This is a genomic window from Tenacibaculum sp. 190524A05c (assembly GCF_964036595.1).
Classification (GTDB): domain Bacteria; phylum Bacteroidota; class Bacteroidia; order Flavobacteriales; family Flavobacteriaceae; genus Polaribacter; species Polaribacter platacis.
Window position 1 is genome coordinate 2261544 of sequence record NZ_OZ038523.1, and the last position, 115343, is coordinate 2376886.

Annotated in this window: 80 protein-coding genes and 1 tRNA gene (2 of these 81 cut by a window edge); 46 read left to right on the top strand and 35 right to left on the bottom strand. The window is 32.7% G+C overall.

Features of this window, described 5'->3' with window-relative positions:
• Both ABNT61_RS09870 and ABNT61_RS09875 read right to left on the bottom strand, forming a co-directional pair.
• A protein-coding gene (locus tag ABNT61_RS09870) for a M48 family metallopeptidase (protein WP_348743079.1) crosses the window boundary here: on the bottom strand, positions 1–1213 show its 5' end (the start). It extends 2630 nt beyond the left edge of the window; the window shows 1213 of its 3843 coding nt (coding positions 1–1213); its start codon is at positions 1211–1213; its stop codon lies beyond the left edge, outside the window.
• 110 nt (positions 1214–1323) lie between these two features.
• Positions 1324–1914, bottom strand: coding sequence for a riboflavin synthase (locus tag ABNT61_RS09875; RefSeq protein WP_348743080.1), 591 nt, complete (start codon positions 1912–1914; stop codon positions 1324–1326).
• Between the two features lie 56 nt (positions 1915–1970).
• On the opposite strand from ABNT61_RS09875, the gene pdxA reads away from it, so the two are divergent.
• The 9 genes from pdxA to ABNT61_RS09920 all read left to right on the top strand — a co-directional run bounded on the left by pdxA (position 1971) and on the right by ABNT61_RS09920 (position 9120).
• A complete protein-coding gene (pdxA, locus tag ABNT61_RS09880) occupies positions 1971–3005 on the top strand; it encodes a 4-hydroxythreonine-4-phosphate dehydrogenase PdxA (RefSeq protein WP_348742202.1) in 1035 nt (344 codons plus the stop codon).
• Positions 3006–3068: 63 nt separating this feature from the next.
• Entirely contained in the window at positions 3069–3611 is a 543-nt protein-coding gene (locus tag ABNT61_RS09885) for a DUF177 domain-containing protein (protein ID WP_348712903.1), read from the top strand.
• A 1-nt stretch (position 3612) separates the two neighbouring features.
• Entirely contained in the window at positions 3613–3807 is a 195-nt protein-coding gene (gene rpmF, locus ABNT61_RS09890; RefSeq protein WP_132794379.1) for a 50S ribosomal protein L32, read from the top strand.
• Positions 3808–3937: 130 nt separating this feature from the next.
• Positions 3938–4933 carry a beta-ketoacyl-ACP synthase III gene (locus tag ABNT61_RS09895; protein ID WP_348712904.1) on the top strand — a complete coding sequence of 332 codons (996 nt, stop codon included), beginning with the start codon at positions 3938–3940 and terminating at the stop codon, positions 4931–4933.
• Between the two features lie 23 nt (positions 4934–4956).
• A complete protein-coding gene (gene accB / locus ABNT61_RS09900) occupies positions 4957–5448 on the top strand; it encodes an acetyl-CoA carboxylase biotin carboxyl carrier protein (RefSeq protein ID WP_348712905.1) in 492 nt (163 codons plus the stop codon).
• 47 nt (positions 5449–5495) lie between these two features.
• Positions 5496–6833 carry an acetyl-CoA carboxylase biotin carboxylase subunit gene (gene accC, locus ABNT61_RS09905; RefSeq protein ID WP_100923361.1) on the top strand — a complete coding sequence of 446 codons (1338 nt, stop codon included), beginning with the start codon at positions 5496–5498 and terminating at the stop codon, positions 6831–6833.
• Positions 6834–6903: 70 nt separating this feature from the next.
• Positions 6904–8145, top strand: a complete 1242-nt coding sequence (locus ABNT61_RS09910; RefSeq protein ID WP_348743081.1) for a 3-deoxy-D-manno-octulosonic acid transferase — start codon at positions 6904–6906, stop codon at positions 8143–8145.
• Positions 8145–8705 carry a YeeE/YedE family protein gene (locus ABNT61_RS09915; RefSeq protein WP_348745677.1) on the top strand — a complete coding sequence of 187 codons (561 nt, stop codon included), beginning with the start codon at positions 8145–8147 and terminating at the stop codon, positions 8703–8705. The genes ABNT61_RS09910 and ABNT61_RS09915 overlap by 1 nt, the downstream gene beginning before the upstream one ends.
• A 1-nt stretch (position 8706) precedes the next feature.
• Positions 8707–9120, top strand: a complete 414-nt coding sequence (locus ABNT61_RS09920; protein ID WP_348743082.1) for a DUF6691 family protein — start codon at positions 8707–8709, stop codon at positions 9118–9120.
• Between the two features lie 46 nt (positions 9121–9166).
• Here ABNT61_RS09920 and ABNT61_RS09925 read toward each other — a convergent pair whose 3' ends face one another.
• From ABNT61_RS09925 to ABNT61_RS09940, 4 genes are all read right to left on the bottom strand, one after another.
• On the bottom strand, positions 9167–10468 hold the full coding sequence (locus ABNT61_RS09925) for a hypothetical protein (RefSeq protein WP_348743083.1): 1302 nt from the start codon (positions 10466–10468) through the stop codon (positions 9167–9169).
• A 68-nt stretch (positions 10469–10536) separates the two neighbouring features.
• Positions 10537–11358 carry a helix-turn-helix domain-containing protein gene (locus tag ABNT61_RS09930; RefSeq protein WP_348743084.1) on the bottom strand — a complete coding sequence of 274 codons (822 nt, stop codon included), beginning with the start codon at positions 11356–11358 and terminating at the stop codon, positions 10537–10539.
• A gap of 14 nt (positions 11359–11372) precedes the next feature.
• Positions 11373–11978 carry a DUF4230 domain-containing protein gene (locus ABNT61_RS09935; RefSeq protein ID WP_348743085.1) on the bottom strand — a complete coding sequence of 202 codons (606 nt, stop codon included), beginning with the start codon at positions 11976–11978 and terminating at the stop codon, positions 11373–11375.
• Positions 11979–12024: 46 nt separating this feature from the next.
• The gene (locus ABNT61_RS09940) at positions 12025–12609 is read right to left on the bottom strand and encodes a lipoprotein signal peptidase (RefSeq protein WP_348712912.1); all 585 of its coding nucleotides are present in this window, start codon (positions 12607–12609) and stop codon (positions 12025–12027) included.
• 173 nt (positions 12610–12782) lie between these two features.
• Here ABNT61_RS09940 and ABNT61_RS09945 point away from each other — a divergent pair, with 173 nt between their 5' ends.
• Complete coding sequence (locus tag ABNT61_RS09945; RefSeq protein ID WP_348742194.1) at positions 12783–13004, top strand: hypothetical protein; 222 nt, start codon at positions 12783–12785, stop codon at positions 13002–13004.
• Positions 13005–13027: 23 nt separating this feature from the next.
• On the opposite strand, the gene ABNT61_RS09950 is transcribed toward ABNT61_RS09945, so the two are convergent.
• Positions 13028–13744 carry a LytTR family DNA-binding domain-containing protein gene (locus ABNT61_RS09950; protein ID WP_348712914.1) on the bottom strand — a complete coding sequence of 239 codons (717 nt, stop codon included), beginning with the start codon at positions 13742–13744 and terminating at the stop codon, positions 13028–13030.
• 1 nt (position 13745) lies between these two features.
• On the bottom strand, positions 13746–14723 hold the full coding sequence (locus tag ABNT61_RS09955; RefSeq protein WP_348743086.1) for a sensor histidine kinase: 978 nt from the start codon (positions 14721–14723) through the stop codon (positions 13746–13748).
• Between the two features lie 220 nt (positions 14724–14943).
• On the opposite strand from ABNT61_RS09955, the gene ABNT61_RS09960 reads away from it, so the two are divergent.
• Genes ABNT61_RS09960 through ABNT61_RS09975 form a run of 4 tightly spaced genes read left to right on the top strand, consistent with a single transcriptional unit; the run spans position 14944 to position 17701 of the window.
• Complete coding sequence (locus ABNT61_RS09960; RefSeq protein ID WP_348712916.1) at positions 14944–15147, top strand: hypothetical protein; 204 nt, start codon at positions 14944–14946, stop codon at positions 15145–15147.
• A 6-nt stretch (positions 15148–15153) separates the two neighbouring features.
• Complete coding sequence (locus ABNT61_RS09965; RefSeq protein ID WP_348724041.1) at positions 15154–16017, top strand: ABC transporter ATP-binding protein; 864 nt, start codon at positions 15154–15156, stop codon at positions 16015–16017.
• A 2-nt stretch (positions 16018–16019) separates the two neighbouring features.
• A complete protein-coding gene (locus tag ABNT61_RS09970) occupies positions 16020–16142 on the top strand; it encodes a hypothetical protein (protein ID WP_348712918.1) in 123 nt (40 codons plus the stop codon).
• 11 nt (positions 16143–16153) lie between these two features.
• Positions 16154–17701: an ABC transporter permease gene (locus ABNT61_RS09975; RefSeq protein WP_348743087.1), complete on the top strand. Its 1548-nt coding sequence runs from the start codon at positions 16154–16156 to the stop codon at positions 17699–17701.
• 89 nt (positions 17702–17790) lie between these two features.
• On the opposite strand, the gene ABNT61_RS09980 is transcribed toward ABNT61_RS09975, so the two are convergent.
• From ABNT61_RS09980 to ABNT61_RS10015, 8 genes are all read right to left on the bottom strand, one after another.
• Positions 17791–19680 carry a peptidase M61 gene (locus ABNT61_RS09980; RefSeq protein ID WP_348743088.1) on the bottom strand — a complete coding sequence of 630 codons (1890 nt, stop codon included), beginning with the start codon at positions 19678–19680 and terminating at the stop codon, positions 17791–17793.
• A gap of 178 nt (positions 19681–19858) precedes the next feature.
• Positions 19859–20239 (bottom strand): TraR/DksA family transcriptional regulator, encoded by a 381-nt coding sequence (locus ABNT61_RS09985; RefSeq protein WP_348712921.1) that lies wholly within the window; start codon positions 20237–20239, stop codon positions 19859–19861.
• A gap of 4 nt (positions 20240–20243) precedes the next feature.
• Complete coding sequence (ileS, locus tag ABNT61_RS09990) at positions 20244–23651, bottom strand: isoleucine--tRNA ligase (protein WP_348743089.1); 3408 nt, start codon at positions 23649–23651, stop codon at positions 20244–20246.
• Between the two features lie 117 nt (positions 23652–23768).
• A complete protein-coding gene (locus ABNT61_RS09995) occupies positions 23769–25733 on the bottom strand; it encodes an OmpA family protein (RefSeq protein ID WP_348743090.1) in 1965 nt (654 codons plus the stop codon).
• 9 nt (positions 25734–25742) lie between these two features.
• The gene (locus ABNT61_RS10000; RefSeq protein ID WP_348709475.1) at positions 25743–26681 is read right to left on the bottom strand and encodes a type IX secretion system membrane protein PorP/SprF; all 939 of its coding nucleotides are present in this window, start codon (positions 26679–26681) and stop codon (positions 25743–25745) included.
• Positions 26682–26713: 32 nt separating this feature from the next.
• The gene (locus tag ABNT61_RS10005; protein ID WP_348743091.1) at positions 26714–36133 is read right to left on the bottom strand and encodes an Ig-like domain-containing protein; all 9420 of its coding nucleotides are present in this window, start codon (positions 36131–36133) and stop codon (positions 26714–26716) included.
• 113 nt (positions 36134–36246) lie between these two features.
• Entirely contained in the window at positions 36247–42963 is a 6717-nt protein-coding gene (locus tag ABNT61_RS10010) for an Ig-like domain-containing protein (RefSeq protein ID WP_348743092.1), read from the bottom strand.
• 469 nt (positions 42964–43432) lie between these two features.
• Complete coding sequence (locus ABNT61_RS10015) at positions 43433–44194, bottom strand: TerB family tellurite resistance protein (protein WP_348721802.1); 762 nt, start codon at positions 44192–44194, stop codon at positions 43433–43435.
• Between the two features lie 72 nt (positions 44195–44266).
• On the opposite strand from ABNT61_RS10015, the gene ABNT61_RS10020 reads away from it, so the two are divergent.
• Together ABNT61_RS10020 and ABNT61_RS10025 are read left to right on the top strand one after the other, a co-directional pair.
• Entirely contained in the window at positions 44267–44677 is a 411-nt protein-coding gene (locus tag ABNT61_RS10020) for a BrxA/BrxB family bacilliredoxin (RefSeq protein WP_348711315.1), read from the top strand.
• 82 nt (positions 44678–44759) lie between these two features.
• The gene (locus tag ABNT61_RS10025; RefSeq protein ID WP_348743093.1) at positions 44760–45794 is read left to right on the top strand and encodes a glycosyltransferase family 9 protein; all 1035 of its coding nucleotides are present in this window, start codon (positions 44760–44762) and stop codon (positions 45792–45794) included.
• A gap of 65 nt (positions 45795–45859) precedes the next feature.
• Here ABNT61_RS10025 and lysM read toward each other — a convergent pair whose 3' ends face one another.
• Together lysM and thiL are read right to left on the bottom strand one after the other, a co-directional pair.
• Positions 45860–46330: a peptidoglycan-binding protein LysM gene (lysM, locus tag ABNT61_RS10030; RefSeq protein WP_348743094.1), complete on the bottom strand. Its 471-nt coding sequence runs from the start codon at positions 46328–46330 to the stop codon at positions 45860–45862.
• A gap of 67 nt (positions 46331–46397) precedes the next feature.
• The gene (gene thiL, locus ABNT61_RS10035; RefSeq protein WP_348711311.1) at positions 46398–47453 is read right to left on the bottom strand and encodes a thiamine-phosphate kinase; all 1056 of its coding nucleotides are present in this window, start codon (positions 47451–47453) and stop codon (positions 46398–46400) included.
• Positions 47454–47612: 159 nt separating this feature from the next.
• Between thiL and ABNT61_RS10040 the strand changes: the two genes are divergently transcribed.
• From ABNT61_RS10040 to sufD, 8 genes are all read left to right on the top strand, one after another.
• Positions 47613–49073, top strand: coding sequence for a choice-of-anchor B family protein (locus ABNT61_RS10040; protein ID WP_348743095.1), 1461 nt, complete (start codon positions 47613–47615; stop codon positions 49071–49073).
• Between the two features lie 15 nt (positions 49074–49088).
• Entirely contained in the window at positions 49089–50420 is a 1332-nt protein-coding gene (locus tag ABNT61_RS10045) for a hypothetical protein (protein WP_348743096.1), read from the top strand.
• Positions 50420–51181: an MbnP family protein gene (locus ABNT61_RS10050; protein ID WP_348743097.1), complete on the top strand. Its 762-nt coding sequence runs from the start codon at positions 50420–50422 to the stop codon at positions 51179–51181. The genes ABNT61_RS10045 and ABNT61_RS10050 overlap by 1 nt, the downstream gene beginning before the upstream one ends.
• Positions 51182–52261, top strand: a complete 1080-nt coding sequence (locus tag ABNT61_RS10055) for a cytochrome-c peroxidase (RefSeq protein WP_348743098.1) — start codon at positions 51182–51184, stop codon at positions 52259–52261.
• A gap of 100 nt (positions 52262–52361) precedes the next feature.
• Positions 52362–52691 carry an iron-sulfur cluster assembly accessory protein gene (locus ABNT61_RS10060; RefSeq protein ID WP_348711304.1) on the top strand — a complete coding sequence of 110 codons (330 nt, stop codon included), beginning with the start codon at positions 52362–52364 and terminating at the stop codon, positions 52689–52691.
• Positions 52692–52719: 28 nt separating this feature from the next.
• On the top strand, positions 52720–54168 hold the full coding sequence (sufB, locus tag ABNT61_RS10065) for a Fe-S cluster assembly protein SufB (RefSeq protein WP_348743099.1): 1449 nt from the start codon (positions 52720–52722) through the stop codon (positions 54166–54168).
• Between the two features lie 49 nt (positions 54169–54217).
• Positions 54218–54970 carry a Fe-S cluster assembly ATPase SufC gene (gene sufC, locus ABNT61_RS10070; RefSeq protein WP_348711301.1) on the top strand — a complete coding sequence of 251 codons (753 nt, stop codon included), beginning with the start codon at positions 54218–54220 and terminating at the stop codon, positions 54968–54970.
• A gap of 29 nt (positions 54971–54999) precedes the next feature.
• Positions 55000–56313 (top strand): Fe-S cluster assembly protein SufD, encoded by a 1314-nt coding sequence (sufD, locus tag ABNT61_RS10075; protein WP_348721812.1) that lies wholly within the window; start codon positions 55000–55002, stop codon positions 56311–56313.
• A gap of 63 nt (positions 56314–56376) precedes the next feature.
• Here sufD and ABNT61_RS10080 read toward each other — a convergent pair whose 3' ends face one another.
• The 3 genes from ABNT61_RS10080 to ABNT61_RS10090 all read right to left on the bottom strand — a co-directional run bounded on the left by ABNT61_RS10080 (position 56377) and on the right by ABNT61_RS10090 (position 60632).
• Positions 56377–56769 carry a hypothetical protein gene (locus ABNT61_RS10080; protein WP_348743100.1) on the bottom strand — a complete coding sequence of 131 codons (393 nt, stop codon included), beginning with the start codon at positions 56767–56769 and terminating at the stop codon, positions 56377–56379.
• Positions 56770–56887: 118 nt separating this feature from the next.
• Entirely contained in the window at positions 56888–58006 is a 1119-nt protein-coding gene (locus tag ABNT61_RS10085; RefSeq protein ID WP_348743101.1) for a helix-turn-helix transcriptional regulator, read from the bottom strand.
• A gap of 100 nt (positions 58007–58106) precedes the next feature.
• A complete protein-coding gene (locus ABNT61_RS10090) occupies positions 58107–60632 on the bottom strand; it encodes a trypsin-like peptidase domain-containing protein (protein WP_348743102.1) in 2526 nt (841 codons plus the stop codon).
• Positions 60633–60916: 284 nt separating this feature from the next.
• Here ABNT61_RS10090 and ABNT61_RS10095 point away from each other — a divergent pair, with 284 nt between their 5' ends.
• The 4 genes from ABNT61_RS10095 to ABNT61_RS10110 all read left to right on the top strand — a co-directional run bounded on the left by ABNT61_RS10095 (position 60917) and on the right by ABNT61_RS10110 (position 69615).
• A complete protein-coding gene (locus ABNT61_RS10095) occupies positions 60917–61861 on the top strand; it encodes an NPP1 family protein (RefSeq protein ID WP_348743103.1) in 945 nt (314 codons plus the stop codon).
• A 142-nt stretch (positions 61862–62003) separates the two neighbouring features.
• A complete protein-coding gene (locus ABNT61_RS10100; protein ID WP_348743104.1) occupies positions 62004–62717 on the top strand; it encodes a DUF547 domain-containing protein in 714 nt (237 codons plus the stop codon).
• 251 nt (positions 62718–62968) lie between these two features.
• On the top strand, positions 62969–66184 hold the full coding sequence (locus ABNT61_RS10105) for a starch-binding protein (protein WP_348743105.1): 3216 nt from the start codon (positions 62969–62971) through the stop codon (positions 66182–66184).
• A 71-nt stretch (positions 66185–66255) separates the two neighbouring features.
• The gene (locus tag ABNT61_RS10110; protein ID WP_348743106.1) at positions 66256–69615 is read left to right on the top strand and encodes a starch-binding protein; all 3360 of its coding nucleotides are present in this window, start codon (positions 66256–66258) and stop codon (positions 69613–69615) included.
• Between the two features lie 37 nt (positions 69616–69652).
• On the opposite strand, the gene ABNT61_RS10115 is transcribed toward ABNT61_RS10110, so the two are convergent.
• From ABNT61_RS10115 to ABNT61_RS10125, 3 genes are all read right to left on the bottom strand, one after another.
• The gene (locus ABNT61_RS10115; protein ID WP_348743107.1) at positions 69653–70024 is read right to left on the bottom strand and encodes a VOC family protein; all 372 of its coding nucleotides are present in this window, start codon (positions 70022–70024) and stop codon (positions 69653–69655) included.
• A 60-nt stretch (positions 70025–70084) separates the two neighbouring features.
• A complete protein-coding gene (locus tag ABNT61_RS10120; RefSeq protein WP_348743108.1) occupies positions 70085–70747 on the bottom strand; it encodes a hypothetical protein in 663 nt (220 codons plus the stop codon).
• 83 nt (positions 70748–70830) lie between these two features.
• Complete coding sequence (locus ABNT61_RS10125) at positions 70831–71688, bottom strand: DUF4349 domain-containing protein (protein ID WP_348743109.1); 858 nt, start codon at positions 71686–71688, stop codon at positions 70831–70833.
• Positions 71689–71803: 115 nt separating this feature from the next.
• On the opposite strand from ABNT61_RS10125, the gene ABNT61_RS10130 reads away from it, so the two are divergent.
• Both ABNT61_RS10130 and ABNT61_RS10135 read left to right on the top strand, forming a co-directional pair.
• Positions 71804–72688, top strand: coding sequence for a hypothetical protein (locus tag ABNT61_RS10130; RefSeq protein ID WP_348743110.1), 885 nt, complete (start codon positions 71804–71806; stop codon positions 72686–72688).
• Positions 72685–73152, top strand: a complete 468-nt coding sequence (locus ABNT61_RS10135) for a hypothetical protein (RefSeq protein WP_348743111.1) — start codon at positions 72685–72687, stop codon at positions 73150–73152. Before ABNT61_RS10130 ends, ABNT61_RS10135 begins: the two co-directional genes overlap by 4 nt.
• A gap of 6 nt (positions 73153–73158) precedes the next feature.
• Here ABNT61_RS10135 and ABNT61_RS10140 read toward each other — a convergent pair whose 3' ends face one another.
• The 3 genes from ABNT61_RS10140 to ABNT61_RS10150 all read right to left on the bottom strand — a co-directional run bounded on the left by ABNT61_RS10140 (position 73159) and on the right by ABNT61_RS10150 (position 78427).
• The gene (locus ABNT61_RS10140) at positions 73159–74370 is read right to left on the bottom strand and encodes a DUF418 domain-containing protein (protein ID WP_348743112.1); all 1212 of its coding nucleotides are present in this window, start codon (positions 74368–74370) and stop codon (positions 73159–73161) included.
• An 86-nt stretch (positions 74371–74456) separates the two neighbouring features.
• Entirely contained in the window at positions 74457–75665 is a 1209-nt protein-coding gene (odhB, locus tag ABNT61_RS10145; protein ID WP_348741507.1) for a 2-oxoglutarate dehydrogenase complex dihydrolipoyllysine-residue succinyltransferase, read from the bottom strand.
• A gap of 32 nt (positions 75666–75697) precedes the next feature.
• A complete protein-coding gene (locus tag ABNT61_RS10150; RefSeq protein WP_348743113.1) occupies positions 75698–78427 on the bottom strand; it encodes a 2-oxoglutarate dehydrogenase E1 component in 2730 nt (909 codons plus the stop codon).
• A 193-nt stretch (positions 78428–78620) separates the two neighbouring features.
• Here ABNT61_RS10150 and ABNT61_RS10155 point away from each other — a divergent pair.
• The 3 genes from ABNT61_RS10155 (at position 78621) to ABNT61_RS10165 (ending at position 82568) form a co-directional block, all read left to right on the top strand.
• Positions 78621–78694: transfer RNA gene (locus ABNT61_RS10155), tRNA-Asn, on the top strand.
• Positions 78695–78781: 87 nt separating this feature from the next.
• A complete protein-coding gene (locus tag ABNT61_RS10160; protein ID WP_348743114.1) occupies positions 78782–80530 on the top strand; it encodes a tetratricopeptide repeat protein in 1749 nt (582 codons plus the stop codon).
• Positions 80531–80684: 154 nt separating this feature from the next.
• A complete protein-coding gene (locus tag ABNT61_RS10165) occupies positions 80685–82568 on the top strand; it encodes a hypothetical protein (protein ID WP_348743115.1) in 1884 nt (627 codons plus the stop codon).
• On the opposite strand, the gene ABNT61_RS10170 is transcribed toward ABNT61_RS10165, so the two are convergent.
• The 8 genes from ABNT61_RS10170 to ABNT61_RS10205 form a co-directional block, all read right to left on the bottom strand.
• Positions 82565–83110 carry an AAA family ATPase gene (locus ABNT61_RS10170; RefSeq protein WP_348743116.1) on the bottom strand — a complete coding sequence of 182 codons (546 nt, stop codon included), beginning with the start codon at positions 83108–83110 and terminating at the stop codon, positions 82565–82567. The two genes, ABNT61_RS10165 and ABNT61_RS10170, sit on opposite strands and share 4 nt — an antisense overlap.
• Positions 83111–83115: 5 nt before the next feature.
• Positions 83116–83751: a hypothetical protein gene (locus tag ABNT61_RS10175; RefSeq protein ID WP_348743117.1), complete on the bottom strand. Its 636-nt coding sequence runs from the start codon at positions 83749–83751 to the stop codon at positions 83116–83118.
• 74 nt (positions 83752–83825) lie between these two features.
• Positions 83826–84386 (bottom strand): Crp/Fnr family transcriptional regulator, encoded by a 561-nt coding sequence (locus ABNT61_RS10180; RefSeq protein WP_348743118.1) that lies wholly within the window; start codon positions 84384–84386, stop codon positions 83826–83828.
• A 103-nt stretch (positions 84387–84489) separates the two neighbouring features.
• Positions 84490–85137, bottom strand: a complete 648-nt coding sequence (locus ABNT61_RS10185) for a DUF4386 domain-containing protein (RefSeq protein ID WP_348743119.1) — start codon at positions 85135–85137, stop codon at positions 84490–84492.
• Between the two features lie 121 nt (positions 85138–85258).
• On the bottom strand, positions 85259–86143 hold the full coding sequence (locus ABNT61_RS10190; RefSeq protein WP_348743120.1) for an alpha/beta hydrolase: 885 nt from the start codon (positions 86141–86143) through the stop codon (positions 85259–85261).
• A gap of 25 nt (positions 86144–86168) precedes the next feature.
• Positions 86169–86801: a hypothetical protein gene (locus tag ABNT61_RS10195; RefSeq protein WP_348743121.1), complete on the bottom strand. Its 633-nt coding sequence runs from the start codon at positions 86799–86801 to the stop codon at positions 86169–86171.
• Between the two features lie 64 nt (positions 86802–86865).
• Entirely contained in the window at positions 86866–87330 is a 465-nt protein-coding gene (locus ABNT61_RS10200) for an SRPBCC domain-containing protein (protein WP_348743122.1), read from the bottom strand.
• Positions 87331–87359: 29 nt separating this feature from the next.
• A complete protein-coding gene (locus ABNT61_RS10205; RefSeq protein WP_348743123.1) occupies positions 87360–88094 on the bottom strand; it encodes a hypothetical protein in 735 nt (244 codons plus the stop codon).
• A 191-nt stretch (positions 88095–88285) separates the two neighbouring features.
• On the opposite strand from ABNT61_RS10205, the gene ABNT61_RS10210 reads away from it, so the two are divergent.
• The 13 genes from ABNT61_RS10210 to ABNT61_RS10270 form a co-directional block, all read left to right on the top strand.
• The gene (locus ABNT61_RS10210) at positions 88286–88849 is read left to right on the top strand and encodes a Crp/Fnr family transcriptional regulator (RefSeq protein WP_348743124.1); all 564 of its coding nucleotides are present in this window, start codon (positions 88286–88288) and stop codon (positions 88847–88849) included.
• 93 nt (positions 88850–88942) lie between these two features.
• Complete coding sequence (locus tag ABNT61_RS10215) at positions 88943–89431, top strand: Crp/Fnr family transcriptional regulator (RefSeq protein ID WP_348743125.1); 489 nt, start codon at positions 88943–88945, stop codon at positions 89429–89431.
• 66 nt (positions 89432–89497) lie between these two features.
• Positions 89498–90361: an alpha/beta hydrolase family protein gene (locus ABNT61_RS10220; protein ID WP_348743126.1), complete on the top strand. Its 864-nt coding sequence runs from the start codon at positions 89498–89500 to the stop codon at positions 90359–90361.
• Between the two features lie 495 nt (positions 90362–90856).
• The gene (locus tag ABNT61_RS10225; protein ID WP_348743127.1) at positions 90857–102046 is read left to right on the top strand and encodes a hypothetical protein; all 11190 of its coding nucleotides are present in this window, start codon (positions 90857–90859) and stop codon (positions 102044–102046) included.
• 112 nt (positions 102047–102158) lie between these two features.
• Positions 102159–104579 (top strand): carboxypeptidase-like regulatory domain-containing protein, encoded by a 2421-nt coding sequence (locus tag ABNT61_RS10230; protein ID WP_348743128.1) that lies wholly within the window; start codon positions 102159–102161, stop codon positions 104577–104579.
• Between the two features lie 136 nt (positions 104580–104715).
• Entirely contained in the window at positions 104716–106377 is a 1662-nt protein-coding gene (locus tag ABNT61_RS10235; RefSeq protein ID WP_348743129.1) for a DUF262 domain-containing protein, read from the top strand.
• Between the two features lie 595 nt (positions 106378–106972).
• Positions 106973–108739 carry a hypothetical protein gene (locus tag ABNT61_RS10240; RefSeq protein ID WP_348743130.1) on the top strand — a complete coding sequence of 589 codons (1767 nt, stop codon included), beginning with the start codon at positions 106973–106975 and terminating at the stop codon, positions 108737–108739.
• Positions 108740–108746: 7 nt separating this feature from the next.
• The gene (locus tag ABNT61_RS10245) at positions 108747–109613 is read left to right on the top strand and encodes a hemagglutinin protein (RefSeq protein ID WP_348743131.1); all 867 of its coding nucleotides are present in this window, start codon (positions 108747–108749) and stop codon (positions 109611–109613) included.
• A gap of 19 nt (positions 109614–109632) precedes the next feature.
• Entirely contained in the window at positions 109633–112101 is a 2469-nt protein-coding gene (locus tag ABNT61_RS10250; protein ID WP_348743132.1) for a hypothetical protein, read from the top strand.
• Between the two features lie 12 nt (positions 112102–112113).
• Complete coding sequence (locus ABNT61_RS10255; RefSeq protein ID WP_348711257.1) at positions 112114–112278, top strand: hypothetical protein; 165 nt, start codon at positions 112114–112116, stop codon at positions 112276–112278.
• Positions 112279–112386: 108 nt separating this feature from the next.
• The gene (locus tag ABNT61_RS10260; RefSeq protein WP_348743133.1) at positions 112387–114612 is read left to right on the top strand and encodes a T9SS type A sorting domain-containing protein; all 2226 of its coding nucleotides are present in this window, start codon (positions 112387–112389) and stop codon (positions 114610–114612) included.
• Between the two features lie 23 nt (positions 114613–114635).
• The gene (locus tag ABNT61_RS10265; RefSeq protein ID WP_348711254.1) at positions 114636–114800 is read left to right on the top strand and encodes a hypothetical protein; all 165 of its coding nucleotides are present in this window, start codon (positions 114636–114638) and stop codon (positions 114798–114800) included.
• A gap of 89 nt (positions 114801–114889) precedes the next feature.
• On the top strand, positions 114890–115343 hold the beginning of the coding sequence (locus ABNT61_RS10270; protein ID WP_348743134.1) for a hypothetical protein. It continues 1151 nt past the right edge of the window; only the first 454 of its 1605 coding nucleotides appear in the window; the start codon lies at positions 114890–114892; its stop codon lies beyond the right edge, outside the window.

A 115343-nucleotide genomic window follows, 5' to 3' on the forward strand; every position in this document is an offset into this window, starting at 1 on the left:
TGATAACTCTTTTCGTTAATTCTTCTCTAAATCCTTTAGGATCTGAAAATAGTTCCCAAGACGATCTGTTATCAATTTCTTCTAAGATATAGTTCTTCTTCGCATTATTCTCTCGATCAATATCTGCTGGGTGCGTTGCCCACATTTTTGGTGGGTTATACTTTTTATTAGCAAAAATTCTATTAGTTTCTGGAGATTCTGACGGAATTACAGGTGACTTCCCATAGTTCTCATCATTTAAAATAACAGCCATTTTTTCAATATAGTTACTTTGTAAGGTATACATATCTTTTACAGCTTTTTTCTCACCTAGTAATGCATTCACACAATCTAATGCATTATCATGAGCTTCGTCTGCAACTTGTAATTTATATAATGCATGAATTAATGCATCACTTCCTGTTAAAGACACTGCAACTAAATCTGCTTGAAATTCCATTTCACGAGACAATGCTCTTTCCGCAGCAACAACAACAGTAAAACAGATTTCTATAAAAGATCTTACTGACCAAACTAAAATTGAAAGAATCCATCCGATCCAAGCAATACGAATATCAAATCCAGATAATCCAGCTAAAAACGAATCGAATGCATCTCGTTTACCCACAATTCTTGCCGCTATTTGCTGTACAACATAAACATATCTTCCTAAAAGCATAGATCGTTGGGCAAAATGACCAAACTCATGTGCTAAAACTGCTTTTAATTCTCCAAGGCTTAAAACGTTTACAACTCCCAACCCTATTTCCAGGTTTTTCTTCGACGGAAAAATTAAATTAATTAATGAAATGTCATAAGAAACACTAGCATTTACTCTGTCGGTTAGGAAAACTTTATTTGGTCTAGGTGCTCCAGCTTCATCTGCTAATTGATGTAAATAATCAAATAATACCGGTTCCTCTTTTTCTGTAAGATATTTATGAATTGGGTTTTCTTGTTTCTTTGTTAAGAAAAATAGAGACTTTGCCATAAATAAGGATAAGAATCCAAATCCAAAGGCAAGTAGATAATTAAAAAAATGACCATCAAAATTATAAGCATCAAGAGCTAAATCGTAAGCTAATCTTCCAAACCAAAATGTTAATAGAAGATATAAACCAATAAAGGAAAGCAAACCAAAGATTGAAAGCCAAACATGTTTTTTGAAAGATTGTGTAGGTTTTGTGTAGTCAGTCGGAACCTCAGCCGAGATTCTTTTATATAAGCTTTTCATAGTTAATTATTTAGTTAGCGTAAATATAAAATAATTATCTATTCCTGCTTATTCAATTTACTATCAAAAAAAAGAGCCTCAAAAAATGAGGCTCTTTTTTTTATTATTATTTATTTGTGTAATCCTTGTAAACGTGCAACATACTTTCCAATGACGTCAAATTCAAGATTCACTTTTGTTCCAACTTCAAAATTCTTGAAAACTGTATGCTCTAATGTATAAGGAATAATTGCAACACTAAACTCGCTCTCTTTTGAATTTACAACGGTTAAACTAACACCATTTACAGTAATAGAACCTTTTTCAATGGTAACATTATTATTCTTAGAATTATATTCAAAAGTAAAAACGGTACTTCCTTCTTCATCCTTGATTCCTTTACAAACTCCTGTCTCATCAACATGCCCCTGTACAATATGTCCGTCTAAACGATCTCCAAGCTTCATTGCTCTTTCTATATTCACTTGAGTACCTACAGAAAGATCTCCGATATTTGTTTTATCAATGGTTTCTTTGATAGCTGTAACTACATATTCATCTCCATTAATTTCAATTACAGTTAAACATACACCATTATGAGCAACACTCTGATCTATTTTTAACTCATTTGTAATATTACTTTTTATCGTAAAATGGATGTTTTCTAAATCTTTTTCTATGTTAGAAACTACTCCAAGAGTTTCAATAATACCTGTAAACATTAATATAAATTTAGTTACTTTTGTTTGCATCAAAAATACGACATCAAAAGTCTAATATGGAAAAATCAGATAAAATTATTGTTGGAATTTCATTAGGTGATGCTAATGGAATAGGTATAGAAATTATTTTAAAAACATTTCAAGATAAAAGAATGTTTGATTTTTGTACGCCTGTTTTATTTGGTTCCAATAAAGTAGTTTCATTCCACAAAAAAGCATTAAACCTAAACAATAGTGTTCATGGTATTCAATCTTTAGATAAAGTTGTACACGGAAAGCTAAATCTTATAAGTATTGGTAAAGATGAATTTAAAATTGATTTAGGTAAAGCAACAGCTGAAGGTGGAAAGTTCGCTTTAAAATCTTTATCATCTGCTTTAGAAGCGCTAAAGAAGAATGAAATTGATGTTTTACTTACTGCTCCTATCAACAAAGACAATATTCAATCAAAAGAATTTCATTTTCCTGGACATACAGAATATCTTGAAGAAAACCTTGATGGAAAGAGCTTAATGATTTTAATGACTGATGAGTTAAGAATAGGTTTAATCACAGGACACATTCCTGTTGCTAATATTTCTGCAAGTATTACTCCAGAGTTAATTACTGAAAAAGTGAATATTATGGAGCAATCTTTAAAACAAGACTTTAATATTAGTAAACCTAAAATCGCAGTTCTAGGATTAAATCCACATTGTGGTGATAAAGGGGTTATAGGTAAAGAAGATGATGAAATTATAAGACCAACTGTTCAAAAAATAAAAGAAACTGGGAAGTTAGTTTTTGGTCCATATGCAGCTGATGGATTCTTTGGTTCAAAAACCTATAAGCAGTTTGATGGTGTTTTAGCAATGTATCACGATCAAGGATTGGCACCTTTTAAAGCATTGTCTTTTGGAAATGGTGTAAATTTCACTGCTGGATTAAATAAAATTAGAACCTCTCCTGATCATGGAACTGGTTTTGATATTGCAGGAAAAAACAAGGCAAATACGACATCTTTTGAAGAAGCATTGTTCTCTTCTTTAAAGATTTTTAGAAATAGAAAAGAATACATTGAGTTAGAGTCGAATAGATTACAATCAAAATAGTATTTATTTATTCCGTATTACAAAACATTTTATTATATTTGCGCGCTCAATTTGATATTGTAAATGAAAGGATTAAAAGAATATAACATTTCTTTTGTAGGTTTAAAAGAAGGAAGCCATGAATTTCAGTATGAGATTGACAACAGGTTCTTTGAAGAATTTCAGTATACCGAATTTAATGAAGTTAACATTAGTGCGAAGATTGATTTCATTAAAAAAAGTACACTTTTAGAGTTATTTTTCACCATTAATGGTACGATTAACGTTCCTTGTGATATGACAAGTGAATTATTTGATCAAGAAATTTCAGGTGATTTTTCTCTAGTAGTAAAATTTGGTCCAGAATTCAACGATGATAATGACGAGATATTAATTCTTCCTCATGAGGAATATCAAATTAATGTTGCTCAATACATTTATGAATTAGTAGTTCTTTCTGCTCCGTCCAAAAGAACACATCCGGATGTACTTAACGGCACAATGAAATCTGAAGCTTTAGAGAAACTAAAAGAATTAGAAATAAATAAAGAAAAAACAGTTGAAGAAGAATCAACTGACCCTAGATGGGATAAATTAAAAGATTTACTAACAGGAAAAAACGAGTAAAATGGCACATCCTAAGAGAAAAATATCAAAAACTAGAAGAGATAAAAGAAGAACTCACTATAAAGCTACTATGCCTCAGATAGCTGTTGATCCTACTACTGGTGAAGCTCATTTATACCATAGAGCACACTGGCACGAAGGTAAATTATATTACCGTGGTCAAGTAGTTATTGATACTACTGAAGCAGAAGCTTAAGATATTAACCCTTTTTATACTGGGTATGAATAATTTAACGTCAAAAACGAATGTTTTTGGCGTTTTTTTAGTTACAAAGTGAAAAAAAAATCACTACTTTTGGAAACTGAATTTACTATCCGTAATAGATATGAATAAAACAACTGCAGCAATTACAGCAGTAGGAAAGTACGTCCCTGATTATGTTCTAACGAATAAAGAGTTAGAAACAATGGTAGATACCAATGATGAATGGATCACCACTCGAACTGGTATTAAAGAAAGAAGAATTTTAAAAGAAGAAGGGAAGGGTACTTCGTTCTTAGCCATTAAGGCTGCTGAAGATCTTATTGAAAGAAACAATATTGATCCTAAGGAAATTGACTTGGTTATTGTTGCTACTGCAACACCAGATATGTTAGTTGCTTCTACCGCAGTTTACACTGCTACAAAAATTGGAGCTGTGAATGCATTCGCATTTGATTTACAAGCAGCTTGTTCAAGTTTTTTATATGGTATGTCTGTAGCCTCTAGCTATATTGAATCTGGAAGATATAAGAAAGTACTATTAATTGGTGCAGATAAAATGTCATCAATTATAGATTACACCGATAGAGCTACTTGTATAATTTTTGGAGATGGAGCTGGTGCTACATTATTTGAGCCTAACACTGATGGTTATGGATTCCAAGATGAATACTTACGTAGTGATGGTGTTGGTAGAGATTTCTTAAAAATCGAAGCGGGAGGATCTATTTTACCTCCATCTGCTGATACAATCAAAAGCAGACAGCATTTTGTGCATCAAGAAGGAAGAACAGTATTTAAGTTTGCTGTTTCTAACATGGCAGATGTGTCTGAAAAAATCTTAGAAAGAAATAATCTAACCAAAGAAACTGTAAATTGGTTAGTTCCACATCAAGCAAATAAAAGAATTATTGAAGCTACAGCTAATCGTATTGGTTTAGATGATAGTAAGGTGATGATGAATATCAGTAAATATGGTAATACAACATCAGCAACTTTACCTCTTTTATTAGCAGACTATGAAAAAGAACTGAAAAAAGGAGATAATTTAATTTTTGCGGCCTTTGGAGGTGGATTCACTTGGGGATCTATCTACTTAAAATGGGCATATAATAAATAGACAATCAACTAAAATTATAAACAATGGACATTAAAGAAATCCAAAATCTTATTAAGTTCGTAGCTAAGTCTGGTGCCAGTGAGGTGAAGTTAGAGATGGATGATGTAAAGATTACGATTAAAACTGGATCTGACGCTCCAGAAACAAAAATCATTCAAGCTGCAATGCCAGCTGCTCCACAAATGATGGCTGCTCCAGTTGCTGCTGCTCCACAACCAGTTGCAAGTGAACCTGCAGCTCCTGCGGCTCCAAAAGCTACTGAAGACGAATCAAAATATTTAACTATCAAGTCTCCAATTATCGGAACATTATACCGTAAACCTTCTCCAGACAAACCTGTATTTGTAGAAGTTGGTTCTGAAATTAAAGCAGGAGATACAGTTTGTATTATTGAAGCAATGAAACTATTTAACGAAATTGAATCTGAGGTTTCTGGAAAGATCGTTAAAGTTTTAGTAGATGATTCATCACCTGTTGAATTTGATCAACCTTTATTCTTAGTTGATCCATCTTAATTTAAGTCTTATAACTCAATCGATTGAGTTTAAAAAACTTATCAATTATGTTTAAAAAGATATTAATTGCCAATAGAGGTGAGATTGCACTACGTGTAATTCGTACCTGTAAAGAAATGGGCATCAAAACCGTAGCGGTATACTCTAAAGCAGATGCTGAGAGTTTACACGTAAGGTTTGCTGATGAAGCTGTATGTATTGGTCCTGCTCCAAGTAATGAGTCTTACTTAAAAATGGACAGAATTATTGCTGCTGCTGAAATCACAAATGCTGATGCTATTCACCCTGGATATGGTTTCCTTTCTGAAAATGCAAAATTTTCTAAATTATGTGAGGAGCACGATATTAAATTTATCGGGGCGAGTGAAGAAATGATCTCTAAAATGGGAGATAAAGCAACTGCAAAAGCAACAATGATTGCTGCAGGTGTACCATGTATTCCTGGATCTGAAGGGATTTTAGACTCTTACGAAGAAGCTGAAAAAATCGCTGTAGATATGGGATTCCCTGTAATGCTTAAAGCAACTGCCGGTGGTGGTGGTAAAGGGATGCGTGCCGTTTGGAATAAAGAAGATTTAAAGCCAGCTTGGGATTCTGCTCGTATGGAAGCAAAAGCTTCTTTTGGAAACGACGGAATGTACATGGAAAAATTAATTGAAGAGCCAAGACACATTGAAATTCAAATTGTTGGTGATTCATTTGGTAAGGCGTGTCACTTATCTGAAAGAGATTGTTCTGTTCAGCGTCGTCACCAAAAATTAACAGAAGAAACTCCTTCTCCATTCATGACTGATGAATTAAGACATGCAATGGGAGAAGCTGCAGTAAAAGCTGCGGAATATATTAAGTACGAAGGTGCTGGAACGGTAGAATTTTTAGTTGATAAACACCGTAACTTCTACTTCATGGAAATGAACACTCGTATCCAGGTAGAGCACCCAATTACTGAAGAAGTAGTTGACTATGACTTAATCCGTGAGCAAATATTAGTAGCTGCTGGAGTGCCAATTTCTGGTAAAAACTATACTCCTCAATTACACTCAATTGAATGTAGAATTAACGCGGAAGATCCACATAAGAACTTTAGACCTTCTCCAGGTAAGATTACTTCTTACCATGAGCCAGGTGGTCATGGAGTTCGTATTGATACGCATTCTTATGCTGGATATACAATTCCACCAAACTATGATTCAATGATCGCTAAATTAATTGTTACTGCACAAACACGTGAAGAAGCAATTAATAAAATGAAGCGTGCTTTAGATGAGTATATCATTGAAGGAATTAAAACAACAATTCCTTTCCATAGACAATTAATGGATCATCCTGATTATGTAGCTGGTAATTACACTACAAAATTTATGGAAGACTTCGAGATAAAATAAATTCTTAGTACATATAGTTAAAAATCAGTGACCACGTGGTCACTGATTTTTTATTTGGTAATTTCGTCACATGCTTTTTATTTATAATTTAATAATTCATATCGTTTATTTTTTCATCAAAATAATAGCCCTATTTAACGCTAAGCTCAAATTATTTGTAGATGGTAGAAAAGAAACGTTTCGTGCCTTAGAAAGCATTAAAACAAATGATAAAGTATTTTGGATTCATGCTGCCTCTTTAGGCGAATTTGAACAAGCACGACCAATTATTGAACAACTAAAAAGTCTCTATTCCGACTATAAAATTGTAGTTACCTTCTTCTCTCCTTCTGGATATGAAATTCGTAAAAACTATGATTTAGCTGATGTTGTGTGTTATCTACCTTTTGATACATCAAAAAATGTAAAACGTTTTATTAAGCAAGTACATCCTGATTTAGCAATTATAGTCAAGTATGAGTTTTGGCCGAATCTATTAAATGAACTTCGTAAAACTAAGACTAAAACCATTTTAGTTTCTGGAATATTTAGAAAAGATCAATTGTTTTTTAAATCTTACGGAAAGTGGATGCGCAATTTCTTGTCTGCCTTCAATCACTTCTTTGTTCAGAATAAGAGCTCAAAAGAATTACTTCATCAAGTTAACTTCAACAACGTTACTGTTTCTGGTGATACACGTTTTGATAGAGTTCATAAAATTTTAAATCAAGATAACACCATAGATTTCATTGAAGACTTTAAAAGCAATACTTATACGGTTATTGCAGGAAGTACATGGAAAGAAGATGAAGATTTGCTAGTAAATTATATCAATGAAGTTGCCACAGATGAAGAAAAGTTTATCATTGCTCCTCATAAAATAAACTCAGAAAGTATTGAATCTCTTAGGAAATCAATACTCAAAAAAACAATATTATATTCTGAACGAAATAACGTTGATCTAAAAGATTATCAAGTCTTTATTGTTGATACCATCGGTTTATTGACTAAAATTTACGCTTATGCCAACGCCGCATATGTTGGAGGTGGTTTGGCAACGGGTTTACATAATATTTTGGAACCTGCTACTTTTGGTGTTCCTGTAATTTTCGGAGGGAACAAGTATCAAAAATTTAATGAGGCTATCGAACTTCTAGAATTAGGAGGAAGTAAAACTATTATCAATCAAAAAGATTTAAACAGTATTTTAGTCAGCCTGAAAAAAGACATAACATTAAGAATAGCTATGGGAGAAAACTGCAAAAAATATATTAGTAATAATATTGGCGCAACTCCTACTATTCTGGAATACATAAAACAACAACTACAATGATGGACATACTTTTTCAACCTTGGCCTTGGTTTGTATCCGGTCCTTTAATATCATTAGTACTCTTTCTGTTTTTTTATTTTGGAAAAAACTTCGGTGTTTCTAGTAATTTGGAAACTATATGCACTATAGCTGGTGTGAATAAAATCTCTGATTATTTTAAAACTGACTGGAAATCTCGTGATTGGTCTCTAGTATTTTTACTAGGCTTAGTTATTGGTGGAGCAATTAGTCAATTATTTTTGACTCCACATGGTTTGGATACAATTAATCCAGAAACTATTGACGATTTACAACAATTAGGTTTTTCAGTTCAAGCGAATTCATACGTTCCAAAAGAGCTTTTTAGTTCAGATGCTATTCTGAGTATAAAAGGATTTGCTATCTTATTAATCGCAGGTATTTTAATTGGTTTTGGAACTCGTTATGCTGGAGGTTGTACATCAGGACATGCTATTACAGGTTTGAGTAGCTTACAACTGCCTTCTTTAATTGCTGTAATTGGTTTTTTTATAGGTGGTTTAACAATGGTTTGGTTCATATTCCCTTTAATTTTTGGCTAAGATGAAATATTTGAGATTTTTACTTATTGGAATTTTATTTGGAATTATATTATCTAAATCAGAAGCAATCTCTTGGTATAGAATATATGAAATGTTCAAGTTTCAATCTTTCCATATGTACGGAATCATTGGTACTGCAGTTTTCAGTTCGATGCTACTGATGTTTCTGTTTAAACGTAAATACATTAAAGATTATCTTGGAAATGAGATCATCCCAAAGAAAAAAAGAAAAGGTTTCATAAGAACATTATTAGGAGGAACAATTTTTGGTTTAGGCTGGGCTTTAGCAGGATGTTGTCCCGCTCCAATCTTTGTTTTAATAGGTAATGGTGTTTTCTCTATTTTGATTGTTCTTTTGGGAGCTTTATTAGGAGCTCTAATCTATGGTGTATTAAGTACTAAATTGCCCAATTAAAAAAAGCCAGACAAAACTGGCTTAATTTATTAAAATCTGGTTGGACTTATTTAGTTGTAATATCTATTAAAAAAGGTAAAAATTCCCCTCCTCTTTTACTTCTAAATCTCTTCACCTCCATTTGATATCTCTTATTGGGCTTTAAATCTACTTCAAATGAAACAGATTTACTATCTTCAGAAAACCCAATAAATTTGGTAATATACAATACATGATTTTCACCTAATGGGCCATAATCAAATCCTCTAAACCTTGTATCCATTTCTTCCGAAAACTCAAGCTTTACTAAATGTTTTCCGGGTTTAACAGAAGTACTTAAATTTTCAAATGAGGATATATTAATAATTCTTGGTCTATTTTCCTCGTATGCCTTTTGTAATTCTTTCATTGGTTTATCAAAGAATTTTACCCTATCTACGAATTTTATTATTTCATTATCGTTTGAATATTGTAACTCTATCAATTCCTTAATAGCATCTTTCTTACCTCCTTCATAGTTCTCATAAAACTTTTTAGCTATGGCATATCCAACAAAGTATCCTAAATCTCTTTGGTTATCGAACATATTCTCCATACTATTCCATAACCAAAATGAATATTCTTTGCCAAACATTTCGTTTTGAAATCTATCTTTTATAATTTCCTCATTATTCATTCCATAGCTGATACATGCATTTGGGCTTTCAATTCCCGTGCTAACCTTTGCTGTAAATTCAGCCACTCCTTCGTATACACAAGCCGATAATAAGTTTGAACCTATAAATGATTCTTGCTGAGTATGAACAAATTCATGAACTGCAGTAAATTCAATATCATCTATTGGATTTGTACTTGCATAATTTTTAACGTGGTTTGTTTTAAACTCTGAAGTATTAATATTTTCATCTAAAAACAACATTTCCGAACCATATAAAACTAAACTATCAATAACAGTTCCGTTGGTTCTAAATCCTCCCATCGTATAGTACACTTTGGCTGGTTTTGGAGTATGATAAATACTCTTTAATTTACGTAAAGCATCACTAATTTTACCTTTATAGGATTTACATTTTATTGTATTTTCTCTAACTGATTTCCAAAACTTAGGATATGTATTAATATTATGGATATACTCTTCAGGTGAATAGTTTCTAACTTGAAACATCGTTTGTTGACCAATTGAAGCTTTATCTATAAATTCTTCTTTCAAATATTTTAGTTGAAGTACAGAGTCTTTAGTTGTAATTATCTTATCAAATGCATTCCAATAATTCTCAACATCTTCTGTAAAAATAATTTGCTCTTTTTTTTCTCCTTTGCACCCCAAGAAAACCAAGCTAATTAATGTAATTAAAATTCTATTTTTCATTGTTTTTTTCATTTAGTTTTCACAAAACTATTCCGAATTGTATTTTAGAAATTGTAAAAAAATTACCCTTATAAATACACCCAATTAATTCCCTTATTATCAAGGCTTAATTTTTTAAAAAAATCTTTTGGAGTATAGCCTGTGAGTGATTTGAAATCTTTAATCATATGTGCCTGATCAAAAAAACTATTAGAATAACAAAGGTCTGTTAAGGAATATAACCCTTTTTGATTCGATCCAAATTCATCCAAAGTTCTTTTAAATCTCGCTACTTTTTTAAACTCATTTGGAGTTCTTTTTAAATACTGTTTACAGTGTTTGATAAAAGTTTTAGAGCTTATTCCAAACATATCTGTATAGTGACTATTTGAATATTCAACTCCATTGAGAACGTCGCTAGCAAATTGATGCAAAAATGGATGCTTAAAATCTTTGTTTATAGACAACAAATAAGACTCTAATCGACTCGTAATACTTTCGTAATTTTCCTCTTTAAGAATAGAAGACATAAGATTTTTGTCAAAGTCTATCAACTTATAAGAAACTCCATTCTTATCAATCGTAGAGAAATTGTCGAAAAAGGAATAAACACCTAATGGTTTAAAAGCGATAGTGATTTCTTTACAAATTCCATCATAATTAATTAGAATAGGATTTTTATATCTGAAAATAACATCACCTATAATTTCTTGACTTTTCGAAGGAGTAACACTTATTTTAGCTTGTTGATAGTCGATTTCTACTCCAGAACTAAAAGAAACCATATTATACTGGTTTGGAAACGTAAGATAAGACGTTACCTTGTCTTTTTGGGTTTCTTCTAAAATATAATAGAAATAAATATGCTTTTGAAGTAGCTTACTGCTTGGAGTAATTACCTTGATATTCACTTTATCTTTCTCTTTTAATCTTTAATCAGCATTATTTTATCCAGATCGATTGAATTGGTATTATCAACTACTTTCCATTGATAGATTTTAGACAATTGATAAATCTTAGACAATTCTTCAAATAAGCGGATTTTAGCTTCTTTTTTCTGATTCGTCAACTCAATGGTTTCTTTTATTCTATCAATAGCTTTAGTGTTAACCGTATTGAGTTCTTGCTTTGAAAATGTATTGAATTGACTTTGTTTTAAATCAAAATACTTTACATCCGGCGAAATTATGACTTCTTCTTTCGGAATTTTATTGATTACAATTTCTCGATTTAAACTATCAATTTGAATATCTAATTGAGATAAATCATAACCCACTTCTACTTTCGCATTTACTGATACGATTGCCTTTTTCTGAAACTGTAAATAATCAAAAAAGTACTTTTTTGTATCTGAAAAACTATACATTTCTGAATAATTCCCTTGAGACACAACAAGTTTACTTAAATTTTTAATTTCATTTACCATTACCTTCACTTCTTCAGTTTGGTACACTGGCTTTTGCCTATCATACCAGAATTTGGCAATTAAAAACCCTAACAAAAAAACAGCAAGATATTTTAAAAAGCGCATGATCTTTTTGTCTGAAAGGTACTAAAAAAAGAAATTGAAAAAAGTATTAGGCTTCTTCTTTCTTTGGAAATGCCTGTTTATGGAAAATAAACAATAGTACTACTCCAATACTAATCCAACTATCTGCTCCGTTGAAAATCGCATTGAAAAAGGTAAAGCTTTCACCTTGATACATTGGAAAGTATAGCATATCTACTACTTTACCAAAGAATAATTCACCGTATGGTTCATCTGAGAAAAGTGTTGCCACTTGTCTTCCTGAAGGAGTATTAAAAATTACACCATAGAAAACCGAGTCGATAATATTACCAATTGCACCAGCTAAAATTAAAGAAATAGCTACCACAACTCCGTTATGCATTTTGCTTTTAATGGTTTCTCTTAACCAATAGATAATTCCACCAACTGCAACAATTCTAAATAAGGTTAAAAATAGTTTCCCTGATTTTCCTCCAAATTCAAATCCCCATGCCATTCCATTGTTCTCAGTGAAATGAATACGAAACCAATCCATTCCTAACACTCTTATTTCCTCACCTAAATAAAAATGAGTTTTTATATATATTTTACTGATTTGATCAATTAAAATTGCTAGTATAACAGTAAGAATTGCAATGGTTTTCTTTGACATTTTTTAGATTTAATAGCGACAAAAATAAGAATATTCTATTGAATTAGAAATGCTTTGGAATTACTGTTGTAAAACTATCATTCGGAAAGAATATTGTTTGACTAAGCAAGTTATTTGATTTTCCTTCTTTATTAATTCTTAGTTTCATTTTAAACCTATAAAAACATAAGAAAATGTTCAAAAACATTAAGAATCTTGAAGGAGTAACTGTGTTAAATAAGCAAAGTTTAAATAGCATTACTGGTAAAGGAAACATTTATTATTGTATTAATTCAAACGGAAATGGAGCCTATACAGATACAGATATTTCAGGAAACGGAATTCATTGCACACCAGTTGCCGAAGTTGCACCAAAAGATAAATCTACACCTGGCAATCCTGGACCATTAGCATAAATACAAAATAACGTAAAATAACGCTATTCCTCTATTTGTTTGATTAATTCTTTACGATACGATTTTCCAACTGGCACTATTTTATCGTTACCTAATCGAACTTGATTACCATCTATAAGTTTTAGATGATTAAAGTTAATAGCAAAAGATTTATGTACTCTTAAAAAGTTATTTGGAAGTTTTGTAAGAAACTCGGTTAACGTTTGAGGTGTCAAAATCATGGTATCTGTATAAATTTTTATATAGTTACCATAAGCCTCAACATAGTAAATTTCATCAAAATTCAACTTGATGATTTTCTTATCGCTTTTAACGAACAACGAATTAGCTTCGTTTTCTTTATTTACGATTATTGGTTGCGTATTACTAACTGGAGTTGTTTTGAGTTTCTGTTGAACTTTAACTATTGCTTGTAAAAATCGTTCTAATGAAAATGGTTTTAATAAGTAATCAGTCACGGCAAGTTCAAAACCTTCTATAGCATATTCCGGATAAGCTGTTGTGATAATAACCTCTGGTTTTTTAGATAATGATTTCAATAAGCTTATTCCCGAGAACTTAGGCATGTTAATATCTAAGAATAGTAAATCTATTTGCTCTTTTTGTAATACTTCCATGACTTCAAAAGCATTCTTGCAGGTAGTTACTAACTCTAAATACGGAATATCTTTAATATAATTCTCTATTATTTGACGTGCAATTGGCTCGTCGTCTGCTATTAAACATCTAATCTTTTCCATATTATATCGAAAGTTTTAAATCAACAGAAAAAACACCATTGGTTTTTCCAATTTTTAAACTATGTGCTTCAGGATAAATTAAATCTAGTCTTTTTTTGACATTGACCAATCCAATTCCACTTTTTCCTTTTTCTAGGTTCTCTCCTTTATCACTATGTATATCAAAAGAATTTTCACATTTGAACACTAATTCAGTTTCGGAAATATGAATATCAATATTTACTGTGCTTTTTTCTCCTTCAGTTGGCGCTAAATGTTTAAATGCATTTTCAACAAACACAATTAATAACATTGGAGCTAATTTCTTATCGTTTAGTATTCCAGAAATTGAAAAGGAAATATCTGCTTGTTCTTCCAATCTCAATTTTTCAAGAGAAATATAATTTTCTAAATAACTCATTTCCTTTTGTAAAGAAACAAAAGACTCTCTTGTTTCATACAAACTGTAGCGTAATAAATCTGATAATTTTAACATCAGATTTGGTAGTTTATCCGACTTTACCACAGATAAACCATACAAATTATTCAATGTATTAAATAGAAAATGAGGATTTAGTTGCCCTTTTAATAATTTCAATTCAGCTTCCTTTACCTCTTGTCTGCGTTTAAAACTATCTCTTGCTATACGAATAGTCATACCAAAAATCATTGCTAATAAAATAAACCCAAACAGGTTTAAAAACATCTTTACATCTAAAGGTTGATTTATGGCTTTACTGATAACATAAACCGGCAATAAAGTAAAAAGCGTTCCACTTAAAATAAAAAGAATAAAAAATATAGTTTTCCTTTTTTGAAAATATGGAAGAACAAAATAATTAGTAATGTAAATAGTAGGTAGTAAAAATAGAATTGCATAAAGAGCTGTTTGAATTCTATTTTCAGATTGAATTCCACCGATTAAAATGATAAACAGAATAAACCATACAAAGATATTTTGTACCAGTTTATTATCTATCAAAGTATCTAATTTAGACATTCCCATATATTTAAAATAGTTACTACAAACTTAATTATTACCTGTAAAAAGGACACTTTTTAATGATGAAAGATATTCTTTTCTATCTGAATGTACTCATTACAATGATAATCGTTCAAATTCCATAAAATCATTTTTGCGACTACGTTCATCATTCTTCTTTTTAAAACCCGAGATTTTAATTGACTTTTGAAGTGTTAATTCTAAAAATCAATTCATTATGCAACTATTTAAAATATTCTTTACAATGTTTTTGTATGCAATGAGTGTTATCTATAATTCGGAAACAAAGCAAGAACAACAACATAATTCTACTATTCAAAAAGCAGTGACTTCAACTGTAGCATTTGATAAAAACATAGAAAATAAGGACAACAATATTTCTTTCAAAAATCTAAAAGATAATTCAACACAATTAAAATAAATAACTATGAGACTCGATATACAAAACGTATCTAAAAAGTACAGTGCAACCAAATACGGATTAAAAAACTTTTCAATTGGTATTGACAAAGGAATATTAGGATTGTTAGGACCAAATGGAGCTGGTAAATCTACTTTATTAAAAATGATTGCTACTGTAAGCAAACCAAGTGACGGCCAAATTATTTTAAACAAAAACAACGTTGTAAAAGATCCTAATTACATGCGTAAACAAATTGGCTTTTTACCTCAGGATTTTGGAGTGTATCCTAACTTAAACGCTTTTGAATTTTTAAAATATATGGCCGCCATGAAAGGTGTTGGTGGAAAGCTTTTAAACTCTAAAATAACTCAACTTTTAGAAGGTTTGAACTTAATGGATGCTGCTCATAAACCTATTGGAAGTTATTCTGGAGGTATGAAACAACGTGTAGGAATTGCTCAAGCTCTATTAAACGATCCAAAAGTGTTGATTTTCGATGAACCAACTGTTGGTTTAGATCCAGAAGAGCGTATGAGGTTTAGAGATCTTATTCATCAATTAGCCAATGATGCCATTGTGATATTGTCTTCACATATTGTTTCAGATATAGATACTGTAGCTGATAAAGTTGCTATTATGAAAAATGGAAATTTACTCGCCTATGGAGATCAAGAAGAATTGATTGATAAGGTAAAAGGAAAAGTATTTGAAACTACAATTGATAAAAATACTTTACACGAGTTTAAGCAAAATCATTTAGTAGTTCATTCTTTACTAAAAGGAAATTCAGCTATCGTTAGATTTATTAGTTCACAAGAAATAAATGGAGCTTTAGCAAAACAACCAACTTTAGAAGACGCTTATTTATACACCACTAAAACATCTTAATCATGAAAACATCGAACAAGAAAACTCTACAAATCATACTTTTTTTAATCATTGCGATTTCCTTATTAACAGCTTTAATTATTTCTTCAGACACCATTCACTTTGGAGTATATAATGCACATTAAATCTTATCATTATGAATATTTTTCCTTTAATAAAATATAGCTATTTACAACGCGTAAGGAATTATAATTTCTTAATTACACTTTGCGCAAGTTTAGCTGTTGCATATACATTTGTACCAGCACCAGATGCTAATTATTCAACAATAAGAATTGCAGATTATGTTGGAGATTATAATTCTGCTTGGTTTGGATATGTTACAGCGATTATGAGTAGTTTATTTTTATCGCTTGTTGGTTTTTATCTGATTAATGGTGGAATTAAAACCGATGTACAAACTAAAGTCGGACAAATTATTGCTACTACAAAAGTCACAAATGCCACGTATTTATTTTCAAAAGTTATAAGTGGGTTTTTGATATTATTGACTATTCTCGGAATAGTACTTATTATGAGTATCGCATTATTTCATTTGTACAATGAGAATTTTCCTTTTGAAATTTTTCAGTTCATTAAACCTTATTTCTTAATTACTATTCCAGCATTATTTTTAATTGCCGTATTAGCCGTTGTTTTTGAAGTCTTTTTTAGAAAGTACACCATACTTCAAAATATTGGTTTTTTCTTCTTATTCTCTTTCTTAATGTTGTCATCAAGAACACATGAAGATAATTTTTCATCTGATATGTTAGGTACTCAAATTGTAATGAATAAAATGGAAAACCAGGTTCGAGAATTAACACAAGGAGATCGTATTAAAGAATTGTCTATTGGATACGTAATTGGGAATAAAAATGCTGCGAAAAAATTTCATTTTAATGGAATGGAATTTCCATACTCATTTATAATTAGCAGAATATTTTGGATTGCTTTAGGAGCATTACTTGTTTTTCTTACTACCGGTTTCTTTCATAGGTTTTCGCTAAAGGAATCTTCTACTCAAAAAGCACCAAAAGTTGCGATTCAAACAGAAATAACAAATAAGGAAATTCAAATATCAGGATTATCTAAACTAACTACGAATTTCTCTATTCTTCCACTACTTAGAACCGAATTATTATTACTTATTAGAAAAGGAAAAAAATGGCTGTGGTTTATAAATGGTATAGGAATGTTACTCTTGGCATTAGTTCCTTTAGAAATCGCACATCAGTTTGTATTGCCAATTCTTTGGTTTTTCCAAGTAAGTAGAATCTCAGGATTAACTACAAAAGAATTTACAAACAAAGTACACTATTTTGCTTTTGCTTCTTTTAAACCGTTACAAAGATTATTAATTTCTCAACTCTTAGCGAGTATTCTATTACTTCTATTCTTAGCTCTTCCTTTATTGGTAAGATTAATTCTTGCCGCTAATTTTATAGCATTAAGCGCAGTAATTCTTGGAGGGATTTTTATAGTTTTCTTAGCAGCAGTCTTTGGAATAGTAACAAAAGGAAAAAAGTTATTTGAAGTTGTATTTTTTATGATTACGTATACTAATATCAATAAAATTCCTTTTACAGACTATTTCGGAGCCTTAAGTCAAAACAGCTTTTTACCTGTTAAATTATCAATCTGTATTCTTATGCTTGGTGCAATTGTGTATAGCATTCGTAATTATCAATTAAAAACATCTTAATGTTTTAATAGTAGTTCACTTTAATAAAAAATGAGACTAATTTCTTAGTCTCATTTTTTTGATGCTTTATATTTTACCGAACTAAAAGTTTATCCTTTTAACCAAGCATTTAATAAGTCTTTTTGTTTTTGTGAAGCATCTTCTTTTCTTAATAACGATTTTCCAGAAGTATACGCTTGAGTAAGTGCTCCTTTAATAACAACTTCCTTACCATCTCTTTCTAACTTTACTTCTATCTTCTCTCCTGGTTGCCATCTAAATACTCCTTGAAATACAGTATTTGCATTTTGTGGAGATAACTTCACTCCATTAATTTCTTTAATGATATCATTTGGTTTAACACCTTGCTCTGTCCAATAACTATTCTCAGCAACTACATCATTAAAAATAATGTTTCCAGTAGCTAAATCAGGACTTACAATAAACACTCCTTTTCCTTGAATGTAATTAGTTTTTACTTTTCCATTAGCAAAGTCAATTCCAACTTTTTCAAAGAATTTAGTATAATCAATTGGAGTTCCACCTACAACATGTGTATTTAAGAATTCTCCAACAGAAGGATACGTCATTTTTATAATTTCTTCTATTAAAGTGTCATCCGAAAACGGTTTGTCCTTTCCATATTTATTAGATAATTCTTTCATTAAAGATAAAATTCCTCTTTGACCATTACTTTCTTCACGCATTAAAATATCAATACACATTCCAATTAATGCTCCTTTTTGATATACGTTGATGTACTGATCGTGATATTTTTTCTCTAATATGTTTTCACTCATTTTAGTGAAACTCATAGCATCATCCATTCCAGCAGCACGAGTAATTTTATCAATTAACTTTGCAAAAAACTCTTCTTCACTTACTAAATCTTTATTGATTTGGAATAACGTAGCGAAATATTCTGTTACTCCTTCATACATCCATAAATGTTTAGAGAATGTTGGTTGATTATAATCGAAATAATGAACATCTTCTGAATGTACACTTAATGGTGTTACAATATGAAAAAACTCATGAGAAACCACATCAATCATCGATTCTGCTAATTGATCATCTTTCATAAATTCAGGTAAAACTACCACCGTTGAAGTGTGATGTTCTAAAGCTCCAAATCCTTTTGGTGCTGTTTCACCATTTCCGGCTAAGTATAAATAGATATCATATCTTGGAGTACTATTAATACTTCCTAAATATGACTTTTGCGCCTGCATCATTTTCTCCATTACTGCTTTAATTTTCTTTGCAGAATGTTTTTTTGTTGGTGAATACACACTTAATACAATTTTAATATCACCAACTTGGAATTCCTCAACATCTAATTCACCATAAAACATTGGATTATCCGTGATATCAAAATAACGAGGTGCGAAATAACTAGACGTTATAGTTTTACCATCTTCACTAGCTTTTGAGCCTACTTCTTCTAAAGCTGAAGTTCTTAAAAACTTTGACGGAGCTATAACATCTAATTTATATTGATTGCTTTTTAAAGAATCAAAATACCCGATAAAACCATGAAGGTTTAACACATAATTTGTGTCTTCAATATTTGTTCCTGATGGAGAAAATGGAACTTCCTCAGTTCCAATTCCACCAACTTTTTCTTGATCGAATGTATCGTTTACTAAGTAGGTTACCTTATCTAAATTTACAGCATTTGAAATTTCCCAAGTATTTGTATCTACCTTAGTTACTTGTAATGGATTTCCATCATAATCTAACGCTTGAAAAGTATCTATGTATTTACCAAAATCACTTACAGAATAAGTACCCTGAACAACTCTTGGTAATCTATACACTACTTTTTCAGTTCTAAAGCGACCAGGATTAATAGTTACTGGGACTTTATCATTTTCAACTTTTGTTAGGTCTACTATTGTTTCGATAGGAGAATTTGTAGCAAAATCGTTTGTAACAGATTTAGTAGAGTTACAGCCTACCAACAACAATCCAGCAGCAATGGCTGTTAATTTATGCATGTTCATTTCTTATTTAGTTTTAATGGATAATAAGTTGGCGAAAGTTACAAACTGTTACAGTACTATTAGAATATTTAACTGTTTTTCACATTTTAAACTCACATAAACAAGGTATTTGGTATGCTCTAAAATAGGATAGAAATAAAAAAGCTCCTGAAAAGGAGCTTTTATTTTGTCTTTATTGTTTTCTTTTTGCCTCAATACTAAGTGTTGCATGAGGAACTAATTTCAAACGTTCTTTTTGAATAAGTTTACCTGTAACTCTACAAACACCATACGTTTTATTTTCAATACGGATTAATGCGTTTTTAAGGTCTCTAATAAACTTCTCTTGACGAATTGCTAATTGCATATTCGCTTCTTTAGCCATGGTATCAGTACCGTCTTCGAAAGATTTAAATGTAGGTGAAGTATCATCTGTACCATTATCAGCACCATTTTTATATGATGATTTTAATAATTCTAAATCTTCTTCAGCCCTTTCGATTTTCTTTTGAATAATCTCTTTAAACTCTTGTAAGTCCGAGTCTGAATACCTTACTTTAATATCTTCTGCCATACTACTAAGCTTTTTCGATTAACATTCTACTTTTAATGGTATCGAATTCAATTTCTGTACCATTTTCTAATGCTTCCACAAAAACTAACTCGTTAGTTAATGTTTCCGTCTTAATGTAGTTTTCGTTAGCTAAAACAGATTGTTGTAGTTCTTCAAAGTTCAGGAAAGTAAGTTTGATTTTATCTGTTACCTCAAAGCCAGAATCTTTACGGGCATTTTGAATTCTATTTACTAATTCTCTTGCGATTCCTTCTTTTCGTAAATCTTCAGTTATCGTAACATCTAAAGCAACCGTTATTCCATCTGCATTTGCTACAAGCCAACCTTCAATATCTTTTGACGAAATTTCTACATCTTCTGTTCCTAATGTAATACTTTTTCCGTTAATTTCGATAGAAATTTGACCTTCTTTTTCTACAGTATTTATCTGTTCTTGGGTAAAAGACTGAATTTCAGAAGAAACCAATTTCATATCTTTTCCAAATTTTGGACCTAGTGCTTTGAAATTTGGTTTGATTTGTTTCACTAATATACCAGAAGCGTCATCTAATAACTCAATTTCCTTTACGTTAACCTCCGATTTTATTAAAGAAGAAACGGCATTAATCTCTTCTTTTTGAGCATCATCTAATACAGGAATCATAATTTTCTGTAATGGCTGACGAACTTTAATTTTTTCTTTAGCTCTTAATGAAAGTACTAATGAAGAAATAGTTTGTGCGTTTTCCATTTTACGCTCTAATGATTTATCCACCACCGAAGCATCAAATTTTGGAAATTCTGCTAAGTGAACACTTTCAAAAGTTTCCTTACCAGTAGCTGCATTTAAATCTTTATATAAACGATCCATAAAGAATGGTGCAACAGGAGCTCCTAATTTTGCAACAGTTTCCATACATGTATATAATGTTTGGTATGCTGAAATTTTATCTTGAGCATATTCTCCTTTCCAGAAACGTCTTCTACATAAACGAACATACCAGTTACTTAAATGATCTTGTACAAAATCAGAAATTGCTCTTGTAGCTCTTGTAGGTTCATAATCCGCATAGAATTTATCAACCTTATCAACCAATGTATTTAATTCAGATAAAATCCAACGATCAATCTCTGGACGTTCTGCTAATGGAACATTTGCTTCACTGTAATTAAATCCATCAATGTTTGCATATAAACTGAAGAATGAATACGTATTATATAATGTTCCGAAGAACTTACGTTTTACTTCTTCTATACCTGCAATATCAAATTTTAAGTTATCCCAAGGATTTGCATTAGAAATCATATACCAACGCGTAGCATCAGGACCATATTCTGCTAATGTTGTAAACGGATCAACTGCATTTCCTAAACGCTTTGACATTTTTTGTCCGTTTTTATCTAACACTAATCCATTAGATACCACATTTTTATATGCTACAGAATCAAATACCATAGTACCAATTGCATGTAATGTATAGAACCATCCACGAGTTTGGTCTACTCCTTCTGCAATAAAGTTTGCTGGGTAACTCTTTTTATTATCAACTAATTCTTTGTTTTCAAATGGATAGTGCCATTGTGCATATGGCATTGATCCTGAATCGAACCAAACATCAATTAAATCACTTTCACGACGCATAGGTTTTCCTGATGCAGAAACTAAAATGATTTTATCTACAACATTCTTATGAAGATCTACTTTTTCGTAGTTTTCTTCAGACATGTTTCCTACTTCGAAATCAGCAAAAATATCAGCCCCCATAACACCAGCTTCAACCGCTTTTGCTATTTCTCCTTTTAACTCTTCTAAAGATCCGATACAAACTTGCTCAGTTCCGTCTTCTGTTCTCCAAATTGGTAATGGAATTCCCCAGAAACGAGAACGTGATAAATTCCAATCATTAGCATTCTTTAACCAATTTCCAAAACGACCTTCTCCAGTTGATTTTGGTTTCCAGTTAATCGTTTCATTTAAATCGAACATTCTATCCTTAACATCAGTTACTTTGATGAACCAAGAATCTAATGGATAGTATAAAATTGGTTTGTCTGTACGCCAACAGTTTGGATAACTGTGCACATACTTTTCAACCTTAAATGCTTTATTTTCTGTTTTTAATTTAATCGCTAATTCAACATCAACAGATTTTTCTGGAGCTTCACCATCAGTGTAATATTCATTCTTTACATACTTACCAGCGAACTCTTTCAATTCTGGTCTGAATTTACCTTGTAAGTCAACTAAAGGAACAGGATTTCCATTTTCATCTAACACTAACATCGGTGGAATTTCAGGAACAGCTTGCTTCGCCACAAATGCATCATCTGCACCAAATGTTGGAGCTGTATGTACGATTCCTGTACCATCCTCTGTTGTTACGAAATCACCAGAAATTACTCTAAATGCATTTTCTGCGTTTTCATATGGTAGTACATAATCTATTAATTGTTCGTATTTGATTCCAACTAAGTCGGCACCAACAAACTCTTTAACGATGAAATATGGTATTACCTTGTCACCATCTTTATATGATAATAACTCAGACTTATCTTCTACTTGATTGAACTTTTTCCCTGCGAATTGCTTACCAACTAAGTTTTTTGCTAAAACTACATTGATTGGTTTAAACGTATATTGGTTATAGGTTTCAACTAAAACATATTCTATTTTAGGACCAACAGTTAATGCTGTGTTACTTGGTAATGTCCAAGGAGTTGTTGTCCATGCTAAGAAGTGAATATCACCTTCATTTTGTAGAAAATCTGGTAATGTTTCTTCTAAAGCTTTGAACTGAGCAACGACTGTAGTATCTGTTACATCCTGATACGTTCCTGGTTGATTTAATTCGTGCGAACTTAAACCTGTCCCTGCTTTTGGCGAATATGGCTGAATTGTATATCCTTTGTATAATAAATCTTTATCATAAATCTGTTTCAATAACCACCAAACAGATTCCATGTATTTAGATTTGTATGTGATATATGGATCATTCATATCAACCCAATATCCCATTTTATGCGTCAAATTATTCCAAATATCTGTATAACGCATTACTGCTTTTTTACAAGCTTCGTTGTATTCTTCAACAGTAATTTTAGAACCGATATCCTCTTTTGTGATTCCTAATTCTTTTTCAACACCAAGTTCAACTGGTAATCCGTGAGTATCCCAACCTGCTTTACGCTTAACTTGATATCCTTTTTGTGTTTTATAACGACAAAAAATATCTTTAATAGAACGTGCCATAACATGGTGAATTCCTGGTAAACCATTTGCAGATGGTGGACCTTCGAAAAACACAAATGGTTCATTTCCTTCTCGTGTAGTAACACTTTTTTCAAAGATGTTATTTTCCTCCCAATAGTTTAAGATTTCTTCTGCTACTTTTGGTAGGTCTAATCCTTTGTATTCAGTAAAATTCTTACTCATTTTGTCGTTCTATATAGTGAATTTGCGAAATTACATATTTTATTGTAATTGTAAGGGTTAACAAAGCAAAAACGCTTCTAAAAATAGAAGCGTTTTTTTGTTTTATGATATTTCTTGTTATTGATTGCTGGTAGAAACGTTTTTTCCGCCTTTTACAATGTAGAAATATGATCTTCTATTCTTCTGATGTTCTTCCTTTGAACACTTGCTTTGATTCGCATCATCACAGTGGTTTAACAATCTATCTTCTCCATATCCAATCGCACTTTGTATTCGACTGGCTGCAATACCTCTTGAGATGATATAATCTCTTGTTGATTTTGCTCTGTTATCAGATAAGTTTCTGTTGTACGCTTTCGTTCCTCGACTATCAGTATGAGATTCGATCTTAATCACCATATCTGGATTATTGTTCATTACCGTTACAATATGCTCTAACTCATACTCCGCATCTTCTCTAATGTTGTACAAATCAAAATCAAAGAATATCGGATTGATAACAATCTGTGCCGCCTCTGGACTTTCTACAATTAACGATTCTAAAGCTAAATCTGTTTTGATTTCCTTCTTGTTAATGTCCTCTGTAGCTGTTTCCTTTTGATCATTTCGGTAATCATCTTTTGAAGCGCTTACCGTAAAATTGTTCTCACAGTCGATATCTTTAAAAGTATATTTTCCATCTGCCTGTGTTACTTGCTCACTAACTGGTGCTCCACTCTCATCTATTAATCGAACTGTGGCTCCTGAGATCGGTTTACCTGTGTTTACATCGGTTACATATCCTCCAATGTCTTCCTTACATCTATAGATCACAAAACTGTAGATATCATCATCTCCCTTTCCTCCTTTTCTATTGGAAGAAAAGTATCCGTATGATTTATCTTCACTGATCACGAAACTAAAATCGTCTCTCGGACCATTTATTGGGCTTCCTAGATTGACAGGATCAGTGTACTTATTATCTACATATTTGGCTTCAAACACATCTAAAGCTCCTAAACCTAAATGACCATCAGATGCAAAGTACATGGTATTTTCACTATCAATACTTGGAAACATCTCTCTTGCTTCTGTATTTATTGGTGCGCCTAAATTCTTTACTTCTCCGTAACTCCCATCATCTTCTATCGCAACCTTATAGATATCGGTAGCTCCTAGTCCTCCTGACATATCTGATACAAAGTATAGTGTCTTCTCATCTGCACTTAATGCTGGATGTCCGCATGAATATTCATTACTGTTAAATGGTAATTCTCTAACATCATCCCAATTCCCATTATTTAAGGTAGCCTTGTATATCTTTAAGTGAGTTACTCGGTTCTTATCTCCTTCTAACTTATCGTCATTGTAATTATCTCTGGTGAAATACATCGTTTTACCATCTCCTGTAACAATAGCGTTAGATTCATGATAACGCGTATTTAAAGATGGTAACTTCTCAGAAGCACTTACCTGAAGTCCTTTTTCAATATCATTACTCAAATCTGCATCGGCAGTATAGATATTTAAAAACGGTTGCTCGTTCCACTTGTATAACTTCTTATCAAACTTTGAACCTTCTGGTTTAGTAGATGCGAAATACAACTTATCTCCGTAGATAAAACCTCCAAAATCTGAATACTTCGTATTGATCTCTAAGTTCTGAATACTAACATACGTCTTCTTACGATTAGAGTACTTCACAAAGTAATCTGCATTCTTTTCTAAAGCTAAGGCTCTTGAATCTTCTCCCTTTACTTCTTTTAACTTACGAAGCCATGAATCTGATTCATCAACCTTACCATTACTCTTTAAGGCTTGAGCATATCTGAACATATATTCTGGTGATACCTGATCTTTGTATTTCTCAAATAAAATACGGTACCACTTCTCTGCCTCACTTGTATTGGTATTGTAATAATGAGAATCTCCTAGCCTACTAATGACTAGTTCTGACTCATCTCCTTTGTTATAAATAACCTCATATAACTCAGCAGATTTCTTATACGCAAACTCCTTGAAGTAACGATCTGCTGCATAACGCCTTTGTGAAAAAGACGAAAAGCTAATTATTAAAAAATAAATTAGTAATAGTTTCCTCATAATATTAATTTAAAAGAACCTTGGCGATTTAAACACGCGTTCCCTGAATATATCCCAACGTAACATAAGCTCATATGTTCCCGAATTGTAATTGCTATAATTTGACGTAGTCAAATCATATGCAAAACCTATGTTTAAGTTCTTTGTTGCTTGTAACCCTAATAAAGCACTGATGGAGTCGTCCCACCTCCATGCTAATCCTGCAGCAAACTTCTCATTAAATAAAAAGTTAGCCGAAACATCTAATGATAATGGTGCCCCGTTCACCACCTTAACTAATGTAGCTGGCTTGAACTTTAACGTCTCGCTTAAGTCAAATACATAACCCGCGATACCAAAAAAGTGTAAGCGCTCCTCAGCTAAATCTCCGCTCCCAAAACTCGTCGTACCAACTGTATCATCGTAATGATCTGTCCGTAGAAAGTTCGGAATTGCGGCACCAAGATACCAATTTGATTTATAAAAATAAATCCCAGCTCCAATTGTAGGTAAGAACTTACTGATATTACCCTCAAAAATACGCTCTTGCTGAAGAGCCGTTCCTTTACTCCAATCAATTCCTAAATGACGACCTCCTAACTTTAATCCAAAGGCTAAATTACCATCATTACTCGTACGAATTGTATAAGAAACATTGGCATCTAAATAAATCTCACTCGAGGGACCAATCCTATCATTAGTAATACTAATACCTAATCCTACTCCACTATAACCTATCGCAGTATCGTAACTAAATGTTTGTGAATCTGGTGCACCATCTAAACCAACCCATTGTGTTCGGCCTAAGGCAGTAATCACCGTATGATTATTCGATCCAGCGTAAGCAGGGTTAACACTCATCGTGTTATACATATACTGCGTATACTGAGGATCTTGTTGTGAGAATAATACTCCAACCTTAAATAAGATAATGAGTATTAAAAATTTATATGTTACTATGCTATTCATATCCCTATTATGTTGTTTCTTGTTTCTTATGCTTACTTATTTATATATAACCATCCTGTTCGTGCTGATTCTCCATTTCCTGGATCAATCACATAGTAATACGTTCCTACTGGTAACTTCTCATCAACACTTATCGTAGCTCTACCATTAGAAATCCCTTCAAATCTTCTCGAGGAATCTGTATTACTATAACCACTGATCTTATAAACCGTATTACCCCATCTGTTAAAGATCTCAACCGTGTTGTTAGCATACTCTGGACTATCAATACAAGGTATAAAAAAGAACTCATTCTCTGTATTACCATCTCCTGGTGACATTAAATTGTATGGTGACAGACAGGTTTCTGTCGGTAGTACAACAACTGTAACCGTAGCTGTAGTACAATTTTGAGGTACTAAATTATCACAAATAGTATAGGTAAAGGTATCTGTTCCACTAAATCCATCATTCGGTGTGTAGATAATAATATCATCACTAGGATCATTCGGTGTTCCTCCATCATCTACATCAACAGTACCATCACCTGGATCAGTCACATCAATAGTTCCATCATCAGGAATATCATTATCATTATCTGTAACATCAATATTTACATCTTCACCTGCATTGGTAGTGGCGGTATCGTCAACAGCATCCGGTGTTGGAATTACTGTAATCGTAACTGTAGCTGTAGTACAATTTGCTGGACTCGCATTATCACAAACAGTATAGGTAAAGGTATCTGTTCCATTAAAATCGGCATCTGGAATATAGGTCACAATATCATCACTCGGATCATCTGGGGTACCGCCATCATCTATCGTTACCGTACCATTAATTGGATTTGTAACCGTTAAAGTACCATTATCAGGAACATTGGTGTCATTTGCATAAATATCAATATCAACCATATCATCTTCCGCAACCGTAGCTGTATCATCAACTGCTATTGGAGCTTCATCAACTGGTATTACCGTAATCGTAACTGTAGCTGTTGAACAGTTCGCTGGACTTGCATTATCACAAATTGTATAATTGAATGTATCCGTACCATTAAAATCAGCATCTGGAATATACGTCACAATATCATCACTCGGATCATCTGGGGTACCGCCGTCATCTATTGTTACTGTACCATTAGCTGGATCTGAAACATCTAATGTACCATCACTAGGAACATCTCCATCATTTAATGTGATATCAATATCAACCATATCATCCTCTGAAACCGTAGCCGTATCATCAACTGCATCTGGTGTAGGTGTTACTGTAATCGTAACTGTAGCTGTTGAACAGTTCGCTGGACTTGCATTATCACAAATTGTATAATTGAATGTATCTGTGCCATTAAAATCAGCATCTGGAATATAAGTTACAATATCGTCACTCGGATCATCTGGTGTGCCGCCATCATCTATCGTTACTGTACCATTAGCTGGATCTGAAACATCTAATGTACCATCACTAGGAACATCTCCATCATTAGCGGTAATATCAATATCAACCATATCATCTTCTGAAACCGTAGCCGTATCATCAACTGCATCTGGTGTAGGTGTTACTGTAATCGTAACTGTTCCTGTTGAACAGTTCGCTGGACTTGCATTATCACAAATTGTATAATTGAATGTATCTGTGCCATTAAAATCAGCATCTGGAATATACGTCACAATATCATCACTCGGATCATCTGGGGTACCGCCATCATCTATCGTTACTGTACCATTGGCTGGATCTGAAACATCTAATGTACCATCACTAGGAACATCTCCATCATTAGCGGTAATATCAATATCAACCATATCATCCTCTGAAACCGTAGCCGTATCATCAACTGTATCTGGTGTAGGGGTTACTGTAATCGTAACTGTTCCTGTTGAACAGTTCGCTGGACTTGCATTATCACAAATTGTATAATTGAATGTATCCGTACCATTAAAATCAACATCTGGTATATACGTCACAATATCATCACTCGGATCATCTGGTGTACCGCCATCATCTATCGTTACTGTACCATTGGCTGGATCTGAAACATCTAATGTACCATCACTAGGAACATCTCCATCATTTAATGTGATATCAATATCAACCATATCATCCTCTGAAACCGTAGCCGTATCATCAACTGCATCTGGTGTAGGGGTTACAGTAATTACTACTGTAGCTGTTGAACAGTTCGCTGGACTTGCATTATCACAAATTGTATAATTGAATGTATCCGTACCATTAAAATCAGCATCTGGAATATAAGTTACAATATCGTCACTCGGATCATCTGGTGTGCCGCCATCATCTATCGTTACTGTACCATTAGCTGGATCTGAAACATCTAATGTACCATCACTAGGAACATCTCCATCATTAGCGGTAATATCAATATCAACCATATCATCCTCAGAAACCGTAGCCGTATCATCTACTGCATCTGGTGTAGGGGTTACTGTAATCGTAACTGTAGCTGTTGAACAGTTCGCTGGACTTGCATTATCACAAATTGTATAATTGAATGTATCTGTGCCATTAAAATCAGCATCTGGAATATAAGTTACAATATCGTCACTCGGATCATCTGGTGTGCCGCCATCATCTATCGTTACTGTACCATTAGCTGGATCTGAAACATCTAATGTACCATCACTAGGAACATCTCCATCATTAGCGGTAATATCAATATCAACCATATCATCCTCTGAAACCGTAGCCGTATCATCAACTGCATCTGGTGTAGGGGTTACAGTAATTACTACTGTAGCAGTATCTGTGTCTCCGTCTGCATCTGTGATGGTATATGTGAATGAATCTGTTCCGTTAAAGTCAGCGTTTGGCGTGTATACAAATACTCCGTCTGAAGTCTCTGTTACTGTACCATTTGATGGACCACTTGTTAAACTGTAGTCTTCTCCGTCTCCGCCGTCACCACCAATATCATCATTAGTGCTTACGGTAATTGTTGTAGAAGCATCCTCATTTACTGTAGCCGTATCATCTACTGCATCTGGAGTGTCATCTACTGAGTTTACTGTAATGACAACAGTTGCTGTATCTGTATCTCCATCAGCATCTGTGATTGTATATGTGAAACTATCAGTTCCGTTAAAGTCAGCGTTTGGCGTGTATACAAATACTCCGTCTGAAGTCTCTGTTACCGTACCATTAGATGGACCACTTGTTAAACTGTAGTCTTCTCCGTCTCCACCATCTCCACCAATATCATCATTAGTGCTTACGGTAATCGTTGTAGAAGCATCCTCATTTACTGTAGCCGTATCATCAATCGCATCTGGAGCGTCATCTACTGAGTTTACAGTAATGACAACAGTTGCTGTATCTGTGTCTCCGTCTGCATCTGTGATGGTATATGTGAATGAATCTGTTCCGTTAAAGTCAGCGTTTGGCGTGTATACAAATACTCCGTCTGAAGTCTCTGTTACCGTACCATTAGATGGACCACTAGTTAAACTGTAGTCTTCTCCATCTCCACCATCTCCACCAATATCATCATTAGTGCTTACGGTAATAGTCGTACTTGCATCCTCATTTACTGTAGCTGTATCATCTGTAGCAGTTGGTACATCATCTACTGAGTTTACAGTAATGACAACAGTTGCTGTATCTGTATCTCCATCTGCATCTGTGATCGTATATGTGAATGAATCTGTTCCGTTAAAGTCAGCGTTTGGCGTGTATACAAATACTCCGTCTGAAGTCTCTGTTACTGTACCATTAGATGGACCACTTGTTAAACTGTAGTCTTCTCCGTCTCCGCCATCTCCACCAATATCATCATTAGTGCTTACGGTAATCGTTGTAGAAGCATCCTCATTTACTGTAGCCGTATCATCTGTAGCAGTTGGTACATCATCTACTGAGTTTACAGTAATTACTACAGTAGCTGTATCAGTATCTCCATCTGCATCTGTGATTGTATATGTGAATGAATCTGTTCCGTTAAAGTCAGCGTTTGGCGTGTATACAAATACTCCGTCTGAAGTCTCTGTTACCGTACCATTAGATGGACCACTTGTTAAACTGTAGTCTTCTCCGTCTCCGCCATCTCCACCAATATCATCATTAGTGCTTACGGTAATAGTCGTACTTGCATCCTCATTTACAGTTGCTGTATCATCTGTAGCAGTTGGTACATCATCTACTGAGTTTACAGTAATGACAACAGTTGCTGTATCTGTATCTCCGTCTGCATCTGTGATGGTATATGTGAATGAATCAGTTCCGTTAAAGTCAGCATTTGGCGAATATACAAATACTCCGTCTGAAGTCTCTGTTACTGTACCATTAGATGGACCACTAGTTAAACTGTAGTCTTCTCCGTCTCCACCATCGCCACCAATATCATCATTAGTGCTTACGGTAATAGTCGTACTTGCATCCTCATTTACTGTAGCTGTATCATCTACTGCATCTGGAGCGTCATCTACTGAGTTTACTGTAATGACAACAGTTGCTGTATCAGTATCTCCATCTGCATCTGTGATCGTATATGTGAATGAATCAGTTCCATTAAAGTCAGCGTTTGGTGTGTATACAAATACTCCGTCTGAAGTCTCTGTTACTGTACCATTTGATGGACCACTTGTTAAACTGTAGTCTTCTCCGTCTCCGCCATCTCCACCAATATCATCATTAGTGCTTACGGTAATAGTCGTACTTGCATCCTCATTTACTGTAGCCGTATCATCTACTGCATCTGGAGCGTCGTCTACGCTTGCCACTGTAATTACAACTGTAGCTGTATCAGTATCTCCATCTGCATCTGTGATCGTATATGTGAATGAATCTGTTCCGTTAAAGTCAGCATTTGGCGTGTATACAAATACTCCGTCTGAAGTCTCTGTTACTGTACCATTAGATGGACCACTTGTTAAACTGTAGTCTTCTCCGTCTCCACCATCGCCACCAATATCATCATTAGTGCTTACGGTAATAGTCGTACTTGCATCCTCATTTACTGTAGCCGTATCATCTGTAGCAGTTGGTACATCATCTACTGAGTTTACAGTAATTACTACTGTAGCAGTATCTGTGTCTCCGTCTGCATCTGTGATGGTATATGTGAATGAATCTGTTCCGTTAAAGTCAGCATTTGGCGAGTATACAAATACTCCGTCTGAAGTCTCTGTTACCGTACCATTAGATGGACCACTTGTTAAACTGTAGTCTTCTCCATCTCCGCCGTCTCCACCAATATCATCATTAGTGCTTACGGTAATAGTCGTACTTGCATCCTCATTTACTGTAGCTGTATCATCTGTAGCAGTTGGTACATCGTCTACTGAATTTACTGTAATTACTACTGTAGCTGTATCTGTGTCTCCGTCTGCATCTGTGATCGTATATGTGAAACTGTCTGTTCCGTTAAAGTCAGCATTTGGCGAGTATACAAATACTCCGTCTGAAGTCTCTGTTACCGTACCATTAGATGGACCACTAGTTAAACTGTAGTCTTCTCCGTCTCCGCCATCTCCACCAATATCATCATTAGTGCTTACGGTAATCGTTGTAGAAGCATCCTCATTTACTGTAGCCGTATCATCTGTAGCAGTTGGTACATCATCTACTGAGTTTACAGTAATTACTACAGTAGCTGTATCAGTATCTCCATCAGCATCTGTGATTGTATATGTGAATGAATCAGTTCCGTTAAAGTCAGCGTTTGGCGTGTATACAAATACTCCGTCTGAAGTCTCTGTTACCGTACCATTAGATGGACCACTTGTTAAACTGTAGTCTTCTCCATCTCCGCCGTCTCCACCAATATCATCATTAGTGCTTACGGTAATAGTCGTACTTGCATCCTCATTTACTGTAGCTGTATCATCTGTAGCAGTTGGTACATCATCTACTGAATTTACTGTAATTACTACTGTAGCCGTATCTGTATCTCCATCAGCATCTGTGATCGTATATGTGAATGAATCTGTTCCGTTAAAGTCAGCGTTTGGTGTGTATACAAATACTCCGTCTGAAGTCTCTGTTACCGTACCATTAGATGGACCACTAGTTAAACTGTAGTCTTCTCCGTCTCCGCCATCTCCACCAATATCATCATTAGTGCTTACGGTAATCGTTGTAGAAGCATCCTCATTTACTGTAGCCGTATCATCTGTAGCAGTTGGTACATCATCTACTGAGTTTACAGTAATTACTACAGTAGCTGTATCAGTATCTCCATCTGCATCTGTGATGGTATATGTGAATGAATCTGTTCCGTTAAAGTCAGCATTTGGCGTGTATACAAATACTCCGTCTGAAGTCTCTGTTACCGTACCATTAGATGGACCACTAGTTAAACTGTAGTCTTCTCCGTCGCCGCCATCTCCACCAATATCATCATTAGTGCTTACTGTAATAGTCGTACTTGCATCCTCATTTACGGTTGCCGTATCATCTGTAGCAGTTGGTACATCATCTACTGAGTTTACAGTAATGACAACAGTTGCTGTATCAGTATCTCCATCTGCATCTGTGATGGTATATGTGAAACTGTCTGTTCCGTTAAAGTCAGCATTTGGCGAATATACAAATACTCCGTCTGAAGTCTCTGTTACTGTACCATTAGATGGACCACTAGTTAAACTGTAGTCTTCTCCGTCTCCACCATCGCCACCAATATCATCATTAGTGCTTACGGTAATAGTCGTACTTGCATCCTCATTTACTGTAGCCGTATCATCTACTGCATCTGGAGCGTCATCTACTGAGTTTACTGTAATGACAACAGTTGCTGTATCTGTATCTCCGTCTGCATCTGTGATGGTATATGTGAATGAATCTGTTCCATTAAAGTCAGCGTTTGGCGTGTATACAAATACTCCGTCTGAAGTCTCTGTTACCGTACCATTAGATGGACCACTTGTTAAACTGTAGTCTTCTCCGTCTCCACCATCTCCACCAATATCATCATTAGTGCTTACGGTAATCGTTGTAGAAGCATCCTCATTTACTGTAGCCGTATCATCTGTAGCAGTTGGAGCGTCATCTACTGAGTTTACAGTAATTACTACTGTAGCCGTATCAGTGTCTCCGTCAGCATCTGTGATTGTATATGTGAAACTGTCTGTTCCATTAAAGTCAGCGTTTGGTGTGTATACAAATACTCCATCTGAAGTCTCTGTTACTGTACCATTTGATGGACCACTTGTTAAACTGTAATCTTCTCCGTCTCCGCCATCTCCACCAATATCATCATTAGTGCTTACGGTAATCGTTGTAGAAGCATCCTCATTTACTGTAGCCGTATCATCTGTAGCAGTTGGAGCGTCATCTACTGAGTTTACAGTAATTACTACTGTAGCTGTATCAGTATCTCCATCTGCATCTGTGATGGTATATGTGAATGAATCAGTTCCGTTAAAGTCAGCGTTTGGCGTGTATACAAATACTCCGTCTGAAGTCTCTGTTACCGTACCATTAGATGGACCACTTGTTAAACTGTAGTCTTCTCCATCTCCGCCATCTCCACCAATATCATCATTAGTGCTTACGGTAATAGTCGTACTTGCATCCTCATTTACTGTAGCTGTATCATCTGTAGCAGTTGGTACATCATCTACTGAGTTTACAGTAATTACTACTGTAGCTGTATCAGTATCTCCGTCTGCATCTGTGATTGTATATGTGAATGAATCTGTTCCGTTAAAGTCAGCGTTTGGCGTGTACACAAATACTCCGTCTGAAGTCTCTGTTACCGTACCATTAGATGGACCACTAGTTAAACTGTAGTCTTCTCCATCTCCACCATCTCCACCAATATCATCATTAGTGCTTACGGTAATAGTCGTACTTGCATCCTCATTTACTGTAGCTGTATCATCTACTGCATCTGGTGCGTCATCTACTGAGTTTACAGTAATTACTACTGTAGCCGTATCTGTGTCTCCGTCTGCATCTGTGATGGTATATGTGAATGAATCTGTTCCGTTAAAGTCAGCGTTTGGCGAGTATACAAATACTCCGTCTGAAGTCTCTGTTACCGTACCATTAGATGGACCACTAGTTAAACTGTAGTCTTCTCCATCTCCGCCGTCTCCACCAATATCATCATTAGTGCTTACGGTAATAGTCGTACTTGCATCCTCATTTACTGTAGCCGTATCATCTACTGCATCTGGTGCGTCATCTACTGAGTTTACAGTAATGACAACAGTTGCTGTATCTGTGTCTCCATCTGCATCTGTGATGGTATATGTGAATGAATCTGTTCCGTTAAAGTCAGCGTTTGGCGTGTATACAAATACTCCGTCTGAAGTCTCTGTTACTGTACCATTAGATGGACCACTTGTTAAACTGTAGTCTTCTCCATCTCCACCATCTCCACCAATATCATCATTAGTGCTTACGGTAATAGTCGTACTTGCATCCTCATTTACTGTAGCTGTATCATCTACTGCATCTGGTGCGTCATCTACTGAGTTTACAGTAATGACAACAGTTGCTGTATCTGTGTCTCCGTCTGCATCTGTGATGGTATATGTGAATGAATCTGTTCCGTTAAAGTCAGCGTTTGGCGTGTATACAAATACTCCGTCTGAAGTCTCTGTTACGGTACCATTAGATGGACCACTTGTTAAACTGTAGTCTTCTCCATCTCCACCATCTCCACCAATATCATCATTAGTGCTTACGGTAATAGTCGTACTTGCATCCTCATTTACTGTAGCTGTATCATCTGTAGCAGTTGGTACATCGTCTACTGAATTTACTGTAATTACTACTGTAGCTGTATCTGTGTCTCCGTCTGCATCTGTGATCGTATATGTGAAACTGTCTGTTCCGTTAAAGTCAGCATTTGGCGAGTATACAAATACTCCGTCTGAAGTCTCTGTTACCGTACCATTAGATGGACCACTAGTTAAACTGTAGTCTTCTCCGTCTCCGCCATCTCCACCAATATCATCATTAGTGCTTACGGTAATCGTTGTAGAAGCATCCTCATTTACTGTAGCCGTATCATCTGTAGCAGTTGGTACATCATCTACTGAGTTTACAGTAATTACTACAGTAGCTGTATCAGTATCTCCATCAGCATCTGTGATTGTATATGTGAATGAATCAGTTCCGTTAAAGTCAGCGTTTGGCGTGTATACAAATACTCCGTCTGAAGTCTCTGTTACCGTACCATTAGATGGACCACTAGTTAAACTGTAGTCTTCTCCATCTCCACCATCTCCACCAATATCATCATTAGTGCTTACGGTAATAGTCGTACTTGCATCCTCATTTACAGTTGCTGTATCATCTACTGCATCTGGTGCGTCATCTACTGAGTTTACAGTAATCACTACTGTTGCTGTATCTGTGTCTCCGTCTGCATCTGTGATGGTATATGTGAATGAATCTGTTCCGTTAAAGTCAGCATTTGGCGTATATACAAATACTCCGTCTGAAGTCTCTGTTACTGTACCATTAGATGGACCACTAGTTAAACTGTAGTCATTCAATATCATCATTAGTCTCCGTACTTGCATCCCATCTCCACCAATATCATCATTACAATATTTGCATAAATTATTATCATGGTAATAAAAAGTCGTACCATCTAAACCAGTAACATTATTAATTATTAAAACATCTGAATCTTCTCATTTACATTTATAGCAAGTGAACTCGGCCATTGGTAATTAATTGAAGAAGAAGTATCTGTTCTTGCACCATCATAACCACCAACTAATAATCCTCCTGTGACTTGGCCTGGTGTTGCTGAAGCTAAGTTATCGACTATTGGATGGCCATCTAATCTTCCATCACTATTACCATCCGTACCACCAGATTCTAATACATCATTACAACCATCATTATCGCTATCCAAATCCAAATAATCTGGTGTACCATCGCCATCTGAATCTTGTGTACAAGTAGTTTTTATATTACGAACTCGATGTTCATTGGAAAGACCTCCTGTAGAAGCCGTAAAACCATAATAAATATCAGTACCTCCGTTAAAGTATAATGCAGGCAAATTACCAGTAAGTACTCCAACTATATTCCCGTCAAACGTATAAGATAATGTGTTCGTTGTAGAATTCCAATAAACAACAACATTATGCCAGATACCATCTTCAATATTTCCAATTGTTGCTTCTGGTGTTAAATATGTTGGGGGTGACAATCCAGGCTCTTGTGAATCTCCAGTATCAGAATCCCAAATCCTAGTATGATCTATTGAAGTATTCAACACATCTCCAAAGCCAGTAACATTTCCAGATTCTGCATAGGTATCAAATTCGATAACAATTCCATTGGCTATCCCTCCAGCACCTAACCCAGGTCCTGAATTACCTATTGCATTCTCTCCTGCTGGAGAATTATGAAGTATAAAAGCCATTCCATCAGCACCATTTACATCCTTCACACCTAAATTTATCTCAAAAGAAAACGTAAAATCTTGATTAAAATTTATTGTAGATCTAGATTGTGCAGAACCAGCAACAACGCCTACGTCCCTAGTTAGTCTAAACTCAGTTGTACTGATTGTAGCTGCATCTCCACTAAAATTAAGGTCTGCAACAATTTGTTCAGAAGTTAAACATCCTTCATTAGTATCTAAAATACCATCGTTATCATCATCTAAATCATTAACATCAGTAATACCATCATTATCCGTATCCAAATTTATATCTGGTACAACCGTAATAGTAACTGTTGCTGTATCTATATCGCCGTCAACATCTGTGATCGTATATGTAAATGAATCTATTCCATTAAAGTCAGCGTTTGGTGTGTATACAAATACTCCATCGGAAGTCTCCGTTAAGACACCGTTTGATGGACCACTTGTTAAACTGTAGTCTTCTCCATCTCCACCATCGCCACCAATATCATCATTAGTGCTTACGGTAATCGTTGTAGAAGCATCCTCATTTACTGTAGCCGTATCATCTGTAGCAGTTGGTACATCATCTACTGAGTTTACAGTAATGACAACAGTAGCTGTATCTGTATCTCCGTCTGCATCTGTGATGGTATATGTGAATGAATCAGTTCCGTTAAAGTCAGCGTTTGGTGTGTATACAAATACTCCATCTGAAGTCTCTGTTACCGTACCATTAGATGGACCACTAGTTAAACTGTAGTCTTCTCCGTCTCCGCCGTCTCCACCAATATCATCATTAGTGCTTACCGTAATAGTCGTACTTGCATCCTCATTTACTGTAGCTGTATCATCTGTAGCAGTTGGTACATCATCTACTGAGTTTACAGTAATGACAACAGTTGCTGTATCTGTATCTCCGTCTGCATCTGTAATTGTATATGTGAATGAATCTGTTCCGTTAAAGTCAGCGTTTGGTGTGTATACAAATACTCCGTCTGAAGTCTCTGTTACTGTACCATTAGATGGACCACTAGTTAAACTGTAGTCTTCTCCATCTCCACCATCTCCACCAATATCATCATTAGTGCTTACGGTAATAGTCGTACTTGCATCCTCATTTACTGTAGCTGTATCATCTGTAGCAGTTGGAGCGTCATCTACTGAGCTTACTGTAATTACAACAGTTGCTGTATCTGTATCTCCATCAGCATCAGTAATTGTATATGTGAATGAATCTGTTCCGTTAAAGTCAGCATTTGGTGTGTATACAAATACTCCGTCTGAAGTCTCTGTTACCGTACCATTAGATGGACCACTTGTTAAACTGTAGTCTTCTCCGTCTCCACCATCTCCACCAATATCATCATTAGTGCTTACGGTAATCGTTGTAGAAGCATCCTCATTTACTGTAGCCGTATCATCAATCGCATCTGGAGCGTCATCTACTGAGTTTACAGTAATGACAACAGTTGCTGTATCTGTGTCTCCGTCTGCATCTGTGATGGTATATGTGAATGAATCTGTTCCGTTAAAGTCAGCGTTTGGTGTGTATACAAATACTCCGTCTGAAGTCTCTGTTACCGAACCATTAGATGGACCACTAGTTAAACTGTAGTCTTCTCCATCTCCACCATCTCCACCAATATCATCATTAGTGCTTACGGTAATAGTCGTACTTGCATCCTCATTTACTGTAGCTGTATCATCTGTAGCAGTTGGTACATCATCTACTGAGTTTACAGTAATTACAACAGTTGCTGTATCTGTATCTCCGTCTGCATCTGTAATTGTATATGTGAATGAATCTGTTCCGTTAAAGTCAGCGTTTGGCGTGTATACAAATACTCCGTCTGAAGTCTCTGTTACTGTACCATTAGATGGACCACTTGTTAAACTGTAGTCTTCTCCATCTCCACCATCTCCACCAATATCATCATTAGTGCTTACGGTAATAGTCGTACTTGCATCCTCATTGACTGTAGCCGTATCATCTGTAGCAGTTGGAGCGTCATCTACTGAGTTTACAGTAATTACTACTGTAGCTGTATCTGTATCTCCGTCTGCATCTGTAATTGTATATGTGAATGAATCTGTTCCGTTAAAGTCAGCGTTTGGCGTGTATACAAATACTCCGTCTGAAGTCTCTGTTACTGTACCATTAGATGGACCACTTGTTAAACTGTAGTCTTCTCCGTCTCCACCATCTCCACCAATATCATCATTAGTGCTTACTATAATAGTCGTACTTGCGTCCTCATTTACTGTAGCTGTATCATCTACTGCATCTGGTGCATCGTCTACTGAGTTTACTGTAATGACAACAGTTGCTGTATCTGTATCTCCGTCTGCATCTGTGATGGTATATGTGAATGAATCAGTTCCGTTAAAGTCAGCGTTTGGTGTGTAGACAAATACTCCGTCTGAAGTCTCTGTTACCGAACCATTAGATGGACCACTAGTTAAACTGTAGTCTTCTCCATCTCCGCCATCTCCACCAATATCATCATTAGTGCTTACGGTAATCGTTGTACTAGCATCCTCATTGACTGTAGCCGTATCATCTGTAGCAGTTGGAACTTGTTCAACATTTAACGTGGCACTATTTATTATTTCAATACAAACATTATCATCGTGTGTAACCACTAAATAATATTCGGTGCCATCAAGAGCCGAAACATCATCAATAGTTAACACTATTGAATCTTCTCCACTATAATTTGTATCAGAAGCATTAATTGCAACTCCACCTGAACTAGGATCTCCAACATACCATTGAAAATTAATTCCAGAATTAGAAGAACTTCCTGAGGAATAATCTGGAGTCCCTCCTGAGAAGACAGAAGTATTCGTTGCATTAGCTGCTGTAGCTTGAAAAACTGCCATCTCATCAGAATCTACCAATTGACTAATTAATAGTGTATTATCAACAGCAACAGTTGTTGCAACGATTTCATCACCATTTAATCCATTATAGCCTCCTATACTTGAACCACTAGTTACCTGACCAACAGTAGCTGTTCCAATTGCATCAACTGTTGGATGACCATCTAAACGACCGTCAACTAAAACAGTATCTTGACCACCTGACTCTACAACATCATTACATCCATCATTATCAGAATCTAAATCTAAATAATCTGATGTTCCATCTCCATCTGTATCAGGACAAAAACCAAGATTAAAAGGAACCCTTGGATTTCCACTTGCTTTTATGGTTAAAGTTGAAACGTTATTTAAAGATCTTATTTCCCAAGTTCCAGCTCCTGCTGCCATTAATAAAGTTGGTCTAATTTCAATATGACTAGAACTTTGTGACTGTATATTTAATTGTCCATCTGGATCATAAACAACAAAACCTCCAGTAGCTTCAAATCTTAATTCATCTCCGCCACCAGCTCCATTATCAAATTCACCACCTATTAATTCAGCTCCTCTAACAATAACCTCAACAGCAGATGAAAAATCTACTCTATATTCATCTCCGATTTCTACGTCAGGTGGATTTGGTGTTGAAGCTTGGTCATCACCTAATCTTATATCTCCTGAAGAATTACCATCAGGTGTTAAAGACACCTGACTTACAAATGTTCCATCAACAGAAACATTTCCTATTGCTTGATTCGTAAAAGTTAATCCTCCTGAAAAGTCAATTATTGAACTGCACTCTTCACTATCTATAATTCCGTCATTATCATCATCTAAATCAATATTATTAGCAATTCCATCACCATCTGAATCAATTCCACCACCAGTAATTGTGATGACTAAATCAGCACTATCAAAACCACCTAATCCATCAGATAATGTATACTGAAATGTATCAGTTAAAGGTGTATCTGTGGCTAAAAGGTTTAAAACAGTATTATTTGAATAATCTAATTGATAATCATAACTACCATCTGCATTAATAACAATACTTCCATACGTTCCTGCAACAGTAGTTCCAACATTACCATTTACACCTTCTACTGCAGATACAGAAATAGCTCCTTGGCCTTGCCAATAAATATCAGAAATACCAGCAATTTGTCCACCTTGGTCGGCTGCAGTTGCATCCGGACCATAGTTGTAAGTTAAAACCAATCTGTCAATCGGTTGATTAAAAAATACATTTACATTTCCAGTTGCATCGTCAGGTACGGCTGTACCCGTTCCATAAAATGTATTGTTTCCCGCATCTACCACACCTCCAGTTGTTACATAATGAAAATTTGATGTTGCACCAGCCAAAGTTCCTTGTATTTGTATTTGATCTTGCCAGGAAGTCCCTTGAGAATAATCAATATCTACAACCAAAAAACCTAAATTAAAAACTGGTTCATCAAAATCAATTGTAAGTGAAACTGGTGCTGATGGATTTGTAGTAGCATCAATACCATATCTATAGTATCCTGTATGACCTCCATTAGTAAATGTTATGAATACTTTTTCGTTTGAAGTAGTACCAATATTATCGGGATCTGAAGTTGAAAAATCTAGTTGAACTCCATCAATAGTTCTTGTTGTTCCTCCTATTACTGCAGAAACTCCTGTTCCAAAACCATCTTCAACAAACTCATTTTCCCATACTAATTCAGATAATCCTCTGTCAATAACATCAACACCTCCTGCACCTACATCGGTTATTACATTTCCGGTAGCATTAATTTCTACGAGAGTTGTTACAGAATCTGCATTATCAATCGCATCAGGTAAATCAGTAACACCATTAATAGTCACCGTTAAGTATGCATAATCGTTTATACTGCTTTCTACAGATCTTTCTACTGTGTAAGATATGATATCATCAATACTTTCGCCATTTCTTAATCCAGTCACTGCAGGATTATTCTCATCTACATCATATAGATAACTTCCATCAGAATTAATAGTAATCGCACCATAAAGCGTGGTATAAGAGTTTCCAACAGACGCAGGATATACATCTACTTCGCTAACTAATAAAGTTCCATTTCTGGGAGCTGATTCATTTGATAATACATTCCCTGCAATAGTACCTGTATTATTTGCTGCAACACTATTTGTATCATTTACTGCAACTATAGCATCATAAACATTTAAGGTAGTTTGAGCAGATGTTGTTAATGCTCCTGTATCCGTAATTTCAACAGTCATGGTTCTTACTCCTTCCGTATACAGAGGCGAAATATTTACTCCATCATTATCATTTCCATAATCAAAATCGTCTAAAAAAGCTAAAAATGTTGCAATCGGAATTGTTCCTCCACCAGTTCTTGTAATTGTAAATGTTGCTCCAATACGAGATACAGAAATCTGAATCCCAGCATAAGTATGTGTATGAGATTCACTTCCTGTGAATCGATATTCTTCGTCATCTCCAAGTATTCCATCTGTCGCATCTGCATCATTAATGTAAATATTCTCATTAGAATCGACAACACCAGTAAATGTAATTGTCGCAGAAGCAATAACATTACCATCAGCAGTTATGGCAGGAGCAACAACTGTATTATAAATCGTAAAATATTCAGGAGTTATAGTTCTTTCATAGCCAGTACCTGGATTATTCCCATCCAAATCGATCGTCGGACTTGGCATTCTCTGAGAAAATGTTCCATTCGTTTTAGTTATGGAAAGAGTTCTTTTATTTTTTTGAACAAAATAATTTGTTGTGTAGTTGAAGTTAAGTAAATCATTTTTTTCAAAAAGTACTTTCTCGTGCTTCTTTTTCTTGGTTACCTTATTGTTTTTGTTCCCGTCAATATCAATCAATTCTTGTTGACTGAATAAATTAGTTGCTGAAATAAATAGTAATAGAAATACTGCAATTCGTTTTAACAATAGGTGTTTCAACAACCTAATACAACTATTTACAGTTTTATATTCATATACTATTTCTCTTTTTTTAATGTTAAAAATTGCAAATTGTTTGATTTTTGCTAATTCTTTACTTTCTTTGATAGTTATTCTTCGAAAAGAAAATAAGTAAGGAAGTCGTAGAACCATCTCCCACAAATTTGAGGTTCTAAATTTCTTCATTAAGTATATAAACATAATGATCAGTATTTTTTATTGATTATTATTCACTACCCTGCTTTTGTATGTGCTCGCCAAAGTCCTACAATTGCGGGGTTTTTAAATATTTTTATATAATATTAACTACTGGACACTACATATAAGTATCCAATGATTAGATATCATCTTTATAAATTGTGAGTTAAGTTTAGATTAGGTTAAAATCTAAATTAAATAGTATTCTTGCTGTTTTCTGAATAGTTGTAAAAGACATTAATCAAAAAGTAATTATATTCCATAATATACGGGGGTTAATTATTAATTAAAATGATAACTTTTTAAATAATTTTTAGAGGATAGACGCTATAAAACTACATTGGGAAGAAATTTTGTTAAACACTCTTTTACAGTAGCTTTATGTTACTAATATAATTTTTTTTTTTTATTATTCGAAAAAAAATTAGAAATTTCTTTCTTCTTTTAATTTCTCGTAAGCATTTTGAATACTTTGAAATTTTTCCTTCGCTGCATTTAAATGTTCTTCTCCTATATCTTGTAAACGATCAGGATGGAATTTCTTTGCCATTCTTCTGTAAGCCTTTTTTATTTCATCAATTGATGCATCTTTTTCTATTTCAAGAATTTTGTACGCCGCATCAGCTTCGTTATAGAACATTGCCTTAATAGAACCATAATCTCTATCATTGATATATAAATATCCTGCAATTTTTCTAATTACTTCTTCTTCTGAAGCGGTAACTACTTCATCTGCTTTTGCTATCCCAAATAAGAAATGTATTAATTGTAATCTTGAAGAATGCGACATGTGTTCGCGAATCTGAATACAAACCTGTCTTGTAGAAACTTCATTTTTAATTACACCATTAAATAATTTAAAAGCTCTATTTGCTCTTTCCTTTCCATATAATTCAATAAAATGAGATCTTACAAAATCTAGTTCTCTTTGATCAATATTTCCATCAGATTTAATAACTACTGATGCTAATACCAATAAACTTATTTCAAAATCACCAGATGTAGAAGATTTAACTTTTGGTCGCTTTTTAGTCTTTCTTTTATAATCGTCCTGCTCACTCTTATACTCCTGAACACTTACACCGCTATCAATAACACTACCAATAGCATAACCAATAATTGCTCCGATAGGACCTCCTAAAGTAAAGCCTAATCCTGCACCCAACCACTTTGTAAAATTTCCCATTTCTATTTTTTTAATAATTTCAAATATAATGAGATTATAAGTATCTTTGTAGTCTAAAAAAAGATAATTAATATGTATCCAGAAGAATTAGTAAAACCAATGCGTGATCAATTAATTGACGCTGGTTTTGAAGCTTTATATAGTGCTGAAGATGTTGATACTGCTTTAGCAAAAGAAGGAACAACTTTAGTAATGGTAAACTCTGTTTGTGGTTGTGCAGCAGGTACAGCAAGGCCTGGTACAATTGCTTCTATTCTAGGAGATAAAAAGCCAGATCATTTAACTACAGTTTTTGCTGGAGTTGAAAAAGAGTCTACAGCTAAAGCTCGTGAGTATATGATTCCTTTTCCTCCATCTTCTCCTGCAGTAGCATTATTCAAAGATGGTAAGTTAGTACACATGTTAGAAAGACATCATATTGAAGGACGTTCGGCTCAAATGATCGCTGAAAATCTTACTCAAGCTTACGACGAGTTCTGTTAAGCTAACACAAAATAGAAAACTAAAAATCCACTCAAAGAGTGGATTTTTTTATGCTTACTTTTGATCTGTAAATTTCTAACTCTTGAAGAAACAACCACACGTTATAATTTTTAGACTATCTGCTATGGGAGATGTGGCAATGACAGTTCCCGTTATAAAGTCGTTTGTTAAACAACACCCAGATGTAAAAGTTACTTTTGTTTCAAAAGCTTTTTTAAAGCCTTTGTTTGACAATATTGATAATGTTACGTTTTTTACAGCCGACACTAACAATTCTCACAAAGGAATATTAGGATTGGTTAAATTATTTAAGGAGTTAAAATCTTTACAGCCCACACACTTTGCGGATTTCCATAATGTTTTGCGATCAAAAATAGTTCGTTCTTTGTTTACTATTTTTTCAAATGTGAAAATGGCTAAAATTGATAAAGGCCGAAAAGAAAAGAAGGAATTGACCAAAGAATCGAACAAGATTTTTAAACAATTAAAAACAAGCCATCAACGCTACGCAGATGTTTTAAAGAATATTGGGTTTCCTATTAAAATTAAAAATTTAGAAACTCCGAAAAAGGAAACTCTAAGTGAGAATAATTTAAAGGTTACTGGTCAAAAAACATCTTCTTGGATAGGAATCGCTCCTTTTGCTGCCTTTCCTTCAAAAACGTATCCTGATGATTTAATGAAAGAAGTAATTAAGGATTTATCTAAAGAAGATGTATCCATATTCTTATTTGGTGGAAAAGCTGATATGGATCAATTAGAATCTATAGCCAATCAATTCGGTAATGTAATTTCTATAGCTGGTAAATTAGCTGGTTTAAAGGAAGAACTAAATCTAATTTCTAACTTAGATATTATGCTTTCTATGGATAGTGGTAATGCTCATTTTGCAGCAATGCAAGGCATTAAAACTATAACAGTTTGGGGAAACACACATCCATATGCTGGCTTTGCTCCTTTCAATCAACCAGAAGATTACTGTATACTTCCTGATTTAGAGAAATATCCTAAGCTTCCATGTTCTATTTATGGTAATAAAACCTTTCCTGGTTATGAAAATGTGATGAGAACAATAGAACCTAAAACTATTGTCGAAAAAATAAAATCTATTCTATAAAAGAATAAAGCACCGCGCTGGGCGATGCTCTATTTAGTATAGTAAGTTTTTATATCTCATTTATCTTAGTCCACTAATGGTGGGATTCTTAAAACCTGTCCTGGATAAATTCTGTCTGGGTGTTTTAACATTGGCTTGTTAGCTTCAAAAATTACAGGATACTTCATTGCATCTCCGTAAAATTCCTTGGCGATTTTACCTAAAGTATCTCCACTAACAACTGTGTGAAATTGAGCCATTTCCTCTTCGGCAATTTCTTCAACTTCAGCAACAGTCATGTTATCTTCTACAGTTGCAATACCTTCTGTATTACCAACTACTAAAACAACCTTTTCTTTAGTTGCTAAATCAACTGCTTCACCAGTAATTGTAGCCTTGTCATCATCAACACTAACATTTAAGTCAGTAACAGATAATTCTAAAGCATTTACAGCATCAACTAGTTTTGCAGCCTTCTCTGCAGCTTCTTCCTCAGTTGTTTTTCCGATTCCAAAAACTTTTGCTCCAGCGTTTTTAATAAATGAAAATAAACCCATTTCTTTTTAATTTTTTGTTATTATTAATTATTGTTAAAAGCAATATACAAATTTTATACCACAATAATTATTCATTTTCTTCATCAAAAGAATTCCATCCTTGAGCTTTCAATTTAATAGATTGATTCGCTCTTGTTATTAAGTTCATCCCTTGATTTTCTTCTGTAATATGACCAATTACAGTAAGGTTCGGATTCCCTTTAATCTTATCAAAATCACCGATTGAGATCGTGAATAATAATTCATAATCTTCACCTCCACTTAAAGCTACCATTGTAGAATCAATATTAAACTCTTCACAGGTTGAAATCACTTGAGGATCTAATGGAAGTTTCTCTTCAAATAGATTACATCCTACTTTACTTTGAGTACAGATATGCATAATTTCCGAAGATAATCCATCAGAAACATCGATCATTGAAGTTGGTTGAACTTCTAATTCTTTTAATAATCTTGGGATATCTTTTCTTGCCTCAGGTTTTAATTGTCTTTCTACTAAATACGTGTACGGTTCTAAATCTGGCTGACTTTGTGGATTCACTTTAAAAACTTGTTTTTCTCTTTCTAAAACTTGTAATCCTAAATACGCAGCTCCTAAATCACCTGACACTACAATTAAATCATTTGCCTTCGCTCCATTTCTATAAACAACTTCCTCTTTATTGGCTTTTCCAATTGCGGTTATTGAAATTAACATTCCTTTAGTTGATGAAGTAGTATCTCCGCCAATTAAATCGACATTGTAAGTATCACAAGCTAATTGAATTCCTGAATACAATTCTTCTATAGCTTCTAAAGGAAAACGGTTTGAAACCGCAATTGAAACTGTAATTTGCTCTGCTTCTGCATTCATTGCATAAACATCAGAAAGATTTACCATTACAGATTTATATCCTAAATGTTTTAATGGCACATAACTAAGATCAAAATGCACACCTTCAACTAATAAATCAGTAGTTATTAACGTTTGTTTATCTGAACTTGACAATACTGCACAATCATCTCCAATACCTTTCTCAGTAGTAGCGTGTTGTATTTTAAAATGTTTGGTTAAATGCTCTATTAATCCAAACTCTCCTAATGACGCTAAAGAGGTCTTTTGTCTATTTTTATCTTCTAACATGCTGCAAAGATAGTATTACATTATAAAAACTAATAGAATTATATATACTTATGTGGATTTATTAAAGTTAGGGTTTTTTGTTTCAAAACTGTTTTACAAACAAACAAAGCTTTTAATTTCATACTTTTGCTATTAGGAGCCCTTCTATCAAGATGACCCATGAAAAAACCACTACTATTAATTTTAACCTTTCTTTTCATTACCAATGTGAGCGTCAACTCACAAACCCCTTGTGATGGAACTGGATTTGCTGGCTCTTATCCATGTAGTAATTATGACTTAATGGCAACAATTGATGTTGCAACGTTATCAGGATCAAGCACTGCTGAAGGAAGTGATATTTGGGGATGGACCGATCCAACAACAAATAAAGAATATGCTTTAGTTGCTTTAACTAATTCTACAGCTTTTGTTGATATAAGCGATCCTGTGAATCCAATATTTTTAGGACGTTTAGACACTAATGCTGGAAGTAATTTTTGGAGAGATGTGAAGGTTTATAATAACCATGCTTTTATTGTTGCAGATAATGTTGGCTCTCATGGAATGCAAGTTTTTGATTTAACAAAGCTTAGAAATGTTACTACGCCCCCGCAAACATTTACGGCTGATGCTATATTTTCTGGGGTTACAAGCTGTCATAATATCGTAATTAACGAGTCTTCGAGTTACGCATATTTAGTTGGATGTAATACGTTTAGCGGTGGTCCAGTATTTGTTGATATTTCGGACCCAAAAAACCCAGTTGCAGCAGGAGGTTATTCCGCTGAAGGATATACTCATGATGCACAAGTAATCACTTATAACGGTCCTGATGCAACTTACTCTGGAAGAGAAATTCTTATAGCAAGTAATGGAAATAGTGGAGGAAGTAATGATATTGTTATTTTAGACGTAACAGACAAATCAAGTCCAACCCTTATTTCTAAAGTTAGTTATCCGAATGCACGATACGCTCATCAAGGATGGTTTACAGAAGATCACCAATACTTTATTTTGGGAGACGAACTCGATGAACAAAACATAGGTACAAATACAAGAACTATAATTTTTAATCTTACCGATTTAGATTCACCATCTGTATCTTCCATACATACGGCAAGTCACGCAGCCATTGATCATAATGGATATGTAAAGGGTAACGAATATTTCATGGCAAATTATAGAGCTGGATTAAGAGTATTCGATATTTCAAATATATCAAGTACTACAAATCCAATGACAGAAGTTGGTTATTTTGATACGTTCCCAGATAACAACAATACAGGTTTTAATGGCGTTTGGAGTATTTATCCTTATTTTCCAAGTGGTAATATTGTAATTAGTGATATTGAGCAAGGATTATTTATTGTTAGGAAGAGCGGAACTCTTTCTCTTCCTGATCAAACTACAAAAACTAGTAAATTCACTATTTATCCAAACCCAGCGGATAGAGCTCCAATAATTACCTCTAACACAAACATAGAATCAATCGAAGTATTTAATATTTTAGGTAAAAAAGTTTATCAAAAGAAAAATATTAATCGTAAAGACTTCGTTTTACCAATAAATAATCAAGCCAAAGGAATTTACTTAGTGAAAATTAATAATACTATTGGTAAAAAATTAATTATTAAATAAGATTAGATTAATCACGTGAAACATTATACTATACTCATTTTATTGCTTGTTTTTACTGCTTGTAGCGAAGCAGATATTAATTTAAATGACACTTTGAATCCAAGTACGGGTCGAGAAATTGATTTTGTAAAAACATTTGGAGGAAGTGGCAATGATGTTGCAAAATCAATTATTACAACAAGTGATGGTGGCTATGCTATTTTGGGTTACACTAGCAGTACTGACGGAGACATTACTACAAAAACCTCTGACGATTCTGATTTTCTTCTTGTAAAGTATGATAGTCAAAATGAATTACAATGGTCTAAAACATATGGTGGTTCTAATGACGATAGAGGAAATCAGGTATTAGCAACTAACGATAATGGATTTGTAGTTTTTGGTTTTAGTGATAGTAGTGATAATGATGTTACCGAAAATAATGGCGCTTCAGATTTCTGGGTTTCAAAACTTAATGCTTCAGGAACTATTCAATGGCAAAAGTCTTTCGGTTTTTCAGGAAGAGATTATGGAACTTCATTAACTCCTACTTCTGATGGAGGTTTCTTAATTGTTGGAGAATTAGATGTAACTGCTTCAGGTGGTGAAGGAAATTTCCCAGCGGCTAAACCATTACACGCAGGAGGTGATTTTTGGGCTATTAAAATTGATGCAAATGGAACTCGAGAGTGGAGTAAATTTTACGGTGGTACATTTACAGATACTCCTCAAAGTGTTGTTCAGTTAGATGATGGAAATTATATAATTACTGGATTTTCTGATAGTAGTGATGTAGATATTACAAATAACAAAGGAACATATGATTTCTGGGTAATTAAGATAAACAGTACAGGAACTCTTCTTTGGGAAAAGAATTTTGGTGGTTCTGAAATTGATGAATCTTATGGCATTAAAAAAACAAGTGATGGTAACTTAATTCTTGTTGGTGACACTCGCAGTTCAGATAAAGATGTTAGCAATAATAATGGAGGAGCTGATTTATGGCTTATAAAAATTACTCCTGATGGAGATTTAATGTGGCAGAAAAACTTTGGAGGAACGAATTTTGATGCAGGAAGAAGCATTAAAAACACGAATGACGGTGGCTTTATTATTTGTGGAAGCTCAAGAAGTTCAGATCGCGATTTTATAAACAAAGGTCAAAACGACGCATGGATACTAAAGGTATCTTCTACGGGATCAACTGAATGGCAAAAGTTTGCTGGAGGTACTGATATTGATATTCTTCATGATGTTTCAGAATTAAACGACGGTACAGTTATTGCAGTAGGAGAAACTTCTAGTAACGACGAAGATATTGAAGAAAACAAAGGATTCTCAGACGTATTAATTATCAAAGTAAAATAATGAAAAAGACATTTTCAATTCTATTTATACTATCACTTTTTATCATTTCATGTTCTAGTAATAGTGATGAAACGATTCAAAATAAAAAAATCACCATCAATTTTATTCATGAGTGGGATGGAACTCCAGTTACTAAAGATGATTTCGGAGAACTAAAATTCACAAATGAAAATGGTGAAATGGTTAGTATTGAATTGTATCGATATGTAATTTCAAATATCAAACTAGTAGATCCTTCAGGATTTGAAACTCCTTTAAAAGATTACTTGTTTATTGATTTAGGAGAAGAACAAAATTTATCCTACACCATCGAAGGATTATTTTTAGACAGAACGTACTCTTTAGATTTTACCTTTGGATTTGAAGATGATGACAATACAGATGGAGCATATACAGATTTAAACACTGCTAATTTTAATGTTCCTGAAATGCTAGGTGGTGGTTATCACTACATGCAATTTGATGGGAAATATACAAGTGAAACCCAAACTACAGAAGCAGGTTTCAACTATCATGCTATTCGAGCAGTAGATAATACAGATCCAGATAATATTGTTTATCAAGACACTTCTTTTTCTGTTAGTTTAGAAGGAAATTGGCTAAAAAGTACAGAAGAAGTAATTAACGTAAAAGTTAATATAGCTGAGTGGTTTAAAAACCCTAATACTTGGGATTTAAATGAATTGAATCAAATGTTGATGCCCAATTTTGACGCTCAAGTTTTAATGAACGCAAACGGAAAAACTGTTTTTAGTTTATAAATGAAGTACAAGTGGATTTATCTTCTTTCTTTTTATGTTTTGATTTCATGTTCTTCGGATGAAACCATTGAACCTGAAACTAACAATGGGTATACTCCTGTTGAAATAGAACTGCAAATTCCACAACTTTTTAAAGATAAATTATTAGCACCTATTGTTCCAACTACAAATCCTCAAACTCAAGAAGGAGTAGATTTAGGTAAAAAGCTTTTTTTCGATCCAATATTATCTTCGGATAACACTATTTCATGTGCTTCTTGTCATGATCCTCAAAAATCATTTACTGATAATTTACAATTCAGTGAAGGTGTAAATAATACTAAAGGAACAAGAAATTCTATGCCGTTATTCAATCTTGCATGGAATTTCGATGATCGATTTGCTTGGGATGGAAAAGAATTAAGCCTAGAACGACAAGCTTTTGAACCTGTTGTAAATCATCTTGAAATGAATAATGACTGGAAACAAATAGCCATCGAACTTAGCAATCATGCTGAATATCCAGAATTATTTAAAAAAGCTTTTGGTGATACTCCTATTGATTCAAACTTAGTTGTAAAAGCGTTAGCTCAGTTTGAAAGAACCTTAATTTCAGGCAATTCAAAGTTCGATAAATTTTTACGTGGAGAAGCTACATTAACTCCAGAGGAGCAAAACGGTTTTGATGCTTTCATGGATGAAAATCGTGGAGATTGTTTTCACTGTCATGGTAGCCAAAATAATCCTTTATGGACTGATAATAAATTCCACAATAACGGATTGGATGCAACATTTACTGATCTTGGATTTGGCGCTGTAACTGGAGATTCAAAAGACAATGGTAAATTCAGAACACCTTCCTTGAGAAACTTATCCTTCACGGCTCCATATATGCATGATGGAAGATTCTCAACTTTAGAAGAAGTAATTAACCATTATTCAGAAGGATTAAAAAACTCACCAACCATCTCTCCCCTTATGAAAAAAGTGGCTCAAGGAGGAGTTCAAATGACTGATAAAGACAAAGCAGATTTAAAAGCTTTTTTATTGACTCTTACCGATTCAGATTTCGTGAATAACCCTGCATTTCAGCTCCCATAAGTTTTTTTGATTATCGCATTATTTTAAACACTAAACAAAACATTGAGGAATCATTGTTATGTCGTATATTTGCAGTCCAATTTAGATTTAATCTATTTATATGATAAAAGTTTCAGACACAGCTAAAAAGAAAGTTATTGAGTTAATGACCGATGATGGCTTTGATGCAACTACCGATTTTGTTCGTGTAGGAGTAAAAAGTGGTGGTTGTTCAGGACTTTCTTATGATTTACATTTTGACAATTCTCAAGAAGAAACAGATAAAATTTTCGAAGACAATGGTGTAAAAATTATTGTTGACAAGAAAAGTTTCTTGTATTTAGTCGGAACTACACTAGAATATTCTGGTGGTTTAAATGGTAAAGGATTTGTCTTTAATAATCCAAATGCCAATAGAACATGTGGATGCGGAGAAAGCTTTTCTCTGTAATAAATATCATTAACTGAAAACAGCTTCAATGAGCAAGTATACAGAAGACGATTTAAGAGAAGAATTAAAAACCAAAGAATACGAGTACGGTTTTTATACTGATATTGAAAGTGAAAAATTTCCAAAAGGTTTAAATGAAGATATCGTTCGTGCAATTTCTAAAAAGAAAAACGAACCAGAATGGATGACCGAATGGAGATTAGAGGCTTTTAGAGTTTGGCAACAAATGGAAGAGCCAGAATGGGCAAATGTTAAATATGAAAAACCTAACTTTCAGGATATTTCATATTATTCTGCACCAAAACAAAAACCTAAGTTAAATAGTTTAGACGAAGTAGATCCAGAGATGTTAGCTACTTTCGAGAAACTAGGTATTTCACTAGAAGAACAAAAAAGATTAGCAAATGTTGCTGTAGATATTGTAATGGATTCTGTTTCTGTTGCAACTACATTTAAAGAAACATTAGCTGAAAAAGGAATTATTTTCATGCCAATTTCTGAGGCAATTCAAGAACACCCTGAATTAGTTAAGAAATACATTGGTTCTGTAGTTCCTACAACAGATAACTTTTATGCAGCATTAAACTCTGCGGTATTTTCAGATGGATCTTTCTGTTACATACCTAAAGGAGTTCGTTGTCCAATGGAATTATCAACATACTTCAGAATTAATGAAGGTGGAACAGGACAATTCGAAAGAACTTTAGTTATTGCTGACGAAGGAAGTTACGTTTCTTATTTAGAAGGATGTACTGCTCCTCAACGTGATGAAAATCAATTACACGCAGCTGTAGTTGAATTGATCGCTTTAGATGATGCAGAAATTAAATATTCTACAGTACAAAACTGGTTCCCTGGTGATGCAGAAGGAAAAGGTGGAGTTTTCAACTTCGTTACCAAACGTGGTTTATGTGAAACGAACGCTAAAATTTCTTGGACTCAGGTTGAAACTGGTTCTGCAGTAACTTGGAAATATCCAAGTTGTGTATTAAAAGGTAACAATTCAGTAGGAGAATTCTATTCAATTGCTGTTACCAATAACTTCCAGCAAGCTGATACTGGAACAAAGATGATTCACTTAGGAAAGAATACGAAATCGACTATTATTTCTAAAGGAATTTCTGCTGGTAAATCTCAGAACAGTTATCGTGGTTTAGTACACATTGGATCTAGAGCAGAAAATGCTCGTAACTTCTCTCAATGTGATAGTTTACTAATGGGTAATGAATGTGGAGCGCACACTTTCCCATACATAGAAACTAAAAATAAATCTGCTCAAATTGAGCATGAGGCAACTACAAGTAAAATTGGAGAAGACCAGTTATTTTATTGTAATCAAAGAGGTATTGATACGGAAAAAGCAATTGCATTAATTGTAAACGGTTTTAGTAAAGAAGTATTAAACAAGTTACCAATGGAGTTTGCAGTAGAAGCTCAAAAATTATTAGAAATTTCCTTAGAAGGAAGTGTAGGATAAAAAACAATATTACCAACAAGAAAATTAAGCTTTAGAGCACATATATACAATGTTAAAGATTCAAAACTTACACGCAGAAGTAGAAGAAAAATCAATCTTAAAAGGATTGAATTTAGAAGTTAAAGCAGGAGAAGTTCACGCAATTATGGGACCTAATGGAGCTGGAAAAAGTACAATGGCTTCTGTAATCGCTGGTAAAGAAGAATATGAAGTTACTTCAGGTTCTATTGAATTGGACGGAGAAGATATTAGCGAATTAGCTCCAGAAGAAAGAGCTCATGCTGGTGTATTCTTATCATTCCAATATCCGGTTGAAATTCCTGGTGTTACAGTGACTAATTTTATTAAAACTGCCATCAACGAGTCTCGTAAAGCACAAGGTTTAGAGGAAATGCCTGCTAAAGAAATGCTTCAAAAGATTCGTGAGAAATCAGAATTATTAGAAATCGATCGTAAGTTCTTATCACGTTCTTTAAACGAAGGATTCTCTGGAGGTGAAAAGAAACGTAATGAGATTTTCCAATTAGCAATGTTAGAACCTAAATTAGCCATCTTAGACGAAACAGATTCTGGTTTAGATATCGATGCACTTCGTATTGTTGCTAACGGAGTTAACAAACTTAAATCTGAAGATAACGCTGTTATTGTTATTACACACTACCAACGTTTATTAGATTATATCGTTCCAGATTATGTACATGTTTTACACGATGGGAAAATCGTAAAAACTGGAGACGCATCTTTAGCTCTTGAATTAGAAGCTAAAGGTTATGATTGGATTAAGGAAGAAGTGAATTCATAATTAGTTGATTACAACTAAAAATTGAAAGAATGGAATTAAAAGATAAATTAATATCATCATACGTAGCTTTCGAAAACGGAATGGACATTAATAGCGATGTACATGAAATTCGTTCGAAAGCCTTACAAAATTTCGAAAAATTAGGTTTTCCTTCTAAGAAATTAGAAGCTTGGAAATACACTTCTTTAAATTCAGTTTTAAAAGAAGACTATAGCATATTTCCTAAAGCAGAAACTGCAGTTGAATTAGCTGATGTAAAAAAATATTTTATCCATGATATTGATACGTATAAAATCGTATTTATTGATGGGAAATACAGCTCGTTCTTATCTGATACAACTCACGATAATATGGATATTTGCCTATTATCATCTGCATTAGCCAAGCCTAAATACAAAGCGGTAATTGAAAATTATTTCAACAAAGCTGCTAAACAAGATAATTTAACGTCTTTAAATACTGCTTTTGCGAATGAAGGAGCATACATTTATATTCCTAAAAATGTAGAAGTAGAAAAGCCTATTCAAATTATCAATTTTACTACAGGTACTGAAAATGCTACAATGATTCAACCACGTAATTTAATTGTGGCTGAGCGTAACGCGCATGTTCAAATTATTGAACGTCATCAAAGTTTAACAGATAATGCTATTTTAACGAATGCTGTTACTGAAATCTTTGTTGATACTCATGCTTCTGTAGACTACTACAAGATTCAGAATGACAACACAAATGCTTCTTTAGTTGACAATACTTACATTGAGCAACAAAAAGAAAGTGTTTGTTCTGTACATACATTCTCATTTGGAGGTAACATCACAAGAAACAACTTGAATTTCTTCCAAAAAGGAGAGCGCATTGACTCAATTCTTAAAGGTGTTACTATTATTGAAGGTAAACAACATGTTGATCATCATACCTTAGTTCACCATATTGAACCTAATTGTGAAAGTCATCAAGATTATAAAGGTATTTATGGTGATCGTTCTACTGGTGTTTTCAACGGTAAAGTAATTGTTGAGAAAGAAGCACAAAAGACAAATGCATACCAACAGAACAATAATGTTTTAATTAGTGATAAAGCAACGATTAATGCTAAACCTCAATTAGAGATTTTTGCTGATGACGTTAAATGTTCTCACGGTTGTACAATTGGTCAGTTAGATCAACAAGCATTATTCTACATGCAACAAAGAGGTATTCCTAAAAAAGAAGCAAATGCTTTATTAATGTATGCTTTTGCGAATACTGTACTAGAGAGTGTAAAGATTCCTGAAGTAAAACAGAGAATTACCAAGTTAATTGCTAATAAATTAGGAGTTAGTATTGGTTTCGATTTATAAAAAACATACAATACATATTAAAAAAGCCGAGCAATGTTGCTCGGCTTTTTTTATTATTTACGTTTATTCTTTTACTGCTTCCCAAACCGCTAAAAAATCTTTTTTAAGGGAATGAGTAGATCCATAAAGTTTACCATTTTTAAGATAAAAGGAAGTGTTATAATCACCAGAATTATCTCCAGATACTAATGCTCCATATATATGGTTATTTAGCGTGTTAATTCTACCTTCTCTAATTCTTACTCCTTTTCTATAAAAAGTACCTTCAATTGACTTCTTTGACACCTTATCGATGATCATTATGGCAAAATTATCGTCTGTTCTATCATAAGGTGACATATCAATTTTCCATTTCCCTAATAACGCATTTAAATTGTGCTTTGATTCTTGTTGAGCGAAAGATGTTGCGATGTTCATAAGAACAAAACATAAAACGATTGCATAAGATTTTTTCATTGTAATAGATTTTAAAATTTTCAACAAACATAGATTACACATACGTTCGAGTCGCTTCAATTATTTATTTGAAACCTAAAAACCATTACCAATACGTGTCACAAATATATTTGACACCTTATAAATTCTGCTTCAATTCACTTGGTGAAACACCTAAATGCTTCTGTACAGCTCTATTGAACGAAGATTTAGAGTTAAAGCCTGCTTCCATGGCTAAACTTAATAACGTGAACTTGCTATTCTCTGGCTGTTTTAGTAGATATTGAATCTCATTAACTCTATATTCATTTATAAAATCATTGAAATTCTTTCCTATGATTTCTTTTAAACATTGTGTAATTATATAGGGCTTAGTATCCAATTCATTCGCTAACATGTTTAAATTCAACTTTTGAATTTTATATAATTTTTTTTCCTTTACTGCAACTAATAATTCCTTTGCAACTAGTTCCAATTTGACTCTATCTTCTTCGGATATTTGGCTTTTAGGAATACTATTTTTATCATTTCTTCTTGAAAATCCTTCCATACCTAACCAATAGATTAATACTGAAATTCCAATAAAAAACGGATAATAGAAAAATCGAATAAAATAGAAGTAATTCTTCTCTAGCACCACATTATAAATTAAAACATCTATAATCAGTATTAATAAGACTAGAGAAAAGTATATTTGAAATGAAAATATAATTTGTTTTATCCAACGCAAAGTTTGTTGTTGAATATTAGCGTTATTATTTAACAATTTTAGAGCTAAATGTGAATATAGAATAATGAGCATGCTAGCAACTACATAAATTGTAGGATAGTTCATCCAAATTACGTATCCCCAATATCCTAACCAAGATAGACTATCGCGGGTACCATCCCAATATAAATTTTGAAGTCTAACAAAAATACTGATAGAGATTTGTACTAATAAAGGAATAAAGTGATAGTATTCTTTAGGAGTTAATTTATACTTAGTATCGATTTGAGATTTTACATAAAAATATAATAGTGGACCCGTTACCCAACTTAAGTCTAACATAAAATAATACCATGTATCATAATATCCTAAACCAAAAAGTCGCATTATTTGCATCAATAATCTATAGGAAAGTAGGAATAAAATTGTTGCAAGAATCTTATTTGAAAGAAGGTTCTGTTTTGTCCTAAACAGTACTATTCCAAAAACAATTCCTTGAAATGCTCCAACAAATAAAATTAGTATAATAAGAACTTTAAGTGTATTCATTACATCTAATTAACAATCCTAAATATAAAAATAAACCCTCTTGAAAAACAAGAGGGTCATCTAATTAATTCATTTAACTATTTAAATGATACAACTATAATTATTCAATAATAAATCGCATACTAGTATTTGTGAATTTATTTTCTAGTTTTAAAATGTAAACACCAGAATTAAACTGATCTATACTAAGAGTTCTAGAATCATTTACATTTCCTTTTTTCACAACCTGACCTAACATATTAACAACAGAATAACTAGCACCTTTTAAATTAGCTGAAGGTCCAACTAATCTAAGTAAGCTTCCCTTTCTAATTGGGTTTGGAGCAACTTGAATACTAGTTAAAGCATCCTCATCCTCGTCACCTAAAATATCAACTCTAGTTTCAAATACTTCTGTTACTACAACATTTGCACTCTCACAAGAACCTTCATAGATTCTTACGTTAGAGAACGTAGAGTTATTTCCAGAACCAGCATCATTATCGTTAATGAATACTAATCTATCCATACTTCCCGTATAAGAACTTCCTACAGGAATTGTATATGTTACTGTTCCACTAGTATAATTATCATAATTTGTAACTCCATAATTCTGAGTACCATGTACTTTAAAATATCTTGAAGAAGTTAAACTATTATCATTTTCAAATCCAACTCCGTGAATTTCACCTTGTGAAGTACTACTAAATTGGAATTCGATAACCGTATTTGCAGTCACAGTGTAATTCATTGGAATATATTTCCAAGTATTATTTGTTAACGTTAATGAAGATCCTCCATTTCCAACAGAGAAATTACCAGCTGAATCTTGATTTGAGAAAGACGTAATGTTAAAGTCGTTAAAATCAAGAGTTGGACAAGAAGGAGTTCCTCCTCCTCCACCAGAAGTTAATGCTAAATTATCAATTGCAATATCACTTGACCAGCTAGTACCTGTTGTACCAACAAAACGTAACCTTAATTGACTTTGTCCTAAATAAGCACTTAAGTTAACAGTTTCAGCATTCCATTGATTTCCTTTATTACCTGAATCACTCCATAAGCTAGTCCAAGTAGTTCCGTTAGTAGATGCTTCTAATCTTAAAGATCCAACAGCTGTTCCGTACATATGATTACTAAACGTAAAAGTTGCAGAAGATAATCCTGTTAAATCAAAACATGGACTTTGTAAAATTGCCGTCGCATTTGGTCCAATTTGACCTGTACTTCCGTTAGTAGAAGCTTCTAAGAACATATAGAAAGATCCATTTGCACCTGAACTTGGTCCAGTTCCTGAAGATGGAGTACCTGAAGCATCTCTTACCCAGTTTCCATCGTCACCTGTTACCTGAGTCCAACCTGCATTAGATTCAAAACTTTCTCCATATGGGAAAGAACTAACAGTTGAAGTACAACTTGGATCTGGATCTGGGTCTGGATTTCCACCACCGTTTCCATCAACACCATTTGCTGGCATATCGTTACCAATAGAGCTAATTAAATTATCACTTCTACCGTATGATCCATTTGGACAACCACCTGTATTGTGAATAGCAATTACTAAGTTTGAGTTATAATCTAATACTGGAGAACCTGAACTTCCTCCTTCAGTATCTGCATAATATCTTACTTGTTGACCAGAACCTGAAGAACTTTGGAAAACTCTAGAGAATCCTCCTGCAGTTGCGTCAACATCAGTCTTTACAGAAATTTCTTTTCTTCTACCTCCTGGATGCTGTGGAATATAAATTCTATCTCCTGGAGCAGTAACCGCAGAACTTAAACTTAAATACCCATAAGTACTAGTTGGATTCGTTGGTAACTTTACTAAAGTATAATCTAAACTAGAGCTAGTTTTAATAAATGTTGCAGATTGTGCTACAGTTTGTGAAGTTGCAGAAGCAGAACCTGTACAACCAGCATACTGATAGTTAAAGATAAAATCTGTGTTTTGAGCAGCAGATGCAGATCCAATACAGTGATTATTTGTCATTAAGTGTCCTTCACTTCCTAATAACCATCCTGTACAACTTGAACTACCACCAATAATTAATCTACAAACAGCCTTAGCCTTTTCATACATGTCTGTTCCGTTATAACATTCGATTCTTTCTTTGTTATCACTAGAACAAATAGATCTTTGTTGAGGATCATTTGCATTAAATTGCTTTACAATTTTTTCCTTAGTAAATCCATAAGCTACTTTGCTAATATCAAAACCATTATGATAACTTGGATTTCCCATAGAATAAAGCTTTACCTCTACTTTATCATCGAAAATTACCTGCGACCAGAAATCGCTAATCATTGTCATTTTATCATCAACAATTTTTCCCTGACCTCCGTATATTACTTTTTCTTTGGTATTTGACCCAATGATTTCAACAAAATCACCTGGTGCTAAATCGAAGTTCTGGAAATATAATTTTACATACGTAGAGTTTTTTGAATAAAACTCATTCTGATACACTAACTGTGCTTGGGTTCCTGGTTGACTTGAAGATTTTGTAAACTTTTGATACGTTTTAGTAACATTAATTTTGGTATCAAACTCATCTCCGATCTTAAATTTCTTTTGTGCCGTTAAGTTTATAGAACACAAAAACACGATGGCAAGGGCTGCCACCTTGAAAAATTGATTTTTCATTTTAGAAGGGTTTTTGGTTAATTAATTGCCACAAAACTATAAATAACAAAACCAAAACACAAACTAAATGTTAAAAAAATATTGTTTTTTCATTAAAAATCAAAATTCACTAAACTTATCATAAAAACAAGAATTGCAACTCCGTAGTGATAAACACTGATTTGCATTAAAATTATTGCGTTTAAAAATGACTTTTTATGATAAAGTTTCGTTTACAAAGTATTAAGATTAAACTAACTTCTGGAACCTAATTTCATAGCCTTAATTTTAAAAATCAATCACATATGAAATTTCTAAGTTCCCCTCAAATTTTACTAGTATCCACATTTCTATTGTTCATTTCTTGTACATCAAATGAAGAACTACTAGACCAGGAAAACCTTAATCAAAATGTTAAATCCGTATTATCCATAAGAGAACAGGTTGCACAATTTTATGCACCAACATTTTATCAGGATGTAGATATTACGGACATATTCTTTTGCTCAAATTCATCAAAAACTGGAGCTGCTGATTGGATTGCTCCGGTAAATTATGATGGTGATTGGATCGCTCATAATAATTGGGAAAACATGTTGTCAAAAGGGAGAGACAGAGGAACTCTAAAAGGCACTGTTTATTTTAACTTTTCTAGTACAAATACGCATTGGTTCGTATTGTATTCGGTTTATCATCCAAGAGATTGGGCTGATTCTCCATGGTGTGCCTTAGACTCTCATGAAAATGATCTTGAGGCAATTTTAATTTGTGCAGAAAGATTAGCTAATAACGGTTTTGGAAAAGTAATTTATGCCGGAACGGTATATCACAATGAAAGAAAAACATATCGAGCATCTGACCTATTATTTGAAGGAAATCGAGTAAAAACTTTTATTCAAGCTAAAGGTCATGGAATTCGAAAGTACAACAGTTCGAGTGATGAAGACGGAACTCATATTGTATATCGATTTAATGCTAATGCTTATGAGGTTCAACAACCTTCTTCCAAAAAGCAAGATCTTCCGCAAAACATGTTCTATTCCTTAAAAGATACCAAAGAGGAGTTATGGTCTAGACGAAATCTTACAACGCTATTTATTGGAAATAGTTTTAATGGTGATACTTATAGGAACAATGCCGCACATGCTCCTTGGGGTTGGGGCGATATTGGAACTAATCCTGCTAAATTCGTAAAAGATAAATTCAATTTAAGCTCATTTAACACCAACTACGATCAAAAAGACTTTTAGAGGAAATTAAAATGTTAAAACGCTCTTAAAAAGAGCGTTTTTCATTTATAAATTGATTTTTTTTTACACTTCTTGTAATGAATGTTTAAAGTTCCCGTCAAAAATGGAGTGAAACCCCAAGAGAGGACAAAAACTAAAAAACATGAAAAAACTATTAATCATTTTATTAGCGGTATTTGCCACAGCAAATATTCAAGCACAAACAAACGAAGTATTCGACGCTTTATTAAAAACTTATGTAACTCCTGATGGAAAGTTAGATTACAAAGGTTTAAGAAAAAACAAAGCTGTTTTAGATATATATTTAAATCAATTAGAAGAAACCATTCCAAGTAAAAAATGGTCTTCAAAGAGAGCTAAGGCTTTTTGGATGAATGCATATAATGCTTATTCTATTAAGTTAATTATTGATAGCTACCCATTAAAAAAACTTACTGATATCAAAATCAAAGGAAAAAATGCATGGAAAATTCCTTTTGCAAAAGTTGGTAAGAAAACATATTCACTAGATTATATTGAGCACAAGATCTTAAGAAGATGGCACGATGATCCTAGAATCCATGTGGGAATTAACGCTGGATCTATTTCTGGACCTAGATTTCCTAACTACGCTTTTACAGCAAAAAACATTGAAAACAAATTAGAGAGTTTAATGAAAGAATTCATTAACGATTCTAGCAAAAATAAAATCTCGTTAACTAAAGTTGAAGTTTCAAAAATTTTCGAGTGGTATCAAGAAGATTTTACTTCGGTTAATTCATTAGTAGACTACATTAACAAATATTCAAATACAAAAGTTAATGATGACGCTACTGTTTCATACTTAACATATGACTGGACGTTAAACGAAAAATAATCCTTAAAATAAATAATCAATTCTCCCTTAACACATTAGCTGTTCTTTTCCCTGAGAACAGCTTTTTTTATGGCTTCAATTCATCGAAATTTTAACTAAAACTACAAGTTATCAACACGAAATCGATTTCGGTTTCTCTCACTGAAAATTAAGCAAATTATAATAGGTAAATTGTGGAAAAATGTAATTCAACTGCCCTTACATTACGTTTTTATCAACCTCAAATTAATCAATAACAAACCCTATTATTCATGAAAACTTACTTTTCAAGATTAAGTTTCGTGGTACTCATTATTACCATGTTAACTTACGACAACGTTTTCTCTCAGAACGATTTTAGAGAAGAAACAATTTATTTTCTACTGACCAGTAGATTTAATGATGGAGACCCAAACAACAATGCTCCCACTGAATGGTCTTCGTACAATCCAGATCCCGACATTAATCCAAGTATTACAGATCCCAATGATGTAACCTGGAGAGGTGATTTTAAAGGTTTAATTCAAAAATTAGATTACATAAAAGATATGGGCTTTACGGCCATTTGGATTACACCTATTGTTCACAACAGAAGTCCATTAGATTATCATGGTTATCATGCTTGGGATTTTACTCGTGTTGATCCTAGATTAGAATCACCTGGTGCAACTTTCCAAGATTTAATCAATGAAGTTCATGCCAAAGGAATGAAAATCGTACTGGATGTAGTAACCAATCATGCCGGGCGATTTGGGATTAAAGATGTTGCAGAAATTAAGTACAACACCGATCCAACTAAACCATGGGCCGCAGTTGATAATCCAAATTGGGAATATGACGGAATTACTCCAAATCCTGATGATGGATTAATTTGGAGTAGAGCAAACTTGGCAAAAATGCCAGCGCCTTATAATCAAAATTTAGCAGCTTACAATTTCCCAGGAAAAGAAAGTTATGTGGATACGAGTGATCCAGATTGGTATCATCATTCAGGTAATGGATTCGCACAAGGTTTTGATGACATTGAAAACCTGCACAATCGAGCTCTTGCTGGTGATACTCCAGATTTAAATACAAGTAGTCCAAAAGTTAGAGAATACTTAGTGAACGCATATCGTAAATATATCGAAATGGGAGTAGATGCTTTTCGCTGGGATACGTTAAAGCATATGAGTAAAGAAGATGTGCTGTATTTCTTTGACGCATTCAAAGCTATCAATCCTAACCTTTTTATATTCGGAGAAGTTGCTCAAAAGCGACATGAACTTCATCCTGTAGAAGAAATTAATCCTCACTATTACACTTGGCGTGGCGCAGTAAATAATTCTGCTCCATTAGATTTAGCTGTAATTGATTTTTACGGTGAAGCAACTTTTCATGGAACTTTTGAAGAAGGACAATCCTTTCCTACGGTAAAAGCAGCCGCACGTTACGATCATTTATATAGTGATCCTTCTACTCTAGTTACTTGGTTAGACAATCATGACTTTGGTCCAAATAACGATTGGAACAGACGTTATGGAGGAAGCGACGAAAACTTAGCTGCGTGTATGAACTTTATGTTTACTTGGCGTGGAATTCCTACAGTTTATTACGGAACTGAAATGCGCTTTAAAGCTGGTGAATTTGCAGATATTCACAATGCTGCTGGAATTCAAGAATCTATTGACAATACTGGTAGAGCTTATTATGGTGATGTGATGGATCAGGCTCCAAGTCACAAAATCTATCAACAAATAAAAAAGTTGAATGCAATGCGACGTGCTATTCCTGCTTTGCAAAAAGGAAGCTGGGAATGGAAAGAAGCTCCAGGAAATGCTGTTTCTTATAAAAGAGTTCATGGAAACAGTGAAGTTGTTGTTGGATTAGCCAAAGATGGCGGTGCATCCTTTTCTATAACTGGAGTTACTGATGGCGTTTACAGAGATGCTGTAACTGGACGAGAAACGTTTGCTTCTGGAGGTAGGATCAATTTTTCAGTTACTTCTGGTTCTGCAGGAGTTTATGTTTTAAACGGACCAGGTTTAATTGGACCATGCGGTGGTGGATATTTTGAGTCCTGTGTTAACGGTCCTAGTAAACCTATTGTAACAATTAATTCGAATACAATTCAATCCGAAAATCCAATACAAGTTTCAATGGAAGCTTATGGTGGTTCTGGAAGCTTAGAAATTTTCTATACTACTGATAATTCTAATCCAAATCAATCTAGCAATCGCTATACAAGTTCTTTTACGATCAATAGTTCTTCTACAGTAAAAGCAATTGCATTTGACAGTAATGGAATAGCATCTGATATCGTAACTCAAAACTTTACAATTGGACCGATTCAAGGATTACATGTATACTTTAAAAAACCCGATTCTTGGTCACAAGTAAATGTGCATTATTGGAATGAATCTCCTGATGTTTTACCTGCCAGCAATTGGCCTGGTCCAGAAATGAACCAAATTGGTAATACAGATTGGTATGAATATATATTTAATGGAGTAACGAGTACTAACTTACTATTTAATGATAATGGTAATGCAAAAACTGATGATTTAGTTAGAGCTCAAGATGGATGGTTTCAAGATGACCAATGGTTCGATACAGATCCAAGAGATAATACAACTCCTGATGATCCAGATCCAGACCCTGTTGATGGTATAACAATTTATTACAAAGGAAACATTTCGAATCCGAACATATATTACTGGAATACTAGTCCTGGAACAGCTACAACATCTTGGCCAGGTGAAAATATGACTGATATTGGTAATGGCTGGTTTTCTTATACTTTTAGTAATGTGAATTGTACCAATTTGATTTTTAGTCGTAACGGAAATAATCAAACTGATGATTTACAACGATGTGGAGATGGTTGGTATTTCAATGGTACTTGGCACGATTCTAATCCTGAAGAACAACCTACTGGAAACGATTTAAACATCTATTTCAAGTCTGATTCTTATAGTAATCCTGAAATATATTTTTGGAATGTTACACCTTCTAACCTAACTACAACTTGGCCTGGTGAAACTATGACGCTACAAAGTAATGGTTGGTATAAATACACTTTTAGTAATACAGATTGTTCAAATATTATATTCAGTAATAATGGAAGTTCTCAAACTGCAGATTTAAACAGATGTTCTGAAGGTTGGTATTATAATGGAACTTGGTATGATTCTAATCCGGATAATTTACAAGCCAGAACTAATTCAATTTCTAGTACTTCGAACCATCCAGATTTAATATCAATTTATCCGAACTCAATTAATGAGAATTCGAAAGTGAGAATTGGTAATTCAAATGGTAAAACAGATTTAAAAATTGAAGTAATTAGTGTTTATGGCACTTCCCAAACTCTAGTTGATACTAAAATCAATTCGGGAATGCATGAATTTAAACTTAATGAAATTCAAAATCAATTAATCAATGGAATCTATTTTGTTCGTGTTACAATGAACGGAAAAACTACAGTTAAAAAAATTATCAAGAAGTAAGAAATCGAAGTCGTCTAAAAACCAATTAGGCGGCTTCTTTTCATCCTATTTTTTTAAAAAAAACAAACCAAATGAGAACACTAATAATAAGTTTATTCTTACTACTTAGTTTTATTGTAGTAGGACAAAATGAAAACCGAAACAAACCCTTTAGCTGGGACAATTCAACCGTATATTTTGTAATCCAAGATCGTTTTGAAAACGGAAAAACAAGTAATGACCAGTCTTATGGACGAGGAAAAGATGGAAACGGAAATGATTATGGATTTGATCAAGTTGGAAATTTCTATGGAGGAGATTTTGTAGGATTAACTCAAAAAATAAACGAAGGATATTTTGATGATTTAGGCGTAAACGCGATATGGTTTTCAGCACCATACGAACAAATTCATGGATGGGTTTCTGGAGGACAAAATGGAGAGTTCAGACATTATGCTTACCATGGTTATTATGGATTAGATTGGACAGAGATGGATGCTAATTTTGGAACTGAAGAAGAATTCAGAGCATTTGTTGACGCTGCTCACGATCATGGTATTCGTTTAGTTATGGATGTTGTGATGAACCATGTTGGTTACAATACTTTACACGACATGCAAGAATTCAACTTTGGATGTGTAAACGATAGTTGGCGAGGTTGGCGTCCTTCTAATGGCCAAACTTGGGCAAGCATACACGATTTATTTATCAATTATTCGAATAGTTGTAATAATTGGGGGAATTGGTGGTCTGGTAATTGGATTCGCGCAGGTTTACCTAGTTATCCTTCTCCTGGAGGTGATGAGCTAACACAAACTTTGGCAGGACTACCAGATGTAGTTACAGAAGCAAATAATGAGGTTGGATTACCTCCAATCTTACTAAGAAAATGGTCTTCTAGTAAATTAGCTCAAGAACAGTCTGAATTAAATGATTTTTTCAATAGAACAGGATATCGTAGAACAGTGAGAAATCACTTCGTAAAGTGGTTAACAGATTGGGTTAGAGAATTTGGAATTGACGGTTTTAGAGTTGATACTGAAAAACATGTGGAAGGTGAAGCTTGGAGAATATTAAAAGAACAAGCCGTTATTGCTTTACAAGACTGGAAAAATAATAATCCAACTAAAAAAATAGATGATTTACCATTTTGGATGGTAGGAGAAAATTTCGGTTATGGATTTGGAAGATCACAATATCATATTGATAATGGTTTTGATGGTTTAATAAATTTTGATTTTCAAGGAAGAGCGGGAAATATTAACGATTTAGAAAATATTTACTCTAATTATGCCAATGCTATTAACTCCGCATCTGACTGGAATGCTCTTAGTTATATTTCTTCTCATGACACTTCTTTATTTGATAGAGGTAATTTAATTAATGGAGGAACTAGTTTGTTATTAGCTCCTGGATCTGTTCAAATTTTTTATGGTGATGAAACTGGTAGACCTGAGGGTCCTCAAGGTGGTGATCCACAACAAGGAACACGATCTTACATGAACTGGAATAACATTAACACCAACATTCAGAATCACTGGCAAAGATTAGGTCAATTTAGAAGAAATCATCTTGCAGTAGGCGGTGGAACGCATCAACAATTATCTAGCAGTCCGTATACTTTTTCTAGAACGCTTGAAAATGATAGAGTAATAGTTGTCGTTGGTGCATCAGGAAACACAACCGTCAATGTATCTTCTATGTTTCCTAATGGTACAGAATTACGAGATTTTTATACAGAATCTGTTGCTACAGTATCTAATGGTTCGGTAACTTTTAATGCTCATAGCAATGGAATTATACTTATAGAAGAAACAAACCCTACAAATCGTCCTTCTTTAGCTGTTATGCCAGAAAGTAGTTATGATCCTAACACTATAACTATGACAGCTTCAGCAAACGATACTGATGACCCTAACCCAACAATTTACTACACTACTAATTTAAATCTTAGTACAGATAATTTAAGTAACTGGAATATATATTCAGGAGATGTAACTTTTACAGAAACTGTTGATGTTCAAATCGTCGCTCAAAATTCAAATGGTGAACTATCCTCTGTAGTCACTAGAAAATATTCAATAGGTGAAATAGATGGTTTTACACTTTATACATTTTCTGAATGTTCAGAAGTACCAAGAGTTTATTATTGGTTAGAAGAACCAAATGTTTTGCCAGATGTTACTTGGCCAGGAGTAGAAATGACTCCTTTAGGAGATGGTTGTGAAGGATGGTATAAATATGAATTACCTGGAATATTGAGTACAAACTATATTATTAATCAATGTGGTGGTCAAACAGAAGATTTGTTTTTAGATAGTCAAATGCCTGTTCCCTGTACCACAGGTAATCAAGCTCCTGAATTAACAATAAATCCTCCTGGTGGTGAATATAATCTTGGAGAAACGGTTCAAGTTTCTTTAACCGCAACAGATAGTAATGATCCTAATCCTGTAATTCGATATACATTAGATAATTCCACACCAACAAATACGTCACCTATTTATAATGGTCCAATATCAATTACTACTGAAACAACACTAAAAGCTGTTGCTTTTGATTCTGCAGGATTAGCTTCAAATTTGATTTCTGAGACTTATACATTTAGTGAACAATCAAATTCTATGACGGTTTACTATAAAGGAGATCTTCCGAATCCAAGTATTTACTTCTGGAATACGAGTCCCGCTTCTTTAACAACATCTTGGCCTGGTATAAGTATGAATGATATTGGGAATGGTTGGTTCTCTTACACTTTTGAAGGAGTTGAATGTACTAACTTAATTTTCAGTAATAATGGCTCGAATCAAACGGCCGATTTACAACGTTGTGGAGATGGTTGGTACTTTAATGGAACTTGGTTTGATGAACAACCAAATTCTAATGATTTAAAAGTATATTTCAAATCTGATTCCTTTAGTGATCCTGAAATTTATTTCTGGAATACTTCTCCTTCAAACTTCACAACTATATGGCCAGGCGAAAGTATGCAGCCTGAAGCTAATGGTTGGTTTAGCTATACTTTTTCTGATACTAATTGTGCAAATGTAATATTCAGCAATAATGGAAATTCACAAACTGCAGATTTATCTAGATGTTCTAACGGTTGGTATTATAATGGAACTTGGTATGATTCAGAACCAAATACTTTACAATCTAGGAATACTGAACAGATAACTAATCTTAATCAACCAGATTTTATTTCTGTATATCCTAATTCAATTAATGAAAATTCGAAAATAAGAATTGGTAATTCTAAGGATAAAACAAATCTAAAAGTTGAATTGATAAGTGTCTTTGGTACTTCTGAAACTATAATTAATGCTAAAATTGACTCTGGAATGCATGAATTTAAACTTAATGAAATTCAAAGCCGTTTAACCAATGGTATTTACTTTGTTCGTATCACTATGAATGGTAAAACCACAGTCAAAAAAATTATTAAAAAGTAAGTAAACAAAACGCCTCTCAAATTGAGAGGCGTTTATTTTATACATGTTGGTCAATTAAAATTGTATTTCCATCAGGGTCAAAAAACACTATGCTTGCAGGACCACTTGTTGTTTCATCAGCTTCCTTTTCTAATTTTATATGATTTTCTTTTAAATGTTTTTGGATACTTCTCACATCATCAAATTCTTCTAAAGCATTCGCATTTTCATCCCAACCTGGATTAAACGTTAAAATATTATTTTCAAACATTCCTTGAAATAATCCAATTAGTGAATTTCCATTCTTCATAATTAAGTAATTATGTTCTATTGTTCCTGCAAAATTGGTAAATCCTAAAGTTTCATAAAACTCTTTAGATTTTTGTAAACTCTTTACAGCTAAACTTATTGAGAAGGCTCCTAATTTCATGATAAGATTCATTTGGTTAACTCTTTCAAGTTACAACATTAACCCCAGAAAATGAGCGAATCAAGAATTTAATCGATTACGAGAAATGTTTTTAATTAAGGCTCTCATCAGAAAATAATACGCTGTATTATATAAAACAACACTCAAAATAATATAAAACAAAGAAGTTCCTGCTATTTTCTTAGAACCAGATAACGCATCTGAAAGAATGAAGATTCCTATAGAAATAATCATTTCTTTATTCCCGAATTTCATTCCTTTGGTTGTAAGTAATGAAAACGAAGTTGAGAGTAATAATACGAGTCCAAGTGTTGTTGCAATCGATAAATAATAAAAAATCGAATCGGTGTATAGCAAATATAAAATTACGCCAAACATGGCAGTTGTTATTGCAAAAGCAATTAAGAGTATTGTTTTGTCAATCTTAGTATTTATATCGAATATAAGTTTTGTCCAGGATAATCTAAGTCCGATTAAACTCAGCATTCCAATTAAAGTATAATCATCAAGAGAAAACAGGAAACCTGTACTCACAATAAAAAACGATAAAACCCAAAAACTAAAAGGAACATCTTTTATTGAGTAATAACCGTATAATACAATAGAAATTAAACTTAAGGAACGAGGTAACCATAAAGCCTCTTTAAAATCAAGCATTATAATGGAAACATCCATTATACTCAGTAATATAAATAAAGCAAGAAATAATTGCTTTAAACGCATTGTAAGGGATATTTGTGGGGTGATCGGGCAAAGATATGAAAAATCCCACACGACGGTGTAGGATTTAACTTTTCACTCTTTAATTATGCTCTTTTCCTCTTTCTACATAACAAAATTCCCACAAGAATTAACACCAGTATTGACCAAGAATGGACAAGAACTAACACTAAATTTTCTAATAACCCCAAACCGAATAGCAATCCTTCTTTACTTTTAGTCCAGAATGTATCTCGTTGTACTATTTCATCTTTATACTTAATTTCTTCATAGAGAATAACATCTATAGAACTAAAAGCGATACGATTTGATAAATATTTCAGTCTACCCTGAGCAGCTTCAATTTCTTCTTGAATACTTCCCAATTTTTCTTCCGTATAGATTACGTCCTCAACAGTTTTTGCCTTTTTACGCAAAACATTTTCATAGCGTTCCTTTACTTGTAGTTTTGTCTCTAATCTTGAAGATACGTCTACAAACTGTTCGGTAACATCTTGTGTATTCACAGTTTCTTGATCAATGACATCAGCATAAGCACTTATACTATCTAACAACACGTCAAAATATTCTTTAGGTACTTTAATCTTAAAGTTGTTTTCTTTTTGATATGAATTATTCACATACTTTAGGTTTGCTACATACGCATTGAATTTCCCTGTTATTACTTTAATTCGCTTAGTTGTTTCTTTTACATCCTTAACTTTTAGTTTTAAAGTTCCTGATTTAATTATTTTTAATTGATCAATTTTATTATTCGGTGTAATTCTATTTTTATTTCCATCTGTCTTTACATCTTTACTTGGCAACGCATTAGAAATATCGTAAACCTCAGATACAGAAATATTCTCTTTATATTCTGATGATTGATTACAAGAAATGAACCCTAAAAAAAGCATTAATGCAATTAAAATTTTAATTTGAATTTCATTTAAATAAACTTTCATAATTTTATATTTACTAATTCTGGTGTCAAACTTATTTTTACAGTTGAACATAGGATTGTAAAACACTTGTAAAAGCTTTGTAAAACGATTTACAGAAAAACTCAATAAATTGTCTTTGGAAAAAACCGACATTTTTCACTTTGAATTACTTAAGAAAGAAATCGTAAGTACTTTTTTAAAAACTCATAGTGCTCCAAAAACTATTGAAGAATGGAAGGGCGAAAGCATCATACTATTTCAAGAGGATTTATTTGATAAGGTTAAAGGAAAGGTGAGTGAAAAATGGTTTTATACGTACTGTAAAAACTCCACTGACAAATTACCTCGAATTGATATTCTAAATTTATTGAGTCGTTATGTTGGTTATGAAAATTGGAATGATTTTGTAAATCAACATCAAAAATCTATTCCAAAGAAAAATAGTTATGCGAAAATAGGAGCTTTAATACTTGTAGTTTGTTTAATCGTTTGGAATTTGATTAAACCAAATAATGAATACGTTTTTTGTTTTGTTGACCAAATCACTGATGCTCCTATCACTAAAACAAGTTTAGATATCAAGATGCTTTCTTTACATGAATCGCCTATTTATTTTAAGACAGATTCAACAGGATGTTTTCGATATTCAACTTCTGAAAAACAAATTACCTTTGTAGTCTCTTCTCCATATCACAAAACCGATACAATAAAAAGATCGTTTTCATCTAACAATAACAATACAGTCAGAATTGCCTCGGATGATTATTCTTTAATGTTAGATTATTATGCCAACAATAATGTTCAAGAATGGAAGGCACATAAAGCAAAACTTGACAATTTAATTGATCCCAATGCGGAGATTTATCGTTTTTATAGAAACCGATTAGGTGTCGAGATTTATTCTAAGATGAGTTTCATTCAACTTATTTCTACGCCAACAAAGAGTTTACAACGTATTAAAATATTAGATAAATCCATTAGAAATGGAAAGATTGTAAAGCTTAAATTTATTGTAAAATGAAAAGATTGATTTACATAATCGTGGTTTTATTGATTTCGTCTTGCGCGAATTCTCCATCTATGGATAAAAAAAGTACTTCAGAGGAAATTCTATTCGAAGCATCTGATTCTAAAATGGAAGACAGCTCTATTTTAAAAGAGAAACTGACGACATATTTTGACCTATTGAAATTAAAAGAGAAACATCCAGATTTTGCAAAAGATCTCAACTCACAATTACAAAATCTATCTCAAAACAAAATAATTGAAGTCAAAAATTTAGAAGCTAGTTCTATCGAAAACATAAGCATTTCAAATAACGTTTTAAAAGTTTCCGACTCAATTGAAAGGATCAAAATTACTTATAATATTATGCATAAGGATAGCACCATAAAGGATTCGATTTTTGCTTATAAAACGAGTAATGAAATTATAATAGATGGATATCCAGTGAAATCATTTGATATTAAATTTGCAAAAGAATAACCATTATTATTTATTCTTTTTAAGCTTAAACAACTTCTTGTAGGTTAAACATCTCCAAACCCATTCCAAAGGACCAAAATGAAAATACGTTAACCAAATTCTACTTAAAATAACCTGTGCCATAAATACAAGTATAGCCGTTAAAAAAGTTTGAGTTGGACTCATAGTTTCATATAAACCAAAACCAATAGATGAAAACAGAATCAATCCGATAAAACTGTGCATTAAATAATTCGTTAAGGCCATTTTTCCAACATATTGTAATGGATTTAATAACGATTTTAATTTAGTATTGTACCATAACCAACCAATTATCCATAGATAAAATAATCCCATGATTACATCTGAAATCACCATGAGTTTGATAAAAAGCTGACGAGCAAAATCAATTTTATATACATCTAATTTTACAATAACATACAAGAATAAAATTCTATATAAATTAGATAGTATTGTAATGATGATAACAGGTTTCTTAATTTTTAATATGAAGATATCTAAAGACTCATATATCTTGTTTTTCCCAAGATAAGTTCCTAACAAAAACATTGATAATGCGATTGGAGCTAAAAATCCAACAAGCATTGGGAAATTCGATAAGTACTCTAATATTCTAAGCTTTAAACCTTCAAAGTAAGAACCGTTTACAATTATTTCTTTTACTGTTTCGCCAGTATAACCTTCTAAATAGACTCCAGGATTGTATCCAATAAAACCGGATAATTGCTCAAATACGTTATCATAAAAAGGAAACACTAAAAAGAAAAGCGATAATCCTAAGATTAATTTATTGGATTTAGTAATTAAAAAAACTGCCAATAAACCTAACAGAGCATACATATTCAATACGTCTCCAGACCAAAGAAGTAAAATATGTAAAACACCAAATAGGAATAGAAAAAACATTCGTCTAAAAAAGAAGGCCTTACTAAGTTTTCCTTTTTCCGATAATTTTACTGCTTGCATTGAAATTCCTAACCCAAATAACAGTGAGAATATTGGAAAAAATTTAGTGTAGAAGAACAGCTGTAGTATCTTTTGTATAGCAATATCTAAACTAGACGTCCATTGTTTAGCAAACTCATCTTGATTCAAAAAAGTAGAGTTCATAATTACAATGTTTACCACAAAGATTCCTAAAATAGCGAATCCTCTATACACGTCGAGTAACTCAATTCTTTTAGTAGTAATAGCAGTTTTTTGATTATTTGATTCCATTAAGGTATTACTTGTTTTTTGGCATAAAAAAATCCTACACTCTTTTAAGTATAGGATTTTAATTTATATTCTTTTCATGTAAAAAATTACATTTCTAAAGCTTTCTTAGGATTTCCTCCCATAAGTAGCTCTACAGGGTTTTCTAATGCTTCTTTAACAGCAACTAAGAAACCTACAGATTCTTTACCATCAATAATTCTGTGGTCATATGATAAAGCTACATACATAATTGGTTGAATAACCACTTCTCCATTAACAGCCATTGGACGGTTAACAATATTGTGCATTCCTAAAATTGCACTTTGTGGAGGATTGATAATTGGAGTGGATAACATAGAACCGAATACACCACCATTAGTAATTGTGAATGTTCCTCCAGTCATTTCATCAACAGTAATCTGGCCTTCACGAGCTCTAATCGCTAAACGCTTTACTTCACTCTCAACACCTCTAAACGTTAAGTTTTCAGCATTTCTAATTACTGGTACCATTAATCCTTTTGGCCCAGAAACTGCGATTGAAATATCTTGGAAATCATAAGATATCATTTCCTTTCCATCAATCATTGAGTTTACAGCTGGATACATTTGTAATGCACGCACACAAGCTAATGTAAAGAAACTCATGAATCCTAAACCAACACCATGTTTAGCTTTAAAGTCTTCTTTATACTCTTTACGTAAATCAAAAATTGGTTGCATGTTAACTTCGTTGAACGTAGTTAACATTGCAGTTTCATTTTTTACAGCAACTAAACGCTCGGCAACTTTTCTACGTAACATAGAAAGCTTTTTACGCTCAGAACCACGAGATCCCATTCCTGGAGTTCCCATAGATGGAACAGCTTGTACAGCATCGTCTTTAGTAACTCTACCGTCTTTTCCTGTTCCTTTAATATCTGAAGCACTCATTCCCTTTTCAGCTAAAATTTTCTTAGCTGCTGGAGAAGCTGTTCCTGTTGCATAAGTTTCCTTAGCTGGTTCAGCTTTTGGAGCTTCTTTTTTCTCTTCAGTTTTTGGAGCTTCTTTCTTCTCTTCTCCTCCTTCTGGTTTTGCAGCACTCATATCAATATGACATACTACAGCACCAACTGCTACTGCATCTCCTTCCTCTGCTTTTAAAGTGATAATTCCGCTTTCTTCCGCAGGTAATTCTAACGTAGCTTTGTCAGAATCAACTTCTGCAATTGGTTGATCTTTCTCTACATAATCACCATCTTCAACTAACCAAGTTGCTATTTCTACTTCTGTAATTGATTCCCCCGGAGAAGGAACTTTCATTTCTAAAACACTCATATTTTCTTTTTTTTCTGAGTTTATTTTATTCTTTATTTATCAAAAACTTTGTCGATTATTGCCTGATGACGCTCTTCTGAACGTTTCTTCGAACCTGCTGCTGGTGCAGCTCTGTATGCTTCAGAAACACATTCTAAATTCGCTAATTCAAAACGGTCTAACATGTGTAACCAAGCTCCCATATTTTTAGGTTCTTCTTGTGCCCAAACGTAACGATCTACATTCGGATATCTATCCATTACAGCTTTAATCTTATCATTATGTAATGGGAATAATTGCTCAATTCTTACTAAAGCAACATCATCTCTTTCTAACTTCTGACGCTCAGCTAATAAATCATAATAGAATTTACCAGTACAGAACACCATCTTTTTAGCTTTAGCTGTATCAATTGTGTCATCAATTACCTCTTGGAATCCTCCTTCTGCTAATTCTTCAATTGTACTTACTGCCGCAGGCAAACGTAATAAACTCTTTGGTGTAAATACCACTAAAGGTTTTCTGAACTCACGTTTCATTTGACGACGTAAGATATGATACATATTGGCTGGGGTTGAACAATTTGCAATAGTCCAGTTATCCGTAGAACACGATTGTAAGAATCGTTCTATCCTTGCAGATGAATGTTCAGGTCCTTGACCTTCATATCCATGCGGTAATAACATTACCAATCCGTTTTGCAATTTCCATTTATCTTCTGCTGAAGAAATGTACTGATCAAATACAATTTGTGCTCCATTGGCAAAATCACCAAATTGCGCTTCCCAAATTGTTAGTGTATTTGGTGCAGCCATTGCATAACCGTAATCGAAACCTAAAACTCCGTATTCAGATAAGTGAGAATTGTAAATTGTTAATTCTCCTTTATTCTTTGGATTCGTATTTAATAAGTTTACACGCTCTAATGTATTTTCATCACGCATAATGGCATGACGGTGAGAGAATGTACCTCTTTCTACATCTTCTCCTGAAATACGAACATTAAATCCTTCTTCTAATAAGGTACCGTAAGCTAAATTTTCAGCAGTACCCCAATCTAACTCATTCTTTTCAAACACCATATCTGCACGCCCTTTTAAAATACGCTCAGCTTTACGAACAAACTTATGCCCTTCAGGTGTAGAAGAAATTACTTTTGCGATATCTTTTAATGCTTCAACCGAATAGCTTGTATCTACTGGCTGTAACATATCTTCTAATTGTTTTCTTACAAATCCATCCCATACATCTGGCATGAAGTCTTGAATTTTAGAAGTAGTTTTCTTTTTTGACTCTGTGAATTCAGCTTCTAGATGTGCTTTGAATTCGTCTGTTATTTGATTTACATAGTCTTTAGTTATTGCATTTTCTTCCAACAACTTAGCTACATAAATCTCTTTTGCATTCTTATGCTTTTTAATTGTTTTATATAACTTCGGTTGCGTAAAACTTGGTTCATCACCTTCGTTATGACCGTATTTACGATATCCTAGTAAATCAATAAAAACATCTTTTTTAAACTTAGCTCTATATTCAACAGCAATTTGCATTGCATGACATACAGCTTCTGCATCATCTGCATTTACATGTAATACCGGAGACAAAGTTACTTTTGCAACATCAGTACAATATGTACTTGAACGAGCATCTAAGTAATTCGTAGTAAATCCAACTTGGTTATTTACCACCACGTGAATTGTTCCTCCAGTTTTATATCCGTTTAACTGAGCCATTTGTACCACCTCATACACAATTCCTTGACCAGCAATAGCTGCATCACCATGCACTAAAATTGGAAGTATTTTGGCATCATCTCCATCGTAATCTAAATCTACTTTAGCTCTAACAATTCCTTCAGCAACTGCATCAACAGTTTCTAAGTGAGAAGGGTTAGGAACTAAATTCATTTTCATTTCCTGTCCGCCTCTATACGATTTGCTTAATGTAAGACCTAAGTGATATTTTACATCTCCATCGATAGTTTCATCTTCAAAGTCTTTACCTTCAAATTCGCTAAATAAATCACGAACTGGTTTTTTGAAAATGTTTACTAGTGTATTTAAACGACCACGGTGAGCCATTCCTAAAACACACTCTTGAACTCCATATTTTTCTGCTGCGTCTCTAAGCGCAACACTAATTCCTGGAATTAAAGTTTCACCACCTTCAACTGAGAAACGTTTTTGACCTACATATTTTGTTTGTAAGAAACTCTCAAACGTAGAAGCTTGATTTAATTTAGATAAGATATATTTCTTTTCTTCTAAATTATAACTTGGGTGATTATCATTTTGGTTCAAACGATCTTGCCACCACTTGATTTCTTCCGGGTTTCTTAAATACATATATTCAACACCAATACTATCACAATAAATAGCTTTTAAGTGTTGAACTATAACAGATAATGTTTGCGGTCCAATTCCTAAGATTTGTCCTGCATTAAATACTGTTGATAAATCGTTTTGTGCTAATCCAAAATTCTCTAGATCTAGAGTTGGTGTATATTGCCTACGCTCTCTAACTGGATTCGTTTTGGTAAATAAATGACCTCTTGTACGATATCCATTAATTAAATCGATTACTAAAAATTCTTTTCGAACTTCTTCAGGAATTTCAATTTCTTCTTCATCCTCGGTTAACGAAAAATTCTCGTTAGCCAAATCATAACCTTGGAAAAAACTTCTCCAACTTGGTTCTACTGCATCTGGGTTTTTTTGGTATTGTTCATACAGCTCACTAATAAAACCTACATGCGCTGCATTTAAGAACGAAAACTTGTCCATATATACAATTGTACTTTTCTGTAATAAGAATAACAAATACAAAAGTACAACTTTTAGTAGAATCGAGTTCCTTTTTTAAAATTTTAATTCTGAGCAGAAAAAAATATTTTTTTAATTTTTTTTCGAAAAATATTTGTGGAATAAAAAAAGGGTGCTATATTTGCACTCGCAAAACACAAAATGTGTCGCAAACTCCTCCTTAGCTCAGTTGGTTAGAGCATCTGACTGTTAATCAGAGGGTCCTTGGTTCGAGCCCAAGAGGGGGAGCAACAAAAAGCATCGCTAACAGCGATGCTTTTTTTATTTAAGATAATTTCAATTAACTTTAGAGAGTCTTAATCATTCCCTTACTTTATGCAGAAGCTAATCTGTTTTTTTATTGTCCTTCTTTCTTTGAACTCTTTTTCTCAAAAAGAGAAATCTAAACTGGAGAAACTACACGAATCTATTCAAACCTCAACTAACGATTCTATTAAAATTGTAAACTACCTTCGACTGAATGCGTACTATCATGTTCGTGATTTGAACAAGGCAGATTCATTACTAACAGAAATTTTAAAAATGTTAGATACTGTAGATTATGATTCACGAAAACATCAAGGTCAAATTTATAGCCGAAGAGGAATAATTTCTAGAATTAGAAGTAATTATCCTAAGTCTTTACGAAATTACAATAAGGCTAATAAGCTTTATGAACAAATTAAAGACACCAATAAACTTATTACCATTAACATGAATATTGGTAATTTATATTCTTATCAATATGACTACATAAGTGCTGATAAGCATTTCAAAAAAGCTGTTAATATTAATACCAAACCCTACAAGAAACAACTTGGAGTAAGCTACAGAATGCTTGCTGGAAATTTTAATCATAGAGAAATAATGGATTCTGCTTTTTACTACTTAGAAAAAGCCCGAGTTATTTTTAAAGAAACAAAAGCCGACTTAGAGTATTTTGCTTCAAATATTCAGTTTGTGCGATATTCATTACAAGAATATCACTCTAAATATCCTGCTGAAGAATTAGATGGAAAACGCACTTTACAAGATTTGAATGGAACTTATTCCTACAATGATTTAATTTCTATGGCGAAAGAAACTACTCGTTTCTTTAAAAAGGAAGAACACAAACATTATCTGACCGAAAGTTATTATGATTTAGCGAAGATAAATTATGAATTCAAAAAGTATCAATTAGCAAAAAAATATGCCGATACTACTATACTCCTGGCCAACCAAATCGAAAAGAAACATTTGGAATCAAAGACTTATGAGTTAAGAAGTATGATCTATGAAAAAATAGGAAAACTCAGCCTTGCTCTAAAAGATTATAAAACCTACGAAAAAACTCAAAACGACATTTATACGGACAAAAAGTCAAAAGAAATAAAGGAGATAGAAATGGCAAACGCTTTTGCTAAAAAGAAATTGAAAGACAGTATTTTATTCGTAAAACAGAAAGAAATATTAGTTCTTGAAAAAGATAAAGCATTGGCACAAAATAAATTTATTGGTCTTTTGAGTATTATTGGTTTAGTGATTGCTTTTTTTGTAATTAGAATCTTAAGAAAAAGATGGATTAAAGAACGTAAACTTGGTAAGTTATTTGAGAAAAAATTAAAGAAAAGCGACGAAGAAATTTCGATTTTAAGTTCGGACAAAAAGAAACTTACTGAGGAAGTAAATGAGCTTTTAACGGAAACTGTTATTCATTTGCAAACCAAAGAAAAACTTGCGAATAATCTGTCTAAATTATCTCATGAAGAAGAAGGTGTTACTCTAAAAGGAATTATTGCCGATTTAAAAGCCGACAAACTAGAAGATTCAAAAATTTTAGTACTCAAAAAAAATATTGAAACTCTTAATTATGATTTTCTAAAAAGCTTAAAGGAACTGCATCCAAATCTTACAAAAACAGATATTGAAGTTTGTTCTTTTATTAAAATAGGGTTTTCAAGGAAGGAAATTGCAAGTTTACGTAAAACAAGTATTGACGCTATAAAATCAACAAGATTCAGACTGAAAAAGAAACTCAATCTTGGAGCTGATCAATCTTTAGATGCATATATCACTTCCATTTCAGTACCTCAAAAGCTTTAGAATTAAAAGCTTTCAAATTCAATTTATTTCATTTAAATTTGAGTTAATTCTAGAAACTTTCTAGTCGTAACTTAAATAAAGTTTACTGCTATTATCTATAACAATAGTTGTAATTCTAAATCATAAAAACATTCCTGAACTTTAACCGCATTAAATGAGCAAGCAAGTTTTATTTTCTATACTATTTCTTACGTTTTGTTTTCAAGTTTTCTCTCAAAAATCAATTGAAGAATTAACGAGTCAATTAGAAAAAACAACCGAAAAGAAAGCTCGATTCGAACTATTAGATGAGTTGACAAAAAAAACTGTTAATGAAAATTCAGATAGGAAGATTGCTTTTTTAAAAGAATATATTTCTTTAGGTAAAGAATTCAAAGAGTACGATTTATTCGCAAAAAAGTCGCGCTTTTTAATTGAACACTTTACAAGTATTGCTCAATTAGATTCTACAAAATATTATGTAGACGAAATGTTAGAGTATAAAAAATTCTTTAAGGATCCAACAACAGAAGCACACCTATTACTTAAAAGAGCAAGTTTCTTTTATAATACAGATAAATATCAAAAAGCAATTGCTGATTACAAACGTTCAGGTGACATTTTCATTAAGGAAAATAAAGGTGTTATTAATGCCGCAGATGCACGACTTTTTACAGCTCAGGTTTATAACGATTTAAATGAATTTTTAAATGCGGTTACGAACTACGAAGAAGCCTATAAATTATATGACAAATTAAATGATAACTTTTATAAAAACTTCACATTAGCAGAACTAGCTGGTATTTATTCACAAAATGGTTTTCACGAAAAATCAATTGCAGAGCGCGAAAAGGTTCTTCAAAACGCTAAGGAAATAAAAGACTACACTTCCTTATGTTATGCTTATGGTAATTTAGCTAAGATTCATCAAAAAGTTAAGAATTTTGATAAAGTTAAAAAGTATATAGACTCTACTACTATTTATGTTGATAGTGTACAAAACAGGCAACAAAAAGTAATGTCTAATTTGTTTTTAGCTAACTTAAATGTGGATTACAATTTAGATTTAGACAATGTCACTGAAGCTGAGAAATACTTGGAAGAAGCTAAAACTTGGGTGCAAAAATCTAGCGCGCCAGAATTCTTCCAGAGAATGAATTATGAATACCAAGCCAAAGTTTATAGTAAAAAGAAAGATTACAGAAAGGCAGAAGAAGCCTTAAAGAAAGTATTAGCATTAAAAGGTCAAGAAGGACAAGAAGAAAAAGTTAAAAGTGCAGAAAAGGAATTGGCCAAAGTTTACGGAGCTACAGGACAGTATAAAAAAGCTTATGAACATCTAAACACATATCTGGAGCTAGAAGAAGCAAATAATAAGCTTATAAAGGATAACACCTTTTTATATTATCAATCTAAGTTTGAAACTGAACGAAAGGATCAAGAGATTTTTAAAAAGAAAACAGAAATCGAATTACTTTCAAAAGACAAAGAAATTGAAAAACAAAAACGAAGATTAACAGTAGCTATTCTATTGATTGTATTTTTAATTTCTTTTATGATTTTTTATGTATTGTGGAGAAAAGCTAAGAGAAAAAGAAGAGCTTTAGCAAGAGAGATCGTTGATTTAAATACAGAGGTTACCACCAAAAAAGAAGAAGTGAATGAATTATTAGCAGAAACTATAATTCACCTTCGATCTAAAGAAAAGTTAGCGGAAAATTTATCTAAGCTTTCTCACGAAGAAGAAGGAGTTAGTTTACGAAGTATTATTGCTGATTTAAAAGCCGATAAATTAGAAGATTCTAAAATTGTTATTTTAAAACAAAATATTGAGTCTCTGAATTATGAGTTTTTAAAATCACTAAAAAATCAACATCCAAACCTTACTAAAACTGATATTGAGGTGTGTTCTTTCATTAAAATTGGACTTTCAAGAAAAGAGATTTCTAACCTGAGAAAAACAAGTATTGATGCAATAAAGTCAACGAGATTTAGATTAAAAAAGAAGCTAAATCTTAGTGCCGATCAATCGTTAGATGAGTATATCAAATCGATTTAAGTATTCAATTTTCGTATTTCATTTACTATGATATCAACATTTACATTAAACTCGGTTTTTCCATCAATATGCAAAACTTTACATTGTAAATGTTCCAACCAATGAACATGATATGCTAATGTTTTCCCTGTAAAATAAGGATTATCATATTGTCTTGCCCAATTTAGAAACTCCTTGGAATTTTGAATAATATATTCATCACTCTCAAGTTTTTCTCCATATCGTTCCTTTTCTCTTTTCACAAGTCTTTTTATTCGTTCTTCATGTTCCAGTTGTATAAACACAACTAAATCAAACACCTCACTCCATTCCTCTCCCCAACTCAGCATACAACCACTTAAAACCACATTCTCATTTTTAAAAAAATCTTTTTTTATATTATCATTTCTAAGAGTTAAAGCAACTTTTTCCTGATAAGGTGGAGAAGTTTTCTTCCAATAATAATCATCAGAATCTAAATGAGTATATCCAATCACCTCAGCCACTTCTTTACCTAATGAAGTTTTACCTGTGCCAGAAGCTCCAAATATCATTATTTTCATTACTTCTAATTCTTCGTTTTTATTAGAGAAAAGCCACTAAGTAAGATCCAAACTGTAATACTAAACACAAAAAACCTAAAGCCAAATAAGCTTGTAATTGCAAAATTTAGGACTAAACTGATTAATGTGAGTAACAAGATAATCATCCCAAAATATCCTATTAAACTAAAGCGATTCTTTAGTCTTATCATAAGCCAAGAGTACAATCCTATTGCTGCAATCAATGAAACTATAAACACGTAATCTAAAGCTTTATTAATTGAAAAACCATAAGACACAATTACACTAATCGTCTTTTTACTTTCTTCAAGAACATCAAGATTCTTAGATAGAAAACTAGGTAATATTATTCCGTTAAACAATGCAGCTAACATGGCTGCAAATAATCCAAAAGCAACAATGACTAAAGCTAAAGTTGATAATTTTCTATTCTCTGAAAGACTTTTTGACAAACCATAAAACCCAAACAACATAAAAGGAAGACAAATAATTGCTATTGAATGTGATACTTTTAGAATTTCAGCCTGCTTAACGATTTCCATAATGTTTCCTCCAGAAGGATGTAAAATCATTGTAACAATGGCCAATAATGAACCTACTGATAAAGAAATCCCAGTACTTTTGTAGAATTGCTGTTCCATATAAACTTAAAATTTACGTTCACAACAAATATCTAATGACGGCTAAAAATTAACACTTGATTACGATCAAGAAATCAACTAATTCTTTTCCTAACTCTACTTAACGTTTCTGGTGTTATTTTTAGATAAGAGGCTATTACCTTTTGAGGAAATTTTCGAATAACAATTGGCTTGTTTTCTAGAAGGTGAATATATTTTTCATCGGGCGAATTATTGTTATCATAAAATTCAATTCTTGATACAGCCTGATCTAATAGCTTACCTATCTTAAAAAACTCTTGAGATATAGCAATCAATTTATGAATAGAATCTATTGATAATTTATACACAAAACTTTCTTCACAAGCTTGAATTGCATATTTAGAAGGCTTTCTAGTTGTAAAACTTTTGTGATTTAACATCCAATCGCTTTCAGTATATAAATCAATTACGTTTACGTCTTGATTATGATCAACAGCATACTGATAAAAACTTCCATAATTCAAAAAAAACACTTCTGAATTAACTTCGCCTTCCTTTAAAATAAATTCATCTTTTTCTATTTTCACATACTGCAGTTCGTTCTGCAAAAGCAATTTTTCTTTATCCGTAAAATGGATATTATAATTTGCAAGTGTTGAAAATAATTTTGTCATTTATTCCACAATATAATTTTAAATCCTTGAAACGAAAATCATAATTATATCAGATTATTCAATAAAAACATTAAATGAATATTGTCATTAAGACTAACTCCGTTTAATTCTCGGTGGTTTCATTTAATAAGTTCGGTCCTTTTATAACAAACCATAATATAAAAATTACTTCTCCAATGGTGAGTATTTCTGAAATATTAAATATCATTTCATAATTAGGAAATACTATTTTCACTGCAGCACTTAGTAAATATCCTACTCCACCCGCATATAAAAAATAGCCTATTAGAATAGGGAAATATTTAGATTTTATCGCCAATTTACCTAATGGAAATAACCATAGACCCCAGAAAATAGTTGCCATTGTTAAAGAATATCTTTTAAAATTGAAATGACTCATTACAATCTCAGATTGATCAAGAGTTGAAAGTATTTGTAAATCATAGATACTCCCGAATAATGCTATTGGTGCGGCAACCAAACTAAAAGCAAGCATCAACATAGCCTGTGTCGCATCTGTTTGCCTAAAAACTTTATATAATAAAATAGGAATAACAATATATAAGAGTTGAGTTATAATGCTTGCTAGAATTCCCACTCTAAAGAGTAATTCATTATTCTTTATGTTTTCTGTTGTAGCTAATGGATTTTCACTTACAACAAAAACCGAAGGAATATACATTAAAGCAAACATGCCAATAATCATCCAAACGGGATACAAAATTCGTAATGTTAAAAAAGTATTTTTCATAATTAAAAAGATATCTACCTTATGACGAATGACATAAGTATATGCAACACTACTTTCGAGAAATTTTATCCAACAGCTTAAATTTCTATAATAGCCTAACGAATAAATTAAAAAGAGCTCCCTAATTAAGTAAACTAATAAGTTGCTTTAAAGAAATACTTGATTCCTTCATAATTGGTAAAAACGGCCAAATATGTGGCATGTTTTCTCCATGAATTACTTTAAATTTTACTTTTTCTTTTTGAAGTATATCTTTAAGTACTATTCCATCAGGATACATAATATCATTCTCTGCAAGAAAAAGTATAGTTTCAGGAAAACCTTTAAAACTTCCGTAAATTGGAGATATTATAGGATCTTTTAATGAAACGTCTCCCGCACACATTTTTTTAGCACTGAAAATTCCTTTTTTAGAAAGCATCGGATCAATAACATCGTACTTATCAATATCTGGATTAGTTAATGATGCATCCATAACCGGTGAAACAAGTTGTATTTGTTTTGGTAAAGATTTGCTATTCTTAATAAGCCTTTGTGTTAATGCAGTTACTAAAGTTCCACCTACAGAATCACCTAATAAAATAATGTTCTCGGAATCAAACTCTTCAGTTGCTTGATCATACACAGCTTCAATATTCTCAGAGATTTCTATAATTTTATGCTCTGGTGCTTTAGGGTAATTACACAACCAAATAGTATAATCTGTTGCTTTAACTATAGTTTTAATAGTTTCCCAATGATGTTTTGCTGGACCAGAGATAAATGCACCTCCATGCACAAATACAATTAACTTATTTGAGTTATCGCTATGACGTACTTCGGTAACTTCAGTTTTTAAAACTTGAAATCTTCTTTTAATGTGTCTTTTAAAAAAACTTCCTTTAGGTTTGAAAACATCTTCTTTTCGGATTTTCTTAAAGTTTATAGGATCTTCGCTAAATAATTTTTTCAATCCTTTTAACTTGATAACCCAATGAGTCAAATAAAATGTGAAGCTTTGTTTCATATTTTTAAACAACTAATTCAAGAAATTATTTACTTAAAGACCATTCATGCTCTACATTAAATTGAACTGCAAGCGTAAGTTTTTCGTTTGTTGAAATTTTTAGTAATACTGCTTTTGCTGAACCTTTTACTTCTTGTTTTCCTGTTTTGTAATAAGTCCCATCCTCTACCTCTCCTATATCTTTTACTGAATCAATTTTGAATTCATTTGACCCTTCAGATAATAACACATAACTATCTTGCACATCGTCTAACAAACCACTAGACTTTGCTTGGTTATAGGTTTTCTCAGTTATAATATTTTCTCCTATCGAAAAAAATGAGAGTTTATCTTGGCCTTCAAGCGTAATTGTTTTTAAGTCATACTTCCCTACTTTTAACTTCGGGTCTAATGAATTTTCTACTTTAGAAAAGCCTAAATTAAGAGGATGTTTCTCATAAAATCCTTCATCAGTCATAACGTTAAATGTAGTTATAATGGTACCTTTTCTTAAACCATTACTGCTTCTTAATTCAAACTCTCCACTACTTGAGTCTTTTCCAATTTGAATATTACAGTAATACTTAGATTTGGTTTCAGTTACATTTGAATTAGTTTCGATTTCCTTAAACGGAATAATAGTATTGATGAATACTAACAAGACGATTTTCTTGATCATTTTTCTAGATATTTGGTTTTATAAATTAAATATAGTGGGTTTATTTTAATTAATATTCAGTTCTTTATGTTAAATCCCATAGTAATTCCGCCAATCTATCAAAAGCTGCATCCCAACCGCTTAAAACACCTTGTTTTTCTTGTTCTAATTTGTATGCTTCCGTTGGGTGAATTACGTTAAAAGTGAAATTAGTTTTTCCTTCATCTTTCTCAAAAAACACTTCCAACACTACTCCTTCCGTTTTCGGTTTAAAGTTAGCTTCACTTACTACTTTTTTATGATTAACAATCTCCCTAAAAGCTCCTTCTGCTGTAAATGCCAGTCCATTTGGCATTGACATTATATACTTCCAATTACTTCCTACATTAAAATCATAATTGATAATCTTGGTTTCCATTCCTTCGGGACTCCACCATTTTAGAATATACTCTGGTTTTGTGTAACATATCCAAACCAACTCTAAAGGTGAACCAAATGTTCTTTTAAGAGTTAGTGTTCTCCTAGTTTTATCTACTATTGTTTTACTCATAAACTTTATATTAAAAATTAATAAGACTGTTAATTCTTACGTTCCATAATCATTTTCCTACCTTTTGCATGTATGACTTGCTTCAGGATATCTCTAGTGAATTGATCTATATAGAAAATTATAGTTGTAGAGTTATCTGAAATATCACTAGTTGTTTGAACTTCCCAAACTGCTCTTTTCTTTCCTTTAAATTCTATTATTTTTTCTGTTGCTCCTTTAATTGATGCAGTCATTACACCAATTTTCAAATTCGGACTATAGTCAAAGATTGAAATTTTGGATTTATAGCCTTCCTCTAATGGAAGAAACCTTATAAGTTGTGGATAAAAATTACTATCAAAAAAAGAGTTCTCTACTTTCTCCAAAATTTGGGTTTTCTCTTGGTTCTGCTTATCGTAATAACTACCAGTAATGTTGTCTCCAAAAAATAAAATAATATCTCTTTGTTGATTATAAGATGAATGATAAATCGGAGTGAAATCTTTTGAATTTACTATTGTACTGTCAATCCAACTCCCTTTTGAATTATTCATTTTTATTTTAGTTGTTAGATAAATCTTATCACCTTCCTTATTCATAACAGTATTTACATTTCCTATTGATATTTTCTTATTATCAAAGGTCATATACCAATCCATTTCATATGTCTCTGATTTAAGAAGATCGACATTTGAAGTATTATCCTTTGGACTTATATCGATTTGCGCGAATGATTTGACCAAGACAAATACCGAGAACAACAAAATTTTTAGATTATGTGACATTAATTCTTTTTAAATTCAACAATCCAAAGATTAGAATTATAGTCTGAAAATTATTTGACATTTATCAAATAATACAATTTCTTATTCTTCTAGCTTTGTTCTTATAATTTTCGTGCAGAAGTAACAAGTCCCTTTGTGTTTCGTCAAATCAATAACATAAGACATTTTTTAAGCGAAAAAAAGTATCACAAATGCACAACTTGTTACGAAAATTTCAAGAAATAGCACATCTATCAAAAGAAAGTGAAATAATGCTATTGAATACAATTGAACGAATTGAGTATCCTGCTAAAACAAACCTACAAGAAATTGGAAAGGTTTGTAACAGCATTTACTTCGTTGAAAAAGGTGTTGCAAGAACTTATTATTATAAAGATGGTAAAGACATAACTTATTGGATCGTAACTGAAAATGATTTTGTCGGAGCAATGGGTAGTTTTTTTACAAGAGAACCTAGCAATAAATTAGTAGAAACTATTGAACCTTGTATACTGTGGAAATTTGATTTTGACAAACTGGAAGAACTATTTCAGGTAAATCAAGAATTGGAAAGATCAGCAAGATTATTTTCTTATTATGGTATTGGATTATTAGAAAAACGGGCTGACAGTTTACATTTTAATACTGCTAAAGAACGTTACGATATTATCTTAGAAAAACAACCCGATGTATTAAAACGTGTTCCTTTAGGAATAGTTGCTTCTTATTTAGGAATTACTCAAGAAACACTCAGTAGAATTAGAGCAAATAAATAATATAGAATTATTAAAGAAATAGATTACATATACGAACACTTTGAAACCTACATTAAACTTTCAGAAGAGTTAAAAGTAGAGTTAGCAAATAGATTGGAACTTAAAACTTTTACTAAAGGAGAGTTAATTTTAAACGCCAATCAGATTTGTACTGAAAGCTATTTTATTCGTGAAGGAATTGTAAGAACATACTTTTTAAAAGACGGAAAAGAAATAAGTGAATATTTCTGTAGTGTAAATGAATGGGTAAATTCTCCAAAAAGTTTTATGAGAAGAACAACAGACATTTATTTTATTGACGCTATTGAAGATACAGTAGCTTTTAAATTGCATGTAAATGACCTTATGTATTTATTTGAAAAATTTCCCGAAATGGAGCGATATGCTAGATTATCAATGGGAAGTGTTTTTGGTCATTTGATGGAAAGAATTGCATCAATGCGTTTTACATCTGCAAAGGAACGCTATCTTCATTTTAAAGAAATTTATGCAAATATATATCCAAGAATACCATTAGGTATGGTAGCTACTTATTTGGGTATTACACAAGAAACTTTGAGTAGAATAAGGTCTCAAAAATGATTATTTGATATAGGTCAAAGGATTAGACATTCTTGTTTACTAGATTTGGTTCTAAATTAATATCGAATGAGAAAAAAAATCAAAATCCTAGTAATTGTCTTTGTATCACTTTTAGTTTTCGGACTTATATTCCTTTTCACTCACGTTCCAAAACTATCAGATAAACACGGGGTTGTAGAAGCTAAATTATACTTGGGTAATTCTGAAAACCAACCATTGTTTGTTGGTTTTGGTGGCGGTGGCGGTGGTAATGATTGGACTCGAACGTATTTAAAACAAAAACGTGATAGTTTAAACAATAGAGGATTTGCAGTATTGGCAATTGGGTATTTTAATGCTAATGGAACTCCTGAAAATTTAGATAGAATTTCTCTTGACGCTATAAAAGACACAATTTTATCTATTGCTAACCATCCTAAAATTGATAATTCTAAAATCATATTATTCGGTGGTTCTCGTGGTGGTGAACTTGTTTTGAATTTAGCAAGTAGATACAAAGAATTTAACGGAGTAATTGCGGCATCTACATCTCATGTTAGCTTTCCCGCAATTACAATTTATGCGAATACTTCTTCTTGGACGTACAAAGGTCAGGAAGTTCCTTATGTTCCTGCACCTTTAAAAACGATATCACCTGCGATAAAAGGAGATTTATACACCGCGCATTCAATGATGCTTGAAGATAAAGAAGCTGTAAAAAATGCAGAAATTGAAGTTGAAAATATTAAAGGTCCAGTTTTAATCATCTCAGGTAAAAAAGACGATCAATGGCCTGCATCTCAAATGTCCGAACAAATTATGAAAAGGTTAAGGGAACATAATTTTAAACATTATCATCATCATGTTCAACTAAACGGAGGTCATGTAGCACCTTTAAAGAATTTTAATGTGGTTTATGAATTCCTTGACAATCATTTTAAAAATAACTAAGATTACTTCACATTGATGAAACGAAATAAAGAACGCTTTGCTAAAATTTTAACTTTAAAAATTCTAAGTATGTAACACTTTTAAAAACCAAATATAATCAACATAAATGATTATAATTAATTTGGAATTTGTTTTAAAAACATCACTTTTTGTGATGTTTTTTTTAGTTATAGAAAAGTTTAAAAAAGAATAAAACCATCTCAAATAAAAATAGATGTTGGTTTTGTAATTTTTACTTGAATAAGACATAAACTAGATTAAATAATAACTTAAATTATTAAATATAACACTGGAGATATACTAGCTGTAATAGCTTTTTTATCGGATTTCTACACATATCTCTTCACATCAGGGGTTCAAAAAAAATCATTCAAAACCCCTATAAAACCTAGGATCTAAATTTTTGCACCCTTATTTGCACCCGTTCATTTCTTTGCACAAGCTCAAAAATCAAATAGTATTGCATTGTGTTTAATGTAAATCTCTTTAACAAAGATGAATAAAAGAATACTTTTAGTACTAACCCTATTTTCGTTTTTCGTGTACAGTCAAAATTCTTGTACACTAGACGAAACCAAATTCACAGGAACATTTACCACAACCACAGTTGGTGGAACAAAAATTAAAGCAAGTGATGCAACTGCTCAACATCAATTTGGAGAGCGAGTGGCTATAGATGGAAATATTGCAGTAGCAAGTTCTAGAAGTAATGAATCAGCTGCAGGTAAAGTCTATGTTTATATTAATGACGGATCTGGTAATTGGACACAACAAACGATTTTAACAGCAAGCGATAGTTTTTCTGGTGACAATTTTGGATCATCTGTTGCTATTGAAGGAAATTATGTAATTGTTGGAGCTCGTTCTCAAACTAATTCCTCAGCAGTAGATACAGGAGCAGCTTATTTATTTGAATACAATGGTTCTAATACTTGGACTGAAGTAGCTGTATTTGAACCTAGCGATGGAAGTTCTGGTGATCGATTTGGAGAATCAGTTTCTATAGAAGGGAATCTAATTTTAATTGGTGCTAGAGATGGATGTGTAGGAGGTTGTGCGTATTTATACGAAAATGACGGAACAGGAACATTTACATACACAGAAACGAAGTTAGAACCTCAAGTAAAATCAGATTATTCTGGAGCGCGTTTTGGATACACCGTTTTAGTTAAAGATGGTCGTGCTTATGTAGGAGGAACTAGAGATTATTCTTCCTTGGGTGATTTTGATGCAGGAAGCGTTCAAATTTGGGATCAAGCCAATGATGGAACTTGGTCACGTACCCACAGATTAAGAGGAACAGAAACTTCAGAATCTTTTGGTGGTAGTATTAGTGTAGAAGGTGATTATTTAGTTATTGGTGCATTCAACTATGCAACCAGCTCTACTCCAGAAGCTGACCAAGGAAGAGTATATATTTATAAGGCTGATGTTAATGGAGATTATTTAGACGCTAACAGAGTCATGATTCAAAATACAGATAAAGATAGCTTCACAAATCAGCGTTTTGGATCAGCAGTCGCTTTACAAAACGGATATTTGTATGTTGGAGCTCGTGGTAATTCCGGTGAGTCAAATTCAGATGCAGTGTACATCTTTAAAGATGATGGAACGAATAACTGGACTCAATTTTCAAAATTAACCACTGGAGATTCAGTAGGATATTTTTCAAATAATGCTCTTTCAGTTTCATATCCGAATATGATTGTAGGGCAACTAAATGATCATTTTCCAAGTAGTTCTGGAGCCATCCACTTTGTTCCTTTGGCAAGTACGGTAACACCAACAGTTTCTGTTACAGAAACTACAGAGGCTCTTATTGGTCAAAATAATGCAACTATAAAACTTAGTTTTACTGATGAAGCTACACGTTCCGAAATTCAATTTAGTATTGATGGTGGAACAACTTACCCATATACATTTAGCGACGATGCTTTGACTGGTGAAATTACTAATCTTGGTATAGGTTCGTATGATCTTAGAGCAAAATTTAATTCTGGTTCATGTGTGTTAGACTTAGGAACTGTATCTGTAAATCAGGCTCCCTATACAGCTATTCCAGATGCGAATTTTGAAGCAGCTCTTAACGCTTTAGGTTATGATGATATTGCAGGAGATGGACAAGTTCCTACTAGTACTATAGAAGTAATAACAACACTTGAATTAAACAATCAAAACATTTCTGATTTAACAGGAATTAATGATTTTGTTGCATTAGAGTCATTAAAATTACAATATAACAATTTGACTTCTTTGGATGTTTCAAGATTAGTCAATCTTAAAACACTTTGGGCTTCAAATGGGAATATTTTCAGCACTATAGATGTTAGTAATAATACAGCACTACAAGATTTTAGGATAAGACAATATACAGGTACTTCCATTGATTTATCCAGCCTTACTTTGTTAAATCGTTTTTCATGTACGAGTTGTGATTTAACTAGTTTGGATACTAGCAATAATCCTAACTTGAGTTATTTAGATTTATGGGATTCTGAAATTAACTCTCTAGATTTAAGTACTAATACAAGTTTAGCTACACTTGATGTTTATTCTACTAAGCTTACTTCATTAGACTTATCTAAAAACACTTCTCTTATCAGCTTAACTGCAAATGATATTGCAACACTTACAAGTTTAAATGTTCAAAATGGAAACAATACGAATGTTACAAAATTTCAAGTTTCTGGCAATACTGGACTAACCTGCATTAATGTTGATGATGCGGCTTACAGTACTACAAATTGGACTGATATTGATGCCGGAATGTACTTTTCAACATACAATTGTAGATATACGCAAATCCCTGATGCTAATTTTGAAGCAAGATTAAATGCTTTAGGTTATGACGATATTGCGAATGATGGGCAAGTTCCAACGGATTTAATTGAAGTGGTTACTGAACTGCAACTAGCAGGTCAAAACATTACAGACCTTACGGGTATAGAAGATTTTACAGCACTTGAAGAATTAAAAGCAAATGGTAATAATATTACCTCAATTGACTTATCCAATAATACTGCTTTAAAATTGTTTCAAATGACAAGTAGTTCTTCTCTTGGTTCTATCAATGTAAGTAATAATCCAGTATTAGCAGATCTTCAAATTCGATCTTTAAATAGTTCTATTGATATTTCTAATCTTTCAGCATTAGATCGTTTTGCTTGTGTTGACTGTACATTTACAACTTTAAACACTAGTGGTAATCCAAACCTTCGACATTTAGATCTTGAAGATACACCTGTTACTGCAATTGATGTGAGCACAAATACTAAATTAGAAATTCTAGAATTAGAAAACACAAAATTAGTAGAACTAGACCTATCAAAGAATACTTCATTTAAATATTTGTATGCTCAAGACATCACAACGCTATCAACGTTAAATATCCAAAACGGAAACAATACAAATATTAGTGCTTTTGATATTCTAGGTACTCCTGTATTCTGTGTCCTTGTAGATGATACAACTTACAGTACGACAAATTGGACAAATATTGAATCTACTACATTGTTTAGTGAGACGAACTGTAACTATACAGCTATTCCTGATGCTACTTTTGAAGCAGTACTAGAATCTCAAGGTTATGATAATATTTCTGGTGACGGACAAGTACCAACATTTTTAATTGAATCTCTTACCGTACTAAATATTAGTAGCAAAGGAATATCTGATTTAACCGGTATTGAAGATTTTGTTGCACTTGAAGAATTAAAAGCAAATCAAAATGATTTGACCAGTATTAATTTAACTAATAATCCTGCTTTACGAGTTCTTTGGATTAGACAAGGGAATAACAACTTCTCATCAATTGATGTAAGTAAAAACACAGCACTAGAAGACTTTAGAATTCAGTACTCTGGAACTTCACTTGATATTTCTAATAATACAGCTTTAACTCAATTTATGTGTACCGACTGTAGCCTTACTTCACTTAATACGAGCTCTAATACAAATTTAAATTATCTCGATTTAGAAGGTTCGGATATTACAGCACTTGACTTGAGTACTAATATTAATTTGACTGGTTTGGAAATTGACAAAACTAGATTAATAACGTTAGACTTGTCTAAAAACGCATCACTGAAATATTTATATGCAGACAATATTACATCACTAACAAGTTTGAATATTCAAAACGGAGCAAACACAAATATTTCTGCATTTGAAACTGTAGGTACACCAGTTCCTTGTGTTGTAGTTGATGATGTAGCTTATAGTACTACAAACTGGACTGATGTTGAGGCAACAACTAGATTTAATGTAACCAATTGCAACTATACTACGATTCCAGATCCGAATTTTGAAAGTGCATTAAATAATTTGGGTTACGATGATGTTGTTGGTGATGGAAAAGTACCAACATCATTAATTGAAGCTGTTACAGTTTTAGATGTTAGCAATCAAAACATTTCTGATTTAACTGGAATACAAGATTTTACTGCGTTAACGGACTTGAACTGTGAAATTAACACACTAACAACGTTAGATGTAAGTACCAATTCAAATCTTCAAAAGATTGTTTTTGATGAAAACAACATTACTACCATAAACTTTGGAGCGAATACCAACCTTAACTCTATAGAAGGAAGATACAATCAATTAAGTTCAATAGATATAACTCAAAATACAGGACTAACCTTCATAAATATTAGAAATAATTTATTTTCGAGTATTAATGTATCTAATAATACATTGCTTGAAACAATTAACATTCGTGAATGTACAAATGTTACAAGTATAGATGTTTCTTCAAATACTAATCTTAAATTTCTGTATCTACAAGATGTTGGTTTAACCGATATAGATATTACTCAAAATACGTTATTAGAGGTTATAACTCTAGAGAGAAATAACCTATCAGCAATTGATGTATCCAACAATACTGCTTTAAGACAACTTAGAGTATCGGAGAATAATATAACTCGATTAGACGCTTCAAATAATACTGCATTGACACGTTTATCTTGTGATAACAATCAATTAACATTTTTAAATGCACAAAACGGAAATAATACTGCGATAGCAAATGGAGATTTTAACGCAACTGGTAATACCGACTTAAAATGTATTAAAGTTGATGATTCAGCATGGAGCACAACAAACTGGACAAATATAGATTCGGGTGTTTCCTTTTATAGTACAGGTGTTTGTAGATATACTACAATTCCTGACTCTAATTTTGAAGTCGCACTTGAAAACTTAGGTTATGATGATATTTCAGGAGATGGAAAAGTGCCAACTGAAAATATAGAATCTGTAACAGATTTAGATTTAAGAAGTAAAACTATTTCCGATTTAACAGGTATTGAAGATTTCATTGCCATAAAATCACTTAATCTTAAAAACAACAGCTTAACTTCAATAGACTTAACTAACAATGCTGACTTAGAAACTTTAGGTGTCAGCGAAAATGATTTGACCAGTATAGATCTTTCAAAGAACTTAAAGTTGACTAATCTAGATATTGGTGCAAATCCAATTACTTCTATAGATGTTTCTAATAATACTTCTTTAACAAGATTAGAATGTCCTGTTACAGACATAACCTCTATTGACGTAAGTAATTTAACACAACTTACTTTCCTAGAATTATTTCAAACTGATATTACAACTCTAGATGTTAGTAATAATCTAGTTTTAAAAAATTTAATCTTATATAGAACTAATTTAACTTCATTAAATCTTTCCTTAAACACAGAACTAACACAACTACGTATTGATTATACAGATATTCCAGCTATTGATCTAACATCAAATACAAAACTTGTTGAAGTTAGAATAAACGGTTCTGATATTACTACAATAGACCTTACCAATCAAGTTGCTTTAACTGATTTTTATGGGCAAACAGGTGCTTTAGAATATATTAATATTAAAAACGGGAACAATACGAACATCGTCAATTTTGATGTGAGAAACAATAACGATTTAACTTGTGTAACCGTTGATGATGCAACCTACAGTACAACTAACTGGACAAACATTAGTTCTTCTACTAGTTTTACCGAAGGAATTTATTGTGATTATACGGATATACCAGATGCAAATTTCGAAGCGCGATTAGAGGCTTTGGGTCATGATGATATTTCTGGCGATGGTAAAGTTCCTACAAAATTAATTGAAGAAGTTACTTCTTTAACCATAAATGGACATTCGGTATCAGATTTTACAGGAATTGAAGATTTTACCGGATTAACGTATTTAGACGTTGGTAATAATGACATTACTAGTCTTGATGTATCAAATCTTACTTTACTAACATTTCTGAGAGTTGATGGTAATTCGTTAACAAGTTTAGATCTTTCAAAAAATACTTTATTAGTAGATTTAAGATGTTCTTATAATGCAGGTATCACAAGTTTAAATCTATCAAATAATACTTTACTTGAAACCGCTCATTTAGGAAATAATAGTCTTGCAAGTTTAGATCTAAGTAGCAATCCATTCTTATATGATTTACGTCTTACAGGAAATGACTTAACTTCAATAAGCCTAACAAATAACACAGCATTACAAACTTTAATTGTAAGTAACAATCCTTTAACTACTCTAGATCTAACTGCGAATACAGCATTAACTTCTCTTTACGCAACTAATTGTGGATTAATATCTGTTACGAATATAAATACAACAGTTTTACAAAATTTATACTTACAAAAGAATAATCTTACGAGTATTGATTTTTCAAGTAGTGTAGGAACAATTACTAATATGTATCTATCCGAAAATAGTTTAACAGAATTAGATTTCACGGGAGCTATTAGTTTGAAAAAGCTATCTGTTTATGAGAATAATATTTCAAGTTTAGAAGTAACACAAGCGGTGAGTTTAGAAGAAGTATATGTTACCGATAATGATTTGACATACTTCAATGTAAAAAACGGAAACAATACAGCAATTCATGAATTTCATGCCGATAATAACCCTTCTTTAACTTGTATTTTAGTAGATGACGCTGCAACAAGTACTACTCGATGGGTTAGTGGTATTGATGATACTGCAAGTTTTAGTGATACGTACTGTCGTTACACGGCTATTCCAGATTCAATTTTTGAAGCTAGATTAGAAGCTTTAGGTTATGATGATATTTCGGGAGATGGACAAGTACCTACTAAATTAATCGAAGTAGTTACTAGCTTAAATCTTAACGATATTGGAATTAGTGATTTAACAGGAATTGAAGATTTCACAGCTTTAGTTACCTTAAATGCCAGAGGTAATAACTTTACTACAATAGATGTTAGTAACAATATCTTACTAGAAACATTAACTGTTAATACTAATAATCTAACTACAATTGATGTATCAAAAAATGTAGCATTAAGAATATTAAATCTTGGAACAAATTTATTTACCTCTGTTGACGTATCTAAAAATGTAAATTTGAGAGACTTATTCGTTCAAGGAAATAGTGGTTTAACTTCCTTAGATCTTAGTAACAATACACAGTTACAAAACTTATATACTACCAATACCAATATTGCTTCATTAGATATTAGCCTTAATTCTAACCTTAAAACATTAGAAGTTTATAAAACTCCTATTGCAAATATTGATTTATCAAATAATCCAGATATTACTACACTACGTATCGATGAAACTAATATCACAGAAATAGACTTAAGCAATAATGTAAATATTGAAACCTTGCGTGTTAACGATACGGGTATTGAAACTTTAGATTTAAGTAAGTTAACATCTTTAGAAAAATTATGGGCACATGATACTAGTTTAAATTATTTGAATGTAAAAAATGGCAATAACACTAATGTTCTTACTTTTAGAATAGAAAACAATCCTAATTTAACATGTGCCATTGTTGATGATCCTAGCTACAGTACAACAAATTGGACCGATATTCCTTCTGGATTTGTATTTAGTACTACATATTGTGATTACACATCAATTCCAGATGCTAATTTTGAAGCTGCTTTAGAAGCTTTAGGTTATGATGATATTTCAGGTGATGGACAAGTACCAACACCATTAATTGAAGTAGTTGAAGACTTAACAATCGTTTCAAAATCAATTGCAGATATTACTGGTATTGAAGATTTCAAAGCATTGAAAACATTAAACTGTGCAGGAAATACATTTACAAGTCTTAATCTTTCAAACAATACGGAATTAACTTCAGTAATCACAAAGTTTACTCCTATTGCAACTTTAAACATTAGTAATAGTGTTCATCTAGATATGTTAGTATGTTCATTCAATAACTTAACAACGCTTGATGTATCAAATAATATTGCATTAACGTATTTAGAATGTAACAATAATAACTTAACAGCATTAAATGTTTCAAATAACGTTGCTTTACAAGATTTACGTTGTGGAAGTAATAGTTTAACAGCCATTGACGTAACGTACAACACAGCGCTTACTTCATTCTGGTGCCAAGACAACGCTATTACAGATTTAGATTTAAGTAATCAAACTGGATTAGTTTCTATTACAGTTAATAACAACAGCTTAACCAATTTAAACGTTAAAAACGGAAACAACACAAATGTTACTAATTTTATAGCCACTGGTAATATAAACTTAACATGTATTAATGTTGATGATGTTACATACAGTACAACAAATTGGTTGGGTATTGACAATACTGCTAATTTTAGTAGTACGGGCTGTAGTTATACACAAATTCCTGATGCAAACTTTGAAGCGGAATTAGAAGCTTTAGGTTACGATGATATTTCTGGTGACGGACAAGTACCAACCTATTTAATTGAAGTGGTAACGAGTTTAGCACTTCCTAATAGAGGAATTAGTGATTTAACAGGAATTGAAGATTTTGTAGCCTTGACCTCTCTAAACTGTAGAGTAAATAACCTAACAGCTTTAGATGTAACTCAAAACACATTATTAAAGACGTTAACTGCAGATGGTAATTCAATTACTTCGATTGATTTATCTAACAATACTGATTTAGAGATTTTAAATTTAGCTGGAAGTAATTTAACCTCTATTGACCTTACCAATAATAGTTCATTACGTAAGTTATTACTTAACGGTAATGGTGGGTTAACAAGTCTAGATATTAGTAAAAACACTAAACTTGTTGAATTTAAAGCCTATGCTACTAATATTACTGCATTAGATTTCAGTGTTCATCCTGACATAGAAACATTAGAATGTTACGGTACGCAAATTAGTACAATTAATCTTTCTAACAGTCCAGATTTACGTGTACTTCGTGTTGATAACACAAATATTACTGCATTAGACTTGAGTAATAATCCGAACATTGAAACATTACGTGTAAATGATACAGGTATTCAAATTTTAGATTTAACAAATCAAACAGCACTGAAAAATTTATATGCACATGATACGAGCTTAACTTCTTTAAATGTGAAAAACGGAAATAACACCAATGTTACCACGTTTAGAGCAGAAGGTAATCCTAACTTAACTTGTATCGTTGTTGATAATGTTACTTACAGTACGAACAATTGGACCGATATTGATGGAACTGCAAGTTTTACAAATAGCTACTGTCGTTATACTACAATCCCAGATGCAAATTTTGAAGCAGCTTTAGAAGGTTTAGGTTATGATGATATCTCGTCAGACGGTCAGGTTCCTACAGATTTAATTAAAGGAATTACATCTTTAGAAGTGAATAACCAATCAATTACAGACTTTACTGGAATCGAAGACTTTGTTGGATTAACTCATTTAGATGTTGGTAATAATAGCGCTGGAAGTATTGATATTACAAATCTTGTTTTATTAGAATTTGTAAGATTAGATGCGATGTCATTAACATCAATCGATCTTTCTAAAAACACTGCACTTGTCGATTTACGTTGTTCTTTTAATTCAGGATTAACTAGTATCGATGTATCAAATAATACGCTACTAGAAACAGCACATATCGGTAATAATAGTTTAACGAGTATTAACCTAAACAATAACCCTCTATTATATGAACTAAGATTGTCTCACAACAATTTAACAAGTGTAGATTTATCTAGCAATACGGCACTAACAGAATTGAATATAACTAACAATGATTTAAGTTATTTAAATCTTAAGAATGCTAACAATATAAAGATTGTAATATTTTATAGTACGGGGAATCCATCATTAAGTTGTGTTTTAGTTGATGACGCTAATTACAGTACAACAAATTGGACAAATATTGATAATACAACAAGTTTTAGTGACACGTATTGTCGTTATACAGCAATTCCTGATACTAGTTTTGAAGCAAGACTAGATGCTTTAGGTTATGATGACGTTTCAGGTGACGGACAAGTACCAACTGCGTTAATTGAGAATGTTACGTATTTATATGTTCCAGTAAATGCTGGTACTCCAATTACAAGTTTATCAGGTATTGAAGATTTTGTGTCATTAGAACGATTAATTTGTTCTGGAAGCAGACTTACATCTATTGATTTAAGTAATAGTCCAAACTTAACAGAAGCTAACTTGAGTAATAATAATTTAACTAGTATTTCAATAAATGGATTAACTGCCTTAGAAAATCTTCAATTGGGTGGAAACAATTTGTCATCAATTGACGTAACAACCAATACAGTTTTAATCGATTTAGATTTAAGAGGAAGTGATATTACAACTTTAAATGTTACCAATAATACTGCTCTAGAAACATTAGATATTGGAAGTAATGAAATTTCAACTATTGATCTTTCAAATAACACAGTATTAGAAAGCTTTACGTTCTCTTCTACCCCATTAACTTCATTAGATCTATCTAACAACATTAATTTGTATTATGTGGAAGGAGAATATGCCAATAATTTAACTGAATTAGATTTGAGTGCCTTACCATTATTAGATGAAGTATATTTAAATGATTGTGCCTTATTAACTTCTATAAATATTAAAAACGGAAAGAACACCGATATTTCTGATTTTGAAACTACTGGATCTCCAAACTTAACGTGTATTCTAGTAGATGATGAAACATATAGTACTACAAACTGGACATCAATTGATGATCATACTAGTTTTAATAATATTTCCTGTGAACAAGTTCAAGTAGCAATAAAGGTGTACTTACAAGGTGCATATTTAAACCCCAACACAGGAGAAGAAAGCTTGATGCGAGATGATTTACGTGTATCAGGAGGCGTTTACGGTTCAACCTCACCTTATAGCGATAGCGCTACTATTTCAGATGCCATTAAAGTGGATGATGCGGGATCTGATTCAATGGTAGATTGGGTTTGGGTAGAACTTAGAGATGCTAATGATTCAAGTATTGTTATTGCTCAAAAATCTGGAGTTTTACAGCGCGATGGTGATATTGTAGATGTTACAGACAGCAGAAATGCCCCTCTAACTTTCTCTGTCGCTTCAAACAATTATTTCATCGTAGTAAAACACAGAAATCATTTGAGTGTTATGACGTCATCTCCAACAAGCTTATCTTCCACTTCTACAACTTTAGATTTAACTTCGAACGCGAACTTAGTTTCTGGTGGAGCAAATGCTTTAGTTGATATGGGAAGTGGAATTTTTGCCATGATCTCTGGAGATTTTGATGAGAATGGTCAAATTCAAAACATCGATACTAACGATGTTATTCAATTACTAGGAGTTTCAGGATATAATAAAGCCGATCTTGATATGAACGGACAAGTACAAAATGCCGATATCAATAATTTATTGAATCCAAACATCGGTAAAGGAGAACAATTTTAAACCCCTCTTGCTTCGTATAAAATTAATGCCAATTGATATCCTATAAAAGTGTTGTCAATTGGTATTAGTTTTTTATTCCATAAAAGATTCAACACAAAATAACCCCAAGAACATGAAAAAAATTACGTTAATCTTAGTTACTTTTCTACTCGTATTATCTTGTAAAAAAGATGATGATTTTACTGTAGAATCAATCAATCAAAATATTACAAATGAAGAATTTGCAATTGCCAACTTTGGAACCACAATTACGTCAAACTTTTTTGGACGTATAGTTAATAAAGATGGTCAAAATATTAAAGATGTTCTCATAACTATAGGTAATGAAAGTACGTACACCGATCATAACGGAATTTTTACCTTTACTGATGCTCCTGTTTATGAGAATTTTGCATTAATAAAAGCTTCCAAAGATGGATATATTCAAGCCAGTAGAGCTTTAATACCAAATTCAAATAGTTCAAATGATGTGCAAATTACTTTACTTGAAAAAAACATTGTGGGTAATGTTTCTTCTGGAAGCCCTTCTGAAGTCACTTTATCAAATGGTTCAAGTGTAAGTTTTGGAGGAGATTTTGTTGACTCAAATGGAAATCCATATAACGGTAATATCGAAGTTTCCGTTCATTACTTAGAACCAAATCAAGAATCTACATTTACCGAAATGCCAGGAATGTTATTTGGACAACGTGAAAATGGTTCTGCATCCGCAATGGAAACTTATGGAATGTTAGCGGTGAACTTATATTCATCAACTGGAGAGGAATTAAATATTGCTGAGTCCTCACCAGCTACATTAAAATTTCCAGTTTCAACCTCTACACCAAATGCACCAGTTGAGATTCCATTATGGTATTTTGATGAAGAAGTAGGATATTGGAAAGAAGAAGGTTCAGCAACTAAAGTTGGAAACGAATACATAGCTCAAGTAAATCATTTTACATGGTGGAATTGCGATATACCTTTAGACGATATCAATATCTGCTTTACGTTACAATACGAAAATACAGCAGTAAATTCAACGCAGCCCATTGCAAATAATTATTTTGAGATTAGGAGAAACACAACAGGACAGATCATATACTCTGGATATACAAATGATGTTGGTGAAGAATGTGGTATATTTCCTAAAAATGAAGAAGTAACTATAAATGTTTACGGTAATGACGCTTGTTCTACCGAAGTAATTCACTCACAATCTTTAGGTATATATAGTTCGGATGCATCAATACAAATAACAATACCTACATTATCATCATCATTATCAAATGCAATCATAAGAGCAAGCGTAAAAGATTGTTCCGGAAATCCCATGACGAATGGATATGCTGTTATATATAACAAAAATTCAAATTCTTTTGATTTCAATAACACAGTTTATATTACTAACGGGATAGTAAACACAAGTTTGTTGTATTGTAACTCTGCTGACTATGCAATGGTTGTTTTTGATTTGGATTCTAATAACGTTTCAGATGAAATACTATTAACGTTAAACCCAAATACAACGACAGATTTAGGAGCTATATCATTATGTGGAAATACAGTTGGAGGCACTTATGTAGGAAATGTTACCATTAAAAATCAACAAGAATTGGATTTCTTTGGAATGTTTGGCTATTCTGAAGTTCAAGGAAATTTAACAATTCATGTGGATAATAGTACTAGAGCTATATTAACTAGTTTACAACCTTTGTCAAGCCTAAAAAAAGTCCAAAACTTTAGTCTTTTAAGTACTGGTTTATCCTCTTTAGAAGGATTGGAAAATCTTACAACTTCTGGGAATTTCTATGTAAGTGATGATACCATAACATCCCTAGATGGATTGCAAAATATAGTGGATGTACAATCTTTAGCTATTTATAATTGTGATTTATTAACCACGTTAAATGGATTACAAAATTTGGTCAATGTTGATTATGATTTCTACTTGTTAAGAAATCCACAACTCGCAAATTTTACAGGATTAACTAGTTTACAATCCGTGGGTTCAATTGATATTCAAGATTGTGATTCATTTCAAAACATTGAAGGATTAACAAGCTTTAATTCATTCTTTGATCTTAAAATTGAAAATTGTTCATCGTTAACATCATTAGCTGGTATGGATACAATCTTATCTAATAGTTCTGTTACAATTAGTAGTATTAATCTAAAAAACAACCAATCGTTAGTGGCATTAACGGGTTTAGAAAATTTGCAAAAGGCAAGTTATTTAGTCTTAGAAAGTAATGGAAATCTAACAAACTTAACTGCTTTATCTAATTTGACAACCTTAGATGCTTTGTTTTTAAGAGATAATAATGCACTAACAACTTTAGATGGCTTAGATAATTTGACTAGTGTAAACTGGTTAGGTATTGGAACTTATGGATCGTGCAATGGACAAGGAAATGGTGGAAACACTAATCTACAAAACTTTTGTGCCTTATCTAATTTGATAATAAACGGATCTATTGGAACTTCATATCATGTATGTAATAATGCCAACAATCCAACAGTTTCAGATATACAATCTGGAAATTGTAATTAAAATAGACTTCTATTAATGGAGATACTATATCAACATAAATTTATTGAATCCAAACATCGGTAAAGGAGAACAATTTTAATCTTTAAAACCTCCCATTTTAAAAAAGAAACTTACACTTAACTTCAAAAAACAACCTATGGATAAACTCAAAATTGGAGCAGAAATTAGCAACTTAAAGAAGATTTTAGTTGATGATGAAAAATTCTATCAAATTCCGGATTATCAAAGACCGTATTCTTGGGATAAAGAAAATATTTCTGATTTAATCGATGATTTAATCAATGCTTTTAAATCAAAAGAAAATGAAAACTATTTCTGCGGATCAATTGTATTAGTTGAAAACAGTAACGATAATCGTTTTGACATTATTGACGGACAGCAGAGAATTACGACGTTTACTATTATAGCATGTGTATTCCGAGATTTATATGGTAATATCTTAGGTAAAAAAGCATTAAAATATATATCAAACTCTATTCAAGATGAATTTGAAGAAAACAAACGAAAACTAAGGTTTTTAACAAATGAGAAAAATCAAATAGACTTTGAGACTGAAGTACTAAAAAAAATTCATTTTGTCGACTTCAAAAACATCGAACGAGAGCTCAAAAACAAAAAATATTTAGCCAACGCTCATTACGTAAGTTCATTTTTAAAAGAAAAAACAGAAGCAGAAAACATTAATATTGAGGGATTTATAATTTGGTTTTACGAAAACGTTGTTCTTGCAGTAATTACATGTCCATCTCAAGATAGTGCTATTCAAATATTCAATGTTCTCAATGATCGAGGAATGCCTCTAAGTTCAATTGATATTTTGAAATCATCTTTAATGGTTAAACTAAGCAATAAAGAGGATATGAAAGCATTTAAAACAAAATGGGAAGGTATAAATTCAAATTTAAAATTTGTCAATTTAGATATTGATGCTATGTTGAATACATATTTGTATTATAAATTAGCTTCAAATCCGAAAAACAGGCTAGATAAAGAACTTCTTGAAATATTCAAAAAAGAAAACAAGGATTCATTAGAAATTATTAAAGAAATAAGTGATTTCTCAGAAGCTTATATTGAACTTTATAATTCTCAAGACAAATATATTTATTGTTTGAAATATTTAAGACATAAAATTTATTGGAACGCTATCATTACTACAGCTATTTATGAGAATTACAAAGATACTTCCAAACTTATTCAACTTCTTGTTGCCTACTATTACCAAAATTGGATAGCAGGTAAAACAGTAGCTCGAATTAAGCAAACGTCTTTTAATATTTTAAAACTAATTAAGGAGCATTCACCTATTTCTGCTATTCAAGAGGAACTAAAATCTAATCTAGAAAATTATGGTACTACAAAATCCTTTATTGAAGAATTAAATGGAATTAAAGTTTACAATAGAAAATGGTGTAGAGCTGTTTTATTATTAGTTGAATACTTTACAACTGATAACGATAAAATAAACTTTATTCCTTTAACCCCAAATTTACATTTAGAACATGTTTTGCCTCAAACATTAAATGACTATTGGTCGGAAACTTTTACTGAAGAGCAAATCGAAAACTGGACAGATTCTTTAGCCAATCTTACTCTATTATCCTTAAGAAAGAATGTTCAAGCGCAAAACCACAATTTCAATGAAAAGAAAAAAGCTTATGCCGATAGTGATAATGTCATTTCATCATTTCTAATAACTCAAGAGATTTTAAAAGAAGATTATTGGAATATAGATACTTTAGAAAAGCGACGTGAATATTTAAATACAAGAATTTTAAATAAAACGATGATTCTTTAATTTTAAAACCTCCCATTTAAAAAAAGAAACTTACACTAAATTCTATTTTTTACTTTCATAAGAGATAATACTAACTTCAAAATGTATTATCTCTTTTTTTTGATTGTATAAATTTCTTATGAGTATCCTTTATAAAACTTTGAAGGAGGTTATTTGTTGGAAAATTATGTTTGATTCTTGCTAACAAAAAAATCTTCACTATAAAATGAAGGTACATTTTTCTAATCTCAAAAATCAAAGATCTTACAATTTTACAAGCCTAATTTTTCATTCATAATGATGAAAAATATGTAGAACTTGATTATTATTTCTCTTATAAAACCCTTCTCTAAAATCAATTTTTACATACTTTTTTTCATTTTGTTCAGTATAGGGGTTCAAAAAAAAACCTCTAAAACCCCTATAAAATATAGACTCTTAATTTTTGCACCCTTTTTTGCACCCTGTGATTTCTTTTTTTAAGCGTTAAAACCAAATAATATTGCACCATGGTTTTACCAAAAGATTTAAACCTGGATCAAGAAGATAAAATTCCAGTTGACAATTTTGGTAAAATGTAAGTTTTAAAATAAAGAATTTAAATAACACCCTACACATGAAATTCAAAAATGACCCACACAACATTTGCAATTCGATTTGCTTAAAAAGATGGAATTCTTTCTTATTCCTTTTTCTATTTTCTTTAATCGCTTACTCACAAACTCCAGAAGGTTTTAATTACCAATCTGTAGTTAGAGATGCTTCAGGAGATGTAATTTCTAATTCGGCAGTTGGAGTACAATTCAAGTTACACCAAACAACAGCAAGTGGAACTGTAGTATATACCGAAACTCATACCCCAACTACAAATGCTTATGGAGTTTTCAACTTAGTTGTTGGTCAAGGGACTACATCTGATGATTTTTCAAGTATTGATTGGTCTGCTGACAGTTACTTTATTGAAGTAAGTATTGATGCCGCTGGAGGTACAACATATGTAAGTATGGGAACAACTCAATTATTAAGTGTTCCATATGCATTACAAGCGAAATATGTTGAAAATGGTGATAACCTTGGAGATCATACCTTAACTGAAAATATCAAAACAGCTGGTAAATGGATTTCTAATGATGGAGACGACGAAGGATTATTAGTAAATTCTGGAGGAAGAGTAACTACATCACACAAATTATTCTTAGGTAGTAATATTAATCTAGACACGCATTGGATTAATGGAGATGGTACAGATAACAAAGGGATTAGCTTTGATACAGATGGAACTGTAAACTTAGGTAGCAATATAAAGTTAAATGGTAACTGGTTATCCAATGATGGAAATGACGAAGGAATAAAAATATTAGATAGTGGAAATGTAAGTTTAGGAGGAAACATACAGTTAAATGATAAATGGATATCTAATGATGGGAATGATAAAGGAATTAAGATATTAGATAATGGGACTATAGAGCTTTCAGGTAATATTAAATTAGGAGGTAATTGGATTAATAATGATGGCGGTAGCGAAGGTTTACAATTCGATACTACTGGAAATGTAACATCTTCTGGAACTTTAACTTTAGGAGGTAATGCATTATTAAATAATAACTGGTTATCTAATGACGGAGGAAATGAAGGATTACAAATTGATAATAGTGGAAACCTAACGACTTCAGGAGATTTAACTTTAGGAGGAAATTTTCAACTTAACGGAATATTAACATCACCTTCTGAAAATCAAATTTTTGGTACTTATGATAATACAAGTAATCTTTCAAATCTTGAAAGAAGAAATGTAATTATTGGATATCAAGCTGCAGAAGGTGCTCAATCTGGAGATAGTAATGTTGTTATCGGATACTTTGCAGGATATAATTTAAATGGAGATTCTAATGTATTGATAGGAACTGCAGCAGGAGCAGGTGGTACATTCTCTAATCAACTTCATATTAGAGATTTAATTTATGGAGAATTTGATAATGATTATTTACAAGTTAACGGAGAGTTAAAAGTTGAGGAAAATATTTCAACTGATGGAAATATAATTATTGATGAAGATGGTGATGATCTTAGAGCAGCTGGTGCAGCTAATAATGTAGAAATCATCTCAATAATTGTAAATACAGATGGATCATTGAATACAAATGTTACCAATTCATCGGGTATAACAGCTTCTTTAAGTGGGAGCACATATACAGTAAATTATTCGAATCACTTTTCAAATATTCCTGCTGTAACGATCACTTGTGTTGCGTCTACTTCTGTAACTAGAGCTGCTATGATTACTTCATTGGCTCAAGGTAAAGTGGAGTACCAGGTAAGAAGTTCTGGTGGAGATAACAAAACTGATGCTGTAACTGTTTTAAATATCATCGGAAAAAGATAATAAGCGTATGAAACAGTTTTTATTCATCATATCATTGCTGATTACTTCTTTTTTGCCTTCTCAAACATTAGAAAGAACTGTAATTGGATCAAGTGGAACGACTTTAAGTACAGCAAATGCTAGTTTAGATTTTACTATAGGAGAATTAGTAGTTACTACAAGTTCAAATGGGAGTAATACATTAACTCAAGGTTTTCAACAAGAAACAATCGTTTTAAGAATTAAACTTGCTCCAGTAGTGTTTTTACAAGGTCCATTAACAACGTCAGGAACAACAACAATGGATGATAGTTTACGAAGTAATAGTTTATTACCAACTACTAGTCCATATGCAGATGCAATTACTTGTGAAGCTTCAGTTTTCAACACAACAGGGAACGATGCTATTATCGATTGGATTTGGATAACGTTACGTGATAAAAATGATAGAACTATCATTCTTGCTAGTCAATCTGCATTATTACAAGCTGATGGAGATATTGTTGATGTTGATGGAGTATCTGCTTTAAAAATCAACTTGTCTTCAGATAGTTATTACGTAGCTGTAAATCACAGAAATCATTTAGGAATCATGAGTGAATCTGCAATTGCTTTAAATACTAACAGCTCAACCGCAGTTAATCTAAGCGATTCTGCCTCTTCTGTTTTTGGAGGAACAAATTCAGTTGTAGATATGAGCAATGGATTATTCGCAATGGTTTCGGGAGACTTTGATGAAAACGGACAAATTCAAAATATTGACACGAGCGCTATCATCCAATTACTTGGAATTTCCGGATACAATAAAGCGGATTTAGATATGAACGGACAAGTTCAAAACGCGGATATCAATAGTATTCTTAATACCAATATTGGTAAAGGAGAACAATTTTAACAACTAAACCCTATTCCCCATGGTTAAAAACAACATTTTAAAGAAACTACATGCATGGAAACAATCTTTGTTTATTTTCATGTCTCTTATGAGCATTGGGCAATCCCTCTCCGCCCAATGCCCTTCAGGATCTGTGTATTTAACCTCTCAAACTGCAGTTAATGATTTTATCAATAACTATCCAGATTGTACAGCTATTACTGGAAACTTAGTAATTTCTAGTGCTTCGGTTACAGATATTTCTGGATTGAATAATAAAATTAAAAGTGTAACTGGTTTACTATCAATTTCTAGTACAAGTCTTACCAACTTAAACGGACTTCAAGGAATCGAAACTATTGGAAGTTCTTTTACAGTTAACAACAATGATAGTTTATCAACTTTAGCAGCATTAAGTAATTTAACATCAGTAGGTAATGGATTAAGCATTACTGGTAACGATGCCATTACTACTTTAAGCGGGATAGAAAATATTTCGACTGTTGCTTCAATTAAAGTAACATCAAATTATGCCTTAGCTGATATTAGTGTATTTAGTCACCTAACAAATGTAAATTTTGACATTTCTGTGGGTTATAACAACCTAACAGACTTACAAGGATTACATAACTTAATAACAGTAAAAAATCTAACGATAACAGAGCCTAATTTACCGAACCTGAACGATCTTGATAAGCTTACAACTGTTGATCGCTTGATTGTTCAGAGTAATTCTATAATTACTTCTTTAGAAGGATTAGAAAACATAACTAGTGTTGATGAAATTCTATTTTCAGATTTAACTGTATTAGGCGATTTAAACTATTTTCCTAATGTTAGCAATCTTCCAAGATTAAAGTTGAGAGGATTGAATTCAATTACGAATTTAAATGGTTTAAGTACGCTACAAACAGTAACAAATTTTGAGATTGAAAGTTGTAGTTCTTTAGCTTCTTTGTCTGGAATTACAAATTTAGATAGTGTTGTTACATTACTTTCTTTGAAATATCTTCCAATATCAAATTTAAGTGGTACTGAGAATATTACATCTTTAAGCAAACTAACAATTGATACTTGCGATAATTTAGTTAATCTAACGGGGCTTAGTAATGTAAGTGCACTAGGTGATATTTCTATTACAGACGCAGCTGCTTTCGAAAACTTTAATGGATTAACAAATACCAATACAATTGCAAGTGTTACTATTGATAATTGCGATAGTTTAAATGGTTTTGTTGGTTTAAAAGCAAATTCAACTGATACTATTGAAGTAAAAAACTGTGATGCAATTACCAATTTGAGTGGTTTAAGTTCATTTACTACGTTGGCGTCTTTAACTATTCAAAATTGCTCAACATTTAGTTCTTTAAACGGAATTCAAAACCTAACTTCTCTTGACAGATTATCAATTCGAAACACAGGAGTTACAAGTATGACTGGTTTCCCAAGTATTTCTAGTGTCAATTACATTTTGATATTAGATAATACTTCATTGACTTCGTTAGATGGGTTTGAATCTTTAACTGAAATCGGGCAAATTAATATTTCAGGAAATGGCTTATTGAATGTAGACGGACTTCAAAACTTAGTATCGTTAAATCCAGATAACTCTAGTGTTGATCATTATTTAGCTGAAGACAATCTTCAATCTATCAATTTAACGGCTTTAAGAGCAGTAAACGGGAATTATTGGTCTTTATATATACCTAACACTACAGATGTATGTGGTATGGCAAATTTTGCGTCCTATGGAAGTTTACCAAGCTTCTGGTCTTTCTATGCAGACTCTGGAAACTACGCTAGTTTTGACCAAGTAAAAAATGCTTGCGCTATTCAATTTTCAGCAAAATTATATTTAGAAGGAGCTATGAAAAATGTTGCTTCTGGAGAAGAGCATTTAATGAGAGATGATTTAAGAGTAAATGGAATTATACCAAGTAACTCACCATATGCTGATGGTATAAATTGTGATCCAAACGTATTTAACACAACAGGTGAAACTGCCATTATCGATTGGATTGTTTTACAATTAAGAGATGGTTCAGATCCTACTAACATAGTACAATCAAAATCATTCCTATTGCAACGTAACGGAACTGTAATAGACCCCGAAAACAATTCTACAAACTTAACTTTTTCAGAATCGGCAGGAACATATTTTATATCTGTTTCTCATAGAAATCACTTAGCAATCCGCTCGAATACAACTGTGGCTTTATCAGCAACAACAACAAATGTTGATTTTACAAATTCTACAAATGTATTAGGAGGAACTGCTGCACTGAATTTAGTGTATACAGATTCTGGAACTGGAACCCATACCTATGCAATTATAGCAGGAGATAATGATGAAAATGGACAAATACAAAACATTGATATCAGTTATATCATTCAAGTTTTAGGAAGTTCAGGATACTTAAAAGAGGATTTAGATTTAAATGGTCAAATCCAAAATACAGACATAACAAACATTCTAAATACCAATATTGGTAAAGGAGAACAATTTTAATCCCAAACGTTTATGAAGCTAATTAAAAACAGAAAATTTACAGTTAGAAAAGTAACCAAAAAATTTGCCTATCTACCTATTGTTTATCACGGAAGTTTTTTCTGGTTATCAATGGTTAGAATAGAGAAATCATTCAACGGAATGTCAATGAGGATAATTAATATTCAAAGAGTATAAAGTTTAAAACAAAGCATTAAGTCCGTTGCCCCTGAAATAGATTATACAGTGTATAATTAATGTAGGGAACACAGGGGTAAACGGACAACTTCAAATAACAATTTTTAAATGATGAGAAATTTACTATTCATAGTTTTAGCTGCCTTTTCAACACAGCTATTTTCACAAAACATTAGCTTCACATTTGCAAATGCGAGAAATACAAATGATGGAACAAATGATTATTACGAAGCTGACATTTATATAGCTTCTGATACTGATTTTATTGTAGGTTCAGGACAAATATATTTCAACTATAGTACTGAAGCATTCGGAGAAAATGTTCACACAAATACGAACTTCGAAATGCTAAGACCAACTGGTTCAATATTAGAAACAAGAATTTTAGGAGCAATTGATGCATATCAATCATTTATCGTAAATGATAACACAACTTCTAGGGTTTCAACTTCTTTTCAACAATTAGCTAGTAGCGGAACTATCGGAATGCCGGTAGTTGGAAGTACTCCTACACACTTATACAGTATTAAAATTAAATATGCTGATGTAAGTAAAGATCCAAATGTAACTTTTGAAACAGGAGGAGTATTTTTAGATCAGTTTTACACAGCTTGTGGACCAACAACTGTAGCTCCTTTTGCTTCTGCAAATTGTACTTCTACACCTGGAAGTCAAATTACAGGAGATTCTTATGACTCAGCTGGTGCTGCATTACCTAGCCCGGTAAACTGGACTGGAAATTCTAGTACTTTATGGGGAATTACTTCAAATTGGAGCGATTTAGCAATTCCAGATGCAACTAAAAACGTTACCGTTCAAGATGTAACTAATGATCCTGTTTTGAACTCTGGAAGTTATGTTGTTAATGATTTAATTATAAACTCTGGAGCTGATCTTTCTATTGATACTGATGGTAGATTAAATGTAAATGGAGATTTGACAAATAATGGATCTATTTCATTAACTGCAAGTGCATCAGATAGTGGTGTATTTATCGTAGATGGTTCTGCAACAGGACAAGTTACTTTTCAACAAAATGGTTTAACAGCTAATGAGTGGACTGTAATTACAGCACCTGTTAGCGGACAAAGTATTAAAGAATTTGCAGAAAATGCTGCTAATGATATTCGTGTAAACACTAGTGTTACACCAAATAGATATGCAATTGCTTACTATGATGATAGTAACGCTGATGGAGCTAAGTGGGTATACTACACTACAAATGATTTAACTACTGACGCACTAGAATTTGAAATTGGTAAAGGATATGCAATTTCTAGAGCAACTGATGGAGGTGTTTCTTTTACTGGAACTATTGAAACAGGTGATGTAACGGAAACTGTTACAGAAAGTGAATGGAATGCTATTGGAAATCCATATACTGCTTACATGCCTGTAAATGATACATCAGGAGAAAACTTTATTGCGAATAACTCAAGTAAGTTTGATCCTTCTTTTGTAGCTATCTATACTTGGGATAATACTCAAAACAAATATGCCGCAACTACTTTATTAGATGCTGAGAGTAAAATAGCTCCAGGACAAGGTTTTTTCGTAAGAACAAACTCAGGAGTTACAGATATGACTTTTACTGCTGCTCAACGAGGACTTCCAGTTTCTAGTGGTGGATCTATGAGACCTTCAAGAAGTGCTACTGATTTCTCTTTTGAGCTAGTTGCTAGAGCTAATACTAAAATGGTTAAAACAAAGATTTTATATAACAACTCTGCTACAAAAGGTTTAGATGCAGGATATGATATCGGTAATTTTGGAGGAGCTAGCTTTGATATTTATTCAAAATTAATTGAAGGAAATGCTGACCAGAACTATACTATTCAATCTTTACCAATGGATAGTTACGGTGAAATTGTTATTCCAATTGGAGTTGTTGCTCAAAAAGGAGAAGAAATTGCATTTTCAATTGATGCAGATCAATTACCAACAGATGCTACGATTTACATTGAAGATAAAGTAACAAATACTTTTAATGAGATTACCAAAGATAGCTTTACAATTACTTTAGACGAAGCATTAAACGGATCAGGAAGATTCTACATCCATACTTCAGCTAAAACGTTAAGTACAGATGATATAGTTGTAAATAATGAGAGTATTTCAATTTTCAAATCAGCAAAAAGCGAAATCACAATTACTGGTGTTATCTCAAATGCTCAAGTAAAAGTATACTCAATACTAGGTACTGAAGTTTCAAACGCTGAAATAGCAGCAGGAACAACTGGAACAATGAATTTAGAGAATTTATCAGCAGGAGTTTATATCGTTAAACTTCAAACAGAAAATTCAGAAATCAGTAAAAAAATAATTTTAGAATAGTTTCCTACATATCATAAATAATCATGAAAAATAATAAACAACAAGATAAAATTTCACGTAAAGAAGCCTTACAAAAAATAGGTGATTACGGTAAATACACAGCATTAACAGCATTAGGTACGTATTTAATACTAAATCCTAAAAAAGCTCAGGCAGCTTCGCCAGAAGCTCCGGGGGATGGGTTCTAAATAATTTTGAATAGGGAAGATTATTTAAACGAAAAGGTCAGTTCACTTCTTGGCTGGCCTTTTTCAATTTTAAAACTTTAGGAATAATAATGCGCAATCTATTTTTAATACTTTTTCTACTAATTGAGAGCTTCTCTTTAAACTCTCAAATAAAAATAGATAGTACTCTTATTCGTTTAGAAATTCAGCTAGAAAGCGCCCAAACCGACTCCTTAAAAGTAGAAGCTTTATTAAAATTAGCAAGCTATCAAAAGAAAAGAAACTACAACAAAGTAATTACTTACTGCAATGAAATCCATAAAATATTAGATAATGTAAACTACGATTCTAGACTGCAACGTGCAAAAGCATTTGTTCACTCCGGGATTTATAAAAGAAGAAAATCTAAATACATAGCAGCATTAAAAGACTATTATTTAGCTGAAGGGATTTACATTAAACAAAACTATTTTCATGGTTTAGCTGGTATTTATCATAACATTGGTTTTATCTACCAAACACAAAAAGAATATCGTAAATCAATTAGTTTACTTAACAAGGCCA

Excerpts from the sequence above, each read along its gene's own strand:
- ABNT61_RS09875 (WP_348743080.1), bottom strand. The coding sequence starts at position 1,914 with ATGTTTACAGGTATTATTGAAACTCTTGGAGTAGTTTCTAACATAGAA.
- pdxA (WP_348742202.1), top strand. The coding sequence starts at position 1,971 with ATGGAAAAATCAGATAAAATTATTGTTGGAATTTCATTAGGTGATGCT.
- ABNT61_RS09885 (WP_348712903.1), top strand. The coding sequence starts at position 3,069 with ATGAAAGGATTAAAAGAATATAACATTTCTTTTGTAGGTTTAAAAGAA.
- rpmF (WP_132794379.1), top strand. The coding sequence starts at position 3,613 with ATGGCACATCCTAAGAGAAAAATATCAAAAACTAGAAGAGATAAAAGA.
- ABNT61_RS09895 (WP_348712904.1), top strand. The coding sequence starts at position 3,938 with ATGAATAAAACAACTGCAGCAATTACAGCAGTAGGAAAGTACGTCCCT.
- accB (WP_348712905.1), top strand. The coding sequence starts at position 4,957 with ATGGACATTAAAGAAATCCAAAATCTTATTAAGTTCGTAGCTAAGTCT.
- accC (WP_100923361.1), top strand. The coding sequence starts at position 5,496 with ATGTTTAAAAAGATATTAATTGCCAATAGAGGTGAGATTGCACTACGT.
- ABNT61_RS09910 (WP_348743081.1), top strand. The coding sequence starts at position 6,904 with ATGCTTTTTATTTATAATTTAATAATTCATATCGTTTATTTTTTCATC.
- ABNT61_RS09915 (WP_348745677.1), top strand. The coding sequence starts at position 8,145 with ATGGACATACTTTTTCAACCTTGGCCTTGGTTTGTATCCGGTCCTTTA.
- ABNT61_RS09920 (WP_348743082.1), top strand. The coding sequence starts at position 8,707 with ATGAAATATTTGAGATTTTTACTTATTGGAATTTTATTTGGAATTATA.
- ABNT61_RS09925 (WP_348743083.1), bottom strand. The coding sequence starts at position 10,468 with ATGAAAAATAGAATTTTAATTACATTAATTAGCTTGGTTTTCTTGGGG.
- ABNT61_RS09935 (WP_348743085.1), bottom strand. The coding sequence starts at position 11,978 with ATGCGCTTTTTAAAATATCTTGCTGTTTTTTTGTTAGGGTTTTTAATT.
- ABNT61_RS09940 (WP_348712912.1), bottom strand. The coding sequence starts at position 12,609 with ATGTCAAAGAAAACCATTGCAATTCTTACTGTTATACTAGCAATTTTA.
- ABNT61_RS09945 (WP_348742194.1), top strand. The coding sequence starts at position 12,783 with ATGTTCAAAAACATTAAGAATCTTGAAGGAGTAACTGTGTTAAATAAG.
- ABNT61_RS09950 (WP_348712914.1), bottom strand. The coding sequence starts at position 13,744 with ATGGAAAAGATTAGATGTTTAATAGCAGACGACGAGCCAATTGCACGT.
- ABNT61_RS09955 (WP_348743086.1), bottom strand. The coding sequence starts at position 14,723 with ATGTCTAAATTAGATACTTTGATAGATAATAAACTGGTACAAAATATC.
- ABNT61_RS09960 (WP_348712916.1), top strand. The coding sequence starts at position 14,944 with ATGCAACTATTTAAAATATTCTTTACAATGTTTTTGTATGCAATGAGT.
- ABNT61_RS09965 (WP_348724041.1), top strand. The coding sequence starts at position 15,154 with ATGAGACTCGATATACAAAACGTATCTAAAAAGTACAGTGCAACCAAA.
- ABNT61_RS09970 (WP_348712918.1), top strand. The coding sequence starts at position 16,020 with ATGAAAACATCGAACAAGAAAACTCTACAAATCATACTTTTTTTAATC.
- ABNT61_RS09975 (WP_348743087.1), top strand. The coding sequence starts at position 16,154 with ATGAATATTTTTCCTTTAATAAAATATAGCTATTTACAACGCGTAAGG.
- ABNT61_RS09980 (WP_348743088.1), bottom strand. The coding sequence starts at position 19,680 with ATGCATAAATTAACAGCCATTGCTGCTGGATTGTTGTTGGTAGGCTGT.
- ABNT61_RS09985 (WP_348712921.1), bottom strand. The coding sequence starts at position 20,239 with ATGGCAGAAGATATTAAAGTAAGGTATTCAGACTCGGACTTACAAGAG.
- ileS (WP_348743089.1), bottom strand. The coding sequence starts at position 23,651 with ATGAGTAAGAATTTTACTGAATACAAAGGATTAGACCTACCAAAAGTA.
- ABNT61_RS09995 (WP_348743090.1), bottom strand. The coding sequence starts at position 25,733 with ATGAGGAAACTATTACTAATTTATTTTTTAATAATTAGCTTTTCGTCT.
- ABNT61_RS10000 (WP_348709475.1), bottom strand. The coding sequence starts at position 26,681 with ATGAATAGCATAGTAACATATAAATTTTTAATACTCATTATCTTATTT.
- ABNT61_RS10005 (WP_348743091.1), bottom strand. The coding sequence starts at position 36,133 with ATGATGATATTGAATGACTACAGTTTAACTAGTGGTCCATCTAATGGT.
- ABNT61_RS10010 (WP_348743092.1), bottom strand. The coding sequence starts at position 42,963 with ATGGTTCTACGACTTCCTTACTTATTTTCTTTTCGAAGAATAACTATC.
- ABNT61_RS10015 (WP_348721802.1), bottom strand. The coding sequence starts at position 44,194 with ATGGGAAATTTTACAAAGTGGTTGGGTGCAGGATTAGGCTTTACTTTA.
- ABNT61_RS10020 (WP_348711315.1), top strand. The coding sequence starts at position 44,267 with ATGTATCCAGAAGAATTAGTAAAACCAATGCGTGATCAATTAATTGAC.
- lysM (WP_348743094.1), bottom strand. The coding sequence starts at position 46,330 with ATGGGTTTATTTTCATTTATTAAAAACGCTGGAGCAAAAGTTTTTGGA.
- thiL (WP_348711311.1), bottom strand. The coding sequence starts at position 47,453 with ATGTTAGAAGATAAAAATAGACAAAAGACCTCTTTAGCGTCATTAGGA.
- ABNT61_RS10040 (WP_348743095.1), top strand. The coding sequence starts at position 47,613 with ATGAAAAAACCACTACTATTAATTTTAACCTTTCTTTTCATTACCAAT.
- ABNT61_RS10050 (WP_348743097.1), top strand. The coding sequence starts at position 50,420 with ATGAAAAAGACATTTTCAATTCTATTTATACTATCACTTTTTATCATT.
- ABNT61_RS10055 (WP_348743098.1), top strand. The coding sequence starts at position 51,182 with ATGAAGTACAAGTGGATTTATCTTCTTTCTTTTTATGTTTTGATTTCA.
- ABNT61_RS10060 (WP_348711304.1), top strand. The coding sequence starts at position 52,362 with ATGATAAAAGTTTCAGACACAGCTAAAAAGAAAGTTATTGAGTTAATG.
- sufB (WP_348743099.1), top strand. The coding sequence starts at position 52,720 with ATGAGCAAGTATACAGAAGACGATTTAAGAGAAGAATTAAAAACCAAA.
- sufC (WP_348711301.1), top strand. The coding sequence starts at position 54,218 with ATGTTAAAGATTCAAAACTTACACGCAGAAGTAGAAGAAAAATCAATC.
- sufD (WP_348721812.1), top strand. The coding sequence starts at position 55,000 with ATGGAATTAAAAGATAAATTAATATCATCATACGTAGCTTTCGAAAAC.
- ABNT61_RS10080 (WP_348743100.1), bottom strand. The coding sequence starts at position 56,769 with ATGAAAAAATCTTATGCAATCGTTTTATGTTTTGTTCTTATGAACATC.
- ABNT61_RS10085 (WP_348743101.1), bottom strand. The coding sequence starts at position 58,006 with ATGAATACACTTAAAGTTCTTATTATACTAATTTTATTTGTTGGAGCA.
- ABNT61_RS10090 (WP_348743102.1), bottom strand. The coding sequence starts at position 60,632 with ATGAAAAATCAATTTTTCAAGGTGGCAGCCCTTGCCATCGTGTTTTTG.
- ABNT61_RS10095 (WP_348743103.1), top strand. The coding sequence starts at position 60,917 with ATGAAATTTCTAAGTTCCCCTCAAATTTTACTAGTATCCACATTTCTA.
- ABNT61_RS10100 (WP_348743104.1), top strand. The coding sequence starts at position 62,004 with ATGAAAAAACTATTAATCATTTTATTAGCGGTATTTGCCACAGCAAAT.
- ABNT61_RS10105 (WP_348743105.1), top strand. The coding sequence starts at position 62,969 with ATGAAAACTTACTTTTCAAGATTAAGTTTCGTGGTACTCATTATTACC.
- ABNT61_RS10110 (WP_348743106.1), top strand. The coding sequence starts at position 66,256 with ATGAGAACACTAATAATAAGTTTATTCTTACTACTTAGTTTTATTGTA.
- ABNT61_RS10115 (WP_348743107.1), bottom strand. The coding sequence starts at position 70,024 with ATGAAATTAGGAGCCTTCTCAATAAGTTTAGCTGTAAAGAGTTTACAA.
- ABNT61_RS10120 (WP_348743108.1), bottom strand. The coding sequence starts at position 70,747 with ATGCGTTTAAAGCAATTATTTCTTGCTTTATTTATATTACTGAGTATA.
- ABNT61_RS10125 (WP_348743109.1), bottom strand. The coding sequence starts at position 71,688 with ATGAAAGTTTATTTAAATGAAATTCAAATTAAAATTTTAATTGCATTA.
- ABNT61_RS10135 (WP_348743111.1), top strand. The coding sequence starts at position 72,685 with ATGAAAAGATTGATTTACATAATCGTGGTTTTATTGATTTCGTCTTGC.
- ABNT61_RS10140 (WP_348743112.1), bottom strand. The coding sequence starts at position 74,370 with ATGGAATCAAATAATCAAAAAACTGCTATTACTACTAAAAGAATTGAG.
- odhB (WP_348741507.1), bottom strand. The coding sequence starts at position 75,665 with ATGAGTGTTTTAGAAATGAAAGTTCCTTCTCCGGGGGAATCAATTACA.
- ABNT61_RS10150 (WP_348743113.1), bottom strand. The coding sequence starts at position 78,427 with ATGGACAAGTTTTCGTTCTTAAATGCAGCGCATGTAGGTTTTATTAGT.
- ABNT61_RS10160 (WP_348743114.1), top strand. The coding sequence starts at position 78,782 with ATGCAGAAGCTAATCTGTTTTTTTATTGTCCTTCTTTCTTTGAACTCT.
- ABNT61_RS10165 (WP_348743115.1), top strand. The coding sequence starts at position 80,685 with ATGAGCAAGCAAGTTTTATTTTCTATACTATTTCTTACGTTTTGTTTT.
- ABNT61_RS10170 (WP_348743116.1), bottom strand. The coding sequence starts at position 83,110 with ATGAAAATAATGATATTTGGAGCTTCTGGCACAGGTAAAACTTCATTA.
- ABNT61_RS10175 (WP_348743117.1), bottom strand. The coding sequence starts at position 83,751 with ATGGAACAGCAATTCTACAAAAGTACTGGGATTTCTTTATCAGTAGGT.
- ABNT61_RS10180 (WP_348743118.1), bottom strand. The coding sequence starts at position 84,386 with ATGACAAAATTATTTTCAACACTTGCAAATTATAATATCCATTTTACG.
- ABNT61_RS10185 (WP_348743119.1), bottom strand. The coding sequence starts at position 85,137 with ATGAAAAATACTTTTTTAACATTACGAATTTTGTATCCCGTTTGGATG.
- ABNT61_RS10190 (WP_348743120.1), bottom strand. The coding sequence starts at position 86,143 with ATGAAACAAAGCTTCACATTTTATTTGACTCATTGGGTTATCAAGTTA.
- ABNT61_RS10195 (WP_348743121.1), bottom strand. The coding sequence starts at position 86,801 with ATGATCAAGAAAATCGTCTTGTTAGTATTCATCAATACTATTATTCCG.
- ABNT61_RS10200 (WP_348743122.1), bottom strand. The coding sequence starts at position 87,330 with ATGAGTAAAACAATAGTAGATAAAACTAGGAGAACACTAACTCTTAAA.
- ABNT61_RS10205 (WP_348743123.1), bottom strand. The coding sequence starts at position 88,094 with ATGTCACATAATCTAAAAATTTTGTTGTTCTCGGTATTTGTCTTGGTC.
- ABNT61_RS10210 (WP_348743124.1), top strand. The coding sequence starts at position 88,286 with ATGCACAACTTGTTACGAAAATTTCAAGAAATAGCACATCTATCAAAA.
- ABNT61_RS10220 (WP_348743126.1), top strand. The coding sequence starts at position 89,498 with ATGAGAAAAAAAATCAAAATCCTAGTAATTGTCTTTGTATCACTTTTA.
- ABNT61_RS10225 (WP_348743127.1), top strand. The coding sequence starts at position 90,857 with ATGAATAAAAGAATACTTTTAGTACTAACCCTATTTTCGTTTTTCGTG.
- ABNT61_RS10230 (WP_348743128.1), top strand. The coding sequence starts at position 102,159 with ATGAAAAAAATTACGTTAATCTTAGTTACTTTTCTACTCGTATTATCT.
- ABNT61_RS10235 (WP_348743129.1), top strand. The coding sequence starts at position 104,716 with ATGGATAAACTCAAAATTGGAGCAGAAATTAGCAACTTAAAGAAGATT.
- ABNT61_RS10240 (WP_348743130.1), top strand. The coding sequence starts at position 106,973 with ATGAAATTCAAAAATGACCCACACAACATTTGCAATTCGATTTGCTTA.
- ABNT61_RS10245 (WP_348743131.1), top strand. The coding sequence starts at position 108,747 with ATGAAACAGTTTTTATTCATCATATCATTGCTGATTACTTCTTTTTTG.
- ABNT61_RS10250 (WP_348743132.1), top strand. The coding sequence starts at position 109,633 with ATGGTTAAAAACAACATTTTAAAGAAACTACATGCATGGAAACAATCT.
- ABNT61_RS10255 (WP_348711257.1), top strand. The coding sequence starts at position 112,114 with ATGAAGCTAATTAAAAACAGAAAATTTACAGTTAGAAAAGTAACCAAA.
- ABNT61_RS10260 (WP_348743133.1), top strand. The coding sequence starts at position 112,387 with ATGATGAGAAATTTACTATTCATAGTTTTAGCTGCCTTTTCAACACAG.
- ABNT61_RS10265 (WP_348711254.1), top strand. The coding sequence starts at position 114,636 with ATGAAAAATAATAAACAACAAGATAAAATTTCACGTAAAGAAGCCTTA.